Here is a 114,983-nt window from a genome sequence, read left to right as displayed (position 1 = left end):
GGCGCGATGGACGCGTCCAACCTTTTGAAGCCGGCGCTGCAGTCAGGCTCCCTGCGCTGCATGGGCTCGACCACTTACAAGGAATACCGCCAGCACTTCGAGAAAGACCGCGCGCTCGCCCGCCGCTTCCAGAAGATTGATGTGGTCGAACCGTCCGTGGCCGATTCCATCAAGATCCTGCAGGGCCTGCGCCCGTATTTCGAGGATTTCCACGATATCCGCTTCACCAATGAAGCGCTGAAAACCGCCGTGGAGCTGTCCGACCGCTATATCGGCGACCGCAAGCTGCCCGACAAAGCCATCGACGTGATCGACGAGGCCGGGGCCTCAATGCGCCTGCTGCCGCAGTCCCGCCGGAAGAAGACCATCGGGGTCAAGGACGTGGAAGCCGTGGTCGCCAAGATCGCGCGCATCCCGGCCAAGTCGGTGTCGAAATCCGACGAGACGGTCCTCAAGGACCTCGACGCCACGCTCAAGCGGGTGGTGTTCGGTCAGGACGAGGCTATCGCCAAGCTGGCCAGCGCCATCAAGCTGGCGCGCGCCGGCCTTCGCGAACCGCACAAGCCCATCGGCTGCTATCTGTTCTCCGGACCCACGGGCGTAGGCAAGACCGAGGTGGCCCGCCAGCTCGCCTCCTCGCTGGGAGTGGAGCTGCTGCGCTTTGACATGAGCGAATACATGGAGCGCCACACGGTGAGCCGCCTGCTCGGCGCGCCTCCGGGCTATGTCGGCTATGACCAGGGCGGCCAGCTGACCGACGCGGTGGACCAGCACCCCCATTCGGTGCTGCTGCTCGACGAGATCGAGAAGGCCCACCCGGACATTTTTAACATCCTCCTGCAGGTGATGGATAACGGCCAGCTGACAGACGCCAACGGCAAGAAGATCGACTGCCGCAACATCATCCTGATCATGACCACCAATGCCGGCGCGTCGGATGCGGCCAAGGAATCCATCGGCTTCGGGCGCGGCAAGCGCGAGGGCGAGGACACGGCGGCCATCGAACGCCTGTTCACGCCGGAATTCCGCAACCGCCTCGACGCCACCATCGCCTTCTCCGGCCTGAAGCCCGAAGTGGTCGGCCGCGTCGTGGAGAAATTCGTGCTCCAGCTGGAAGCCCAGCTGGCCGAGCGCGGCGTCACGTTCGAGCTGTCTGAGGCCGCCACGCTCTGGCTGGCGCGCAAGGGCTATGACGAGAATTTCGGCGCCCGTCCGCTGGGCCGCGTCATCCAGGAGCACATCAAGAAGCCCCTGGCTGACGAGATCCTGTTCGGTCAGCTGAAAAAGGGCGGCGTGGTCAAGGTCGATATCGACCCGGCCGACGCCGAGCGCCTCGACTTCGAGATTATCCCCGCCGACAGGCTGAAGGCCGCGAAGCCGAAGAAGACGCCGAAGAAAGCGCCCGAGCAGGCGCCGGTGGAGTAGGGTCTGCGGGCAGACCCCGTCACCCCGGCTGCGCCTCCAGCCGTCGCGGGCGGACGCCGCGCGCCTGCATCACGGCGTCATAGGCCGCATTGATGACCGCCATCTTGTCCACCGCGATGCGCTGCAGCTCCGCCGGGGCGCCTCGCGCCATCAGGCGGTCAGGATGGTTTTGCGAGGCGATGGCGCGGTAGGCGGTCTTCACCTCTGCGTCGCTGGCGGCGCGGCTCACGCCCAAGATCACGTAGGGGTCATCATGGGGCGCGGCGATATGGGTGTATTTGATCCGTTCGAAGCCGTGGGCGTCAAAGCCGAAAATCTCCGCCACGGCTTCGAGATACGCCTCCTCCTGTGCGGTCACGCGCCCGTCGGCCTTGGCGATGTGGAACAATCCGTCCAGCACATCCTCCAGCACCGCCGGGTGATGCTGGAAGCGGCGGGCGAGGCGTCTTGCATAGCCGTCAAAGCCCAGCGTGGTCTGCTTGGCCAGATCGAACGCGCGCGCCAGCGGCGCCTCGAAGCCCGGCGGCGCACGGAACACCTGGGCGAAGGCGGCCACCTCCTCGCGGCTGACCTCGCCATCGGCCTTGGCCATCTTGGCGCCCAGCCCGATCAGCGCCATGGCGAACTCGGCATCATCTACGCGCCGGCCCGGCGGGCAGTCCTCCTCCGCGCAGTCGAACGGGTCTTGCGATCCGGTCAGAAGGGCGGCGAGCTTGCGCCAGAATTCCATGGCGGGTCCGTGGGGTCTTTAAAGAGGCGCCACCCGATGCGTCCGGTGTGCGCGGCCATCCTGATTGACGCCCGGATGGGGTCGCGTCAAGCCGCTCAGGGACCGTGGGCGCCCCGTGAGCGCCTCGTGAGCGACCTTGCGGGACTGCGCATGCTATGCTGCATAACTCCTCCCCCCAATAGACGCAGGAGATGCGCGTGACCAAGGCTCTGGAGATCTGGATCGACCGGGGCGGCACGTTCACCGACATTCTCGCCCGCCACGGCGATGGCCGTCTGGAGGCCTTCAAACTTCTGTCCCAGTCGCCCGCCTATGAGGACGCCGCCAGCGCGGGTGTGCGCCGCGCGCTAGGTCTGGCCCCAGATGCGCCCATCCCGGCCGGCGCGCTGTCGGCAGTGAAGATGGGCACCACGGTGGCCACCAACGCCCTGCTGGAGCTCAAGGGCGCGCGCACGCTGTTTCTGGTGACCGAGGGCTTTGAAGATGCGCTGACCATCGCCGACCAGACCCGGCCGGACATTTTCGCCCTGCGCATTGACCGCCCCGCCCCGCTGGCGGCGCGCGTGTGTGGTCTTTCTGGGCGCATGACGCCCAATGGCCAGATCGCCGATGAACCGGACGAGGCCGCCGCCCGCACGGCTCTGGAAGAGGCCCGCGCTGACGGGTTCCAGTCCGTGGCCATCGCGCTCATCAATTCATATGCGAACGACCAGCAGGAGCAACGCCTCGCGGAGCTCGCCCGCGAGGCCGGTTTTGAGCATGTGACGCTGTCCAGCGCCGCCAGCCCGCTCATCCGCCTCATCCCGCGCGCCTCCACCGCCGTGATCGACGCCTATCTCCAGCCCGTTTTGCAGGATTATGTGGCGCGCGTGGCCAAAGGCCTCGACGGCGCGCCGCTCTATTTCATGCAGTCGGGCGGTGGTCTTTCGGATGCGAATATGTTTGCGGCGCGCAACGCCGTCCTGTCCGGCCCGGCCGGCGGGGTGGTGGGCATGGCGGTGACGGCCAAGGCCGCCGGGTTCGACAAGGTCATCGGGTTTGACATGGGCGGCACCTCCACCGACGTGTCGCGCCATGATGGCGGCGATTACGCCCGCACCGACCTCGCCCGCCTGGATGGCCGCGTCCTGCGCGCGCCCATGCTGGCGGTGCACACCGTGGCGGCGGGCGGCGGATCGATCCTGAGCTTTGACGGCGAGCGCGCCCGTGTCGGTCCGCACAGCGCCGGGGCGGATCCGGGACCGGCCTGCTATGGCCGCGGGGGACCGGCGGCGGTGACCGACGCCAATCTGGTGCTCGGCCGCATCCAGCCGGACTGGTTCCCGCGCGTGTTCGGCCCCGATCAGGATCAGGGCCTGGACGCGGACGCCGCCCGCGCCGCCCTCTCCAAACTCGCTGACGCCATGGGCCTGGCCAGTCCCGAAGCGGCTGCGGAAGGTTTCCTGGCAGTGGCCGTGGAAGCGATGGCCGGCGCGATCCGCCAGATCACCACCGCCGAGGGCGTGGACCCGCGTGGCTATGCCCTCAACGCGTTCGGCGGCGCCGGGGGGCAGCATGCCTGTCTGGTCGCAGATGCGCTTGGGATGACCACGGCGCTGATCCACCTGCAGGCGGGTCTGTTGTCCGCCTATGGCATCGGGCTCGCGCCCATCCGGGCCTTGCACGAGGCGGGGCTGGAGCGGGCGTTCGACGCGGCGGGCCTCAAGGCCGCGAGGGGCTTGCTGGATACGCTGTCGGATCAGGCGCGCGCCAGCGTCGCCGATCAGGGGGGCGACAACATTCGTATGCGAACTGAATTGCGCCTGCGGGCCGCCGGGTCCGACACCGCGATCCCGGTTCCAGCCGGTGACGAGGACGATATCCGCGCCGCCTTTGGCGAGGCGCACCGGCGCCTGTTCGGTTTTGCGCCGGAGGCTGACGCCGCGCTGATCCTGGAATCGGCCGCCGCCGCAGCGGAAGGCGCACCGCCGGGCGCCGACGCGGTGGCGGCAGAGCTGGCGCAGGCTGACGGCCCGCTGGTGCAGGCAGGCGAGGCGGATGTCTATCATGGCGGGCGCTGGCAGGCGGCGCCGGTGCATCGCCTCTCTGACATCGCGCCCGGCCACGCCATCACCGGCCCCGCCCTGATCGTGGACGATCACCAGACCATTATGGTCGATCCCGGCTGGAGCGCGGCGCGCAGTTCAGACGGCATGCTGGTCCTCACGCGGCAAGCGGACGCTGCGGCCCGGCCCGGTGATGACACGACGCAAGCCGACCCGGTGACGCTGGAACTCTTCAACCGGCGCTTCATGGCGGTGGCCGAGCAGATGGGCGCCGTGCTCGAACGCACGGCCCATTCTGTGAACATCAAGGAACGCCTGGATTTCTCCTGCGCGGTGTTCGACGCAGACGGCGCCCTGGTGGCCAACGCGCCGCACATGCCGGTGCATCTGGGCTCCATGTCGGCCAGCGTGCGTGCGGCGCTGGACGCCCATCCCGATCTCGGCCCCCGGGACGCCATCGCCCTCAACGCGCCGTGGAATGGCGGCACGCATCTGCCCGATATCACCGTCATCCAGCCGGTTTGCGATGAGGACGGGACGCGCCTGTTCTTCGTGGCCGCGCGCGGCCATCACGCCGATGTGGGCGGGATCGCGCCGGGCTCCATGCCGCCCTTCTCCCGCTCGATCGAGGAAGAAGGCGTGGTGCTGGACGCCGTGCGGATCCTGAAAGACGGAAAGTTTGACGCCAGCGGCGTGCGCGCGGCGCTTGGCGCAGGACAGTATCCCGCGCGCAATCCCGACCAGAATATCGCTGATCTCAAGGCCCAGCTCGCCGCCTGCGCCGCCGGTGGGCGGGCGCTCACTGACATGGTCGCGCGCGAGGGTCTGGCCAAGGTGCGCGCCTATATGGGCCATGTGCAGGACAATGCCGAACGCGCCGTACGCCGGGTGATCGGCGCGCTGGAAGATGGTCAGGCGCAGATGCACATGGATGGCGGCGGCGTGATCCGTGTCGCCATCCGCGTTGACCGGGCGGCGCGCGAGGCGGTGATCGATTTCACCGGCACCAGCGCCCAGCTGAGCGATAATTTCAACGCCCCCAGCGCCGTGGCCCGCGCCGCCGTGCTCTATGTGCTGCGCTGCCTCGTACAGGACGTGATCCCGCTCAATGAAGGCTGCCTGAAACCCATCAAGCTGATCATCCCCGAGGGCAGCCTGATCGCGCCGCAGCCGCCGGCCGCCGTCGTTGCGGGCAATGTGGAGACCAGCCAGTTGATCGTGGACGCCCTCTTCGCCGCCACGGGGCGCCTGGCGCCCAGCCAGGGCACCATGAACAATCTCACCTTCGGCGATGACCGGCGCCAGTATTATGAGACGATCTGCGGCGGCGCCGGGGCGGGCGTGCTGAGCGATGGCCAAGGGTTTGACGGCGCGTCGGGCGTCCACACCCACATGACCAATTCACGCATGACCGACCCGGAAGTGCTGGAATTGCGCTATCCCGTGCGCATCCTGGCCCACCGCCTGCGCCCCGGCTCGGGCGGCGCGGGACGCTGGCGCGGCGGCGACGGCACGCTGCGCCGTATCCAGTTCCTGGAACCCATGGAGGCCGCGCTCCTGTCCGGCAGGCGCACCATCGCACCGCCAGGCCTCAAGGGCGGCGACCCGGCCCTGCCCGGCGCCCAGCGCCTGATCCGCCAAAGCGGAGCGGTGGAGACCCTGCCGGCCCTGTTCCGCGTCGACGTGGAAGCGGGCGATATTCTGGAGATCGAAACCCCCGGCGGGGGCGGGTGGGGCGAGCCGGAATAGGACCCTACTCCGCCGCGGCCGCTGCGGGCGCGTCCGGGTCATAGCCCAGAATGGGCGCCAGCGCCTTTTCCGCCTCTTCGGTTGTCCAGCCCTTGCGCCGGGCATAGTCCTCCACCTGATCGAGCGCGATGCGCCCGACGGCGAAATAGACGCTGTCCGGGTGGGCCAGATACATGCCCGAGACTGAGGCCGCCGGGTTCATCGCCTGGCTTTCGGTGAGCTCGATACCGGTGCGCTGCGGCGCTTCGAGCAGGCGGAACAGCGCGTCTTTCTCAGTGTGGTCGGGCTGGGCGGGGTAGCCCGGCGCCGGGCGGATACCGTGATAGGCCTCGGCGATCATGTCATCCGTGGTCAGCGCCTCGTCCGGCGCATAGCCCCAGATCTCGCGGCGCACGCGGGCGTGGAGGTATTCGGCGAAGGCTTCGGCGAAGCGGTCGGCCAGCGCCTTGAACAGAATCTCCGAATAATCGTCATTGGCCTCCCGGAAACGGTCCGCGATCTCGCCCTCGGCGGACCCGGCCGTGACGGCGAAGCCGCCGATCCAGTCCGGCTTGGTGGCGCTGATGAAGTCGCAGATATTGTAATGCGGCTTGTCGCCTTCCTTGCGCAGCTGCTGGCGCAGGCCATAGAAGCGCCCGGCTTCAGTCTTGCGGCTCTCATCGGAGTAGACGATCACATCATCGCCATCGCGCCGGGCCGGCCACAGACCCACCACGCCGCGCGGCTGCAGCCAGTCTTCGGCGATCATTTGCTTGAGCATGGCCTGGGCGTCGGCGAACAGGGCCCGCGCCGCCTCGCCGCGCCTCGGATCATCCAGGATTTTCGGGTACACGCCCTTGATGTCCCACGCCATGAAGAAGGGCGTCCAGTCGATATAGGGCGCCAGGTCCGCCAGACGCACATCATCAATCGTGGTCAGGCCCGGCTTCTTCGGGGTGACCGGCGTATAATCGTTCGCATCCGCATCAAATGCCTTGGCGCGGGCATCGTTCAGCGGCACGCGGTCGCGGCTGGCCTGGGTACGGGCGCGGGTGATGCGGGTCTTTTCGTGGGCGGCTTTCAAATCCTCCCAATAGGGCGCGCGCTGTTCGGGCGACATGAGGCGCGACACCACGCCCACCGCCCGGCTGGCGTCATGGACATGGACCACGGGCGCGCGTGAGTAAGCCGGCTCGATCTTCACCGCCGTGTGGGCCGGGCTGGTGGTGGCGCCGCCGATCATCAGCGGCAGGTCCAGGCCCAGACGCTCCATCTCGGCCGCCACATGCACCATCTCGTCCAGCGACGGGGTGATCAGGCCGGACAGGCCGATGATATGGGCGTTCTCCTTGCGCGCGGTTTCCAGGATTTTCTCCGCCGGCACCATCACGCCCAGGTCGATCACGTCATAGCCGTTGCACTGCAGCACCACGCCGACAATGTTCTTGCCGATATCGTGGACATCGCCCTTCACCGTGGCCATCACCACGCGCCCGGCCGACTGCTTCTCTTCGCCGCTGGCGGCGCGTTCGGCCTCCATGTACGGGATCAGATGGGCCACGGCCTTTTTCATCACGCGCGCCGATTTCACGACCTGGGGCAGGAACATCTTGCCCTCGCCGAACAGATCGCCGACCACGTTCATCCCGTCCATCAGCGGGCCTTCGATGACGTGCAGCGGCCGGTCGAACTGCTGGCGCGCCTCTTCAGTGTCCTCGACGACAAACTCGTCAATGCCTTTGACCAAAGCATGTTTCAGCCGCTCGGCCACGGGGCGCGAGCGCCATTCGGCGTCTTCTTTCTTCGCAACAATACCATCGCCCTTGAAGCGGTCGGCAGCCTGCAGGAGGCGTTCGGTGGAATCGTCGCGCCGATTGAGGATCACGTCCTCGGCCAGATCGCGCAGCTCGGGATCGATCTCGTCATAGATGTCGAGCTGGCCGGCATTGACGATCCCCATGTCCATCCCCGCCTTGATGGCGTGATAGAGGAAGACCGAGTGCATGGCCCGGCGCACCGGCTCATTGCCGCGGAAGCTGAAGGAAATGTTCGACACCCCGCCTGACACATGGGCGCCGGTCAGTTCTTCGCGGATGCGCTTCGTCGCGTCGATAAAGGCGACGGCGTAGTCGTTATGCTCCTCGATCCCGGTGGCGACGGCGAAAATGTTCGGATCGAAAATAATATCGTTGGGATCGAACCCGACCGTGTCCACCAGAAGGTCATAAGCGCGCTTGCAGATGTCAAACTTGTGCTGGGCCGTCTCGGCCTGGCCGCCCTCGTCAAACGCCATCACCACCACGGCGGCGCCATAGGCCAGGCACGCCCGCGCCTGCTCCAGGAACTGGTCCTCGCCCTCCTTCAGGCTGATGGAATTGACGATGGCCTTGCCCTGCACGCATTTCAGACCCGCCTCGATCACCTCCCATTTGGAGCTGTCGATCATAAGCGGCACACGCGCGATATCAGGCTCGGCGGCGATCAGATTGAGGAAGGTGACCATGGCCTTTTTGGAGTCGAGCAGACCCTCATCCATGTTCACGTCAATGATCTGCGCGCCGCTCTCCACCTGCTGGCGGGCCACATCCAGCGCGGCGGCGTAGTCGCCGTCCCGGATCAGATTGCGGAACTTCGCCGATCCGGTGACGTTCGTGCGCTCGCCCACATTGACGAACACCGCGCGGGAGGGGGTTTTCTCGGTCATCGTGTTCGGTTTTCCAGATTGCGAAGGGCAGTTTCGGCGCGTGCAGACAGCGCGGCGCCGTCAAATACATGGATGACCTCTACGCCGCCCAGACGAGCGCCGTCGGCCATGTCCTCGGTCAGCAACGCGTCACACCCCGCTTCATCGGCGGAAGCCAGCAGCAGCGCGTCCCAATAGCTGAAGCGGCCAGCCGCCACCTCGGCCAGCGCGCGCTCCACCGCAGAGCGGCTGGCCCGAAAACTGGGATGGGCCGCCAGGAGATTGCGAGCCGCCTGGGCCGCCTCCCACGGCGTGCGTTCGGCCTTGCGCACAGCATTGACATAGAACTCCCCGCACACCTGCAAAGCGATCGGCGCGCCCGCCTGCTGCGCCCGGCTGGCCAGTTCGGCGCACACAGGACCTTTGACTGTTTCGCCAGCATCAACAGCGTAGAGATAAAGATTGGTGTCGATCGTGATCATGCGCCCGCCCCCCGCTCATGCAGCGCAGCGCGATCAAAAACCTGCGCGGGATCAAACCGCCACCCGTCGGACCGCAGAGCGGTGAACGCCGCCCACGCGGCCTCCTGATCTGCGGGCGAGGCGGGCTCAAGACTGGAAACCTTGCGCGCGGGTCCCGGCGCTTTCGCGCGGGCGCGCAGAGCGGCCTCGCTTTGCCCCAGTGCGATATCGACGAGCTGGCCCTTACGGTCACCGTAAAGGGCGAACCATGCTTTACGAGTGCCGTCGCTCAGAGGTTTCAGGCCGAGCGTTGGACGCCCGTCCTTGCCGTCCGCCTTCCTCTCCCAGACCCCCTGATACCCCCCTACCACCAATGTGATGGTTTCGCCTGCTTTGAGGCTGGCGAGATGCTCAGCCAGCGCCGGATTCCCGGAAACATGCTTGATCCAAAGCGACCAATCGGCGACTTTGACCTTGGCTTTCGACGGTGTTGTGCTGTGCATATTCATGACGTCCTCCGTTTGGATGACGCCAAATTAGCACTCCCCCAAAAGGGGGTCAAGGGGGGCCTATGGGGGTTATTGCCCGTCATGCCAGTTCAAACGGTTCAAGGCCCGACAACCGCATGGCTTTCGGGCGTGTGGCGATTTCGCGGGGGCGCCCGTTGAAGGCGGCCTTGGCGATGCGCGCGATATGGTCCGGCGTGGTGCCGCAGCAACCGCCGACAATGTTCACAAGACCCGATTGGGCCCAGTCGGCGATGAAATTGGCGGTCTCTTCGGGCGTTTCGTCATACTCGCCGAATGCGTTGGGCAGGCCGGCATTGGGATAGGCCAGCACGCGCGTCTCGGCGATGCGGCTCATCTCGGCCACATAGGGGCGCAGCTGATCGGCGCCCAGCGCGCAGTTGAGCCCGATGGCCCAGGGCCGGGCATGGCGCACCGAATTGTAGAAGGCTTCGGTGGTCTGGCCCGACAGGGTGCGGCCGGAGGCATCGGTAATGGTGCCCGACAGCATGATGGGGATATCGGCGTCCACCCCGCCCTCGGCACGCAAATCCAGCAGCGCCTTGATCGCAGCCTTGGCGTTCAGCGTGTCGAAAATCGTCTCGATCAGGAAGAAGTCCACGAACGGCGCCATGGCCTTGGCCTGCTCGGCATAGGTTTCGCGCACCTGATCGAAGGTGACGGCGCGATAGCCGGGATCTTCCACGTCGGGCGACAGAGAGAGCGTGCGGTTGGTCGGGCCGATGGCGCCCAATACCGCCTTGGGCTGGCCGGTTTCGGCCTCGGCGGCGTCGGCGGCCTCTCGCGCCAGGCGCGCGCCTTCGCTGGCGATCTCGGCGGCGATGTCCTCCATGTGGTAATCGGCCTGGGCGATCTGGGTGGCCGAGAACGTGTTGGTCTCCACCATGTCCGATCCGGACGCGAAATAGGTGGCGTGAATCTCGCGAATGGCGTCCGGCCGGCTCAGATTGAGCAGATCGTTATTGCCCTGCACCGACGTCTTCCAGTCGGCGAAGCGCTGCCCGCGATAATCCTCTTCCGACAGCTTCAGGCGCTGGATCATCGTGCCCATGGCGCCGTCCAGCACCAGGATGCGTTCGCGTGCCAGCGCTTCGAGCGCCTTGATGCGGTCTTGCCGTGTCATTGTGTCAGGCCGCCTCAGCCGGTTCGGGTTTGACGCCCAGGAGCGCGCAGGTCGCCAGCGCCAGCTCGGCGCGGTTGAGCGTGTAGAAGTGGAACTGGTCGACGCCGCCCGCTTTCAGCGCATTGCACAGATCGGCGGCGATATGGGCGGTGACCAGTTCGCGGGTCTTCTCGTCCTCATCCATGCCGTCGAACACCGTGTCCAATCGCTGAGGGATCGAGGCGCCGCACAGCTTGGCCATGCGTTTCAGGCCCTTGAAGTTGGGCTGCAGCATAATGCCCGGCACAATCGGGATGGTGATCCCCGCCGCGCGCACCGTGTCGACATAACGCAGGAACACATCGGCATCGAAGAAGAACTGGCTGATCGCGCGCGTCGCGCCATTGTCGATCTTGCGCTTCAAATGATCGATATCGGCCTGCAGGCTGGCGCTTTCAGGGTGTTTTTCCGGATAGCAGCCCACGGAAATCTCGAAATCGCCGATGGCGCGGATGCCCGCGCTCAGGTCCGCCGCGTTTTCATAGCCGCCCGGATGGGGCGTATAACGCTCGCCAATGCCCTCGGGCGGGTCGCCGCGCAGCGACACGATATGGCGCACGCCCGCGTCCCAGTAACTCTGGATGACCTCGTTGATTTCGGTTTTGGTGGCGCTGACGCAGGTCAGGTGCGCGGCCGGCAGCAGGCTGGTCTCGTCCACGATGCGCTTGACCGTGCGGTGGGTGCGCTCGCGGGTCGAGCCGCCCGCGCCATAGGTCACCGACACGAAGGCAGGGCCCAGCGGCGCCAGCCTGCGGATCGATTCCCACAGCCGCGTCTCCATATCCTCGGTCTTCGGCGGGAAGAACTCGAACGAGACGCGCGGCGCGCCTGAATTTGCAACATCCCCTTGAGACATGATCGGCTCCGGTCAGACTCCCCGGCGCATGCCGGACGATATAAAGATATCTTTATGCGATTATCCGCTCGTGTTCAACGGGCGCGCCGTGCACAAGACGGTGAATATGCGCTGCATCAGCGCGGCCTTGACCCACCTGCGATATGCTCCATGTCCGCCTGCGACTGTTTGTCCGCCCGCGACCCCTTCAACCGGAGACGCCATGCGCCCCGCACTGCCTGCTTTGACGTTCGCCCTCGCCGCCGCCGTGAGCCTGTCCGCCTGCGCCGGCACGCCCGATGGCGCGCCCGGCCACGCCAACGACCCGTTCGAGCCGGTCAACCGCGCCATGCTGGGCTTCAATGTGGTGACGGACCGCGCTCTGGTCGGCCCGGCGGCCCGCGCCTATGGCGACTACACGCCAGGCTTTGTGCGCGCCGGAATCGGAAATGTGCTGCGAAACCTGCGCGAACCCGTGGTGTTCGCCAATCTGATCCTGCAGGGCCAGCCAGGCCCCGCCGCCGACAGCGCCTTCCGCTTCGCCGCCAACACGACCGTGGGTCTGGGCGGGCTGTTCGATGTGGCCGGCCGCGAGGGCGTCCCGCGTCACGACGCCGATTTCGGCGAGACCCTCGCCGTCTGGGGCGTGGGCGAAGGCCCGTATCTCATGCTGCCCTTCCTGGGACCATCCACCCTGCGCGACACCGGGGGCCGCGTCGCCGACCGCTACGCCCACCCGTTCAACTGGAGCGCCAACGAGCCCGATGACGCCATACGCTGGACCGAGCGGGTCTTGCGTGTGGGCGAGATTCGCCTTGAGCTGGAAGACACGTTCCAGCAAATGGCGCGCGAGAGCGAGGCTGATAGCGAAGCCGGAACGGCGCAGGACCCCTATGTCATGCTGCGCGGCATCTGGCTGGCGCAACGGCGCGAGTCGATCGAGGCGGCCCGGGCCGGGCGGGATTAGGGGTCACTCACACCCCGCACTGCTTCACCCGGCGGCGCAGCCGGTCCGTAAACTGGTCCGATTGCTCACACGCCGCGCCGGCGCCCAAGTCCGGCCGATGCCTTCCGTTGCCCGGACGGCAGGCCGGGAGGGCTGATGGCGATGACCACCCGCAGCCCCCCTGAAGCCCCCTAGCGTCCGAACTTCTGGAACTTCACGCGGCTCGGAACCAGCGAGTCGGTGCCCAGGCGCCGCTTCTTGTCTTCGAGATAGTCGGAGAAGGCGCCTTCGAACCATTCCACATGGCTGTCGCCTTCGAAGGCCAGGATGTGGGTGGCGATGCGGTCGAGGAAGAAGCGGTCGTGGGAGATGACCACGGCGCAGCCGGGGAAATCCTCCAGCGCTGATTCCAGCGCCGACAGCGTCTCCACATCGAGGTCGTTGGTCGGTTCGTCGAGCAGCAGAAGATTGCCGCCCTCTTTGAGCATTTTGGCCAGATGCACCCGGTTGCGTTCACCGCCCGACAGCACGCCGACTTTTTTCTGCTGGTCGCCGCCCTTGAAGTTGAAGGCGCCCACATAGGCGCGGCTGGGCACTTCGCGGCCGCCGAGATCGAGCATGTCATTGCCGCCGGAAATCTCTTCCCAGACATTCTTCTTCGGATCGAGGGCGTCACGGCTCTGATTGACATAGCCCAGCTTCACCGTCTCACCCAGCGTGACAGAGCCGGTATCGGGCGTCTCCTCGCCGATGATCATCTTGAACAGCGTGGTCTTGCCCGCGCCGTTGGGACCGATCACGCCGACCACGCCGCCCGGGGGCAGCTTGAAGGTCAGGTCCTGGATCAGCAGCTTGTCTTCAAAGCCTTTGGAGACGTTCTCAAACGCCACCACATTGCCGCCGAGGCGCGGGCCCGGCGGGATGCGGATGATGGCTGTCGAGATCTTGTCGCGATCAGCCTGGTCGCGCATTTCCTCATAGGATTTGATACGCGCCTTGGATTTGGCCTGACGGGCTTTCGGGCTGGCCCGGATCCATTCCAGCTCGCGGCTGAGGGCGCGCTGCTTGGCGCTTTCCTCGCGCGACTCTTGCGCCAGGCGCTTGGATTTCTGCTCCAGCCAGCGGGTATAGCCGCCCTCATACGGCACGCCCTGACCGCGATCGAGTTCAAGGGTCCAGGTGGTGATGGCGTCCAGGAAGTAACGGTCGTGGGTGACGATCAGCACGGCGCCGGGATAGTTTTCCAGATGGTGCTGGAGCCAGGCCACGCTCTCGGCGTCCAGGTGGTTGGTCGGTTCGTCCAGCAGCAACATGTCGGGCTTGGACAGAAGCAGCTGACAGATCGCCACGCGCCGGCGTTCGCCGCCGGACAGATTGGTCACCTGCGCCTCGCCCGGCGGGCAGCGCAGGGCCTCCATGGCCATCTCGATCTTGGAATCCACGTCCCAGGCGTCGCGCGCGTCCACCTGTTCCTGAAGGGCGTTCATCTCTTCCATCAGCTCGTCGGAATACTCCTCGGCGAGCCGCATGGCGATGGCGTTGTAGGCGTCGAAAATGCGCTTGTCTTCGGAGCCCTCGATGACGTTTTCCCAGACCGTCTTGGCTTCGTCGAGCCTGGGCTCCTGGGCCAGATAGCCCACGCGCACGCCCTTTTCCGCCCAGGCCTCGCCGGCGAAATCGGTGTCCTGGCCGGCCATGATGCGCAAAAGCGTCGACTTGCCCGACCCGTTCGTGCCCACCACGCCGATCTTGGCGTCGGGCAGGAAGTGCAGCGAAATGCCGGTGAACACAGGCTTGCCGCCCGGATAGGTCTTGGACAGCTTGTCCATGTGGTAGACGTACTGATACGCGGCCATGAGCGGGGGCGCTCCTTTATATGACGAGCCGGAAAGAAGGGTCGCGCCAGCCTATACCGGATCGGCGGCAGGCCGCGCAATCGGGGCGGACGGCTGGGGGTGAATGACTCGGCCACGCGCCCCCTTTTCCTCCCCCGCTTGCGGGGGAGGTGTCCCGGACTTGATCCGGGACGGAGGGGGGAGACGCCCCCCTACGCGCTCAGTTCGATGTCGTAGGTTTCGATGACCGGGTTGGCGAGGAGCTTGTCGCACATGTCGGCGACTCGCTTTTGCGCTTCCTCGGCGTCGGCGGTGTTGAGATCGATCTCGATCAGCTTGCCCTGGCGGGCGGCGGACACCTCGTCAAAGCCGAGATGCTTCAAAGAGGTCGCCACGGCCTGGCCTTGAGGGTCCAGGACGCCGGGCTTGAGATAGACATGCACACGCGCTTTCATGAGTTCGCCTCGTCGCCGTTTGCGCTTTCCTTCATGATTCCCAGCCTGCGCGCCACCTCGGCATAGGCCTCGGTGACATTGCCCATATCGCGCCGGAACCGGTCCTTGTCCATTTTCTCGCCGGTGGTCATGTCCCACAGGCGGCAGCTGTCCGGGCTGATCTCGTCGGCCAGAATGATGCGCGGCATGTCGTTCTGGTCATAGATGCGCCCGAACTCCAGCTTGAAATCCACCAGGCGGATGCTGGCGCCGGTAAACAGGCCCGACAGATAATCATTCACCCGCAGGGCCAGCGCGATCATGTCGTCAATGTCCTGGGGGCTGGCCCAGTTGAACGCGGCGATATGCTCCTCGCTGACCAGAGGGTCGTTGAGCGCGTCATCCTTGTAATAGAACTCGACAATCGTGCGCGGCAGCGGCTCGCCCTCGGGCAGGCCGAAGCGCGTTGAGATCGAGCCGGCGGCAACATTGCGTACCACCACTTCCAGCGGAATGATCTCCACTTCTCGCACCAGCTGTTCGCGCATGTTGAGCCGGCGGATGAAATGGGTGGGCACGCCGATCCGGTTGAGATTCTCCATGATGTGCTCGGAGATCCGGTTATTGAGGACGCCCTTGCCCTCCAGCACGGCCTTTTTCTTGTTGTTGAACGCGGTGGCGTCGTCCTTGAAATGCTGGACCAGCGTACCGGGCTCGGGCCCCTCATAAAGGATTTTGGCCTTGCCTTCGTAGAGTTTCTTGCGGCGGGACATGGGTGAGGGCGCAACTCCGCTGGAGGCCGCAAGCAGGCGTGGCGGGACGCCGGGCCGGCCTGCGGCAAACGAGAAACGGCCCGTCATGCACGGGCCGTTTTGAGGGAATGATCATACTCTGGAATGGCGCGCCGCCGCAAGATGGCGGGCGGGCGGCTGCGCCAGCGCCGGAGCTGCGCGCGGCAGGCGCCAACGCAAACCATCGCTACCTAAAGGATTTCTTAATTCATTCGATCATTCCTTTACATGCACTCGGCGCACTCTAAAATGGCATTGCCGTTAACCCGGCGCATGCGCGTATGACGCGCCCATTCAATGAAACAGGAGGACAGAATGACCAAATTCATCACCGCCCTGATCGTGGCGTTCGTATTTGCTCTGCAGGCGCAATTTGCAGGCTTTGGCGGCGCCAACGGGGCGCAGTCGCCGATGGCGAACGGCGAGGATCCTGATGGAATTCTGTGCTGGCTGATTCCGTCACTCTGCCACCACCACCACTAGGAAGTGATCGCCGCAAGGGGGACTCTCTCCCTTGCGGCGATGTCCTTGGGGCGGGGATCGGGGCGATGTCCGCGCTCAGGCGCGAGGTGCAGGCTCCCGGTTCGAATGCGGTCCGGCGGCCGGTCCGTCAATCCGGATCGCGGCGCCTGAACTCCACAGCGCCGCCCGCGCCCGTGCGATCAGCGGCGACGACGCTCATATTGGCGATGAAAGGCTGCGAGCCTGTCGCCGGCCTCGGGGCCGGCGCGCCGCGGGTCTCCACCACGCCGGAGAAAGGCGTGAAACTCACCCGGATTGTGCCCGTCTCGGCGATGGAGGCATGCAGCTGGCGCGCTTCCAGCGCCGCCGAGATGTCGATGAGCAGCGGCGCCGGGTGGCCCCCCGTCCCATCCGGGCCATGATCCTCATCGGTGCGCCCGAAGAAGGAAATGACGCCGGCCAGGCGCGGGTCTTCGGGATCGACCTCGCCCACCGGTCCGTCGGCGCCGATATGGACCGCGTACAGCACCCCCGGATTGGTGCGGGCGCTCAGGCCGTCAATCACCAGGAAATAGCGCGCCTCTCCGCCCATTTGCGACATCAGCGCCGACGCATCGCGGCCCACGGGCACGTCCACAACGGGGCGCTCGTCGAGCGCAATGCCCCGCACGCCAAACGCGCGCGCCTGCGTGACGGCCTCGGCCAGGCGGTCTTCAGCCTGCTCCGCCGCTGCGAGAACTCTGGGTTCGAGGGGAACTTCCATGGCGCGGCACAAAGACTCCAGTTGGGGCAAGCCTTCATCATACACGTAATTGAGCTGAATCGCGGTCGACAATGTGGCGACCGGCGTCCTTTCCACGATCGTCCCGTCCGGCTCCGCAAACCGGAATACCGCGTTGGTCCAGGCGGGATTGGACGTCGCCGTCGACAGATTGTGGGCGGCGCTGGCCTGCAGCCAGAACTCCTGCAGGCGGTCAATATTGCAATGATGCATCCAGAAGACAGGGTCATTGGCCGCCGTCGGCACGCTGCCCATGACGCCGCCGATGGCGACATGCACTGCGCCATGGGGCGTGCCTTCCATCGTGCTCTGGAACTGCCCCGCGCCAAGATACTGGTCCCGCGACATGGCGTTGGCGATGCTTGTCGCCGCCGCGCTCAGCGCTGCGCCGTTATTGACATTGCGGCCCGCCTGAAAGAGGGGCGACCCCGCATCCCGGAAGGGCTGCGGCATCACGCGCTGGGCCGGGTCGGTGTAATTCCAGTAAGGCAGGGCGAAATCCGGCTCCCCGGTGAGGTCACTGATGATTTTCTCGAAGTGCCAGACATAAAGCCGGTGCCAGGCGATGAAGAACATGTTTCCGTGCGGACAGGTCGCCCAGGGCGCGCCGGCGGGCCACTGGGATTGCGGTGTGGTTGTACCGTGAATATTGGCCTGATAGGTCCAGCTGGCCGCGTTTGACGCCGGCAGCGCCTTCATGGCCTGGACCCCGGCGCGGTAGGTCGCGACCACGGGGTGGTTTGCGTCCTCCTGCAGAAGATCATAGATATTGCGGCGCACGCGGGGCTGGCAGACATTCTGCCAGAACGGAGAGCCCTTGCACCCGGTGGCGAGCGCCATGGAGGCGACTGCGCCGGACGTCAGAAAGCCGCGTTTGGTGACATGCATGTCAACCCCCATGACCGGACCTGATAACGCGAAGATTATCACAACTGCGATTTAAGCGCGAGTCGCATTGTTGAAGCGCCGACCCGCACCCGGCGCGATTGATTCCGCGCGGGGTGCGCGATAACGATTGACCCTGCGATGATCCGCCCCTCCCCAAACCGGAAGAGAGCTTTCGATGTCCAGCTTTGACGACCGCGAAAAAGGCTTTGAAAACAAGTTCGCCAACGATCAGACCTCCGAGTTCCGGGCCCAGGCGCGCCGCAACAAGCTGCTGGGCCTGTGGGCGGCGGCGGAGATGGGCCTGAGCGGCGATGACGCGGACGCCTATGCGGCCGAGGTCGTGAAAGCCGACCTGGAAGAACCGGGCGACGCCGACGTGATGCGCAAGCTCCTCGCCGACTTCGAGGCCAAGGGCGTGGGCCATTCCGAGCACGTGATCCGCACCCGAATGGACCAGCTGATGGACGAGGCGCGCATCCAGCTGCGCAGTTGATAGCGGGCTGCGGCGCGCCTGCGGCGTCAGGGGGGCGCGCGCGCCGTCCCGTCTTGTTATGGTGAGTGACAGGCGGCAGAACGCGAATCACGCGGCCGTCATCGCCAAGGGAAAGCCCCGGGAACGCCCATGAGCCCAAACAGCCCCGGCGGCGGGCCGTACGCGCCCCCGCCTGATGATTTCGAGACCTTTGACGCGCGCGAGGCCGAACAGGACCGGCGCGGCTGGCTGGTGCTGCTGGCGGCGGTGGTGGTGTTCGCTCTGTTCATGGCGGTGGTCTGGAACGCGTTCCAGCTGGGCATGCGCGAGCGCGACGAGAGCCCGCTGATCATGGCCGATCCTCAGCCCTACCGTGTGGCGCCGGACGAGCCGGGCGGGTTTGAAACGCCCCATCAGGACCTCACAGCGTTCGAGCTGCGCGCCCGCGAAGGCGACCGGGAAGACGGTGAGGCCGATGCCGATGCGCAGCCCGCTGCGCCGCGCCCCGGCGCCGAGGAGCCCGTGGCGCGGCCCGAACGCCTGCCGCCCTTGCAGGTGGAGGCCGCCGACACTGACGCTATGGATGAGCCGGCTCAGCCCGCGCCGGAGCCCGCCGCGCAGCCCGCCCCCGAACCTGAACCGCAGACACCCGCCCGCGCCGAAGCGCAGGTGGAGCTGCGCGCGGCGACCCCTGCCCCCGCCACGGCCTCGGGAGCCTTCGTCGTGCAGATCGGCGCCTATCGCGCGCTGGAAGAGGCCGAAGCCGGCTGGCTGGCCTTCGCCTCGCGCTACGGCGACCTGACCTCGGGCCGCGCGCCGGACATCCAGCGCGCCGATCTGGGTGATCGCGGCGTGTTCCACCGCCTGCGCGTAGCTGGGTTCGAGACCCGCGAAGACGCGGCGGCCTATTGCGCCACGCTGGACGCGCGCGGCCAGTCCTGCCTGGTGGCGCGCCGATGAGTGGCGCGCCTGCGGCGGTGGCCTTCGCCCTGGCGGGCGAAAAGCTCGGCAAGGACGAGAAAGCCTTCTTTCGCGATTGCGATCCCTGGGGGTTCATCCTGTTCGCCCGCAATGTGGATCGGCCGCGCCAAGTGCGCGCGCTGACCGACAGCCTGCGCGACGCGATGGGCCGCGATGTGCCGGTCTTTGTGGATCAGGAAGGCGGACGGGTGCAGCGCCTGCGCGCGCCCAACTGGCGCAATGCGCCGCCGGCGGAGCGCTTCGGCCAATTGTGGGACCGCGAGCCGGAACTGGCGCTGGAGGCGGTGCGGATCAATCACCAGCTCATCGCCCATGAGCTATACGCCCTCGGCATCGACGCCGACTACGCGCCCTGCGCCGATATCCGGGTCAAGGGCGCCCATGATGTGATTGGCGACCGGGCGCTGCACAGCAACCCGCACACCGTCGCCGCCATGTCGACCGCCGCGCTGGAAGGCCTTCTCCATCAGGGCGTGCTGGGCGTGATCAAGCATCTGCCCGGTCATGGCCGGGCTGGCGTCGACAGTCATCACGACCTGCCGATTGTGGATACGGACGAGGAAACACTGGCGGCCACGGATTTCGCCGCCTTCCGCGCCATCAGGGGTGCGCTGATGGCGATGACCGCCCATGTGGTCTACCGCGCGATCGACGCCGATGACTGCGCCACGTGTTCGTCTGAAGTGATCGCCCGCATTATTCGCGGCGATATCGGGTTTGACGGCCTGTTGATGAGCGATGATCTGTCCATGAAAGCGCTGGCGGGATCGCTGAGCGAGCGCACCCGGCGGGCGCTGGGTGCAGGCTGCGACATGGTCATTCATTGCAATGGCGACATGGCCGAGATGATGGAGATCGCGAACGCGACGCCGCGCCTTGATCGCGCCGCGCTGAAGCGCGCCGACGCGGCGCTGGCGGCGCGCAAGGCGCCGGAGGGGTTTGATCCGCGCGCGGGGCTGGAGGCGCTGGCGCGCCTGTTTGAAGAGGCGGGGCTGGAGGCGCCATGACCTCGCTGTTTGACGATACAGCCGACGATTTCGAGGCCGCCCGCGAGGCCGACGAGGGCGAGGCGCTGGTGCTCGATATCGGCGGCTGGGAAGGTCCGCTGCACGTGCTGCTGGCGCTGGCGCGCAAGAACAAGATCGACCTCAACGCCATCTCCATTCTGGAGCTCGCCGACCAGTATCTCGCCTTCGTCAACGCGGCGCGGCTGCGCCGGCTGGATCTGGCGGCCGAGTATCTGGTGATGGCCTCGTGGCTCGCCTACCTCAAATCGCGCCTGCTCCTGCCCAAGCCCCGCCCGGAAGAAGACGGGCCGGAGCCCGAAGAGCTCGCCGCGGCGCTGGCGTTCCGCCTGGCCCGGCTGGAAGCGATGCGCGCGGCGTCCGGCGCCCTGTATGCCCGCGCGCTTCTGCGCCGTGATGTGTTCCCGTGTGGTCAGCCTGCCGGCGTGCGCTCCATACGCACGCCGCTGTATGAAGCCGAGCTCTACGACCTCCTCAAAGCCTACGCCCTGCGCCGGGAGCGCGGCGCGTTCGCCACCTATCAGCCTGAAGCGCCGCGCGTGTACTCGCTGGAACAGGCGCGCAAGCGGCTGACCGGCGTGCTGCGCCGCCTGACGGGCTGGGAGCGGTTTGACGCGCTGCTGCCCGCCGGTCTGGACGAGGACGCGCCATCGGGTGCCAGCATCACCGCCTCCAGCCTGCTCGCCGCGCTGGAGATCACCAAGGACGGTGAGGCGGACCTGCGCCAGGACGGCGTATACGCGCCGCTCTGGATGCGTCCGGCTCACCGTGACGACCGCAATGACGCCACCCGAGAGGACAGCGCATGAGCGATGACACGCAAGGCGCGCGGCCTGACCGCGACCCGGTCACCGAAGCGATCAAGGCGCTGCGCAGTGAAGCGGAGACCCGCCCCGGCGGCGATGCCGGTCCGCCGGGCGTGCGCCTGGCCGTGGATAATGACGCCCGGCTGATGCGCATGGCTGAAGCCCTGCTGTTCGCCGCGGTGGAGCCGCTGGACCTCGAAACGCTGACCGCCCGCCTGCCCGCCGGCGCCGATGTGCGCGCTGTGATCGCGGCGCTGACAGCCAAGTATGCCAATGCCGGCATTCAGCTTGTGGAGGTCGCCGGGCGCTGGCGCTTCCAGACCGCTCCGGACCTCGCCTTTCTTCTGCGCACCGAGCGCGAGGAGCCGCGCAAGCTCTCTCAAGCTGCGCTCGAGACCCTGTCCATCATCGCCTATCACCAGCCGGTCACCCGCGCCGAGATCGAGGATATCCGCGGCGTCGCGGTATCGCGCGGCACGCTGGACCAGCTTCTGGAGATGAAATGGATCCGCCTGCGCGGCCGCCGGCGCAGCCCGGGCCGGCCGGTGACCTATGGCGTCACCGACGCCTTCCTGGATTATTTCGGCCTGGCCTCTTTGGGTGATCTGCCCGGCGTCAGCGACCTCAAGGCCGCCGGCCTCCTCTCCAGCCGCCTGCCGCCGGATTTCATGATCCCGGAACCCGGCCGCATTCTGCCCGGCGAGGACGAAGACCTCTTCTCCGAAGACGAAGCCGCCAGCTTCCACGTCGACTTCCTCGATGTGGAGGAGGGGGAGGATTAGGGGGCGCCTACTTGTCCTCCCCCGCTTGCGGGGGAGGTGTCAGCGAAGCTGACGGAGAGGGGAATGCCACCTCTGCAACGATTGCAGATGATCGTTCCGCCGCTCCCCCCCCTCGGCCCTTCGGGCCACTCCCCCCGCAAGCGGGGGGAGATGAAAAGGCGCGCGTTCTCGTGCTCTTCTACATTCAGATCGTTGCGAAGACCTCGCCGCGCCTCACCCCCGCAACTAGCACCGTGCGCAGCGGGGTGGGTGTGAAATCGGGCAGCAATGCGTTGAAGCGCGTCCCGTCCAGCATGTGCGGGGTGCGCCAGAGCGCGCGCAGCTCATACAGCTCCCGGCCAAGCGCCCAGAACGGCCGCGCCACCGCCAGCAGCGCCCAGGGAAAGGCTGACACCTTCAGGGGCCGGCCCAGCTCGGCCTCCAGCGCGTCCTGCAGGTCGTTGATTGTGAAGGCATGGCCGGGGAAGGGTATGTCCTCAAAGCGGTCAAGCTGGCCGCGCATTTCGGCGAGGCGCACAACCGCCTCCGCCCAGTCAGGCAGATAGCAGAACGCGTGGAACACGTCCGCCGGGCCGAACGCAGTGATGCGCCCCTTTGCAATGTCGCGCAGATGCAGGCGCGACATCGCATCGCCCTGACCGTCCGGGTCTATGAATGAGCCCGCCCGCAACACGATGGTCTGGACGCCGCTCTCGCGGTACGCCGCCTCCATCTGGGCGCGGACACGGCCCTTGCGCGTGGCGGGCCGGTGCGGGGTCAGTTCGGACCAGATCCCGCCGCGCATGGCGAATGGATAGACATTGCCCGGCACGATCACCGACGCCCCGCTGGCGCGGGCCGCGGCGATCACCTGCGCCGTGATCGCCGGGATCTGGCGCGCCCAGTCGTGATAGTCCGGCGGGTTCAGCCCGTTGACGATCACGTCGGCGCCCCGCGCCGCCTCTGTCATGTCCTCGCCGCGCGTATAGCGGCGCACGGTCCAGCCGGCGCGGCTGAAGGCGGCTGCGCTATGGGCGCCGATCTTGCCATTGGCTCCGAGAATGAGAACGGTTCCGGTCATGTCGTGCGCCTTTTCTGCGTGATGGCTGATGGACGCATTGAAGCCTATTCACCGACGGCGCGACATTGCCTGAAAATCGAGATGTGATATTCATTTATGAATGGCTCAGGTGCTCGCCTCTCTCGACTGGTCGCGGCTGCAGGCGTTTCTGGCGGTGGCCGAAACCGGCAGCCTGTCGGCGGCGGCGCGCAAGCTCAACGCCAGCCAGCCCACCATCGGACGCCAGGTGCGCGCGCTGGAGGCCGAGATGGGCGCGGCGCTGTTCCACCGGCAGGCGCGCGGCATGGCGTTGACCGATACCGGCGCGGCCTTGCTGGAACCGGTGCAGGCCATGCGCAAGGGGGCGGAGACCGCCGCCCTGACTGCGGCCGGGCGTGAGCAGCGCCTGGAAGGCGTGGTGCGCATCACAGCCAGCGCGGCCATGTCGATGCTGCACCTGCCCGCCATCATCGCCGATCTTCGCCGGGCCGAGCCGCGCATCCAGATCGAGCTCGTCCCCAGCGACGCGACCTCCAATCTTCTGTTTCGCGAAGCCGATATCGCCGTGCGCATGTACCGCCCGGTGCAGCAGGAGCTGGTGGCGCGCCATATCGGCGATGCCGGGATATCGATCTTCGCATCGCCTGGTTATCTCGCCCGGCGTGGCCGTCCCCGCGCGCCCGAAGACCTTCTGATCCACGATCTGGTCGGCTATGACGCCAGCCCGCTGATCCTCGACGGCTTCGCGGCGGCGGGGATGCCGGTCACGCGCGATCAGTTCGCTGTGCGCTGCGACGACAACGCCGTCTATATCGCGCTGGTGCGGGCCGGATGCGGGATCGGGTTTGTGCAGGCCAGCGCCGGGCGGCGCGACCCGGACCTGGAGGAGATCGTGCTGGACTTGGACCTGCCTGCCCTGCCGGTCTGGCTGACCGCCCATGGCGCCATGCGACACACGCCGCGCATCAGGCGGGTGTGGGACGCGCTGGCCGATGGATTGGCGCGCGCTATCGCCAAATGAGCGCGTGCAAGACGCGCCGCGCCATTGCCTCCCCTCGCCCGGGCGGGCTAATCAGACCGCACGCCTTTTACGGCCAGATGCTCTGGAGCCGCCATGCCTGTTCTGCCCACACAGCTTGATCCCGATGCGCCGGTCTTTGAGGCCAATGCCGCAGCCATGAGCGCGCTGGTCGCACAGCTGAAGGACAAGACCGATACGGCGGCGCTCGGCGGGTCTGAGGCCGCGCGTGAGAAGCACCTCAAACGCGGCAAGCTGCTCTCGCGCGACAGGGTGCAGCGCCTGCTCGATCCCGGCTCGGCGTTTCTGGAGCTGTCGCCGCTGGCGGCCAATGGCCTGTATGAGGGCGATGTGCACGGGGCGGGCATGATCACCGGCATTGGCCGGGTGTCGGGCCGCGAGGTGATGATCGTGTGCAATGACGCCACGGTGAAGGGCGGCACCTACTATCCCATGACGGTGAAGAAGCATCTGCGCGCTCAGGAGATCGCGCGCGAGAACCGTTTGCCGTGCGTGTATCTGGTCGATTCCGGTGGAGCCAACCTGCCCCACCAGGCCGAAGTTTTCCCTGACCGCGACCATTTCGGGCGCATTTTCTATAATCAGGCCAATCTGTCGGCTGAAGGTATTCCACAGATCGCCGTGGTGATGGGATCGTGCACCGCCGGGGGCGCCTATGTGCCGGCGATGAGCGATGAATCCATCATCGTGCGTAATCAGGGCACGATCTTCCTGGGCGGTCCGCCGCTGGTGAAGGCGGCTACCGGCGAGGTGATCTCGGCCGAGGATCTGGGCGGCGCGGATGTGCATGCGCGCCAGTCCGGCGTGGTGGACCATTACGCCGCCGATGATGACCACGCCCTGCAGATCGCCCGGCGCATCGTGGCCGGGCTCAACACCACCAAGCGCCCCGCGCTGGACATCACCGAGCCGCGCCCGCCTCTGCTCGATCCGGCGACGCTGGAGGGCGTGATCCCGGCGGATGTGCGCACGCCCTATGATGTGCGCGAGGTGATCGCGCGCCTGGTGGACGGCTCGGAGTTTGACGAGTTCAAGAAGCTCTATGGCGAGACGCTGGTCACCGGGTTCGCCCGCCTGCACGGCATGCCGGTGGGCATCATCGCCAATAATGGCGTGCTGTTCAGCGAAAGCGCGCTGAAAGGCGCCCATTTCATCGAGCTGTGCTGCCAGCGCGGCATCCCGCTCATCTTCCTCCAGAACATCACCGGCTTCATGGTCGGCTCCAAATATGAGGCCGGCGGCATCGCCAAGGATGGCGCCAAGCTGGTCACCGCCGTGTCCTGCGCGCGCGTGCCCAAGATCACCCTGGTGATCGGCGGCTCATACGGGGCGGGCAATTACGGCATGTGCGGGCGCGCCTTCGGCCCGCGCTTTTTGTTCATGTGGCCCAATGCCCGCATCTCGGTGATGGGCGGCGAACAGGCCGCCAGCGTGCTCGCCACGGTCAAGCGCGACGGGATGGAGCTGCGCGGCCAGAGCTGGAGCGCGGAGGAAGAAGCCGCCTTCAAGGCCCCGATCCGTGAGACCTATGAAGCCGAGGGCTCGCCCTATTACTCCACCGCCCGCCTGTGGGATGACGGCGTCATCGCCCCCGCCGACAGCCGCCGCGTGCTGGCGCTGGCGCTCTCAGCGGCGCTCAATGCGCCGATTGAGCCGACGCGGTTTGGCGTGTTCAGGATGTAGGGGCGCGCCAGGCGATGCTATATTGGGCGCATGAGCGCGCTTGACACTGAACTGCTGGATCGTCTGCGGGCCTTGAAGCCTGAATTGCGCGAGCGTTTTGGCGTTTCGGCGATGGCTGTTTTCGGTTCGCGAGTGCGCGGCGACCACAGGGCAGACAACGATCTCGACATTGTGGTGGACTTCGAGACCGTGCCGAGCCTGTTCCGGCTGGCTGACATGGACGCCCTCCTGGTGGAAAGGCTTGGCCTGCGCGTCGACACGGTGCCGCGCGACTGCCTTCACCCGGCCCTGAAAGACGATATCGAGCGCGAACTTGTAGCGGTATGAAGCGGGTGCGGCCCCTGCTGGAGGACATGCTCCATTATGCCCGCAAGGCAGTGGAGATTGCGGCTGGGCCAAGCCACCCTGCACAACGAAGCGACGACGTTCGCATGCTCGCCCTCCAGCGGCGCCTCGAAATCATCGGCGAAGCGGCCAATTCAGTGCCGGTCGAGACTCAGGCGCAGTTTCCGGACATCGCGTTCCAGCAAGCGATCGCGATGCGCCACCGCCTCATTCACGGATACAACCGCATCAAAATCTCAATTGTCGAAGCGACAGCTCAGGATGATCTTCCCGGACTTATCGCGTCACTCGAAAGGGCGCTTGACGGCGCTCTCCCCGGCGACTGATCTCAGGCATTCAGGTCTCACACCGGCCCGATCCTTGCCCCGCTCACCCGCAACCGCCCGGCCCTTGTGCCAGGACGGAACGGCCGGGAGGGTGAGCGATGGGTTGGATCGAGCGGTGGACCCAGGAAGATCGCGGGCGGTTTCGCGCAGGCATTGTCCGCGCGCGCCATCGCCTGGCCGATAGCGGCCTGTTCTGCGACCCCGCGCTGGAAGAGCTGATCGACACCCATCCGCGCGAGCTTCTGGACATCGCGATGATGGACGAGGACGGTTCGTCGCGGTCCTGGACCGATCTGTCGCCGGGCGAGCGCAAGGGTGACGAGCTGCTGGCCGGCGCGCGCGAGGGCCGGGTGTGGATGAATTTGCGCCAGGTGTTCAATACCCGCCCCGAATACCGCGCCCTGCTGGGCGCGGTATTCGCCGAGCTGCGCGAGCTGCACCCGCGCTTCCGGCCCGACGTGATCAAGGGCGGGCTCTTGATCTCGGCGCCCGGCGCGCGCGTGCCGTTCCATATCGACCGCACCGACACCATGCTCTGGCATGTGCGCGGGCGTAAGCGGGTCTACGTCTATCCGCGCAGCGCGCCGGTGCTGAACGAAGCCGATGTAGAAGCGGTGCTGATGCACCCGTTCAATGACGATCTGCCCTACAAGGCGTCTTTCGATGCGCGCGCGCAGGTGTTCGATCTCGAACCCGGCGATGTGCTGTGCTGGCCGGTTCACACACCCCACCGCGTGACCAATCTGGAGGGCCTCAACGTCTCCATGGCCGCCGAGTACACCTGCAGCGATGTGCGCGTGCGCAATCACGCCATGATGTTCAATGGTCTCATCCGGCGCCGTCTGGGCCTGACCCCGTCCATCGAGGAGAGCCGCGGGCTGGGCCTGGCGGCCCGGGCCGGTCTGGGCTTCGCCGCGCGCAAGCTAAAGCTGCTACCCAATCCGCCCGCCCCGGCGCACGCCGCGCCCGCCGCCGCGCACACCGCACCCAACGCCGTTCCGCTCTGACGCCGGTCATTCCGCACCCTCGGCGTGGCGCCGAAGCCGCGCTTTCGCCCTTAACCGTCACGCACCGGCTTAACACGGGCGCACGCACGCGCTAACGTTTCGTCAAGACTTGTGGCAAAGCCGCCGGATCGCCGAGGGGGCGCTGCGGCGGGGCGGGGGGAGACGCGCGCACAATGACGTCTGAAGTCATGATCATGAACCGCCAGGCGGTGGTGCTGGCGGCCGACAGCGCGGTCACTTATGGCGGCGGCCCCGATCCGGTGGTGACGCTGGAGGCGGAGAAAATCCTGCGCCTGGGGCCGAGCATGGCCGTCATGGTCTATTCGCGCGGCGATGTGCTGGGCCGGTCCTGGTCACAGATCGCCCACGCTTTCACCAGGCGTCATGGCGAGACGGACTTTGCGTCCGTGGATGATTGCGCGCGCGCCTTCTTCCGGTTTCTGGACAATAACCGCACGCTCTTCCCCGAGGCCGAGGAGATGGAGGAGTTTGCGCATCTGATGCGCGCCGCCTTCATCACCGTGCTCAGCCACGCCAAGGCGATGCGGCGCTATCCCGGCGGCGGGTATGACAGCGATGCGGCGGCGTTCGAGGCGGCGCTGGATCTGTACCGCCAGCACCTCGATCATGACGAGGCGGGCGAACCGCGCGAGGCCGTCGAGGCGCTGGCCGGCCTGGACCGCGCCCGCTTCCATGAACGCTACGCCGCCATGCTCGACGCCCTGATCCAGGAGGCGCTGGGCGAGTTCGGCATGCAGGCCGATGTGCGCGACAAGCTGTTCGACTTCGCTTTCAAGATCGCCACCCGCCCGGCCTTCCTCGAACCCTATGCCGGGCTGGTCTTTGCCGGGTTTGGCGAAGGCGATGTGTTCCCGGTCTACACCCATTACTACGCGTCGATCCTCATCGACGGCGTCATGAAGCGCGCCGCCGACGAGACCATGCGCGTGGGCGTGGATGACGGGCCCAACGCCTTCCTGCGCACCTTCGCCCAGGCGGACATGACCCACACTTTCCTGCGCGGCATTCACCCGCTGATGTTTGATGTGATGATGTCGCTCAACTGGATTTCCAATGAGTCCGCCGCCGAGGCCGCGCTCAAGCAGGCGGGCGTGGATGACGCCGCCGGCAATGAGGCGATGGACGCGCTGCGCGGCGGCGCCTTGCCGAACCTGACCATGGAATTCGCCCACGCGGTGCAGACCATTTCCCAGCAGGAATTCATCAATCCCTTCATCCAGGTGGTCTCGGCCTCGGGCAAGCGTCAGCTGGCCCAGACGGCCAAGTCGCTGGTGGAGCTCAACATCCTGAAAAGTCAGCTGCACATGTCCCAGACCGGGGTGGGCGGCGACGTGGACGTGGTGATGGTCTCGCGCACCGGCGGGCTGGAATGGTATGCTCGCAAATCGTGACCCGCACAGCAGCGCCAATGAGGAGGCTGACATGAGTGACGCGCCCAAACCGCTCGATCTCGACAATGCCCGCGCCGCCCTGGCCCGCGCGCGCAACGACATCACCCCGGCCGCCGTGCGCGCCCCGCGCCCGGCCGATCTGTCCCGCCTGCAGGAGATGGAGGCGCGCACCGCCACCATTGATGCGCGCGCGACCGCCTTTCGCGAGACCGTACGCCAGTCGCTGGGTCTGGGCGCCTATCACGGCCCTAACACCGCGCCCTCGCGCCTGGCCGCCCACGCCATGAGCACGCCTTTGTGCGACGCCGATGTGTGCGCGCCGGTGCGTCCCGCCGCCGCCACGCCGGCCCCGGCTCAGGCTGCGATCACGGATGCGCCGGACCTCGCGCAGGCTGAACCGGCGGCGCCCGCGCCCGCACCGGCTGAAACCCTCACCGGCGCCCCCATGGAGGCCGAAGGCCCCGGCGCCGCTGCGGGTCCGGAGCTCTCCGATACGGGCGCAGAGCCCGGTCCAAGTGACATGGCCGGCGAGGCCGGGCGTCCGTCCAGGCGCAAAAAATTTCTGGGAATTTTCTAGGCGCCAGGCGCCTTCAATCCTGAGACCAAGTCAGGCTGCGGGCCGTCGCGGCCGGGCGCAGGATGAGCCGGGAAGCGGACACCTCTACAGACATCCGGTGCAGAATCACCCGTGTTCGCGCCCCGGACGCCCCGGCTCAAGGCCGGAGCGTCCGGACAAGCAGGCGGGTGGCATGCCCGTTTCCGGGAATGGCTCCCTAATGCGCCCGCGCTTCGCCCGGAGCCGCTTCAGCCCGCGCAGCGGCGGCGAACGCAGCTTCGTCGGCTTCGCTCCATTCGACCGGCTGGACCTTGGCGGCCAGCGCGTGTTCGAGCACCTGGTCCACGGTTTCCACCGGGATGATGAGGAGACCTGACTTCACGTTGTCAGGAATCTCGGCGAGATCCTTTTCATTGTCCTTGGGGATCAGCACCGTCTTCACCCCGCCACGCAGGGCCGCGAGCAGCTTTTCTTTCAGGCCGCCAATGGGCAAAACCCGGCCGCGCAGCGTGATCTCGCCCGTCATCGCCACGTCCTTGCGCACCGGAATGCCGGTGAGCGCCGACACAATGGCCGTGATCATGGCGCCGCCCGCTGACGGGCCGTCCTTGGGCGTCGCGCCTTCGGGCACGTGCACGTGGATGTCGGTTGTGCGGAACACCGGCGGCTTCACGCCCAGCGCCGGGGCGCGTGACTGGACATAGGAATTGGCCGCCGAGATGGATTCCTTCATCACATCGCGCAGATTCCCGGTCACCGTCATCTTGCCGCGTCCGGGCATCTTGACCGCCTCGATGGTCAGCAAATCGCCGCCCACCTCGGTCCAGGCCAGACCCGTGACCAGACCCACGCGGTCCTCCAGCTCGGTCTCGCCAAAGCGGTGTTTGCGCACGCCGGCAAAGTCGGCCAGATTCTCGCTGGTCACCGTGATGGTTTCGGCCTCGCCGCCCACCAGCTTGCGCACCGCCTTGCGGGCCAGGCGCGAGATTTCCCGCTCCAGATTGCGCACGCCGGATTCGCGCGTGTAATAGCGGATGAGATCGCGCAGCGCGCCATCTTCCACGACCCAGTCATCGCCTTTGAGGGCGTGCGCCTTCATCACTTTGGGAATGAGGTGGCGGCGCGCGATCTCCAGCTTCTCGTCCTCGGTATAACCCGCGATCCGGATGATCTCCATGCGGTCCAGAAGCGGCTGGGGCATGTTGAGCGTGTTGGCCGTGGTGATGAACATCACGTCCGACAGATCGTAATCGACCTCCAGATAATGGTCGTTGAACGCGCTGTTCTGTTCAGGATCGAGCACTTCGAGCAGGGCCGCAGACGGGTCGCCGCGGTAATCGGCGCCCAGCTTGTCGATCTCGTCGAGCAGGAAGAGCGGGTTGGAGCTCTTGGCCTTCTTCATGGACTGGATCACCCGGCCCGGCATGGAGCCGATATAGGTGCGCCGGTGGCCGCGAATCTCGGCCTCGTCACGCACGCCGCCCAGTGACATGCGCACGAACTCGCGCCCCGTGGCTTCGGCGATGGAGCGGCCCAGCGAGGTCTTGCCCACGCCCGGCGGTCCGACCAGGCACAGGATCGGCCCGCGCAGCTTGCGGGTGCGCGCCTGAACGGCCAGGTGCTCGATAATGCGCTCCTTGACCTTCTCCAGCCCGTAATGGTCACGCTCGAGCGTGTCCTCGGCCTTTTTCAGGTCATTGCGGACCTTCTTGCGCTTGTTCCACGGGATGGACAGGATCCAGTCGAGATAATTGCGCACCACGGTGGCCTCGGCCGACATGGGGCTCATCTGGCGCAGCTTTTTCATCTCCGCGTCGACCTTGGCGCGGGCTTCTTTCGACAGCTTGGTCGCCTCGATGCGCTCTTCGAGCTCGGCCATTTCTTCGCGGCCGTCATCGCCCTCGCCCAGCTCACGCTGGATCGCCTTCATCTGCTCGTTGAGATAATATTCGCGCTGGGTCTTCTCCATCTGCCGCTTCACGCGGTTGCGGATCTTGGTCTCGACCTGGAGGACGGAAATCTCCCCCTCCATTAGCGCAAACACCTTCTCCAGGCGCTGGGCCACGTCGGGATTGCCGAGCAGCTCCTGCTTGTCGGTGATCTTGACGGCCAGGTGCGCGGCGATCGTGTCGGCCATCTTGGCCGGATCGGCGATCTCGCCCACCGCGGCCAGCGCCTCGGGCGGCACTTTTTTGTTGAGCTTGACGTAGTCTTCAAACTTGTCGCCGGCCGCGCGCATCAGCGCTTCCATCTCGGCCGCATCGCCGCCGGTTTCATCAACCAGGCGCGCCTCGGCCTCGAAATAGGCCTGGTTGTCGAGATAGCGCAGCACTTCCATGCGCCGACCGCCCTCGACCAGCACCTTCACCGTGCCGTCAGGCAATTTCAGAAGCTGCAGCACCGAGGCGATGACGCCCTGGCCGTAAATCGCGTCAGAAGACGGGTCATCGTCCGCCGCGCTCAGCTGGGTGGCGAGCAGGATCTGCTTGTCGCCGCGCATGACTTCTTCCAGCGCGCGCACGGATTTCTCGCGGCCCACAAACAGGGGCACGATCATGTGCGGGAACACCACGATATCGCGCAGCGGCAGAAGGGGAAGGGTCCGGGTCTCGGTCATCAGCTTGGTTCTCCGCGCCCGTGACGATACGCGTCCGGGCGCCATCATGCCATGCGGGCCAGCGTCGCCCGCTTCGTGTGCTCACACAAGTGGAGCCCCGCACCCGCCCCTTCAAGGCGGCGCGGCGGCGCAGGTGCAGCGGGGGGTGTTCAGGACGGCGGACAACTGGAACCGGCTGCGCGCGGCCCCTCACCCCACCCGACCCGGGGCTTCGCCCCGGCCCACCCTCCCCATCAAGGGGAGGGAAATGGTGAGCGCGCTTTTCCCCTCCCCCGAAGTGGGGAGGGTGGCTGAGCGTAGCGAAGCCGGGTGGGGGCGCCGCCGAAGGCGGCCGCTCAAGAAAATTCCGAAGTGCGGCGCATCCCGCCTCCGTCCGCTGCGCGGACACCTCCCCCGCAAGCGGGGGAGGACAAGTGGGCACGACCTCCTTTTCCAGCGAAGGAGCGGAGGTTGAGGGTCGCCCCTGTCGGAATCTCGGAGACAGAGCCGAACATCCGCAATAAGCTCTCCCGTGGAAAGTTCAGGGGAGCATTCTTACTGGTATGTTTAAACGCAATCGGATCACAATCGTTGCGCTTGGACTAGCGCTATTGGTTTCCGCCGCTCTGTTGATGGCAGCGGTGCTAGATGTATTTCAGTATCGCCAATTCCAGGTCAATCAGCGCGCCAACACTGCCGCTTACTATTCCGATCCAGCTGACATTGATTTGGGGGCAATCGATCCAGAAATGGCGGATGCTACCATAAATATAGGTCAATCCAATGCCGCCCAAGAGCATGATCGATACGCATATAACTTGCAGGCCCAGCAAGATGTAGCTCTCTTCACTCGCATCTTGGCGTGGGCGGCGGTCATTGGGATAATTGTAAGTAGTGTCGGCATTTGGTTGATATTTGCGACTCTGCGCGCCTCCCGAGAACTCACCAGAGAAACTAAAGGCATCGGATACAGACAATTGCGCCCCTATCTCTGCATTGAAAGCGTTCACTGCAAAGTGTTTGGCAGGGAGACAGATGAAATTGAATATCCCGTTCCCAACATCGAAGTAACAATTATTTTTAAGAATGCGGGTCAAACTCCCGCCTTGAATCTGAGAAAAAATTTGGTGCTGAGTTTGTTTCCGTATCCATTCAAAGAAAGGAGAGGCCTGGCGAATGCCGGCCTTCGGGAAGGCGCAGTAGGCTATACTGGTTCCCTCAAGTACCCCGACATTGCTCCCGGCGAAACGAGCAAGATGGTTTACAGGGTAATTGTGGGCGATGAACCTTGGCAGGGAAACCCAACTTTTAAGAAAATTTATCTGGACATTAAGGTGCTGTATCGAGACTTCGCAGACCAGCCCGCCCACGAGATCGATGTCACCGTTGAGTCTATTGGCTTCGACCAAGTAGACGGCGTCTGGATTCCGATTTTCGATCCACCCCAAAAGCGCTGGGTTAACTCCCACGAGAGTTGAAGCAAACGTCCCCGCAAGCGGGGGAGGACAAGAAGGCCGCCCCGTCTCCCCCCCATCCCCTTTCCCCGCCCCATGCGCTATCTCTCACCCCATGAGCGCCCTGCCCGCCCGCTTCCAGACCTGGTTCGACGCGCGTGGCTGGGCGCCGCGGGCGCATCAGCTGGACATGCTGGCGGCGGCGCAGGCGGGCGAGGATGCACTGCTGATCGCGCCCACCGGGGCTGGCAAGACGCTGGGCGGGTTTCTGGGCAGCCTCACTGAGCTGGCCGCCCTGACCGACGGCGCCGGCGCGGACCGGCCGCACCGCCTGCACACGCTCTATGTTTCGCCCTTGAAGGCGCTGTCCTATGACGTGGCGCGCAATCTCACCAATCCGGTGGCCGAGATGGGGCTGAACCTGCGCATCGAGACGCGCACCGGCGATACGCCGCAATCGCGCCGCACCCGCCAGCGCGCCTCGCCGCCCGACATGCTGCTGACCACGCCCGAACAGCTGGCCTTGTTCTGCGCGCAGGAGAACGGCGCGGCGTTCTTCGCCGACCTCAAAGCCGTGATCATTGACGAGGTGCACGCGCTGGCCCCCGGCAAGCGCGGCGACCTGCTGGCGCTGGGTCTGGCGGCGCTGTCCACCTACGCGCCGCACGCGCGCCGGGTGGGGCTGTCGGCCACCGTGATGGATGAGGCGGGCCATGCAAGCTGGCTGGCGCGTCAGCATCCCGGCCAGGAACGTCATGCCCGCATCATCCGCGGCGCACCGGGCGCCGCGCCGGTGGTCGAGATCATGACCCCCGACGCGGCGCGCATTCCCTGGGCGGGCCATTCGGGCCGCCACGCCATTGACGATGTCTATGCCCGCATCCGCGACGCGCGCCTGACGCTGGTCTTCGTCAACACCCGCTCCCAGGCCGAGTTCGTGTTCCAGATGCTGTGGGGCGTGAATGAGGACGCCCTGCCCATCGCCCTGCACCACGGGTCGCTGTCGGTGGAGCAGCGCCGCAAGGTGGAGGCGGCCATGGCCGCCGGGAAACTGCGGGCGGTGGTGTGCACCTCCACCCTCGATCTCGGCATTGACTGGGGCGATGTGGACCTGGTCATCCAGATGGGCGCGCCCAAGGGCGCCGCGCGCCTGATGCAGCGCCTGGGCCGGGCCAATCACCGGCTCGATGCGCCCTCGCGTGCCGTGCTGGTGCCCACCAACCGGTTCGAGCACCTCGAATGCGCCTGCGCGCGCGACGCGGTGGACGCCGGCGCGCTGGACGGGGAACCCTTGCGCGACGGCGCGCTGGACGTGCTGGCCCAGCATGTCATGGGCCGCGCCTGCGGTGATCCGTTCGAGGCTGATGCGCTGTATGACGAGGTGCGCCGGGCCGCGCCCTATGCGGGCCTTGAGCGCGGCGTGTTTGACCGGGTGCTGGAGTTCGTCGCCACGGGCGGCTATGCGCTGGGGTCCTATGACCGGTTCAAGCGCATCGTGAAAGGGCGCGACGGCCGCTGGCGGGCGCGCAATCGCGACACCGCCCAGCGCCACCGGCTCAATATCGGCGTGATCATCGAAAGCCCCATGCTGGACGTGCGCCTGGCCGCCGGACGCAAGGGCGCCGCCGCTCCGGCGCCTCAGCCACCACCTGCCAGCCTCAGCCAGCGCGCCGCGCCCGGGCGCCTCACCGCCCCGCCCTCCTACGCCGCCGGGGCGCCTCTGCCCGCCGCTTCTGGAATCGCTCGCACGCCAGCCTTACGCGGCGGCGGACCGCGCCTGGGCCAGGTCGAGGAATGGTTCGCCGACCAGCTCACCCCCGGCGACACCTTCCTGTTCGCCGGCCAGATGCTGCGCTTTGAGGGCGTGAGCGGAACCGAATGCCTGGTCAGCCGCGCCAGCGGAACCGACCCGAAAATCCCCAGCTGGCAGGGCGGCAAATTTCCCTACACCACCTTCCTGGCCGAGCGGGTGCGCGAGCTGGTCCACAGCCCCGAAGCCTGGGACGGCCTGCCCGCGCAGGTGCGCGACTGGCTGGCCCTGCAAAAAGAGCGCTCACGCCTGCCCGAGCCGGACCGGCTGCTGGTGGAGACCTTCCCGCGCGGCGGCAAATTCTATCTGGTCTGCTACCCGTTCGAGGGGCGTCTGGCGCACCAGACCCTGGGCATGCTGCTGACCCGCCGGCTGGAGCGCGCGAGGCTGCGGCCTCTGGGCTTTGTCGCCAATGAGTACGCGCTGGCGGTCTGGGGCCTGTCCGACATGGCCGGCGCTGACATGGGCGCGCTGTTCAGCGAAGACATGCTGGGCGATGATCTCGACGCCTGGCTTGCCGAGAGCGCGCTGATGCAGCGCACCTTCCGCAACTGCGCCCTGATCGCCGGCCTGATCGAGCGGCGCTTTCCAGGTCACGAGAAGACCGGGCGCCAGGTCACGTTTTCATCTGACCTCATCTACAACGTGCTGCGCGAGCACGAGCCCGGCCATATCCTGCTCCAGGCCGCCTGGCAGGACGCGGCTTCGGGCCTTCTGGACATCCGGCGCCTCTCAGACCGGCTGGCCAAGGTGGCGGGCCGGGTTGACCACATGCCGCTCACCCTCATCTCCCCGCTGGCCGTGCCGGTCATGCTCGAGGTCGGGCGCGAGGCGGTGTTCGGCGAGGCCGGCGACGCCATCCTGGAAGACGCCAGCGAAGCGCTCGCCGGCGAGGCGATGGGCTGACGTCACCGCGTTCGGTGGGTTTGAACTCCAAAATGCCCGTCTTGAACTCATCACGGCCGGTTTTTGACACGCACACGGCCCGTCATGCGGCGCATCCGTCCGGGGACAAGTGAGGGCATAGGGCGGGGATAGGCTCTCTCACACCAGCCGGTCGCGAAACCAGGCGGCCAGCGCGGTCTCAGTCACTGTCCCGCCCGCCACGCCTTCCATAACGCGCACTGCATCAACGGGATCGAAGGCCAGACGGTATCCGTTATCAGCCAGGAACAGGCGCGCCGCGATCCAGGCGGTGCGTTTGTTGCCGTCCACGAATCCATGATTTCTGGCAAGGCCATAGGCATAGGCGGCCGCCAGATCCGCCGCGTCGGGCGCGCCGTAACTGGCCAGATTGACCGGGCGGGCGAGCGCGCTATCCACGCCGCCCGCATCGCGAACGGCGTCCGCGCCGCCATGCTCGGCCAGCTGGCGGTCGTGGACGGCGTGGATCACGGCCAGATCGACCCAGCGCCAATCCTTGCGCCGCGGCGGACCGGACGGTTCGCTCACTTCGCCAGCGCGCGCAGGACGTCGCGGTCATCATGCATGATGTCTTCCGCGAGCGACATTTGCCGTTCGAATTCAGGATCATACGGGGTGAGGCGATAGCTGCCGTCCGCCGCTTCGGTCAGGTAGAGCACGTCGCCCTTCTTTACCTTCAGATGCGCCATGACCTCCTTGGTCAGGATGACGCCCGACGAGGCCCCCACAGTGGTGATTTTCAGTTTTTGCATGCCGGCCTCCAACTATATAATGATGATTATATAGCAGGGAGCGACAGCCCGCAACGCTTGCCTAGCAAGAGGAAGGCAATCAGTCCTGCGCCGTCACCTGACGCATGGCCTGGTGGGCGGGGCGGGCGCGGGCGCGGGTCAGCCAGTCGTGCACGGATGAACCCTCTGAAATCGCTCCGGCTTTCTCCGCCGCCTCCAGCTGGAATCCCATCAGGCAGTCGGCCGCACTGAACGCCTCGCCGGCAAACCAGCTATGGCGCTTGAGGTGGCTCTCCACATGGGCCAGCACCTTGGCCCGTTCCGCCGCCATGAACTGGCCCAGCGGGCTGTCCATCAGCCCGGAGGGGCGCAGATAGGCGTTCATCAGAAACGGCAGAAAGACCGCGCCTTCGCTGGCGTGCATCCATTCGAGAAACACTGGCCAGGCGGGGCTTCCAGGAACCGGATGAAGCCGGTTCGCCAGATCGAATTTATCCAATAAATACTGGGCAATAGCGCCTGTCTCGGCGAGCGTGCGCCCATCGTCCAGCACCAGAACCGGCGCCTTGCCCAGGGGATGGATATCCCCCAGCGCCGCCGGCGCCAGACGGGTCTGCGGATCGCGGCTGTGACGGACCAGCTCGTAAGGCGCGCCCAGCTCCTCCAGCAGCCAGATAATGCGCTCGGAGCGCGACTGGCCGAGATGGTGGAGTGTGATGGTCATGGACGAACCCTTTGGGTCTTCGGATGAAATCACTGACCGGCGAAAGTCAGTCCTTGTCGCCCCGGTCAAACAGATGTTTGACCTTATCCCAGACTTTCGGATGCCGGCGCAACCAGCCCGTAATCGCGCGATGGGCGGTCTTGGAGGTGGCGGCCAGCAGGATCAGCGCCAGAATCGCCAGAGGGAGACCGAGCGGAATAGGCAGAAAAAACAGCGGGATGGCGATCGCCAGCATGAACAGGCCGAGCGCCACGCCCACGGCTCGCAGCACGGCCTGAATTATCTGCCCCACCCCGTTTTTCCCCCAGCCGTTGAGATGATCGTTCATCGCCACCGCATTCCAGCTCCCGCAACCCAGCCGCTTATCAGCGGGCGGGACCTCAATCTAGAGCGCCAAACCCGGCCCGACCAAGGGGGCCGGGCCGGTTTGTGCAGTCAGTGAACGGAGCGCGGGGCGAATTTGTGGCGCCGTGTCTCTGGCGCCGCGCCCTCTACTCGGCTGCTTGCGGCGTCTCAGCCGGCGGGCTCCAGCGCAGGACCGGGGTGCGCGCGGCGCGCGTCTCGTCCAAGCGCTTGGCCGGCGCATGGCGCGGCGCGGCGGTGAAGCGCTCGGCCTCCCCGGCCTGGGCCGCCAGGGCAAGCCCTTCCAGCGTATCGCAAAACCGGTCCAGCGAGGCCTTGCTCTCGGTCTCGGTGGGCTCAATCAGCATGGCCCCGTGGACCACCAGCGGGAAGTACATGGTCATGGGGTGATAGCCCTCGTCGATCATCGCCTTGGCGAAATCGAGCGTGGTGACGCCCGTGCCCTTCAGGAAGCGGTCATCGAACAGGGCCTCGTGCATGCAGGTGCCGTCAAACGCCGCCGTCATCACATGGCGCAGGCGCGCCAGCACGTAGTTGGCGTTCAATACCGCATCTTCCGCCGCCTGGCGCAGCCCGTCCGAGCCATGGCTCATCATGTAGCTCAGCGCGCGGGTGAACATGCCCATCTGGCCGTGGAAGGCGACCATGCGGCCAAAGGGCTGGCCCTCGGCTTCATGCTCGTGTTCGACCAGGCGCCAGGTCTCCCCCTCGCGCACCACGTAGGGCACGGGCACGAACGGCGCCAGCGCCTGCGAGAACACCGTCGGGCCCGAGCCCGGACCGCCGCCGCCATGGGGGGTCGAGAAGGTCTTGTGCAGATTGATGTGCATCGCATCAATGCCCAGATCGCCCGGCCGCACACGGCCCACGATGGCGTTGAAATTCGCGCCGTCGCAGTAGAAATACCCGCCCGCCTCGTGGATCAAGTCGGCGATTTCCTTGATGTCCCGCTCGAACAGCCCGCACGTATTGGGGTTGGTCAGCATGATCGCCGCCACATCGGGGCCGAGCTTGGCCTTGAAGGCCGCCATGTCCACGCGGCCCGTGGCGTCGGCGGGGATTTCGTCGCAGAAGAAGCCGCACTGCACAGCGGTCGCCGGGTTGGTGCCGTGGGCGCTTTCAGGCACCAGCACGCGCCGGCGGCCCGTTTCGCCGCGGGCGTCCAGCGCCGCGCGGATCGCCATCATGCCGCACAGCTCGCCATGGGCGCCGGCCTTGGGGCTCATGGCCACGCAGGGCGTGTTGGTGAGCACCATCAGCCAGCGCGCCAGCTCGCCGATCAGTTCCAACGCGCCCTGCACGGTGGACTGGGGCTGCAGAGGGTGGATATCGCCAAAGCCCGGCAGGCGCGCCATTTTCTCGTTCAGGCGCGGATTGTGCTTCATTGTGCACGAACCCAGCGGGTAAAGCCCCAGATCGATGGCGTAATTCTTCCGGCTGAGCCGCACGTAATGGCGCATGGTTTCAGGCTCGGCGAGGCCCGGCAATCCGATTTCGGCCTTGCGCTCCAGCCCGCCAATACGCAGCGCCGCGCCGGTGGGTTCGGGCAGGTCCACGCCGGTCACATCGACCCGTCCGCGCTCGAAGATCAGCGGCTCGGCCTGGTCCAGCCCGCGCGAACCGGAAAACGTGTCGGTATAGGCGCCCGCATCGTGGGTGTGCAGCGGACGGGAGGGACGGCCTTGGGTGTTCATGCTCATTACAGCACCTCTTTCAGACCCGCCTCGAGCGCGTCGAGATCGGCGTCGGTATTAGTTTCGGTTGCCGCCAGGATCAGGAGGTCATCCAGCCCCTTGCCCGGATAGAGGCGGCTGGCGGGCACGCCAGCCAAGATCCCCTTGGCGGCCAGCGCCTCCACCACGCCCGCGGCGGGTTTGGGCAGGCGCACCGTGATCTCGTTGAAGAAGGCGCTGTTGAGCACCTCCACGCCCGGCAGGGCGGCGAGCCGGTCGGCCATCTCGCAGGCGCGCTCATGATTGAGCCTTGCCAGCGTGCGCAGGCCCGCCTCGCCCAGCAGCGTCATGTGAATGGTGAAGGCCAGCGCCATCAGGCCTGAATTGGTGCAGATGTTCGAGGTCGCCTTGTCGCGCCGGATATGCTGTTCGCGCGTCGACAGGGTCAGCACAAAGCCGCGCCGCCCGTCAGCGTCCACGGTCTCGCCAGCCAGGCGGCCCGGCAGGTTGCGAATGAAATTGCGGTCGTCGCGGCAGGCGAACAGACCCACATACGGCCCGCCGAACTGCAGCCCCACGCCCAGCGACTGGCCCTCGCCCACCACGATATCGGCCCCCATGGCGCCGGGGCTTTCGATCAGGCCCAGCGACACCACTTCGGTGAATACCGCGATCAGCAGCGCGCCCTTGGCATGCGCGGCTTCGGCCAGGGGGCGCAGATCATGGACCTGGCCGAACACGTCCGGGTTCTGCACCACCACGCAGGCGACATCGTCGGTCAGCGCATCGCTCACCGCGTCCAGTCCGCCGGGAACCGGCGCCGCCGCCTCAATTTCGATATCCATGTATTTGGCCAGCGTGCGCGTGGCTTCGGCGTAGTGGGGATGCAGATTGCCGCTGAGCACCGCGCGCTGGCGTTTGGTGATGCGGCAAGCCATCAGCACCGCCTCGGCGCAGGCCGTGGAGCCGTCATACATGGAGGCGTTGGCCACATCGGTTCCGGTGAGCAGCGCCACCTGGGTCTGGAACTCGAACAGGGTCTGCAGCGTGCCCTGGCTGATTTCAGGCTGATAGGGCGTGTAGCTGGTCAAGAACTCCGAGCGCTGGATCAGGTGATCCACCGTGGCGGGCACATGGTGCTTGTAAGCCCCTGCCCCGACAAAGAACGGTGCGGTGGAGGCGCTCAGATTGCGCGATGACATGGCGGTGAAGGCGCGCTCCACCTCAAGCTCGGTGGCCCGGCGCGGCAGGTCCACCGGCCCTTTCAGGCGCGCCGTTTCGGGCACATCGGCGAACAGAGCGTCCACGCTGGGCGCCCCGATCGTCTCCAGCATGTCTTTGCGGTCTTCAGGTGTCAGCGGCAGATAACGCATCAGCCTCGCTCCAGTTCGCTCATCAGCGCCGCCGTCTGGCGCGCGCCCGGTTCAGGTTCGGCGTTCAGGAACGCCTTCACCCCGTCAAAATCCTCGCCCGCCTTGTTCTGGCTGAGCTTTTTCGTCGCGTGGACCGCGCTCACCGTCAGGCGCAGACCCACAATCCCCTTCATCAGCGCCGACACATAGTCCGCCGGCGCGTCATCGACAGACCAGGGCTGCGCCCGGCCCGCTTCAAATCGCCGCGTCAGCGCTTCGACCAGCCCGTGCAGCTGCGCCTCGTCCTCGAACACCGCCGCATCGCCATGGGCTTCGGCGGCGACATAATTCCAGGTCGGCACCGTGCGGCCATGCACCGCCTTGGACGGGTAGGCCGAGGCGCTGACATAGGCGTGCGGCCCGGAAAACAGCGCCAGCGCCGGCGCGCCGTCTCCGATCGCACGCCAGATCGGGTTGGCCCGCGACACATGACCCGCCAGCGCCTCCAGCCCGCCATCTTCGGCGTGCTCCAGCGCCACCGGCGTGCGCGCCGCAGTCAGGCCGTCCGGACCATTCACCACAAACGTGGCGAAAGGCCAGGCCGCGATCACGGCCGCCGCTTCGGCCCGGTCGGTGACAGCAAAGGCGTGCGGCGGCCAGCTCATCGCGAGGTCAGACCCTTCTAGCTCGTGTGCGCCTTGTAGGCAGCTTCGTCCATCATGGCCTCAAGCTGGGCCGGGTCGGACAGTTTCAGTTTCACAAACCAGCCCGCGCCGTCGGGCGCCTCGTTCACCATGGCCGGCGTGCCTTCCAGCGCGTCATTGACCGCGACGATCTCGCCGGAGGCCGGGGCGTAAACCTCCGAGGCCGCCTTGACGCTTTCCACAACGGCCATTTCATCGCCCTGGGACAGGGTCTTGCCGATTTCGGGCAGCTCGACAAACACCACATCGCCCAGCTGCTCGGCGGCGTAGGCGGTGATGCCAACAATGGCGAAATCGCCATCGATGCGGATCCATTCATGGTCCTTGGTGTAGCGGGTGGTCATGGTGCGTCTCCTCCAGACAATCAGGTCAGCCGCGATAGAAACGGTGCGGCGCAAACGGGGTTTTGGCGATCTCGGCCGGGCGCGATTTGCCGCGCACCATCAGCTCGATGGACTGGCCGGGTTTGGCGAGATCGGCGCGGACATAACCCATGGCGACCGGTCCGCCCACGGTGGGACCAAACCCGCCCGAGGTGATCACCCCGACCGTTTCGCCGCCCACAACGATCTCCGTGCCTTCACGCGCCGGGGCGCGGTCGCCGGGCAGAATGCCGACGCGCTTCTTCTCCGGGCCAGCTTCCAGCTGGGCCAGGATGCGCGCGGCGCCGGGGAAATCGGCCCGCTCGCGGCGCGATTTGGCCAGCGCCCACACAAGGCTCGCCTCAACAGGCGTGATGGTCTCGTCCATGTCATGGCCATAGAGGCACAAGCCGGCTTCAAGGCGCAGCGAATCGCGCGCGCCCAAGCCGATGGGCTTCACCCGCTCATCACCCAGCAGCCGGCGCGCCAGCGCGTCAGCCTCGCTCGCGCGCACTGAAATCTCGAACCCGTCCTCGCCGGTATAGCCCGAGCGCGAGATGAGCACGTCAAAGCCCGCCAGGCTGAACGCCCCCGCCTGCATGAACACAAGCTTGGCCGCGTCCGGGCACAGTTCGGCCATCACCGCGCCCGCCTGCGGCCCCTGCAGGGCCAGCAGCGCGCGGTCTTTCAGTTCGTGAAGCCCGGCGCGCGACCCGAAGCGCGTGCGCATGTGGGCGAAGTCGCTATCCTTGCACGCGGCGTTGACCACCATGAACAGATCGCCATCGTCCGGCCGGGAGATCATCAGATCGTCCATGATCCCGCCCTCATCATTGAGCAGGAGCGTGTATTTCTGCTCGCCTGCGCCCAGCGCGCCGAGATCGGCGGTGACCAGAGCCTCGAAGGCGGTTTCATCACCGGACACGCGCGCCTGGCCCATATGGGAGACGTCGAACAGGCCGGCGGCTGCGCGGGTGTGATTATGCTCGGCCATCACACCTTCGTACTGCACAGGCATGGCGTAGCCCGCGAACGGCACCATGCGCGCGCCGAGCTCCACATGGAGATCGTAAAGCGGGGTCTTTTGAAGGCTTGCGTCGTCGGCCATCTCGTCAGAATCCTCAAGCGCGGGTTGGCGGCTACGATCCGGCAAGAACCGGAACCGTATGCGCCCCCGCTGTCCCGAGACCTGAGAGATTCCTGCGTCCACAGACCTTTGGCCTGCGGCGCATTGCTCCTTCGGTGGGGCGGCGGATGACATGCCTCCGCGCCCGCTTTCCAGCGTCGGCCATCATCCTGCGGTCCTGTCGCCTGAGCGTTTCCGGGGCGGTTGCGCCTTCGGCGCCGGCGTCTTTGGCCGGTCTCTCCCGCAGGGGGCCTTCATGCATGCCCGATCCCGCCCGCCTCCCGGCGCTCGCGACCGACGCGCCAAACTAGCCAGACACGGAGTCGAGTCAATCGGGGATGCGGGATGCAAGCGCATCGAGCCGCGAACGGAGCCTGACGGGCTTCGTTCGCGGCTCGCCGGCCGGATTGCGTCAGCTTCGCGCTCCGGCCCTCCGGTCCGGACGACTCGGGGTTCGCCAGGAACCGGAATCGGGGCAGGAGGTTCAGGCCTCGCGGGTCAGCGCGCGCTGCCGGTGAAGTGCCAGAACGCGGGCGTCGCCAATCTGCTCCACCGCGCGGGCCAAGGTGCGCTCCTGGCAATCTTCGGCGATACGCCGGGCCAGCAGCGTGCGGGCGTCAGCAACCGCGCAGTAGGCGCGCACACGGCGCTCCAGCATGTTGAGCACGTTGGCGCGGCCTTCCACGCTGTTGAGCTGCCAGGTTTCGTATTCGAACTCGAATTCCTGGGCCTGGGCTGGCGCGTTAAGCGTAAGCGCAGCCGTGGCGACAGCGGCGGCAATGAGAGCCTGAATGCGGGTCATTGATCGTCTCCTGTGGTTCAGTCTTGAACGGGCCGACAGCACGTCCTTGCGACGGCCATGACACTGTCCGACGCACCGGATTTGATCCTGCCGAAAACCTGAGAACTTCCTGAGAAAACACAAGGCACTGATCTTAAATCTATTTTTCCGGAGTTCTGAGGCGCCTGAATGCATGCGCAATCGCGGGAATGCGTTAGAATGGCACTCAGGCGGAGTTGGGGCACACCTTGGCGAGCGATGACCCAGAGACTGGCGGCGGCGCCGCGCAGGCGAACTATTTCATCGCCGCCGGTCGGCTGAGTGTCGATGTGAAAGATGCAACGGTGAGGCTGAATGGCGCTCCGGCGCCGCTCGGCGGCCGCGCCTTCAGGCTTTTGGTGGCGCTGATGCGCCGGCCCATGCGGCTGGTGACCAAGGCCGAGCTGATCGAGGAGGTCTGGGACGGTATGGCTGTATCCGACTCGGTGCTCACGACCGCAGTCAAGGAGCTTCGTAAAGCGCTGGGCGACAATGCGCGCCGGCCCGTCTGGATCAAAACCGAGCATGGGCGCGGATACCGCTTCATCGCGCCGGTCTCAACAACAGCTCCCGGCGCTGCACTCCAATCAGGCGCGTTCGATGTCGCTGCCCGGCCGGTTCCGGCAGCCGTACCGGATCAGGGCGGGCCTGACTCAGATTTGGCCGGGAACAAGCCCGGCTTGCGGCGGCTGGCCCCGGCCGCGCTGGCCGCCTCTGCGCTGATGCTGACCGCGATGCTCGCCACAATCCTCCTTCAGCCATCCGGCACCCCGCAAGTCAATCGTTCAGTCGCGGTCGTCGGTTTCGAGAATCTGAGCCCGGGGGCGGATATTGACTGGTTCGCAGCCGGCCTGGCCGAGGAGGTCACCAACGCGCTCACCCGCATGCCCGACTTGCGCGTCGCGTCGCGCCGCGCCAGCGAGGCAGCGACGGCCTCGGGGGGCGCGCCTGCGGATATCGGCCGAACTTTGGGGGTCGCGCACCTTCTGGAGGGCGCGGTCCGGGTGGAAGACGAGACCCTTCGCGTCACCGTTTCGTTGATCGCGGCGCAGGACGGGGTGCAAATCTGGTCGCAACGTTATGACCGGCCGCTTGGTAGCATTCTTGACATACAGGCCGACATCTCCACGGATGTGGCCCGGCTGCTCGACACATCGCTGAACCCGGACGCCCTGGCCGCCATGGTCACAGCCGGAACCGATTCGATCGCCGCCTATGAGGCGTACCTGCGCGGTCAGGCAGCCATGCGCGAGTTCTCGCGCACCGGCGCTCCGCAGAACTGGGGCCGCGCCGGGGAGCTGATGGCGAGGGCGCGCTCCATAGATCCCGATTTTGCGGACGCCCACGCCGCCGCGGCAGTCATCTACCGTTACGAGAACACGCCCTCGCTGGTGATGCGCGAAAACCCTGACACGGGCGAGGCCTATCGCCGTGAATTCACAGCCCTAATGGAGGCAGCCATCCGCAGCGCGCGCGATGGTCCCGAGGCCGCTGCCTATCGCGCCAGGCGCGATCAGGAGCTGTTCAACCTGGCCGACGCGGCTTCGGCCTACGCTGATTATCTCGCAGACCGCCCCAATGACGTGGATCGGTGGTTCGATTACTCGAACACGCTTGTAATGCTTGGGCAATTCGATCAGGCGCAGGAAGTTGTGCGGCGTCTGGACAGCCTGCTGCCAGACGTCGACGCCTACCATCGAGCCTTCCTCATCCAGCATGCGACAAAGGCCCGTGACTTTGAACTTGCGGCCGATCTCGCGCGCCGCACGCTGCAACAGGCGCCGTTTGAAGGCTTTGCGCTGATCGAGGCCCATCCCGCTCTGTTGCGCGTGGGTGCGCTGGATGAGGCGCAGGCTGTCAACGTGCGTATCCAAAGCAGCGATCTGGGTCGATTTGCTAAGATGTTCAGTGAATTGCGCCAGATCTGCGCGGAGGGCGACGGGGCCCGGGTCGCCGAGATGGGCCAGATGATCATCGACGAACCCAGAGCCCGCATTCATGCCTTCTACGTGCATGAAATGCTGGGTAATGAAGACGCCGCCTATGCCCGCCTTGCTGCTATCGACACCCCGGGCTTGCCGGGCGCATCACGCGAGATGTTGTTTTATCCGAGTCTGGACCGCCGCCGCCTGCCGCATCTGGCTGCGGCGCTAGAAGCGGCTGGCGGATCCTTGCCCGACCCCGCGCCGCCGTTGGTGCGCTGCCCACCGCCGGCCTGAACTACATCCGTTCCGGCACATCCAGACCGATCAGGCCCAGCACGGTTCGCAGCTGAGTCAGCGTGGTGCGCGCGAGGGTGAGGCGGCTCGCGCGGTTGGCTTCGTCCTTCTCCGGCAGGATCGGGCACTGGGTGTAGAAGGCGGAAAAGGTTTGGGCGAGGTTGAAGGCGTGCTCGCACAATATGTGCGGCGCGCGCCCGGCTTCGGCCCGATGCACCGCCGCGTCGAACCCGTCCAGCCGGCGCACCAGCGCAGCCTCGGCGTCATGGCTGATCTGCACCGGGCCAACTTTCAGCCCCTCACCTTCGGCCTTGCGCAAGAGCGAGCCGATGCGCACGGCCTGATACAGCAGGTACGGCCCGGTCTTGCCCTCGAAGCTGACAAACCGGTCCAGATCAAACACGTAATTGGTGGTGCGCACATTCTGCAGGTCGGAGAATTTGATGGCCGCATTGGCCACCTTGCGCGCCACATCCTCGAAGGCCTCCGGTGACAACTCAGTTCCCAGCCCCGCCTCGGTCAGGCGCGCGCGGGCGCGCTCGCGGGCCTGCTCAATGAGGTCAGCCAGCCGGAAAGTGCCGCCATCGCGGGTGCGCAGGCGCTTGCCATCCGGGCCGTTCACCGTGCCGAACTTCACATGCTCCAGCCCGCCCTCTTGCGCCAGGCCGGCTTTGACCGCGGCGCGGAAGACCTGCTCGAAATGGTCCGACTGGCCCAGATCGACCACGTAGAGGATCAGATCGGGATCCAGCTCGCGGCGGCGCTCCAGAATGGTGGCGAGGTCTGTGGTGGCGTAGAGCGCCGAGCCTTGCGAGCTGACCAGGATAAGCGGCGCCAGCTCCTTCTTGTCGTCCTCGCGCGCCACGCGGATGACCAGCGCGCCGTCGCTTTCCTCGGCGATGGCCCGCTTGCACAGGTCGGCGACCATGTCCGCAATCAGATCATTGACGTCGCTTTCACCCTTCCACAGGTCGAAATGAACGCCGAGATCGTCGAAATCCACCTTCAGCGCCGCAATGGAAACCGAGATGAAATGGCGCAGCAGGGCGCGGTATCCCGGCCGTCCGGCCTGCAGCTCCGCCGTGGCCTGACGCGAGCGTTCCTGACGCGCCGGGTCGGCCTTGCCCTTGGCGCTCGCCTGCGGATAAAGCCGGGCCAGATCATCAATGGTGACCGGCGCCGCCTCAGGGTAAGGCCCTGAAAAACCGGCGTCGAAGTAAGGCAGGTCCGGCTGCTCATCCTCCAGCTCAGTGATCAGCTGGCCCATCTGCAGGCCCCAGTCGCCTAGATGGATGTCGCTGGTCACGCTGTGGCCAAGGAAGCGCATCAGGCGCTGCAGGCTGTCGCCGATCACGCTGGAGCGCAAATGGCCCACATGCATCGGCTTGGCCACATTGGGCCCGCCAAAATCAATCATCACTTTGAGCGGCGCTGGCGCTGTGCGCGCGCCCGTGCGCGTATCGGCGGCCAGCGCGTTCGCCCGGCCTGCATAGAGCGCCGGCGGCGGAACGAGATTGAGAAAGCCCGGCCCTGCGATCTCGACCGCAAGGTCCGGCCGCGCCGCCTTGAGGTGCTCGGCGATGGAGGCCGCCAGAGCGCGCGGATTGGCCTTCGCCGCCTTCGCGGCAGCCAGCGCGCCATTGCACTGATAGGGGGCGAGATCGGGGCGGTCGCTCTCGATCACGCCGCCCAGCTCGCGCGGCAGGCCTGCCGCCTCGAACGCGGCCGAGACCGCACCCGTCAGCTCTTCAACAAGAGACGTCATGGGGGCGCCCTAGCCGTCCTGGCCAGCGGTGACGCGGAAGCGCATTCCGGACCGGTTGAATTCCAGCTGCTCATCGGTCAGCTCAAACCCGACCAGAACCTGGAAATTGGCGCCCGACGTGTCGCCGTCGGCGCGCGGAATGCGGATCGACGAAAATTCCTCGACCATCTCCACACGGTCAGAGCCGGCCGGGAAATTTGCAGTGACCGTGAAATTCTCCCGGTGGATCACGCCCACCACATTGCGCTGCGTATCAAGGCGCACCACCGTGATGAACAGCTCATAGGAATGGCTGTCACCCACCGCCGCCGGGCCGCGGCCGAAACCCAGGCGCATGCCCATTTCCATCTCGATCGGGGTCGCCGAGCGGTCCGTATAGGTGCAGGTGCTGACCACGTTGAGCACTTCGCCGGTGAAGCCCACATTCCCATAGACGATTTCGGAACCGGAGAAATTGACGATCCGATGCGCGTCATACAGCGACAGGGCGTTCGGACACGGTCCCGGATTGGGCTGCGGTCCGCTCAGCGATTCGCGCACTCCCTGGCAGCCGGAGAGGGTCAGGGCGGCGGCGGCGAGGCTGATGACGGCGAAACGCATGACGAAAAGTCCCGGACCTGAGAGCGCGGCGCCGGGCGGCGCCGCCGATGACATCCTCCGGCGCACCCTTGCGGGGCGGGCCGGGTCTGGTAGACGTCTCTACGACGCGCGCGCGCGAAGGGCAACGCCCGCCCGCGCCGGCTGACAGAGGACCGCCATGACCGCCAAGACCGCTTTGACCGTTTTGCTCGCCGCCCCGCGCGGCTTTTGCGCCGGTGTGGACCGGGCGATCCAGATCGTCGAGAAGGCGCTCGAGCGCTACGGCGCACCGGTCTATGTCCGCCACGAGATCGTGCACAACAAGCATGTGGTCAACCGGCTGAAAGCCATGGGCGCGGTGTTCGTCAAGGAGCTCCACGAGTGCCCGGACGATCGCCCGGTGGTGTTTTCCGCCCACGGCGTGCCCAAGCGTGTGCCCGACGAGGCGGCGCGGCGCAGCCTGCTTTATGTCGACGCGACCTGCCCGCTGGTCTCCAAAGTCCATGTGGAAGCCGAACGACATCACAAGGCGGGCAAGGAAATCCTGCTCATCGGCCATGCCGGCCACCCCGAGGTGATCGGCACACTGGGCCAGCTGCCCGAGGGCGCCATTCACCTGATCGAGACTGTGGCCGACGCGCAAGCCTTCACCCCGCGCGATCCCGGCAATCTGGCCTTTGTCACCCAGACCACCTTGTCGGTGGACGACACAGCCGAGATCGTCGCCGCCCTGCAGGCGCGCTTTCCCGCCATGGCGTCGCCGCACAAGGAAGACATCTGCTACGCCACCACCAACCGTCAGGCGGCGGTCAAAGCCATAGGCGCGGATGCCGACCTGGTGCTGGTGGTGGGGGCGCCCAACTCATCCAATTCGGTGCGTCTGGTTGAAGTAGCGCTGAAAGCCGGCGCGCGCGCCGCGCATCTGGTCCCCAGCGCCGAGGAGATTGACTGGAACTGGCTTGACGGCGTGACCACGCTGGGCGTTTCGGCCGGCGCCAGCGCGCCCGAGGACCTGGTCGAGGATTTGATCGCGGCGATGGCCGGGCGCTACGCCATCACCATTCGCGAAGTGACCGTGGCGCGCGAGGATGTAGTGTTCAAACTGCCCAAAGAGGTGGCGTGATGAGCGGCGCCAAGACCCAGCCGTCCGACCAGACGGTGGACGCCTTCATCGCCTCTATGGAACCCGACCAGAAACGCGAGGAGGCGCACACGCTCGACGCCCTGTTCCGCCGCGTCACAGGGTGGAACCCAGTGATGTGGGGGCCGGTCATGATCGGCTATGGCCGGTACCACTATCGCTATGACACCGGCCGTGAAGGCGATTTCCTCGCTACCGGGTTTTCGCCGCGCAAGGCCAAGCACTCCATCTACATCATGCCCGGCTACACCGATTACGGCGCGATCCTGTCGCGCATCGGCAAGCATGGCATGGGCAAGTCCTGCCTCTACATCAACAAGCTCGACGATATCGATCTGGACGTGCTGGCCGAGCTGATAGACGCCGGCGTGAAAGACCTTTCGGGGAAGTATGAGGTCACGGCCAGTTGAGCCAGACCGTGGTCATCCACACCGACGGCGCCTGTTCGGGCAATCCCGGGCCCGGCGGCTGGGGCGCGCTGCTGGAATATGCTGGCAAGGAGCGCGAGCTGTCCGGCGCTGAAGCCGAAACCACCAATAACCGCATGGAGCTGATGGCCGCCATCGTGGCGCTGGAGACGCTCAAGCGGCCCTGCCGGGTGCGGCTGGTGACCGATTCCACCTATGTGCGCGACGGGGTGACGCGCTGGATGCACGCCTGGAAATCCAATGGCTGGAGGACATCCGCCAAAAAGCCGGTGAAGAATGAGGATTTGTGGAAGCGTCTTGACGCCGCGGCGGCCCGCCACGAGATCGTCTGGGAATGGGTCAAGGGCCATGCCGGCCACCCGGAAAACGAGCGCGCCGACGCTCTGGCGCGCGCAGCGATCAAGACCCTCACCGGTCCGGCAGACGCTCCGGAAGCCTGACCGGTCAGGCGCCCGGCGCTAGGAATCGCCCCGCCACACCGCTGACCACCGCCTCGCCCGCAGCGTCGCCTGACAAGGCGCGCGCAAACCGGAAGCCCTGGGCCAGATCACAGCCCAGCTCCGCGCACAAAACCGCATCCGCTTCGGTCTCCACGCCCTCGGCCACCACGCCCATAGAATAGCTGTGGGCGATGCGCACCACCGAGGCGATGATGGCGCGCGCCGAGGCATCCGCGCCCGCTGCGCGCACGAAATAGCGGTCGATTTTCACCGTGTCGAACGGGAACCGGTCGAGCCGGGCCAGCGAGGAATATCCGGTCCCGAAATCATCCAGCGCCAACGAGAACCCTGCGGATTTCAGCGCCTGCATGGCCCGCTCGGCGGCGTCCGGGTCGCGCATGATCTCCGTCTCGGTGATCTCCAGCTTGAAGGCGCTCGCGGGCAGGCCCGCCGCCTCCACCGTGGCAATCAGCGCGCCCGCGAAACCGGGATCGCAGATCTCGCCTGCGGTGGCGTTCGCGGCGACAAACAATGCGCCCGCGTCCGGCGCCAGCGCCCGCCATGCGGCTGCATCGGCCGCAGCCGCCGCCCGCACGGCCTTCCCGATTTGCCCGGCCAGCCCGAGCTCCAGCGCCAGCGGCATGAAGTCATCGGCGCGCATCACGCTGGCGTCAGGGCGCACCCAGCGCGCCAGCGCCTCGAACCCGGCCAGACGACGGTCTTTGAGCGACACGATGGGCTGGTGATGCGCAGTGATCGCGCAAGCCTCCAGCGCGGCGCGCAAATCGGCTTCCAGATCCAAGCGTTCAAGCCCGTCCTCCGGCGTCACGCCCGCCGGCAGGATCAGGCCGCGCCATACCCCAGCCTCGCTCTTCCCAATCAGGCGCACAAGCCGCAGCCGCCGGTCCTCGCCCACCAGGCGCAGACGCACGTCCAGCTCACGCCCGGAGCCGAGCGCTTCAAGCGCGGCCCGGTCCCCCGGGGCCAGCCGCTCGCCCAGTGCCTCCAGCCGCCCCGCCCCGGCCACTCCGGACAGGCCCATGGCAGCCGCGTCGCCTGACAGGGTGAGCGCTTCAGACGCCGCGTCCCATTCCAGCGCCAGCGCGCCGGCGGCCAGCGCCGCAGAGCGGAACGCCGCCTCGCTCATCGGATCGGGTCGCCCGAGAGAATCGAGAACCGGTCATGATCACGCCAGGCGCCGTGAATCTTCAGAAACTCGCGCGCCCGCCCCTCATGGGTGAAGCCCAGCGATTCCAGCAGGGCGCGCGAGGCGTCATTCTCCAGCCGCGTTGCAGCTTCCACCCGGTGCAGGCGCAAGGTGGCGAAGGCGTAGTTGAGGACCCGGCGCACCGCCGCCCGGGCATGGCCACGGCGCACATAGGGCGTGCCGATCCAGTATCCAAGGTCCGCAGCCTGCAGCACGCCGCGCCGTACATTGTTGAGATTGCACGCGCCGACCAGTACGTCATCGTCATGACGGAACACGAAGAACGGATAGCCCGTTCCGTTGTCGAGATCGGTCTGATAGCGCCGCAGCCGCCGTTTGTAGGCCGAGCGCGTCAGCTCGTCCTCCGCCCAGGCCGGCTCCCAGCGCTCGGTATGGGGGCGGCTGGCATAGCGCAGCTTGGCCCACGCCTCGTAATCATCCGCGTGAGGCGGACGCAGGCGGACGCCCTCGCCCCACAACACCAGCTCCTGATTATCGTCGCGCCACAGGGCCATGGGGGTCGTCCATACACGTGATCTCACTACCCCCAATAGACGCTGACCCGCCCGTCAGGGCAAGGCGCGGGCGCCGCCGGACGGATATTGTAGCGGACGCTACATTACGCTAACTTGAGCACGAAAATGTTGGAGGTCACATCAATGCAGACCCACCCCGTACGGACCGGACGTTTGCCGCTTTCAACCGGACAACTGATCCGGCTGGCCGCACTGGGCGCCGCCCTATGGCTGACCGCGGCGCTGCTGCTGCGCTGGCTTGGCCCGCTGGGCGTGTATGACGGCGCCGCCCGCATCCTCCTGTACGCGCTCATCATTCCGGGCACCGCCCCGTTCATCTGGCTGATCGCTAAGATCGGCGGACTAGCCCGCAGCGATCTCGCGCTGGGGGTCAGCGTCGTGGTCGCGGCGGCGGTCTTGCTGGACGGGCTGGCGCTCGCCTGGGTTCCCACGCTCTATGGCGCTGAGTTGGCGCTGCAAGCCGGCGCCGGGGCGGCGATCCTGTGGGGCGCCGGCGTGGCGCTGGTTCTGGGCTTCGTCTTTAATCGCGCCCGCTAGATCGTTCCGCCGCCGAGAGCCGTATCACAGGCCTCCTCAAGCCCTGCGGCCTTGAGGATGACCAGACCCTCGATCTGCGCAAACAGACGCGCGGCGTCGGCGGCATGGCGTTCAGCGGGCGCATCAAGCTGGTGTGTGATCCAGCTGAGGAAGCCCGATGCGATGACCCGCGCCGCGTCAAGGTACGGCGCCTCACCGGCTCCGGCGCGGGCGGCGATTTCCAGCCACAGGCGCATATAGGGCCAGAATGCGTCATCCAGAACCTGATGACCGACGCGCACAAACAGGATGTCAGCCGGAGCGCGCGATGGCGCCGCCGCTTCGCTCAGCGCCGCTTCCAGCCGACCGGCGAGATGCACCAGTGCGGCGGTCATGAGCGACTCTTTGGTGGGAAAATAATACAGCAGCATCCGGTCACTGGTGCCCGCCGCCCGTGCCAGCGAGCGCAGGCTGGCCGCCGCCAGGCCATCGGCCAGCAGGGTGTCAGCAAGCCGGCTGACCAGCTCGGCCCGACGGGCGTCCGCTTTCACGCCGCTCGCCGCGTCCTGGCTCATGACAGCCCCACCCGCGCCCGGATATCCTCTGGCGTTGCGCCCGCCTCGCGCAAAGCCTCCAGCGTCAAGGACCGGTCACGCTTGGCGTAGCGGCGGCCTGTATCGTCGGTGAGCAGGCGGTGATGGCGCCAGACCGGCACGGGCAGGCCGAGCAGTTCCTGCAACAGCCGGTGCAAATGGGTGGCGAAATACAGATCTTGGCCCCGGATCAAATGGGTGACGCCCTGCAGCGCGTCATCATGGACACAGGCCAGGTGATAGCTCGTCCCCACATCCTTGCGCGCCAGAATCACATCGCCCAGCAGGTCCGGCCGGGCGGCGATCGCGCCATGCTCGCCCTCAGGCCCCTCGCCCTCCTCTGTGAAGACCAGCGCGTCATAGCGCGCGCAGAGCGCCTCGCGGCAGGCGCGCAGCGACAGGCGCCAGGCATAGGCCTCCCCGCGCGCCAGGCGGCCGGCCTCTTCCGCCTCGCTCATGGGCGTGTCCGGGCCGGGATAGATGATCCCCTCCGGCCCCTCGCCGGGATGATGAGGTGCGCGCGCTATCTCTTCGGCGATCTCCTTGCGCGTCTTGAAACAGCGATAGACGAGACCGGCGCCAGCCAGGCGCCCCAGCGCGCGGGCATACTCAGGAAAATAATCGCTCTGACGGCGCGCCGGGCGCGGCCAGTCCAGCCCCAGCCCCAGCCAGGCCAGATCCTCGTAAATGCCCGCTTCGAAGTCCGGCGTGCAGCGGGTCTGATCGATATCCTCGATGCGCAAGAGGCAGGTTCCGCCTGCGACCCGCGCCGCGTCAAAGGCGGTCAGCGCCGAGAAAGCGTGGCCCAGATGCAGGCGTCCGGTGGGCGACGGCGCGAAACGGGTGATAAAACCGGTCATGCCCGCTTCCTAGCGCACCCGTGCGCACCTGTCGCGGGCCTGAAAGGCCGGGCGCAGTAACGGGGTTCGCACCGCCTTCGGGCGAGCTATGATCCGGGCTGATTGATCCTGCTGACAGAGGCCTGCCGCTTTCCATGATCCTCATTGACGGACCGCGCATCCCGCCCCGTGGCGGCAAGGCGAAGAAACTGGTCGTGCTGTTTCACGGCTATGGCTCCAACGGCGCTGACCTGGCGGGGCTGGCGCAAGCGTGGGCGGCGGACTTCCCGGACGTGGCCTGGGCCAGCCCCAACGCGCCCGAACCCGTGCCGGGCTATCCCGGCGGATATCAATGGTTTCCTATCAGCCGCCTCGACCCGGTGGCGATGGAATCGGGCGTGCGCAGCGCCCACGCCAGCGCCGAGCAATTCCTGAAATCGGAGCTGAACCGCTGGGAGCTGCAGCCATCGGATCTGGCGATCATCGGCTTCAGCCAGGGTACGATGATGGCCCTGCACGCCGGATTGCGCCGTGAAACCGCCCCGGCGGCGATCCTGGGCTATTCGGGCGCACTGGCCGGGCCAGAGCGTCTGTCGCAGGAAATGACCTGCAAACCGCCCATATTGCTCATCCACGGCGATCAGGACGAGGTCCTGCCCGTGGGCATGACGCTGATGGCGGCGCAGGGTCTGGCGGCGGCGGGCCACGGGGCGGAATTTCACATCTCCGGCGGCGTGCCGCACTCCATCGGACCGGACGGACTCGATCTGGGCGGGCGCTTCCTGAAGGACGCCTTCGCCGGCAAGCTGGTTTAAGGCGCGCCTCGTCCCCATATATCAAAGACCTGTCAGCGCACTGTCATAGGCGTGTAACACGACCTCGGTTAGAGTGCGTCCGACCAAAGGATCGCGCCGGTGATTCGTCCAATGATTTCCGGCGTCTGGTTTGAAGGAGACGCGTCTTCAGGACGCCTTTGGCATCATACGGGGCCACTGGCCCGTTGACTGCCGCGGACACCCCGCGCGTCTCGCCCTTGTGGAGGGTGTGATGCGGGTGTTCAGAACCGCTCCTGAAGACCTGCGCTGTCTCGTCCTCAATGCGGACTACCAGCCCCTCTCCTACTATCCGCTGTCCACCTGGCCCTGGCAGGAGGCGATCAAGGCGGTGTTCCTGGAGCGCGTCGACATCGTGTCTGAGTATGACACGCTGATCCGCTCGCCCAGCGTCTCCCTGCCGGCGCCGTCTGTCGTGGCGCTGCGCGACTATATCAGCCAGGACCGCCCGCCGGCCTTTACCCGCTTCAACCTGTTCCTGCGCGACGGTTTCCGTTGCCAGTATTGCGGCACGGACAAGCTGGATTTGCTGACCTTTGATCACGTGATCCCGCGCGCCTATGGCGGACGCACCACGTGGGACAATATCGCCACCGCCTGCGCGCCGTGTAATCTGAAAAAGGGCGGACGCACGCCGCGCGAGGCCAAGATGCCCCTGCACCGGCCGGCCGAGCGGCCGAACATGCATCAGCTGCAGGCCCAGGGCCGCCGCTTCCCGCCCAAGTATCTGCACGAGAGCTGGCTGGATTATCTCTACTGGGATGTCGAACTGGAAAGCTGACGGCGGTCCCAATAGGGACCGCCGCAATGTGCTGTTTCAATGAAACCGGTGAGGATCAGGCGCCCTTTTGCGGCGCCGCCTGGGCCTGATGCTTCTTGGAATAGATGTGCAGCGGGGTCGCGGCGCCGGTGACGACTTCGGCGTTGACTACCACCTCTTCAACACCGTCGAGGCCGGGCAGTTCGAACATGGTGTCGAGCAGAATGCCCTCCATGATCGAGCGCAGGCCGCGCGCGCCGGTCTTGCGGGCGATGGCGCGGTGGGCGATGGCCGCCAGCGCGTCCTCGGTGAAGGACAGGCCGACGCCCTCCATCTCGAACAGGCGTTGATACTGCTTCACGAGCGCGTTCTTGGGCTCTGTCAGGATCTGGATCAGCGCTGACTCGTCGAGATCTTCCAGCGTGGCGATCACCGGAAGGCGGCCGACAAATTCAGGGATCAGGCCGAAGCGCTGCAGATCGTCGGGCTCCACCTCTTTGAGAACCTCGCCCTGACGGCGGGCATCGGGATCGCGCACATCGGCGCCGAAGCCGACAGCCGAGCCCTTGCCGCGCAGGGCGATGATCTTCTCAAGTCCCGCAAACGCGCCGCCGACGATAAACAGGATATTGGTCGTGTCCACCTGCAAAAATTCTTGTTGCGGATGCTTGCGCCCGCCCTGGGGCGGCACGGAGGCGACCGTGCCTTCCATGATTTTCAGCAGCGCCTGCTGCACGCCCTCGCCCGACACGTCGCGGGTGATGGACGGATTGTCGGACTTGCGGCTGATCTTGTCGATTTCGTCGATATAGACGATGCCGCGCTGGGCGCGCTCGACATTGTAATCGGCCGCCTGCAGCAGTTTCAGGACGATGTTCTCCACATCCTCGCCGACATAACCCGCTTCGGTCAGCGTGGTGGCGTCGGCCATGGTGAAGGGCACATCCAGGATGCGCGCCAGCGTCTGGGCCAGCAGCGTCTTGCCGCAGCCCGTCGGGCCGACCAGCAGGATGTTGGATTTGGACAGCTCGACATCGCCGTTCTGGCCGGCGTGATTGAGGCGCTTGTAGTGATTGTGCACCGCCACCGAGAGCACGCGCTTGGCGTGGCCCTGGCCGATCACATAGTCCTCAAGCACCTGATAGATTTCCTGCGGAGACGGCACGCCTTCCTTGGATTTCACCAGCGAGGTCTTGTTCTCCTCGCGGATGATGTCCATGCACAGCTCGACGCATTCATCACAAATGAACACGGTCGGCCCGGCGATCAGCTTGCGGACCTCATGCTGGCTCTTGCCGCAGAACGAGCAATACAGCGTGCTCTTTCCGTCGCCTGTTGTCGCCTTGGTCATGCCTGCTCCAGTCGGTCCGGCCTCGCCGTGCGGATCGTGCAATCCACATGCGGCCCCTCTGCGCGACGCGCGCCAGGCCCGGTCCGGGCCGGCTTGAGTCGCACTTTTGCGTCTCAAGCAAGATCAGGGCCGGACCTTAGCGAAACGTTTCCATTCCTATACGAACACACGCCCGCGCCTGCGATCAAGCGCGCAAAACTGCACGGCGCCGCTTTTGCGCAGCCCGCACCAGCCTCAATTTACCGCAAATGGCCTTAAGATTCGGCGCCCTCAGCCCCGCCACGCTTTTCGTACACGTGGTCGATCAGGCCGAACTTCATGGCCTCTTCGGCGTCCATGAAGGTGTCGCGGTCGAGCGTTTTCTCCACCACGGCCAGATCCTGGCCGGTGTGTTTGACGTAAATCCCGTTCATCCGCCGCTTGATTTTCAGGATATCTTCGCCGTGGCGCTCGATATCAGCGGTGTTGCCGCGGAAACCGCCCGAGGGCTGGTGCAGCATGATTCGCGCGTTCGGCGTGGCGAAGCGCATGCCCTTGGCGCCGGCGCCCAGCAGCAGCGAGCCCATAGAGGCCGCCATGCCGACGCAAGCCGTCGCCACGGGGCAGCGGATGTATTGCATGGTGTCATAGATCGCCAGACCCGCGCTCACCGACCCGCCCGGCGAGTTGATGTACATGGCGATTTCTTTTTTCGGGTTTTCCGATTCGAGGAACAGAAGCTGCGCCACCATCAGGGAGGCCATATGATCCTCGACCACGCCGGTGACGAAGACGATGCGTTCTTTGAGCAGGCGCGAATAGATGTCGTAGGCCCGCTCGCCCCGCGCGGTCTGTTCGACCACCATGGGCACCAGGTTCATCATCACGTCCTGCGGGTCGTCACGCATGTTCGGCTCCGTGCATTCGGATGGGCGCTGCAGACCGGCCGGCCCGCTGCGCTACTCTAGGCGGCGGGCGCCGGACCGCAAACCGGCGATGGCAGCCGCTAGTCCTTTTTGGCGGCGGCCTTCTTAGCGGGAGCCTTCTTAGCGGGAGCCTTCTTCTTGGCCGGAGCCTTCTCAGCGCCCTCGTCAGCATCGGCCTTGGCGGCGGCTTTCTTGGGCGCCGCCTTCTTCTTGGCCGGGGCCTTTTTGGCCGGGGCCTCATCCTCGTCGGAGAACAGCGCCTCGCGGGTGATTTCCACCTCGCTCACATCGGCGAGCTCAAGGATGTAATCGACCACTTTTTCTTCGTAGATCGGCGCGCGCAGGGACTGCAGGGCGCCCGGGTTCTTCTGGTAGAACTCCACCACCTGGCGCTCCTGGCCCGGATAGCGTCCGGCTTCCTGGTTCACCGCCCGGGCGATCTCTTCCTGGGTGACGTCCACGCGGGCCTTGCGGCCGATTTCGGCCAGCACCAGGCCCAGACGCACGCGGCGCTCGGCGATCTTGCCGTAATCGGCTTTCAGCTCGTCCTCGGACTTTTCCTTGTCCTCGTCATCCAGCTCGCCCGATTTGATGGCCTGCTCGACTTCACGCCAGATGGACTCAAATTCCTGTTCCACCATGCGGCCGGGCAGGTCGATGCCGTTATGGGCCTCGTCCAGCTGGTCGAGCAGGGAGCGTTTGACCTTCATGCGCGAGGCTTGCGCGTGCTCGGTCTCGAAGCGCTTGACCAGCAGGTCCTTGAGCGACTGCAGGCTCTCAAGGCCCAGGCGCTCTGCCAGCGAATCATCAATGGCGCTTTCGGCCGGGGCCTGAATTTCCTTGACCGTGGTGGCGAACACCGCCGCCTTGCCCGCCAGATGAGCGGCCTGATAGGCTTCCGGGAAAGTCACCTTCACGTCGAGCTTGTCGCCGGCCTTCACGCCGACCAGCTGCTCTTCAAAGCCGGGGATGAACTGGCCTGAGCCGATCACCAGCTCAGCGTCTTCCGCCGTGCCGCCGTCAAACGCTTCGCCATCGATCATGCCAACGAAATCGATCACCAGTTTGTCGCCATCGGCGGCTTTGGCGGTCTTGGCCTTGGGCTCATAGGCCTGGGCCTGACGGGCCAGCTCGCCCAGCGCCTCATCCACCTGGTCGTCGCCCACCGGCGCCGTCGGACGGGTCACTGACAGGGTCTTGGGATCAACCGGCTCGAACTCCGGCATCACTTCGACGGCGATCTGGAAGGCGAAATCGGAGCCCTTTTTCAGGACGTCGTCGGCGTCGGACTTCACCTCGATATTGGGCTGGGAGGCCGGGCGCAGATTGCGCTCGTCCAGCGTCTTCTGCGTCGCTTCGGGCACGATTTCCTGAAGGATATCGCCCATGATCGACGCGCCGAACATCTTGCGGATATGGCCCGCAGGCACCTTGCCCGGACGGAAGCCCTTCAGGCGCACCTCGGGGCGGATCTCCTCGATCTTGGCGGCGAGCTTCTTTTCGAGGTCGGAGGCGGGAACCACCACTTCGAACGTGCGCGACAGACCTTCAGAGGATTTCTCTTGGACGTTCATGAGGTAAAGGGCCTTCGTGATTTTGGGGGCCGTCAGCATTGCGCCAAGGCGTTCAACAGGGACAGGCGCGGGCGATGCGCCGGTCCGGTCACGCCCGCTTTAGAAGCGAGCGCGCGTTATGTCACGGGGATTTTCCGTGCGCAACGGGGGTCAGTCAGGACCGAAGGGCCTGCGTGTGCCGCGAAAACACACATGTTGCGACGCGCTGCCAGTCCCCGAACCCGCCAGGGTTCGCACTCGGCTACGCCGGAGCGAAGCCCCGGCTTCGCCGAGGCGAGAGCGCGACAGCGCGCCCGCAGCTTTAGCGAGGATCGACTGAGCGGACGCGAAGGAGAACGAGAGAAAATGGTGCGGGTGAGAGGACTCGAACCTCCACGGGTCGCCCCACTGGAACCTAAATCCAGCGCGTCTACCAGTTCCGCCACACCCGCATGCCAGCCGATGTACGGCGCGCGCTGCGGGCTGGCAAGACTGTCCTCCCCTGAACAGGGGGCGCCGGGACGCCCGGATCACCGGCAGTATGCGCACTGCAGGCCCTGGGGACTGCACCTGAGGCGGGCTGCATGCGGCAAGGGGACGGCTTGCGTGCAGCCCGTGCCTCACCGGCCGGCGCGCACTTGCTCCAAGGACATACAAGCTGCGCACAATCCCACCGGAATTCAGGGCGCGCCTCCCGAGTGTCCAATCGGCACGGACAGCTCAGTCCCGGCGTCAGACCGCCGGCGTGTAGCGGCGGAATCCGCAATTCATCCCGGGCCGCCGCGCCTGAACATCTGATAGCTGAGCCCGGCGTCCGCCTCACCAACCCTGTCAAGTCTGATCGCCCCGAGCACGCGCCGGGTGGTCTGGACGCATATCACGCTCCCCGGCGTGACGGCGTCCAGCGGGAGGGCCATTTGCCGCGTCCAGCCCCCGGATTCGCTCGCCCGCCGGCAGCGGTCCGCAAGCGAGCCGGAGCCATCCTCCGGCGAGCCTGTCCGCACAATCTCCGGAACAACAAAGGCCGGATTGCCGAGATTGACCAGGATAAACTCTGCATCAGGAAAATCCGATGATCCATCGAGCCGGTCGACCCGGCCTGCATCAAGATCGATCGCCGACTGGAACGGGACGGTCAGGGGGCGCCAGGCGTCCCCGTCGGCGGGACGCGGCGCCGGTCCGGCGTCCCGGTCCGGTTCCGGGACCGGCGCAGGTGCAGGCCCGGCAGCCGGATCACAGCTGAAAAACACTGGCCTCCCATCCATCCGGCCCGCCAGGATGCGGGTGTTTGTCCCGGGACGGCCCGCATACTCGCGACCGCTGAACAATGCTCGTTCCGCGCCGAAGAACAGCACGGCCGATCCCTGTTCCCAGGCGCCGGTAACCTGCTGGGCGCCTTCACCGGGAAGCGTGATCGTTCCGCGCATGCCGGGATTCGCTGAAACGTCCCGTTCAAGACGCGCGCTGCCCGCCGCAGCAACATTGCCATCGGGGCCAAAGGAGATCACGGCGCAATCCATAGGGTCCGCGGCGAAGGATGCTCCGCCTGCTGCAACCGTCGCGGTCAAACCGGCAAGCGCGGCGGCCATTGCAAATCTGCCCAGCGTCATGTTCGCCTCCATCACCGCACCACCCCCCACCGCTCAAAGGAGAAGCGCAGATGCGGATCGTCGCCGCCGTCCGCGCTGGTCACCCGCAGGGCGCCGAGATACCGGTCATTGGTCAAGACGCAGATGATTGCGCCGCGTTCGATCGATACGAAAGGAATGCCGCCCCCGGGACGTTCGTTGCGTACACCGGAGCAATCGGCAGTCCCGGGGTCGAGCTCGGAAAAGCCGGGAGGCGTTGAGCTGAGCATGATCCGCGCCTGCGGTCCGGCGGCGATAACCGGGCTTCGGCCCATGAACATGCCCAGGAAGATATCGACGTCATCGGAGCCTGACGCCGCAAGGATGCGGCCGGTGTCCATGTTCAGTCCCTGAAGCGCGCGCAACTCCTGCTCGACGCCGCTGACTGTTTCTCCGTCCCGCGCCCAGGCCGGGGGCGTGGCCCGCGACTGACAGTCCGCCCACCACAACCCGTCGCGCTGGGTCCCGTACACGCCAGAGAAGGCGACCCCGGCGCCAAGCGCCTCAGCGTGCCCCACGGCGGGCCCGCCTGCCAGATCCAGCCGGACCTCGCCTTCCTGCCAACGCGCCGGCGCCAGCTCTGTGAACTCCAGGCGGCCCTCGGCCCGGCGGAACTGGCTCGCATCGCTCCGTCCAACATCGGATATCCAAAGCCGGCCCTGAACGGGGCCGCCGCTCTGGGTGAAGAAGGTGGCCTCGCAGTCGTAATACCTGTCGGCGCGCGCCTGCCCGGCGGCGGTCAGGCAGATGACGACCGAAGCGGCCAGCACCAGCTGTTTCATGAAATCTCCTGTTTGCAATGGCCGTGCTCAAGCATAGTCGACCATGCAGACTGAATTTGTCACGTGGAAATGAACCGCCTGTCGCCGGAACTGGGCTGGTTTCCGCCCGAATATCGTCGAGACGCCCTTGGCGGCGGACCTTCCGCGACATTGATCGTGCAGCTTGGCAGTCGGCAAATCCGGCCGAGCCCCCCGTTCAGGGGGCGGCGCACAGCCAAGGCGCATGCGACATGTGGGAAGCCCAAGACACCCAAAGGATGACCATGCCATGAGCGCGAAAGCACCCGTCCTTGCCATTCTCCTCACCTATGCCATGTCGATGACGGGCGCATCACCCGCGCGGGCGCACGCCCTTGCCGGGGCGAGCGCATTTGAGGCGGCGTCCGTGCAGGCGGACGGCTCAGACTTCGAGCCCTGGCGCGGACCGGGTGAGACGGCGATCAGCGCCCGGCTCGGCGAACTCGCGCGCGAGTGCCGCGCGGAGATGAACCAGACGCTCAATTATGACCCGCAGGACGTGATCGTGGCGGCGGACTTCAATCTCGACGGGGTCGTGGACCCGGTGCTCGACCAGTCAAAGGTCTACTGCGGGGAGTCTCTGGCCCTATGGGCAGGCACGGGCGGCTCGCCGGTGCGGATCTTCGTGTCCGATGGCGACGGCGGCTGGGACGAGCACACCACGGGCGGATTCGCCGGCCGGGTGGAGTTGATCGGCCATGTCCCGGTCTGGCTGTCGCTGGTGCACGGCACGGCCTGCGACGGCTATGGCGCCCTGCCATGCGCTCAAGTGCTGATCTGGGGCGACGGCGCCTTCCGCTCGGTCGCCGATGGGAAAAGAGCCGAGCCATGAGCCTGACGTCCATTCGATCCCCGATTCTCGCCGCCCTCCTGCTGGCGCTCTCCGTTGGCGCGCCGTCTTCGGCCCAGGGCGGCGATGCTGCCCCGGAAGACAGCCTCTATGAAGAGGTGATGGCGCTCAGATCCAGCGGGAACCTGGCTGAGGCCCGCGCACTCCTGACTGACGCCTGCGAACTCGGGGATGATCTGTGGGCCTGCGCCCAAGCTGCGCCCATGTGGTTGCTTGGCGACGGCGGGCGGGCGGATGCCGCCATTGCCAAACACCAGTACGATGGGGCCTGTGCGCTTGGAAACAGGGCCGGCTGTCTGGCGGCCGAGCTGAGCGAAACACATCGCTCCGCGTCGCCGTCTGCCCTATCGGCCGCCATCGGCGAGGGTCTCTTCGCCGAAGGTCAGCCGCTTATGGCTGACGACAACACCCAAGGGCTGAATTTCCTGGGGCCGGCCTGCCAACTCAACCATGCGCAAGCCTGCGTTCTGTATGGGCGCAATCTCGACCCGATCCCGGTTTTTGATTCTGAAGGCTTTGATGCCGCCTGCCGCGGCGCTGTGATCTGTACGGTGCAACCGGCGGAGTTCTACTCGACGCAAGACGACCCGGAAGCCGGCTGGGCGTTTGCTCGCGCCTGCGACCTCGGCTCAGGCGATGGCTGCTTCGCGCTCGGCGATTTCCACGACCCGACAGGCCTGTTCGGCGCCCCGTCCACGCCGGAGAACTGGCGCGGCGCCATCTCGGCCTTTCAGCGCGCCTGCGACGAGCATCAGCTGGCGGACGGCTGCGAGCGCTATCGCCGCGTGATGGAGCATTCACGAAACACCGAGACGGCGGCAGTGCTTGCCTATCGCGAGGCGCGTTGTGAAGCGGGCGACCAGCCATCTTGCGAGTTCGTCTCCACAGAGCGTGCGAGAATGAACGCCGCCGCGCAGGGCGCCCCCACCCTCGACCCGCTGCTCTGCGCCCAGGCGCTTTACCTCGTCTCGACAGACGGTCCCCAGCATGTGGCGCGCACCACCGCCGAGGCCCGCGCAGCCGTGCAGGCCCATATCGCCGCCCATGGAGGCGATCAGCTTCAACTCGAGAACCAGGTCGTCGCGGCGGCTCGGATGCGCCTTCAGGCCCTTCAGTCCGGCGCGGAGACGCCCGAAGCCGTTCGCCGGGAGGTTCAGGCCTGCCGACGGCAGTTCGGGTTCCAGCCGTGAACCCCCTGTTCAGGGGATGGCAGCGTGGGTGACGGCGCCGTGAAATGTTTCACGCGGCGCCGGTCCGCGCCGCTTCGCAGGAGCGCAATGATGAACCTGAAATCCGTGATAATCCCGATCCTCGCCGCTGCCGTGCTGGCGCTCGGGCCCGCAACGCCCTCTGCGGCCGCAGCCGATGAGGCCGGGCCGAGCCTTGGAAGCTGCGCCGCGCTCTACTACGCGGTCAATCATGAGCGCATGGCGACCCCGTGGATTCCCTCACCCGCCGAGATCCTCGGCATGGACACTTTCGGCTGGCTCGGCGCCGACATGCTGGGCGGGGCGTTCTGGGTGTTCAGCAACGCCACCGTGATTGACTGGAACCAGCGCTACCGGGCGCTGGAGGCGCGCTCGGGACAGTCTGATGTCGCGTTCATGCTGCAGGTGATGTCCATTCAGGGCGGGCCGCTGGAGACCCAGCCGCGCAATGCCGATCCCGCCTTCCCGCTCGCCGAGCAGGCGCCGCTCTCCTTCAGCGCGACCCTGCCGTCGCGCGAGGATACGCCTCCCTATGGACGCCGTCTCGCCCAATGCGATGAGACCTTCGGCTTCGCCCCGACCTTCTGGTTCGGCGCGCCCGAGCCCCTGATCTGTGCAGCGGCGCTGTACATGGTCTCGTCCGACGGTCCCGAACACACGGCCCGGGCCGTCGCCGAAGCCCGCAACGCCGTGCAGGCTCATATCGCCGCCCATGGAGGCGATCAGCTTGAGCTGGAGACCCGTGTGATGGCTCAGGCCCAGGCGCGGCTCCAGCGCGTTCAGAGCGGGGCCGAACCGGTGGATGGGGTGCGGTTCGACGTCCAGATCTGCCGCCGGGAATTCGGGGCGGAGGGCTGAGCCTCCCCCGATCAGGGGATGGCGCCCTGCCGCTCCCCTTCAGCTGGATTGACTGATGTTGATGAACACCTTCAGACCAAAGGACCTGCCCATGACAGCCCGCCTCCTCGCCGCCAGCATCGCTGCATCCCCCCTCGCCGCTGCGGCCCACGCGCAGCTTCCCCCGCCGCCGCAGGACGGGGTGAGCGCGGACCTTGATTGCGCCTCGGTGTATGTCTCGATGGGCGCCCTGAGCGCCGGGCTCGCTGGCGAGGAGACCCGGGAACCCTTTAGTGCGCGGGCGCATGCCGCCATTCGGGCGCATGTGTCCGCCAATCCTCCTGCGGCGGGCCAGGACGAGGCCAGCTATCAAGCCTTTCTCAACGAGGCGATTCAGCGCTGGTCGCGCGGGCTGGGGGCCGGAATGGAGCAACTTCAAAGCCTCGGCGGGCCTTCCAGCCCGGAGGGAATGGCGGGCTTCATTCGCCTGGGCAATATCGCCTGGGACGCTGTGCAGGCGTGCGACGCACGCTACGGGCACGCGCCCCTGCCAAGCCCGTTCAGCTGGATTGATTGATGTTGATGATGGAGGACCCCATGAACCCTGGTTCCATGCGCACAGCACGCGCCTTGCAGATAATGGCGGGTCTGGCATTGGCGCTGCTGGCGATGGCTGCATCAGCGGCCAGCGCAGCCTCACCCGGGCTTGACGCCTATACACGCGCCATGGCGGCGTTGCGCGCCGGCGACGACGCAACCGCACGGGCAAGCGCGCTCGAGGCCTGCGACCAGGGCGAGGCGCGCGGCTGTCTGGTCGCCGGGTTTCTCCTGAAAGAAGGCCGCGGCGGCCCCGGCGACGACACCGCCGCGCGCCGCTTGCTCAGCGAGGCCTGCCGCGGCGATCAGGCGGACGGGTGTTTCCAGCATGGCATCCTGCTGCGCGATGGCCGTGGCGGGGCAGCGCATGCGTCTCTGGCCCGCGGCGCTTTTGCGCGTGCCTGCGAACTGGGATCGGCGCGCGGTTGCAGTGATCTGGGCCAGCTCTTCGAGAACGGTCAGGGCGGTAGCGCGGACGTTTCGATGGCCCGCACGCTCTACGCCCGGGGCTGCAATGGCGGGAACATGCCCGGCTGCCTCAATTTCGGATTGAGCCATCGCAATGCGGAGCCGCGCGACCCGCAACAGGCACGCGCCGGTTTTCAGGGCGCGTGTAACGGCGGCCTGGGCGACGGCTGCTACATGCTGGGGCTGGTCCAGCAAGAAGACAATCAAGACGAAGCCTCGCGCGCTTCTTTCGAGGCGGCCTGCGCGCTGGGCTCTGCAGCCGGATGCGGATTGTGGGGGGTGGCGCTCTCCGATCCGGGCCCCGGTCAGGACAATGCGGCGGCGCTGGGGGCCTTCCGGCAGGGCTGCGAAGGAGGATACCCTCCAGCCTGTTTCAATCTCGGCAGCTTCCTGCGCGCAGGAGTCGGGGGACCCGAAGGCGCAGCCGGGGCGCGCGATGCCTTCACCCGCGCATGCCAATTGGGGCATGAGAATGCTTGCCGAGAAATCTCGCAATAAGGACGTTGGCGGGCACACGCCGCCCTGCGCCTTGGAAAGGCCGATGAGATGACGCGCGTATTGATCGTTGAAGACATTGCCGACGTCCGCGCCTGGCTGTGCGCCGTGGTCTCCGAGGCCTGCCCGGACGCGCAGATCACCACCGCATCTGACGTGCGCCAGGGCCGTGAACTGGCGGGGCGCGAGCCGTTTGAGCTCGCGCTGGTCGATCTCGGCCTGCCGGATGGTTCGGGGGTGGACGTGCTGCGCGCCATCAAGGCCCATGCGCCGCAGACGCTGTGCGTGGTGGCGACCATTCTGGGTGATGACGCCTCCATCGTGTCCGCGCTGGCGGCAGGTGCGGACGGGTATCTGCTCAAAGACCAGCCCGCCGAGGTGCTGACCCGCCAGATCCGCCAGACGCTGGCGGGCGCGCCCGCGCTGTCGCCCTCCATCGCCCGGCGCATCATGGATCATTTCCGCCTGACCGGGCCGGCGGCCCCCGATTGCGATCTGACCATCCGGGAGAAGGAAGTGCTGGCCCATATCGGCCGGGGCCTGCGCAATCACGAGACCGCCAAAGCGCTGGGCATCGCCGAGCAAACCGTGGCCGGGCACATCAAGGCGGTCTATCGCAAGCTGGGCATCTCCTCGCGCGCCGAGGCCGCCTGGCACGCCGCGCGCCTGGGCCTGGCAGCGTCCAGCGACGCCTGAACCCGGCTCAGCCGAACGCTGCGAACACAGCTCGCAGCGTCGAGCCGCCCGGTCCGGTGTCAATCGCAAAAGACCCGCCCAGCGCCTCGACCCGCGCCGCCATATTGTCGAGCCCCCGCCCGGAACGCGCCGCGTCCGGATCGAACCCGCGCCCGTCATCGCTGATGGTCAGTGTCAGCACATCACCGTCCAGCGCCAGCGCGACGCTCAGCGCCGACGCCCCCGCATGGCGGATGGCGTTGCTGACCGCCTCGCGCACCAGCGCGCGCAGGGTCTGCATGGCGGCGCGGTTCGGCGCGTCCTCGCGCCCGGCGTCCACCTGCCAGTCCAGCTCCAGGCCTGCAGCCTCCAGCCGGTCAGCGGTCTCCGCACGCAAGTCCGCCATCAGGCTATCGAACGGCGCCGGCTCGCCCTCGGCATTGCGGATCACATCGCGCAGATCGCCTATGGTGGCGCGGATGAGCTCATCCTTGCGGCCGTCCTCGCGCACGTGCAGCGCGGTCAGGAGCTGGGCGCCGATATGGTCGTGAATGTCGCGCGCGATGCGCGTGCGCTCCCACGCCGCGCCGCGGTCATAGGCGGTGCGGCTGTCGTCAAGATAATCGGCCAGCGCACCCAGCTCGCGCACCGTATCCCAGTCTTCCGGCGTGAACAGGGCGCGGCCCTTGTCCTTGTCATGCAGGATCAGCCCGGGCAGTCCTCCGCGGGCAGGCGTGATCAGGCGGCGTCCGTCCGCCTCGATCCCGACCTCGTGCATGCCGGCCAGCGCCGGTGTGATGTCGAGCGGTGAAAACAGGTCGCGCAACAAGGCCTGCCAGCGTTGCGCGCGCTGATCGGCGCCCGGCTGAAGCGCCACATCGGCCACCGCGCGCATCAGCCCCGCCTGATCCATGCGTCGGCGCTGTGACAGGCGCGACCACAGCCAGGCGCGCGCAGGCAGATAGGCGACGGCGACCAGAAACAGCGACAGGCCGATGGCGCGCGCCGGATCCAGCGACAGCATGACGATCAGCGCCGCATCCACCGCCAGAACCACAATCGCCGCCGCCACGGTGAACAGGACCTGATAGGCCCAGCGCCCCAGCCCGAACACGCGGTAGCGAAGCAGGCCGACAGCCAGTCCGGCATAGATGATCAGGAAGAAGGCGAAGGCGTACTGAGGATCGATCAGCGGCCGGGCGCCAAACGTCACGGGCGCGGCCACCGTGGCGATGAATCCTCCCGCACCGATGATCACGCTGGCGCTCAGCCACACGGCAATCGCGCGTTGCACCGGATCGCCGCGCGCCGCCGCGATCTGCGCCAGGCTGACCGCGATAATGACCAGCATTTCCAGAAAAGTGATGCGCTGAACCGCGATGGAAAGGTCCAGAGGTCCAAAGGCGGCGAACATCGTCCAGCCGCCGAACACCGCCACACACGCCGCGATCAGCCAGGCCGCACCGGGCAGGCGCGCCGGATAGATGGCGAACAGCGCGATCATCACCAGACCAAAGGCGACCGCGCCGATAGCGTTCATCATTGCAAGCGTCAGGGCGACCGGGAAAGCAACAGCGCTGGGCGCGAGATTACCGGCCGCGCCCATGCAGAACAGGAAGGTGGCGACGCCGCTGAGCGCAAACAGGCGCACCGCCAGGTCGCCGGGTTTCAACGACCAGATCCACGCCGATGACAGGGCGGCCAGGGCGCCGGTCATCACAGACACCCAGAAGCGGCCATCGAGCTCGAGCGGGGACCGGATCGGGCGCCAGCCTTGCGACCAGTCCGGCGCGGCGTTGAGGCTGGCCAGCACCATCAACCCGGCCAGGATGAGCACAACGCCCGCCGCGCCCGCAAAAAGGATGGCGGGCGGGAGGAGGGGGCGCATGCCGGGACGTGCAGGCGCAGGCGCCGCGTCATGCTGCATAACCGTCATCGCGCCCTCCCCTGCCTGCCTCCAACCAGCGGCCAGTTTAAGCGCCTCCGCCAGATTCAGGGAACCCGCTTGCCTTGCGGCTATTTACACACGCTGCGGCGAGGGCCATGAACCGGGCATGACCGGCACACCGACATTTGACGACCGCAAGGTCGTGGACTGGGACGCGCGGTTTCGCGCCGATGACGCGCCGTGGGAGCGCGTGGGCGTTCACCCGGCCTTGGCGGACTGGGCGGAGGCCGGGGCGTTCAAACCGGGCAGCCGCATGCTGGTTCCCGGGTGCGGGCGCGGCGCCGAGCCCGAAGCCTTCGCCCGGCTTGGGCTCATCGTCACCGGCGTCGACATGGCGCCCAGCGCCATTGACTGGCAGCGTGATCGTTTTGCCCAGGAGGCGCTCGCCGGAACCTTCGTCTCCGCCGACGCCCTGGCCTTCCTGCCGGACGCACCGTTTGACGCGGTGTGGGAGCAGACCTTTCTGTGCGCGATCCATCCGCGCCTGAGAGCCGACTGGGAGGCCATGGTGCACGCCAGCTTGAAGCCCGGCGGATCGCTGTTCGCCCTGTTCATGCAGAAAGACGAGCCCGGTGGACCGCCCTATGGCTGCGATATGGACGCCATGCGCACGCTTTTGCCGGACACGCGGTGGGTCTGGCCGGACAGCCCTCTCACAGCTTACCCGCATCCGGGGCTGGGCGAGAAAGCGGAGCTGGCGGCGCGCCTGGTGCGCCGTCCGGCGCCGTAGCCGGCGGGTCCGGCCGGCGGACGCGGGCATCCACAGCCGTCAGCGGACACAGGCGCAGTACGACGGCGGCGATCACCACACCGGCGATCATATTGGCGGCGAACACGCCCCAGATGACGCCCGTGGCGCCGCCCAGCATCGCGCCCAGCCAGGCCAGCGGCGCCACCAGCGCAACACCGCGGAACAGATTGACCGCCACCCCCATCAGCGGACGGCCGAGCCCATTGAACCCCGCCGCCGCCGCCATCGCCACGCCATATCCGGCCACCGCGAAGGGCGCGATCAGCCAGTAGGCGCGCGCCATGTCCTGACCCTCCTCGCCAGGCAGGAAGACGGGCGCAAGCACCCCGCTCAGCGCCGCGAGGACAATGGCGATGAGGAGGCCCCAGCCCAGACTGAACAGGAAGGATTTGACGAACGCCTCACGCACCCGGTCCGTGCGTCCCGCGCCGCCATTCTGTCCGGTGATCGGCCCGATACTACCCGACAGCGCAAACAACGGAATGATCGCCAACGCCTCCACCCGCATGCCCACGCCCAGACCCGCCACAGCCGGCTCGCCAAATCCCGCCACGGCAGCGAACACGGCGGTGTTAGCCAACGGGCCGATCATGTTGGAGCCAGCCGCCGGGACGCCCACCCGGGCGATCTCGCGCCAGTTCCACATCAGCTCGCTCCAGCCCGGGAAGGAGAAGTCGATCAGCTTTTCACGCCAGATGATGATCCCCATGGCCAGGATGAACACCACCAGGTTGGAGATCAGAGTGGCCCAGGCCGCGCCTTGCACTTCCATGCGCGGAATGGGTCCCCAGCCGAAGATCAGGATCGGGTCCAAGATCATGTTGATGATGGCGGCGAAGACCATGATCAGGCTGGGAATGATGGCATCGCCCAGCGCGCGCAACAGATTGCCCGCCACCATGGGCCCGACCATGAACACGATGCCGGCAAACCAGATGACCATGTATTCGCGCACGTAAGGCATCATCGCCTCCGTGGCGCCCAGCGCACGGAACACCGGATCAATCGTCGCGACGCCCAGCGCGGCGACGATGACGACGACGATCAGCGACAGGGTGACAGCATCGGTCGCCACGCGGCGGGTCCGGCCGTGATCGCCGCGCCCGGCGGCGCGCGCCACCACGGACACCGCGCCGGCGCCGAGCCCGATGGCGATGCTCATGACCAGCATGGAAACGGGGAACACGAACTGCACAGCCGCCTGCTGCGCCGTGCCCAGCCGCCCGACCCAGTAGGCGTCCACCACGCCGACCAGCATCATGGCCACAATCCCGAACGACATCGGGATCACCATGCGCAGGACATGGCCGAAGACCGGACCCTGGGTCAGGTCGCGCGCGGCGCGGGTGGCGGCCATGAACGGCCCTTTCGCAAGGCGGGTTGGTGACGGCCTATCTAAGGCGTCGGCGGCCATCCCGCCACACTTGTCTGTTCAATCAGGCGCGAGAAAGCCGCTGACGCGCGCCACCACGTCCGGGTGGCGCAGCACCGCGCGGTGACCCAGACCATCAAACATCACCAGCTCAGAGCCCGGCCAGGCGGCGGCGATGCGTTCGCCGGCTTCTGGCGGGGTGATGACATCCCCGCGCCCGTGCAAAATCAGCGCCTGCGCGGTCAGGGCATGCGCCTCGCGCACAATGCTCAGCCCCTCCGCCGGTTCACCCAGGCGGAAGCTGACGGCCTCCAGCAGGCGCCGGACTGCCGTCTCGCTCATGCCCATATGGCCGCCCTGGAAGCGGACATTGGCGGGAAGCGAGTCCGGCCCAGCGATCCCTGCTACGCGCCGCGGCGCCAGCCCATGACGGCGCATGGCGATGACACTGGCCGGCAAGCCCATGGAGTGGGCCGCGACCGCGTCCGGCTGACCAAAAGCGCGCGCGGCGGCGGCGAGCCCCGCGGCGAAATCCAGCAAAGTCGCCGTCGATCCCTCGCTCTCGCCATGGGCCGGACCGTCGATCAGGCATACCCGCGCCCCGCGCGCCATCACCGCTTCGGCCAGTGTGGCCAGATCGGCGCTGTCTGCCTCCCAGCCATGCTGGAAGAAAACCAGCGGCCCCTCCCCGCCCGTCCAGGCGCGCTGGCGCCCGAGGGGGCCGTCGAAATCGGCGCGCTCCAGCTGCTGCAGAAAGTCGCGTCCGGTATCGGACTGCCGGCGCACGCGCGGCGTGACGAAACGCCGGCCCGCCTCGGCGCGAAAGCGCTGCGGGGTCAGGCGCGCCGCCAGATTCACCGCCAGCATTTTCACGCCGCGAACTCCTCAAACAGGGCGGCGTATTCCGCCTCAGCGCAAGCGTGCACCCGCGCCGGGTCATCGCTCAGGGCATGCAGCCCCGCCGCCAGGCCCAGCGCTTCAAACCGGAAGGCGAAGCGCTGCGGATCGGTGTCCTTGCGCAGCTGCCCGGCTTGCACGGCGCGGCGCGCCAGCCTCGTGACAAAGGGATGGAAGCGCGCCCGGACGGCGCGGGCATGTCCGCCCGCCTCATCGGCCAGCCCCGGCGCACTCATCGCCGCCTGCATCAGCGGACAGGGCCGGCCCTGCCCGTCCGTCGTGACCCAGGCGAGCCATAGCTGCGCCAGCAGTTTCAGGCGCTCCAGAGTGTCCGCTTCCGCCAGCACCGGGCGCGTCACCATGGCGTCAAACCGCGCCGCCGCCGCATCAATGACTGCGATCTGCAGCGCGCCTTGCCCGCCGAAATGCGCAAACAGGCCGCTCTTTGACAGACCGGTGCGCGCCGCTAGGCGACCAATAGACAGACCTTCAAATCCCTCCGCCGGCAAGGCGGCCAGGGCGGCGTCCATTATGCGGGTGCGGGTCTCGAGCGCGCTCATTCGCAATCCATGCGAACGTTCGTTCACCGCGTCAAGCGGAAGCGGAAAACCTAGGCATGCCCTGACGCGCCGGTCAGGTATTCCGGCGTCACGCCCAGCGTGCTCAGGGCCTGGGCCCACTTCACCTCGTCATCGGCGCCGAAGACCAGCGCCTCGTCGGCTTCGCAGACCAGCCAGGCATTGGCCGCGATCTCATCCTCCAGCTGGCCCGCCTCCCAGCCGGAATACCCCAGCACCATCAACGCCTGGCGCGGGGCGGCGCCCGAGGCCAGCGCGTCCAGAATCTCGCGAGTCGCCGTGAGGCCCAGCCCTGCCCCGACCGGCAGCGTGGCCGGACCGCAAGTAACATCGAGCGTATGGAGGACAAAACCCCGGTCGCGGTCCACCGGACCGCCATCATGCACCGGGCAGTCCGCTGCGGTTTCCGCGCCGGTCACGTCCAGCTGGTCCAGAAGGTCGCGCAGGCGCAGCCCGGTCATGGGGCGGTTGATGATCAGCCCCATCGCGCTGTCCTCGCCATGGGCGCACATGAACACCACGGCGCGGTCAAAGCGCGGGTCGCCGATCAGCGGGCTGGCGATCAGCAGGCGTCCGCCGAGATAACCGGCGGCGGTATGGGGCAGCGGTCTGCTCATGACCCAAGTCTCTCGCGCCGGACGGGGGTCTGTCCAGTCACGTGCGCCAGCTTCGCCTTGCGCGGCGCCCGGGCCCGGCCTATCTCGCAGGGGTAGGCGGCGCGTGTGTGCGCCGGACGCAAACCCCTCGGAGGCCCCATGACCATCAAGACCGGCGACGCCCTGCCTGACGTGACCTTCATGACCATGACCGCGGACGGCCCGGCGCCCATGTCCACGGCGGACGCCTTCAAGGGCAAGCGCGTGGCGCTGTTCGCGGTGCCCGGCGCCTTCACCCCCACCTGTTCGGCCAAGCATCTGCCGGGCTTCATCGCCAAGGCGGACGAGCTGAAAGCCAAAGGCATCGACCGGATCGCCTGCACCTCGGTCAATGATGTGTTCGTCATGGGCGCCTGGGCCAAGGATCAGGGCGCGGGCGAGGATGTACTCATGCTCGCCGACGGCAACGGCCAGTTCGCCTCGGCCATCGGTCTGGAGCTCGACGGGTCGAAATTCGGCATGGGCCCGCGCTCCCAGCGCTACGCCATGGTCGTCAATGACGGTGTGGTCGAGCATCTCTTCGTCGAAGCGGGCGGCGGCTTCGAAGTCTCCAGCGCCGACTACATGCTGGGCAAGCTCTAGAAAAGACGCCGAGCGCCCGTCCCCGCACTCAGACGCGCGGGGATGGGCGGCTTGTCGCTATTCGCGCAGAGTGCGCGCCGATACGGCGTTGGCCCGCGCCGCGGCCTCATCAAAGTAGAGCTCGTCCCACCCCTTGTCCGAATACAGACGCGTCTGGTCGCCATAATGCGGCGAGGTCGGGTCGGTGGACTGGGAATAGCTTAACAGGCCGCGCGAGCGCGGACCCTCTTCGGTGAACTCCACCGCCATGATCCAGCTGGACCCGTGAAGGACGCGCTGCGAGCCCACTTGCGGGCGCGGCGCTTCGGGAATGATCATGTTGAACACGCCCATTCCGCGCGTGGCGCCGTGGATCTCAATGCGCTCCTCGCCCCGCATCTCCGCCTGGACGTCGCCCAGGCGCGCGTCGGGCGCAATCCCCAGCGCCTCAAGCTGACCTGCCGCTGTGCGCAGGGCCGCCAGCACCGCCGGGTCAGAGACATCCAGCGTGTGGGGCGTACGCACAGGATCAGCCGGGTCAAAGCCCTGGCGCCACTGGAGCCCGCCCGCCTCGACGAACAGGTTGAATAACAAAACGCCGCGGCTGTCGCGGTCCACGCGCAAGTCCCAGCCTTCCAGCGTGGCGCAAACCGCCTCCAGCTCCGCCCCGCCCTCATCACGGCACAGGGCGGCCAGACCGTCACGCACCAGCTCGCCGCCATGGTGGCGGTTGGAGAACATGGCCGCAGTGATCGTCTCAAGATCAAAGCCCGGCTCGCCCAACCCGTCGGCGCCGGCCAGGCGCTGCTCGATCATGTCGATGGCGAGGCGCGTGCGCAGGCTGCGCGCGCCGGTCTCGTCGCCATAGACCGGGCTGTATCCGGTCATGGGCGCGGCCGGCTGGCTGAGCCAGTGGCTGTCATTGCTCTGGGCCACCCAGTCATCACGGAAAATCGCCGGCGCACTGGACGGTCCGAACACGCCGGGACGGGTCGCGTCCGGGTCGCTGCCCCAGCGGCATTCGGGCCGCGACGCGTCCAGCACCGGAATGCGCAAGGACGCCCAGGCGCCCCGCGCTGCGGGCGAGGGCGCGCACGCGGCGATCAGCTCGGATGTCACGTGCGGGACCATGCCCATATCGCCGTGAAACGCCTCGCCCGACGCGTCAGCAGCGATCGTGTTGAACGCCGTCGCCTGATAGCGGCCCAGCGCGTCGTGCAGGTCGCGCACATCACGCGCCGCCCAGACCGCCAGATACTGGTCAATGGTGCGCAACCCCTCGCTGGGCGCCGCGCGGGCATAGGCGCGCTCGCGCGTCCACGGCAGATCGCCGGTGACCACCAGCGGCCCGAATTCGGTCGAGTACAGCGTGCGGGTGACCGGCGTCAGCGCGCCGTCTTCGCCCCGCACGTCCAGCGTCACATCCTGGCGCGTCATCTCGCGATACTCGCCGTCGACCAGGTAGCGGGTGGGGTCTTGTGGATCGAGGGTCAGTTCAAAATAGCCGAACCGGCGCGCCGTGGAGACGGTGTGGGTCCAGGCCAGATGTTCGGTGTGGCCGATGCCGGGAAATGGCGTGGTGATGAGGCCCGCGCCCACCACATTCAACTCGCCCGGAATGATCAGGTGGGAGCGGTAAAAGCGCAGCGTCCCGTTCCAGGGATAATGCGGATTGCCCAGCAGCGCGCCGCGCCCGCCGCGCGTCGCTTCCCGCCCCAGACCATAGGCGTTGCTGCCCATCACCGGCGCATCGAAATCTGGGTCGAGGCGCGCCTCGGTCACCGGCGCCGGGTCCGCAGGAGGGGCGGCGTTGGCCACGGAGGAGATGGGATTGCCGAACGGGGCGATCAGGGCGCTCAACCAGACATAGATGTCCGACACCGGACGCACCCAGGCCGCGCCACGGCAGCGCGGGTCGGTCAGGTCATCCACACCGGTCTCTTGCAAATAGCGATTAATGCCCGCCGCGAAGCCCGCCACGAAGGCGCGCGCCTCTTCGCTGGGCGTATCAGGATGGCCGTCCGGGCCGTTCAGATAGGCTTCCACCACCGCCGGGCTCGCCGCGCCGCGATGGAACAGGTCCGAGGCGACATTGGCGTTCTGCGATCCGGCCCCGAGGAAGGCCGCGCGCTCGCCGCGCACCGTGATCATCCGGTCGGCGATCTCGCAGATATTGTCCTGCGCTGCGGCATAGCCGAGACCATAACCCAGCCCGCCATGATCGGCGGCGATGATATGGGGCACACCATAGGCGCTGCGCAGAATCTCGGCCTCGAACGCCGGCGCGGTCTCGCGAACGGTCCCGCCGCTGGTCTCCTGAGCCGACTCGCGCGCGCCCATCCAGTTTGACGGTGCTGGCAGGCTTTCACATCCGCCCGCCCAGACCAGAGCGGCCCCCGCCGCCAGAAGCTTCCAGTTCATTGTATCTCACTCCCCGACTGTCATGTTTTGCCGCGCAGCATACACCCCGTATCCGCGCCCGCCAGCGCCCAGCCCAAAAAGAAACGGCGCCCCGGACATACCGGAGCGCCGCGTCAGTGGGTTGGTCTAATTGGATCAGGCGAGATCGAAACGGTCGGCGTTCATGACCTTGGTCCAGGTTGTCACGAAGTCGGTCACAAATTTTTCCCTGGCGTCATCCTGAGCGTAGACTTCCGCATAGGCGCGCAGGATGGAGTTCGAGCCGAACACCAGGTCCACGCGGGTGGCCGTAAAGCGGGTCTTGCCGCACTTGCGTTCTACAATGTCGTAGAGATTGGCGCCCTTGGGAACCCAGCTATAGGACATGTCGGTCAGGTTCACGAAGAAGTCGGTCGTCAGAGCGCCTTCCCGGTCCGTGAACACGCCATGTTTCGTCCCACCGTGATTGGCGCCGATGACGCGCATGCCACCCAGAAGACAGGTCATCTCCGGCGCGGTCAGGCCCATGAGCTGGGCCCGGTCGAGCAGCATTTCTTCGGGCTGAACCGCATAGTCCTTCTTCAGCCAGTTGCGGAAGCCATCGGCCACCGGTTCCAGCACCTCAAAGGAGTCCGCATCGGTCTGCTCGGCGCTGGCGTCACCGCGGCCGGGGCTGAACGGCACATCGATTGAGACGCCTGCAGCTTTCGCGGCCTGCTCCACACCGACATTGCCGGCCAGCACGATCACATCCGCCAGGCTCGCGCCGGCGCCCTTGGCGATCGGCTCCAGCACGGACAGCACTTTGGGCAGACGGGCCGGCTCATTGCCGTCCCAGTCCTTTTGCGGGGCTAGGCGGATGCGCGCGCCATTGGCGCCGCCGCGCAGGTCAGAGCCCCGGAAGGTCCGCGCGCTGTCCCAGGCGGTGGCGACCATATCGGACACCGACAGCCCGCTTGCGGCGATCTTCGCCTTGACGGCATTGACGTCGTAGGAGGTCGAACCCGCCGGAACGGGATCCTGCCAGATAAGGTCTTCGGTGGGCGCTTCCGGGCCGATATAGCGCTCTCTCGGCCCCAGATCGCGGTGGGTCAGCTTGAACCAGGCCCGCGCAAACGTATCCGAGAAGTAGTCCGGATCGGCCATGAACCGCTCGCAGATGGCCCGATACTTGGGATCCATCTTCATCGCCATGTCGGCGTCGGTCATGATCGGCATGCGGCGCACCGACGGATCGGTAGCGTCAACCGGCATGTCCTCTTCCCTGATATTGACGGGCTGCCATTGCGACGCGCCGGCCGGGCTTCTCTTCACTTCCCACTCATAGCCGAACAGCAGCTTGAAATAGCCCATGTCCCACCTGGTGGGCTCCGTCGTCCAGGCCCCTTCAAGGCCGGACGTGATGGCGTTAGCCGCCTTGCCGCCGAGATTCGGGTTCATCCAGCCAAAGCCCTGGGTCTCAAGATCAGCGCCTTCCGGCTCCGCGCCCAGCGTGGAGGCATCGCCATTGCCGTGGGCCTTGCCCACGGTGTGGCCGCCGCAGGTGAGGGCTGCGGTTTCCTCGTCGTCCATCGCCATGCGCGCGAAGGTCTCGCGAACCTGGGCGGCCGTTTTCAGCGGATCGGGCTGGCCGTTCACGCCTTCCGGATTGACGTAGATGAGGCCCATCTGAACCGCTGCCAGCGGGTTTTCCATGGTCGAGGGATCATCGACATTGTCATACCGGCTTTCGCTCGGCGGCAGCCAATCCTTCTCTGCGCCCCAATAGGTGTCCTTTTCCGGGTGCCAGATGTCTGCGCGACCGAAGGAGAAGCCATAGGTCTTCAGGCCCATGGATTCATAGGCGACATTGCCGGCCAGAAGGATCAGGTCGGCCCAGCTCAGCTTGGCGCCGTACTTCTTCTTCACCGGCCAGAGCAGGCGGCGCGCCTTGTCCAGATTGCCGTTATCCGGCCAGGAGTTCAGCGGAGCAAAGCGGATATTGCCTGTGCCGCCGCCACCGCGCCCGTCAGCAAGCCGATAGGTGCCCGCCGAGTGCCAGGCAAGGCGGATCATCAGACCGCCATAATGGCCCCAGTCGGCCGGCCACCATTCCTGACTGTCCGTCATCAGGGCATGCAAGTCCTGCTTCACCGCATCAAAGTCCAGCGTCCGGACCTCCTTGCGGTAGTCGAATTCCTTGCCCAGCGGATTGGACCGGGTGTCGTGCTGATGCAGGATGTCCAGATTGAGCGATTTGGGCCACCAGTGTGTGACCGGCGAGCCTGCTGAAGTCAGGCCGCCATGCATGACGGGGCATTTACCTGCGCTGTTACCGTCCATTGTCTTCTCCCGGGTCGTTGATTGCGTGCCAAGCGGTCTTCCTGCGAGGGGTGCAGCATGACCATCGGTGAGGACCGTACCATAAAGTGCGCCTTGGCATTCAGTCATTTATATTGATGATGGCTATAGATAGCGCTTATGTTGCATCGCACTCGCGCACGGGCCACGCCTATGGGCCATCGACCAGCGAACGGACCACCGCGCCGCGCAGAATCTCCTTGCAATTGGAAGGGCTTTTCCGGAGACTCGCCGTGTAGTTCTGGTGGAGGCGGACATGGTGATTATCGAGAAAGTGCGCCGCGACGCACCCTGGGCGTGGCTGAAGGCCGGACTGGCCGACCTGGCCGCGGAGCCTGGGATTTCGCTGGGCTATGGCGCCGTGTTCACCTTGGCAGGGATTGCGATCACGCTGGGCCTGACGGCACTTGGCTATGGCGGACTGGCGCCGGTCTTCGTGGCCGGGTTCGCGCTGGTCGCCCCGGCCTTCGCCGTCGGAGTCTACCGTATCAGTCAGGTGCGCGACGCGGGCGGCAAGCCGCGCCTGTTCGATTTCTGGTCCATGGCCGTGGGGCGGGTCACTCAGCTGGCGCTCCTGAGCGTGCTTCTGCTGGTCTTTTTCCTCGCCTGGGCGCGGCTGGCGCAGTTCCTGTTCGCGATGTTCGCCCATGGCTCTGACTTTTCCATCACCAATGTCCTGCCCTTCCTGCTGGCTGACCCTCAGGGGCTCGCCCTTCTGGTGGTGGGCACGCTGATTGGCGGCGCGCTGGCGCTGGGCGCTTTCACCATCTCGGCGATCTCCTTTCCCATGCTGGTGGATCAGGATGTGGACGCCTTCACCGCCATCGCGGCGAGTGTGAAAGCCATGAAGGCCCAGCCCGGCGTGATGCTCACCTGGGCCTGGCTGATTGCAGTAATCACGATCCTGGGCTCGGCGGCCTTCCTGATCGGGCTGGCTTTCACCTTCCCGCTGATCGCCCATGCCAGCTGGCGCGCCTACAAGGATTTCGCGCCGCGCCCGGCCACGTCCCGCGAAGCCATGGCGGCCGAACGCGCCTGATCCGGCGTGATCTGATTTAGCGCGGGCCGGCCCCGTCTGACGGCTCGTCGCCAGGGCGATCTGCGCCGTCAGTGTCCTCGGGCTCGTCATCGACAATCGGCTTGTCGTCATCGATCAGGATGCGCTGGGCGGCGCCCTGCATGTCGTCATACTGGCCTGTGCGCATCGACCAGAAAAAGGCCAGCAGCCCCAGCGCGCCGAGTATCAATGCCAGAGGAATGAGCCACAAAAGCGAGGTCATCGGCGCATCAGCCGCATGGCGTTGACCGTCACCACCACCGACGATGCCGACATCGCCACCGCCGCCACCAGCGGCGTGACGAAGCCCAGCACGGCGATGGGCACGGCAATGACGTTGTAGAGGATGGTCAGCGCGAAATTCTCGTCCACCCGGCGTCGCGCCGCGCACGCCACGTCCAGCGCCAGCGGGATGGAGACGAGGCGGTCGCGCTGGATCACCAGATCGGCGGCTGAACGCGAGATGTCCGCCGCCGAGCCCATCGAGATGGACGCATAGGCCCCCGCCAGCGCTGGCGCGTCATTGATCCCGTCGCCCACCATCAGCGTACGCTCGCCCGCCGCAGCCAGTTCCGACAGGCGGGTCGTCTTGTCGCCTGGGGTGAGTCCCGAGCGCCAGCGCGTGATGCCCAGCGCCTGCGCCACGGCGGCCACCGGCGCCTCGCGGTCACCGGACAGCAATTCCGGCTCCAGCCCGCGCGCGCGCAGAGCGTCGATCATCTCTCGCGCATCGGCGCGCAGCTGGTCAGCAAACGCAAAACGCACCGGCTGTTCGCCCTCAACCTGCAGCCAGGCTTCCAGCTCGAACGCGCCCTCGCCCTCGAGGCTCTCAGGCTGGACCGGCGCGCCGATCCAGCGGCCCGAACCAAACCGCACCCGTCGCCTGTCTATCTCGGCCTCGACGCCCCGGCCGGGCACTTCCACTGCGCCAGCAGCCGCTTCACCGGGGCCAGCCGCTTCGGCCAGCGCCTGCGACAGCGGGTGGCGCGAGGCGCGCGCGAGGCGCGCAGCCAGCGCCAGCATGCCGTCCGGCACGCTATCACCATTGATCAGGCGCGGCCGGCCTTCGGTGAGGGTGCCGGTCTTGTCCAGCACCACAACGCTCACCCGCTCCAGCCGCTCCAGCGCATCGCCGGACCGCACCAGCACGCCATCCTTGTAGAGCCGCCCGCAGGCGACCACCTGAACCGCCGGCACAGCCAGCGCCAGCGCGCAGGGGCAGGAAATGATCAGCACCGCAATGGCGTTGATGATCGCCGGACGCGGCTCCTGGGCAATGATGAACCAGCCCACCAGCGTGGAGAACGCCATGATATGGACCAGCGGGACGTAAATTTTCGCCGCCCGGTCGGCCAGGCGCACATAGGCCGAGCGTCCTTGTTCGCCGGCTTCCACCAGCCGGGTAATCTCCGCCAGCAGGGAATTGTCACGCGCCGCCGTCGCCCGCACGGTCAGCGCGGCGCCCAGATTGACCATGCCGGACCAGACCTGACTACCCGCCCGCAGCGCCACCGGCGCGGACTCGCCGGTCACCAGCGAGGCGTCGGCCTCCCCCTCGCCCTCGCTGACCACGCCGTCCACCGCAATGCGCTCCCCGGCGGAGATGAGCAGATGATCACCGGGGCGGATCTCGCTGGCGGGCACGGCACGCAAACTGCCGTCAGGCTCCACCCGGCGCGCGGCGCGCGCCTCCAGCGCGGCGAGGCGCCGGGCCGCTGCCCCGGCCCGCGCTCGCAGGCGCATGTCGAGATAGCGCCCGATCAGAAGGAAGAAGAGCAGCATGACCGCCGCGTCGAAATAGGCGTCGCCATGGCCGATCACTGTCTCATAGACCGACAGGGCGCACGCCAGCGAGACGCCCAGCGAGATCGGCACGTCCATGTTGACCCGACGCGCTTTCAGCGCCCGAAACGCGCTGCCAAAGAAGGGACGCGCGGCATAGGCGACCGCCGGCAGGGCGATGGCGCCCGACACCCAGTGCAGCAGGGTGCGTGTGGACTGGGTCATCTCGCCGGCGCCGGACCAGACCGCGATGGACAGGAGCATCACATTGGCGGTGGCAAAGCCCGCGACCGCCATGGCGCGCAGCAGGTTCTTTTCCTGCCCCGTGACCGCGTCCGCCGCCGTTTCAGGCAGATAGGGCCGCGCGCCATAGCCCAGCGCCTTGATGGCCTTAACGATCCGGTCCGCCAGCGCGTCAGGCCCGTTGAAGCTGATGGACAGCCGGCCGGAGGTCAGGTTCAGCCGCGCGCGCTGCACCCCCGGCAATTGCGATACGCCGCCTTCAATTTTAGCGATACACGCGCCGCACCAGGCGCCTTCCACGGCCAGGTCGAGCGCGCGCGCGTCGCCTTCACCACGGATGAAGGCCGCCGCTTCACCGTCGACCCAGGAGGAGTCTATCGCAGCCACACATCGCGCTCCAGCTCGAACGGGTCATCGCCCGCCGCGCGCACGCGCACCAGCCAGCGGCCGATCTCCAGATCCTCACCCGGCGCAGAATAGACGCCCGCCCGGACCTCGGAAAATGCCAGCGGGCGGTCCAGCGCCGGATCGCCCGGACGGCGCAACTCGCCGGAGAGGTCCAGTCCGCCCACAGGCGCATCGTCAGGATCGGTCACGCTGACCAGAATGCGCCCGTCAGCGACATTGACCGCGGCGCTCCAGCCCAGCTCGGCCTGAGCGCGGCGCGCGTCCAGCACCGCATTGTATTCCAGCCCACGCACATAGGCGCGAGTCGCCTCTTCGCCGGTGAAGGTATTCAGGGCTGTGGTGATAAAAAACCCGTTCACCGAGAACACCACGCCGAAAAAGACGAGCAGGATCGCCAGCACATGCCATCCTGTGAGACGAAATTCGCGGCGGCGCGTCGGTGTGTCTTCGCTTCGGGTCATGGTGCAGCTCCCGTCACCAAAAAGCTTTCCGCCGCGGCCGTTTCGCCCGTCGCCGGATCGGTGATGGTGAAGGTCACCGGTATGGAATGGCGCAGAGCCGCCCCGGGTGGCAAGGTCAGGAAGACCTGGAACAGGCGCGTCCGGTCCGGCCCGATCTCGAGCACGGGTTCGCCGCGTACGCCCAGCACCTGGACCTGCAGCGCCGGATCACCCGCCACGTCGAGGCGCAGCGCGCGGTCCGCATAGGCCTTGTTCTGGACATTGATGGTGTAGGTATTGCGCACTGATCCATCGGTGAGGACGACGAAATTCGGGTTGCGGTCCCGGTCGGCGTGCAGGCCCAGCTCGTCGCGCGTGTTCAGGCCGAGCAGCATCAGGGCGCTCACCCCAGCGATCAGCACCACATACAGCACGATGCGCGGGCGGATGAAGCTGAAGCGGGGTTTTTCGCCCTGGCTGCGCCGCGTGATGTTGTCGTCCGTGTCATAGGCGATCAGACCGCGCGGGCGGCTGATCTTATCCATGATGTCATCGCACGCATCGATGCACAGGGCGCAGCCGATACATTCAAGCTGCGCGCCGTCGCGGATATCGATCCCCATGGGGCAGGCGGCGACGCAGGCCTTGCAGTCGATGCAATCGCCCCGCCCATCCCAGCTCTCGCCCTTCTTGTGGCGCCCGCGCGGCTCGCCCCGGTCGGTGCGGTAGGTGACGTTGAGCGATTCCCGGTCGGTGAGCGCGGCCTGGATGCGCGGCCAGGGGCACATATAGGTGCACACCTGCTCGCGCATGAGCCCGGCCAGCGAATAGGTGGTGAAGGTCAGGACAGCGCAAAACACGTAGGCCGTCAGCGGCGCCTGGCCGGTGAAGAAGTCGCGCAGGAGGTCGAACGCATCGTGGAAATACAGGATCCAGGCCCCGCCCGTGGCTGCCGCGATCAGCACCCAGACCGTGTGCTTGCCGCCCTTGCGCCAGGCCTTGTTGAAACTCATCGGCGCGCGGTCGAGGAGGATACGCTTGTTGCGGTCGCCCTCGAACAATCGCTCCACGGCGATGAACAAATCGGTCCACACCGTCTGCGGGCAGGCATAGCCGCACCAGACCCGGCCAAACAACGCCGTCACCAGAAACAGAACCAGCGCCGCGAGGATCAAGAGGCCCGTGATGTAGTAGACTTCCTGGGGCCATATCTCGATGAAGAAAAAATAGAAGCGCGTGTTGGGAAAATCGATCAGCACCGCCTGGCTGGGGGCGTCCGGCCCCCGGTCCCAGCGCACGAAGGGCAATAGGTAGTACACGCCCAGCGCCAGCACCAGAAACACCCATTTGGCCAGGCGGAACTTGCCGTGGACCAGCTTGGGATAAATTTGCTGGCGCTTCTGGTACAGGTCGCGCTGGCTGGCCGAGTTGACGGCTTCAGCGTCCAGCCGGGCCACGCCTTCGGCGGCGTCGCCCCCGGCGTGCGGCCTGTTGTGGATGAGGTTCATGACCTGTCTCCGCGCGCCGGCGACCGGCGCGCCCTTCGTCCGCTAGCCGGGCTGACCGGCCTGTAGCCCGGTCCGGGGCGCCGCCAGCGACGCCTCCGTCTGCGCCAGCGTCTCGCCGCCGCCCAGAAGATACACATAGGCCGCCAGCGCCGTGATGACCGGCTCGGGCAGGCGGTTGTCCCAGGCCGGCATCGCGCCATAGGGCCCGCGATGAATGCTGGCCTGGATCTGCTCGCGCGATCCGCCATAGAGCCAGATATTGTTGGTCAGGTTCGGCGCACCCTGGGTGATGTCGCCCCGGCCGTCAGCGCCGTGGCAGGTGGCGCACTGGGCGTCGAAGATTTCGCGCCCCTGCGCCAGATCGGCGTCCGCCGACACCGTCAGCGAAGCCAATGTCATCACATAGTCGGTGACCGCGCTGATTTCCTCACGCGTCAGCAGGCCGTCGCGTCCGAACGCCGGCATCTGGGAGAAGCGGGTGTCGGGGTGCGCATCCCAGCGAATACCCCCCACGATGGTCTGGCGGATCGCGTCATAGGAGCCGCCCCAGATCCAGTCATCATCGCGCAGATTGGGATAGCCCAGCCCGCCGCCGCCGCCCACGCCGTGACAGGTGGCGCAATTGTCGCCAAAGGCCGAGCGGCCGGCCGCCAGGGTGAAGTTCAACAGATCGCCATCGTCCAGAATCGCGGTGACGCCGGCTTCGTCGACCACGCGCTGCAACTGCTCGAACATCGGTCCGCGGCGCGCCTCCAGCTCGCTCATGGCCACCGCTACATTGGCGCGCTCGGAGTGATCGCGCAGGCCGCGCGTGTGGCCGTCAAAGCCCGGGAGCGCAGGCCAGGCCGGCATGAAGATCATGTAGATGATGGACCAGACAATGCTGGCGTAGAAAATCCACAGCCACCAGCGCGGCAGCGGATTGTCCAGCTCGGTGATGCCGTCCCATTCATGACCGGTGGTCTCGACGCCTGTTATGTCATCAACAGGCATTTTCTCATGTTCAGCCATCCCGGCCATCCTTCGTGTCGGTCTGCTCGTCGGCCTCGGCAGGGCGAGGATTCTCGTCCAGCACCGATTTCGCGGCGGCGTTAAATTTGTCTTTGTTCTTCGGCCACACGGCGTAGGCGATCACCCCGATGAAAAAGATCATGAAGGCGACCAGGCCCCAGGTCTGCGCAAAACTGGCGAGCGCTTCATACATCGCCGGTCACCTCAGATTGACATCGGCGTCGGCTTCATAGGTGGAGAAGTCCACCATGGTCCCGAGCACCTGCAGGTAGGCGATCACGGCGTCGAGTTCGGTGATCACCTGCTCATTACCGTCGAAATTGCGCACCGGGGCGCCGGGATAGCGCGCCAGGAAGGCGTCATAGCCCGATGCAAACGGGTCGACCTGGGTGCGCACATCATCAATGGCGGCGTCGATCATCTCGTCGGTATAGGGGACGCCCAGGCGCTGCAGCGCGCGCATGCGCCCCGGGATCACGTCCAGTTCCAGAGGGGTGCGTTCCAGGAAGGCGTATGGCGGCATGATCGAGCCGGGCACCACCGAGCGCGGATCACGCATGTGGTCGCGGTGCCATTCATCGGAGTACTTGCCGCCGACCCGCGCCAGGTCGGGACCGGTGCGTTTGGACCCCCACTGGAACGGGCGGTCATACATGCTCTCGGCGGCCAGCGAATAGTGTCCGTAGCGCTCCACCTCGTCGCGCAGCGGCCGGATCATCTGGGAGTGGCAGGTATAGCAGCCTTCCCGGACATAGATATCGCGGCCCATCAGGGCGAGCGGCGCATAGGGGCGCACGCCCTCCACCTCTTCAATCGTCTCGTCGAGATAGAAGAGCGGGGTGATCTCCACCAGCCCGCCAATGGAGACGACGCCGATAATGCCGACGGTCAGCAGAAGCGAGTTCTGTTCCAGCACCTTCTTGTGCCAGCCCCAGATCGGATTGGGTTTTTTGGCCATGGTGGATTTCCCCTATTCCGCAGGCTTCAGAAGCGGTTGATGGGCGGTGATCTCTTCGGTGTCCGCCAGATCGCCCCGGATCGTCTTGTAGACATTCCAGGCCATCAACAATGCACCGACCAGATAGAGCAGGCCGCCCGCCGCGCGGATCATGTAATAGGGGTGCATCGCCTCGACCGTCTCGATGAAGGAGTATTCCAGGAAGCCCAGCTCGTTATAGGCGCGCCACATCAGGCCCTGCATGATGCCCGACACCCACATCGAGGTGATGTAGAGCAGGATGCCAAGGGTCGCGAGCCAGAAGTGCCACTCGATCAGAGCGCGCGAGAACATCGACTTGCGCTTCCACAGCCAGGGCACGAGGCAGTAAATCGCCCCGAACGAGATAAAACCCACCCAGCCCAGCGCGCCCGAGTGCACGTGGCCGATGGTCCAGTCAGTATAGTGCGAGAGCGAGTTGACCGCCCTGATGCTCATGACCGGACCTTCAAACGTCGACATGCCGTAGAAGGCGACCGACACAACCAGCATGCGGATCACCGGGTCGGTGCGCAGCTTGTCCCAGGCGCCCGACAGGGTCATCAGCCCATTGATCATCCCGCCCCAGCTGGGCATCAGCAGCATGATCGAGAAGGTCATGCCCAGCGTCTGCGTCCATTCGGGCAGCGCGGTGTAGTGAAGGTGGTGCGGGCCGGCCCAGATATAGATGAAGATCAGCGCCCAGAAGTGCACGATGGACAGGCGGTACGAGAACACCGGCCGCTCGGCGCGCTTGGGGATGAAATAGTACATGATCCCCAGAAAGCCCGCGGTGAGGAAGAAGCCCACGGCATTGTGGCCGTACCACCACTGGGTCATGGCGTCCTGGACTCCGGCGAACGCCGAATAGCTGCGCGAGCCGAGCCAATCGGCCGGCATGGACAGATTATTGATCACATGCAGCAGCGCGATGGTGACGATGAAGGCAAGGTAGAACCAGTTGGCCACATAGATGTGGGGCTCCTTGCGCCGCGCCAGCGTCACCAAGAACACCAGCAGATACGCGACCCACACAAGCGTCAGCCAGATATCGGCATACCATTCTGGCTCGGCGTATTCCTTCGACTGGGTGATGCCCAGCAAGTAGCCGGTGGCCGCCATGATGATGAAGAACTGATAGCCCCAAAACACAAACCAGGGCCAGACCCCGCCCGCCAGACGCACGCGCGAGGTGCGCTGGACGACATAGAAACTGGTGGCGATCAGCACATTGCCGCCGAACGCGAAGATCACGCCCGAAGTGTGCACCGGGCGCAGGCGCCCGAAATTGATCTGCGGGAAGGCGTCGAACTGAAAAATGGTCGGCCAGGCGAGCTGGGCGGCGATGATCACGCCCACCAGCATGCCGACAATGGCCCAGAACATGGACGCGATGACGCCATAGCGCACGATTGATTCGTTGTATTCGCGCTTGTCGACGTCCACGCCGCCGTTGGAATAGGCGCCGACGAGGATCAGTATCCCGGTCAGGAAACCGGCCAGGATCACCCAGGCATGGGTGCGCATGGCTGCATCCGCCCCGATCGCAGCGGCAAGCAGCGCCCACACCGCACCCGCGATGCATATGCCGAGCACCGCCACCCCATTGTAATCAAATCCGGTTTTCCTGCCTGCCGCTATCACGGTCATCCGCCCCTCCTGGCCGGGAACTAAAATTCACACCCCTTGTGCGGTTAAATATCCGCAATAGCAGTAGGGCATTATGTCTCATCTTGCCGACGCCCGCCGTCCGTTTAGGTTGGCACCGCGGAGCCAGAATGGCCTGCCCGTTTCGGCGTGCAACTCGGCCAAGGTAATATTCGTATGCCTGACGGCACTAACCTGTGACGCACTCCGGAATCAATATCAGTCCAGCGCTGGCCGGACGCTTGGAGCTCGACATGCTCGCGGGCCTCCTCGCAGGCCTGTCAGCGAGCGTCCACTGCTTGGCCATGTGCGGCGGAATCGCCGCGGCAATCGCCATTCAGGGCGCGGGCGACGCAGGCGCACGGCGGCGTCTTGTCGTGCTGACCCAGGCGCAGCTGGCGCGGGTCTGCGTCTATATCGCGCTGGGCGCAGCGGCGGGCGCCATTGGCTGGGGATTTCATGACAGCCAGCCGCCAGACCTGGCCCGCACCATCGCCCGCTGGCTCAGCGCAGCTGTGCTCATGGCCGCCGCCTTCTCGGTGCTGGACATTCCGGTGTTCGGCGGCGCTGGAGGACGCGTCGCCGGACGGCTCTTCTCGCCCATGACGCGCCGGCTCCATCATCTCCACCGATTGGGCCCGGCAGGCCTCGGCCTCGCCTGGGGACTGATCCCCTGCGCCATGGTGTATCTGGCGACTTTCTATGCCGGCCTCACCGGCAGTCCGGTGCAGGGCGCTTTGGTGATGGCGGGGTTCGGACTGGGGACGATCCCGGCCCTCACCGTGCTGGCGGGCGGCGCAGCATCGGTGGCGGCGCTTTTGCGCCGGCCGGCCTGGCGCTATCTGGCGGCGGCCCTGCTGGCTGGCCTCGCCTTGCTCACGGCGCTGGGAATATGGGGCGGTCACGCGCCGTAATGGGGAACGCAATCCGGAAGGCGGCGTTCGACGTATAGAGGACGTGTTTAGGAGTTCCCCGATGATTCACACGCTCCGCTGGATGCTGGTCCTCGTCATGGTCACCGCTGCTTCATCCCAAGCCCACGCCTCCGATGAACCGGCCTATGTGCTGGTGCGCGCGCAGGGCGATATCGAGATCCGCGACTATCCCGCGCTCATCCTGGCCGAGGTGGAAGCGAGCGGCGACATGACGCGCGCCGGAAATCAGGGCTTCCGCCCGCTGGCCGGATTCATCTTCGGCGACAACCAGCCGCCCCGCGGCGGGGGCGGCGAAAACATCGCCATGACCGCCCCGGTGATCCAGTCCCGGTCCGAACGCATCGCGATGACCACGCCCGTCACCCAGACCCGCACGCAAGCCGGCGGCGAGACGTGGCGCGTGGCCTTCATCATGCCCGAGACCTGGACCCTGGAGACGTTGCCGCGCCCCAATGATCCGGCAGTCACCGTGCGGGAGCAGCCGGCCCGGCGCCTCGCCGCAATCCGGTTTGCTGGCGGCCCCAATGAGTCGCGTTTCATGCGCAAGGCCGACGAGCTCGCCGCTTTCCTTACGGCCGAGGGCTATGAGATCATCGGCGAGCCGGTGTATGCCCGCTACAATCCGCCTTGGACCCCCACGCCGATGCGACGCAACGAAGTGCTGATCGAGATCGCGCGCTAGGTTCGCGTCACACGGCGCGGATCTGGTCGCCCGCCGCCCAAGCGGCGTGGAAACCGGCCGGGACGCGCTGGGGCAGCTTCACCCGCGCGAGCGGCGGCTGCGAGAAATCCTTGGCATTGAGAATCAGCGCCTCTGACGCGCCGCTTTGCGCATCGAACACGAAGCTGATGACATAGCCGTCATCCTCATCCTTCGCGCCGACCCTGGGCGCATAGGCCGGCTCGGAGCCGTAGCGTCCGGGGCCAAACGGATGCGCCTCGCCGTTGCCGGTGGAAAGGTCGTACTTCACCAGCCCGTCAAACAACTGGGTCTGCGTGTTGGGGATGGAGACATGGTAGGAATACCGGCTCTTGCGCCCCGTCTTGTCCAGATTGATCACCGGAAACTCGGTGACCCGGTCATCCACGGGCCGCTCGCTCACGGCGCCGGTCTTCAAATTGAAACGCCATTCATGCAGCACCGCCTGCAGCGCCAGCACGCCAACCATGGGCGCGTACGGCCCGTAGGCCGGGTCGGGGGTCAGGCCATTGGGGATCATCTTGCAGGCAAAGAAGACGATCTCGTCGCCCTCCTCCCACGCATTGACGCCATGATAAATGTAGCATGGGTCCGCCTCGAACCAGCGCACATCGCCGGTCCCGTCCTTGCGCAGCACGCCGAACCTAGTCGCTTGACCCTTGGGCTGTTTGATCTGCCACATGCCGTTGCGCAGGCCGGACTCGGTGAACACCACCGGCAAATCCATCAGGACCATGTAGTTCTCGGTGATCGCCATGTCGTGAGGCAGGCGGGGACCCGGCAGTTCAATCTCGCGAAACCAGCTGAGGTCATTGTCGCGTGAGATCACCCCCGCGCTCATCACCGGCTTGTAGAGATCATAATCGAAGAACACGAACTCGCCGGTTTCCGGATCGACCTTGGAATGGGCTGACACGTTTTTCGGCAGGCGGCCGGAGAAGGTCTCTGTGCGCACCGTCTCCAGCGTGCGCGCATCCACGCGCACCGGCTGGCCGGAGACATACCAGAGCGCCATCAGCGAGCCATTGTGGAAGACCACGTCGGTATTGGCGGTATCCTTGTAGGTCGTCGGCTGGCGGGTCTTGTTGGCGGGCATCATGATGCCACCGGCATCCAGCGAACCCGCGCGTTCGGCGTCATGATCAGCCGAGCGGATATAGCGGTTGCGGTATTCCGCCTTGCCGTTCTCAAAATAAATGCCGTGCAGCATGCCGTCGCCGTCAAACCAGTGATGCATGCCCTCCGGCGCGTTGAGCGGGTTGGGCCCATTGCGCACGTACAGACCATACAGATCGCGCGGAATCTCGCCCTCCACCGTCAGGTCCAGCGCTGTCACCTCCTCGCGCACCGGCGCGTAGACGCCCTTGAGATAGGGGTTGAGCTGGTTGAGCGGCGTGCTCAGCTCCTCGCGCTCGAACTCGGTCACGATCATGGTCATGGCGGCTCTCCTTCGGATCGCGCAGGCGCCAAGCCGGCGTGTCAGATGGTGCGAAGTGTGCGGCGTCACAGATCGCGAGGCAAGGCCGGGCAAGGCAAGACCATTCCGGTCAGCGCTTGTGTCCCCCCGCCGATTGCCCCTAGCCTCTTTTGTCAGACGGACAGCGGGAGGCGGCCATGGCGGGCGAGGTGTTCATTCTGGGCGGGGCGCAGACCGATTTCGCGCGCAACTGGACCCGCGAGGGTCATGATCTCAAGGCCCTGATGGGCGAGGCGATGCTGGAGGGGCTGGACAATGCGCGCCTGGAGCCCTCGCAGATCGAGACCATTCATATAGGCAATTTCGCCGGCGAGCTGTTCTGCGGCCAGGGCCTGCTGGGCGGGTTCATGGGCCATATCCACCCCGATCTGGAAGGCCTGCCCACCATGCGCCATGAGGCGGCCTGCGCGTCAGGCTCCATGGCGATCCTGGCGGCCATGGCCGACATCGAATCGGGCCGCTATGGGATCGCCGCCGTGCTGGGCGTGGAAATGATGCGCAACGTGCCCGGCCAGACCGCCGCCGAGCATCTGGGCGCCGCCGCCTGGGCGGGGCGCGAGGCGCAGGGCGCGACCTATCTGTGGCCTGCCATGTTCTCCGACATCGTTGAGGAATATGACGCGCGCTTTGGTCTGGAGCGCGCCCATCTGGCCGAGATAAGCCGGATCAATTTCGCCAACGCCCGGCGCAATCCCCACGCCCAGAGCCGCAGCTGGACCTTTACCGAAGCGAGCTTCTCGGAAGATGACGAGGCCAACCCGGTCATCGAAGGGCGCATGCGCAAATCCGATTGCGGTCAGGTCACTGACGGCGCCGCCATGATCGTGCTGGCCGGCGCAGACGCGGCGCGCGCCCACGCCGCAAGGACGGGGCAGCGGCTGGAGGACATCCCCCGGATCAAGGGCTGGGGCCACACCACCGCGCCGCTACTTCTGGAGACCAAGCTGGCGGCCTCGCGCGGGCGCAATGATGGCTGGATGTTCCCGTGGATGCGCAAGGCCATGACCGACGCCTACGGGCGCGCAGGCCTGTCCGGCGCCGATCAGATCGACGCGTTCGAGACCCATGACTGCTTCTCCATCACCGAACTGGCCGCGATCGAGCATTTCGGCATCACCGCGCCGGGCCGCGCGGGCGAGGCGGTGGAGGACGGCCGCATCGCGCTGGGCGGGCGCTGCCCGGTCAATCCGTCGGGCGGGCTGATCGGGCTTGGCCATCCGGTGGGCGCCACAGGCGTGCGCATGGCGCTCGACGCCGCGCGTCAGGTTCAGGGCAGCGCCGGAGACTGTCAGGTGGAAGGCGCGCGCAATGTCGCCACCTATAATGTCGGCGGGTCCGCCACCGCCAACGTGTCGCTGGTGATCGGCGCATGACACTCACCGACGCCTATATCTACGACGCCGTGCGCACGCCACGCGGCAAAGGGCGTGAGGACGGCGCGCTGGCCGGGCTCGGGCCCCATGAACTTGTGGCCCAGCTGGTCGCGGCGCTCAAAGACCGCGCAGGCGCAGGCGCCGTCGACAGCGCCAGCGCGCTGATCCTGGGCTGTGTCGGTCAGGTGGGCGCCCAGGGCGGCAATATCGCGCTGGTCAGCCGGCTGCACGCCGGCCTGCCCCATGACACGACCGCCTGGACGCTGAATAATTTCTGCGTGGCGGGCCTCACCGCTGCCGGACAGGCCGCCGCGCTGGCCAGCGCCGGCGAGAACCGCCTGATGCTGGCGGGCGGGGTGGAGATGATGAGCCATGCGCCCTTCATGGGCGACAAGGCGAGCTATTACACCGACCCGGATCTGGCGCGCGCCCTGCGCTATGCGCCGGTGGCGCTGTCCGCCGATCTGCTGGCCACCAAGGCCGGTCTGGACCGGGCGGCGCTGGACCATGAAGTCATCGCCTCCCACCAGCGCGCGGCGCGCGCCTGGGCGGAGGGGCGCCATGACGCGGCGGTCATCCCTGTGCGCGGGCCGGACGGAGACGCGCTGCTGGAGCGCGATGAATGCATCCGCTCCGGCATGGATCAGGCAGCGCTAGACGCCCTGCCCCCGGCTTTCGAAAAGCTGGGCGCGGCGGGCTACGACGCCATGATGCTGGCGGCCAATCCGGGGCTTGAGCAGATCACGCATCTCCATGCCATCGCCCACTGCCCGCCCATGGCCGACGGCGCGGCGCTGGTGCTGATCGGCTCGAAAGCCGCGGGCGAGGCGGCGGGGCTCAAACCCAAAGCGCGCATCCGGGCTCGCATAGACCGGGGCGGTGATCCGGTGGACCAGCTCACGGCGGGCTTCGCCGCCATGGACGCGCTGCTTGAAGAGACAGGGCTGAGCTTGCGCGATTTTGACCGGATCGAGTTCATGGAGGCGTTTGCCGCCGTGCCTGCCCTGTTCCGGCGCGACCGCGACGCCGACCCGGACCGGGTCAATCTCAATGGCGGCCACCTGGCCATGGGACATCCCATGGGCGCCACCGGCGCGATCCTGCTGACCACGCTGGTTCACGAGCTCATCCGCTGCGGCGGATCGCTGGGCCTGGCCGTCGCCCACGGGGGCTCGGGCACAGGCTCGGCGATGATTATCGAGCGCGTATAGCTCCCTTTCCACTTGTCGCATTTTCGAACCGCGAAACCGGTTCCCACTTTCGCTGAAAATGCTCCTACACCGTCATCGACGTCCCGCGATAGATGCGCGAGCGATAACGCGAATCCTGCGAATCGGGCAGCGGCGCGCCGACCAGCAGAATGGCCGTCGCGAAACGGCGCAGCTCCTCCTGGTGCTCCTCCTCATTGCGCGGCTCTTCCGAGCGCACGCGGCGGGTGAGGTTGATCTGGTTGGTCGGCACATTGTGCACCAGCCGCTCATTCTCCACGGCCAGCGTCGCGGTGAACGCGTGCAGCGTGGTCTTGATGAAGTTGGCGATGGCGTGGGCCGGCGCATTGGCGCCCACCGCCACGTCCGGCGACACCAGCACCAGCTGGCACCCGTCATAGAGCGAGGCCTTGCGCGACACCCGGAAATGCCGGGTCAGATTGTCCTCCACCACCTGGCTGAAGGCTTCAGGCGTAAGCGGCGCATCGTCCTCGAACAGCCGGTCGGGCAGGACGTCGCCGGGCAGCGACACCACAGTGGCCGGACGGCCCCATTTGGCCAGCGCCTTGTCCATGGCGTCCTCGATATCATCGCCCGACACGACCACATGGACTGACTTGGCCGCCTCGCCGTCGATCATGTCCGTGACCGCCTTGCCACCCGCCTTGGTGCGCGCCAGCACGACCACACCGGCCACGCCGCATTCGTCGATTAGGCGCTGGGAGGCCGCGGCGATATAGTCGGCCAGATGATCACCGGCGAACCAGACCGTCTTGCCGCGCAGCTTCTCCACGCGCTCCGGGCGCGGCCCGCCGAACATGTCGCGCTCCACCGTGGAGCGCTCCACATTCAGGCCGCCGGACGGCATGAAGGTCTCGCCGCTGACCGCGCGGTCAGCCAGATAGAACACCGTGGCCTGGGCCACATCGGCCTCGGTGGGCATCTTGCCCAGATGCAGCTGGGACAATACGCCCTCGCCGATCTGCTCGGCGTTCTTGTTGATCAGGCCCTGGGGCAGGAAGGGCGCATCGTCCGGCGGCGTGATGCGCAGCCAGCCGCCCTTGGCCTTGTCCCCGGGCAGGTCGCGCCACGCCGGCACGTCCAGCAAATAACCGCCCAGCCGCAGGCGCGACAGAAGCCGCTCGGCCAGCGCCGGGGTCAGAATGTACTGGTCCCAGGTGCACACGCCGTCACCCTCGCGCGCGATTTTCAGCGCCAGCTTGCGCAGACCCGACGGCGCCAGCATGTCGTGGGACAGGACCCCAGCCGTATTATGCGATAGCCGGTTGAGCACCGTGGCGACAGACGCGCCCTCGCGCACCGACTTGATCACTTCGGCATAGACCGAGTTGAGGCGCTTGTTTTCCAGGATCAGCCGCGCACGGCGCTGGAACAGGCCCGGCTTGCCGCCGACGCCCGACAGGCGGTCACCATCCACAGGACCCGGCGCAATGGCGTTGAGCTGGATGATCGGCCCGAGAAACTGCGAGAAGCTCTCCACCATGGCGCGCTGGCCAGCCTTGGAGACGGCGTAGTCGGCCCGGTTGGGATAGGCCACGGCGCGCAGCTTCTCGCCGCCAAAATAGGACGACACGTTCAGCACATACCCGCCGCCCTGCGCCTTCATCAGCGGCGCGGCGTGGTGTGTCAGGTAGTAGTTCGAGATCAGATTGGCGTCGAGGGTGAAGCGCCAGGCGTCGAGATCCATGTCCACGACCATGTCCTCGGCCCCGGCGACCCCGGCGTTGTTGATGAGATAATCCACCCGGCCCCATGCCGCGATGGTGGCGTCCAGCGCAGTCTTGAGCGAGGCGAAATCGCTGACATCCACATCGGCCATGATGCGCACGCGGCGCTCCACGCCGGAGAAGCCGATATCCTGAAGCTCGCCGATGATGCGGTCTCTCGCCGCTTCCAGCTCGCTGGCGCGCCGGGCGACCATCATCACCTTGGCCCCGGCCAGCGCCAGCAGGCGCGCGACCTGGCCGCCAATGCCCGCTGAACCGCCGGTGATCAGGGCGACCTTGCCCAGATGCAGGCCGGTAATGTTCTCGGCAAAGCCCACCATGGCGCTGGTGGCGCCGGTCTCCTCGCCGATCTTCTCGGGCACATGCAGATCGATATTGGCGATCCGCTGCTCCTTGAAGACGATGCGCGTCGCATGGCCGGCGGCGAAGCGGATGTTTTCCCGCTCGCGATTGGAAAAGCGGACAATCTGATTGCCCCACACAGCATGGGGGAAGCGGCCCGCCTCCACATCCACGCGCGCCTCGTCGCGCCAGATGCGGATCAGCTGGGTCATCGCAGCAGTGAGCACCTGGCTGTACACATCGCCCGCGCCGTCGCTGGCATTGGTCATGAAGACATAACGCGGCGGCTGTTCCAAATCGCTGCGGGTCTTCCAGTAGCGCGACAGGGTGCGGGCGATGGCGATGCCGCCCACCAGCTCCACGTCCATGAACTCGTCCACAGTGGCGTCGTCTGCGTCGAGCAGCGCCCCGGCGAAGTATTGCGCCGGCTTGAGCGGCAGCACGATGGCGCTGGTCACCGGACCGTGCTGCGCGCTGTAGGCGTTCAGCGTCTCGGCCATGGTTTCCGGCTCGGTGCGATTGAAGCGCACAATGGTCAGACCGTCGACCAGGCCCTGGGCCTGGGTGCGGGCCTTGGCCTGCGCCACGTCAGCCTCGCGCGCCATGCCCAGCAGCACGCGCGCGCCGCAGCCGACCTGAATGCGCGCCGTCTCCAGCGCATCATCCCAGCTCTCGCCCGCCACGATGAGGACCGTCAGGCCCGCGCCATCCAGCGCCCGCAGGGACGGACGGGTCTTGTAGGTGGAGCGCGATTCCTTGCGCACGCTCATCCCGTGGGCCACGTCGATCTCCGCGCCATTGAGCGCGGCGGATTCGTCGCTGGCGAGGAACAGGCAGGTCTGGGCGATATCGGCCGGGGTCGGCAAGGTGCGCTCGGGCGGCGCGCCGTCGACGCTGCGGCGCAGCGACATGCGGCCCATGAAGTATTCGGCCGTTTCGCCGTCCTTATTGCCCTGAACCTTGTCCATCGCCGCGAACACCGTGCGGATGCGTTCGCTCTCGATAGGGCCGGGAAACACATTATTGACCCGCACGCCGCGGGCCCCGAACTCGCCGGCCAGCTGGCGCGACAGCGCGTTCAGCGCCGCCTTGGGCACCACATAGGCGATGCGGCCATAGTAGCGCGTGTGGGAGAAGATCGTGGAGATATTGATGATCGCCGCGCCCGGCTGCATCAGGTCCGCCGCCGCCCGCGCCAGATTCCAGGTGACCGCCAAAATATTGCGCATGGCGTCGCCGACGGTCTCGGTATCGCCGTTGGCCTCCATCTCGGCTTTCGACAGCGGCACATTGTCCAGCGGCTGTTTGGGACCGGGCGATCCGGCATTGTTGACCAGCACGTCGATGCGGCCGAACTTCGCCCTCACCTCGTCCATGGCCGCGCGCACCGACCCCGGATCACCGCCGTCGAGCACCAGGGGCGCAACACGTTCCGCCGCCACGCCGGTCTGGGCGACCACTGCGGCGCACGCTGCCTCAATGCGATCGCGCGTACGCCCGGTCAGGATCAGCGTGGCGCCCTCATCGGCGAACCGGCGCGCCATCTCGCTGCCGAGATTGCCCGCAGCGCCCGTGATCAGGACGATTTTTCCATCCAATCGGCCCGCACCTGAGGTTCGCGATTGAGGCGCTGCGACGTCGCGGGTTTTGCCGGCCATGAAAGCTCTCCTGGTCACTCAAAAAAATCGGTGTGGCGGGCGGCCGTTAATCCTCGGCCGCCGCCCAATGCTCCAACAACTCGTCCCGGCTGCGCAAACCCGCCGCCGGCAAGGCGTGATTGACCACATAGGTCGCCCCCGAATGGGCGTTGTCCCACATCGCCTGGTGGGCCTTGGGCAGGTCTTCCCAAGGGGTCATGGTCGGTTCGGTCACATCCAGCAGGCCCGCCGCGATCATGGAATTCATGACCGTGACCTCGTGCGCGTTACACAAATGCGTGCCCAGGATCGAGGCGGTGGGCATCAATATGCGCCGCTGGCGCGTCCAGACCTGGGGCGCGTAGAAGGTATAGCGCCGGCCCGACATGTCCTCAGCATAGACCACGCGTCCGCCGAACGGGCGCACCAGCGAGGACGACACGCCCAGCGTATCCACCGCCGCGCGCTCGATCACCAGGTCGGGCGCCCCGCGCGGATTGCCAGGCGAGCGCAAGAGCTTGCCCACTGCCGACCCGAAGGGCTTGAGCGTGTTCTGCTGATAATCGCGCACGCCGCGTTTGAAGGCTTCGGTCTCGGTCTTGGCGTCGGGCAGGCGCGGCAGTGTGAGCGGCCAGTGGAAATCCGGGTCGCGGCGTTTGAGGCCCTCGATGGAGATCACGCCCTCCACCGCGTCTTCCAGACCCAACGATTGCAGGAATTCGCGTTGGGCGTCGGAATAGGCAACCACCGCGATGCGCGCCTTGAACAGGCGCGCCGCCTCGATCATCTCCAGCCCTTTGGGATCGGCGAGCTCGCCGGACCCCGCCCCGTAATAGAGCAGCACCGATTCCCCGCCGCGCAGGCCCGCGCGCGCCAGCATGTCGGCGGGCGAGGCCTCGCCCGGCTTGCCCATATAGCTGAAATGATAGCCTGAAGACGCGCCGTAGAAGGCGAGCGCCCCGCCCTCGGCCAGGAGCTGGAAGCTCCTGGGGAAGGCGCGCTCACCGGCGTGGCTCACCACATAATCGGCAAGCTTGCCGTCATTCATCGCCTTGTAGCGCTCCAGGATCGGCAGTCCCGCCGCCTCCCAGGCCCTGGCCGCGTCCGCGTCGTCGGGCACCGGCGTGAAGGCGCCGGCGATTTGCGGGTCCTTGCGATTGATCGCGCCGACCGCGCCTTGGGTCTTGATGAAGTCCGCGCGGTCATCGCTGGAGACCAGCCCCGTGGCTGCGAGCCCCGTGCGCACGCTGCTCTTGAGCGCGTCGAGCCCCGTGCCGGTGGCGGCGCCCTCGACGAAAATCGTCTTGCCCGGCGTAATCTGAAGTGTGGTGAACAGGCAGCGTGTGATCGTGCCAAGGTTCAGCGTGTAAGCGCCCGCCTGCTCCAGCGTCAGGTCGGCGGGCGGGACATGAAGCTGGGGCGCCTGGACGTTCAGGAACTGGGCGTGGCTGCCCGTCTTGGTCTCATAGCCCTGAATGGCGAAGCCGGCATACATCGGGTCCTCGCCCGCCGCCGGAGACAACAGCTCGCTGGTGCCTGAATAGACATTGACCAGATCGCCGACTTTCAGCCGGCCTTCGGCCTTGGCCTCGGCGCCCAGCGCCGCGATCAGGGCCAGACCGCCGGAGCCGGTGATCTGCACGTCCTCGTCATGGCCGTCAAACGGCGAGACCGGAATGCCGGTGAGCGCCCAGTTATCGTTGAAATTGACCTCCGAGGTCAGCATGTAGACCAGCGCCTCGTTGGGCTCGGGCAGGCGCACGGGAACGATCAGCTCCTTCTCGTGCGTGGCCGGCGGCCCAAAGCGCGGCGCGCCGGTATCGGGATCGCGCGCAATCCCGAAGGCGAGCTGATAGGGCGGGATCGGCGTGATCCCCGGATAGAAGGGCGCGCCCAGCGCCAGCATCTGACCGTCTTCGATCAGCGTGGCCTTGCGCGGTGCGTGCTCGTCGTCGATCCACACGCCATCGCGGCGCACGGGCAGTGACGGCGCCTGCTTGTCCATGAACAGGCGGATGCCGGTCTTGCCGCCCTCGGGGTCCATGATGGCTTCGGCGAAGGCTTCGGCTTCGCGCGCCAGCCCGTCCGCCATCCCGGAATTCCAGCCGGTTCTGATGGCGTCCAGTGCCCGCTCACCTGCCTTGCCGCGTCCGGCCCAGTCCAGCTGGCGCAGGATGCGTTGCACGAAATCATCGGCCAGCGCCGCGTCGAGATCGGCTTCTCCCGGCTGCTCCCAGCGCTGCGTCGCCGCGCGGCGCTCCTTGAAGGCCTGCCCCAGCGTGCTGCCATCGGGGTCACGCACGAAATCGCGCACAGCCGCGTGGGCCAGCGAGAGGACGTCGGTGGGGCCGTCAGCCACCACGTCAATCGCGCCCAGCGCCAGCGCCGCGTCCGCGTCAATCGCGCGTCCGCCCAGGATCAGGTCCAGCGCGTCGCGCAGGCCGGTCTCGGGATGGCGGTCCGCCAGCAGGCGCGGCAGGCGCTGCGTCCCGCCATAGCCGGGCAGCAGGCGCAGATTGATCTCCGGCTGGCCAAAGCGCGCCGTCGGTTCGGCGATGCGGTAATGGCAGGCCAGCGCAAACTCCATCCCCCCGCCCAGCGCGAGGCCCTGGATCGCCGCGATACAAGGTTTGTTCATCATCTCGATGCGCCGGAACGCCAGCTGGGCGTTGCTGGGCAGGGCCATCGCCTCGGACAGCGTGTTAACCTCTTCGAGCATCTGGCGAATGTCCGCGCCCGCCACGAAGGAGCTGGAGCCGGAGCCGGTGAACACCACGGCGGCCACGTCGTCCTTGCGCGACAAGTGCTCCACGATAGTGGCCAGCTCATCGATCGCGCGCTCGTTCAGCGCGTTCACCGGCGGGTTGTTGACCGTGACCGTGGCCACCCGCTTGCCCTTGGCGGCGGCGTTGTACTGGACCAGGAAATAGCGGTAGCGCTCAAACAGCGCCTGCTCTTCAGAGCGCTTCTGGCGGGCGTTCCAGTCAGCCACGACGCGCCGCAGGGCGTCCAGGCTGCCCGGATTGCGCAGGGTGGACGTGTCGCCCACCTCGCCGCCTTCCACGATGGCGCGCACCATGCGGCGCATGTATTTGCCGCTGCGGGTTTCGGGAAACTCCGGCACTTCAAGAAAATCAGACGGCACGGCGACCGCGCCCTTTTCGGTGCGCACCAGATCTGTGAGACGCCGCTTGTCGTCCAGGGTCAGTTTCGCGCCCGCCGCCGGGGTGATGAAAGCCACCGGGGTGACGCCCTTTTCGCGATGCGGCGCACCGATCACCAGCACATTGCCCACGGGCGAGTTGGGATCGAGCGCCTTGTCGCGCAGGATCGCGCCTTCGATCTCCTCGGTGCCGATGCGGTGGCCCGAGACGTTGATCACGTCATCCGAGCGGCCATGCAGCGAGAACGAGCCGTCCTCATGGGCGATGGCGAAATCGCCCTGTGTGTACGCCCATGCCCCGCGCCAGCGCCGCCAGTACGTGTCGCCATAGCGCTGGGCATCGCCCCTCCAGCCCGCTTGTATGCGGGCGCCGGGGCCGTCGGACTCAACTACGAAATTCTGCGTGTCGCCCCAGATCGTGCGCGCCAGATAGGGATAGGGCAGCGCGATGACGATCTCGCCCTTCTCGCCCTTGTCCGCCCGGCGCCACGGCGCGCCCTGATCTTCGCCGCGCTTGAGCACGTCCGCGCCCACGTCCGGCCTCGCGACGTCGGCGTCCTCCACCCACACATCGCCCACGATCCAGGGCAGCGGATAGGTGTGGGCATCGGGGCGCAGGGCGAAATCCTTCGCGCCATAGAAATGGGTCCAGACGATCCCGCCATGTTCGGTCGCCCAGTAGGAATTGATGTACCAGGGCGCCACATGCTCCATGGCGAAAGCCTGGACCGCAGGCGAGACCGGCTCGGCGCAGAAGGTCGCGACCTTCAGGCCGGACAGATCATAGGTCTTGATATCGTTGAGGTTTTCCGGGTCCTGCATGACCGATTTGAGGAACGTCACTCCGGCCTTGAAGATATTGACCTTTTGGCGCTCGATGATCGAGGCGAAGCGCCCCGCATGGGGGAAGACCGGCGAGCCCTCGGCGATGATCGAGGTAACCCGGGTCAACAGCGCCCCGGCGATCAGATAGGACTGGCCCGTGATCCAGCCCGGATCGGCCACCACGAACATGACATCGCCCGGCGCGGCATCGAACGCGACTTCCATGGTCGCCGCGATCCCGGCGCAATAGCCGCCATGGACATGCACCACGCCCTTGGGCTTACCCGTGGAGCCCGAGGTGTAGATGATGAAATTGGGGTATTCGGCGTCGACCGGCAGCGGCTTGGACGCGGCCCAGACTGCCTGCACAAACTCGCCGTCGGGCAGCGTCAGCAAGGCCGCTTCATCGGCCACATCAAACCCGGCATCGCGCGCGGCCTTGAGCAGGGTCTCGCTGGCGGCATCCGTCAGCTCATGGCTCCAGCGGTCGCGCGATGCGGTCCAGTTCAGCTCCGCCTGACCGGTATGGCGCACCACGATGACGGTGTCGGCGCGCGGCGGCGAATCCACCAGCGCGGCCGCCGCGGCGATGCGCAGATCAGCGGCCTGCCGGGCGCTGATCGACCCGGTCTGGCCCATCTCCGACAAAGCCCGCCCGACGCCGCGCATGACGTCCGAGCGCTCCACCGTCACCTCGCCCGCCAGCGTCTCGTCCACCGCGGTGGTGATGCGCGCGGCGTCGCTTTCGCTGATCTCCAACGCGGAGTTCTCAAGGGTTTCAGCCAGGATCGACTTGGCGACGTTGACCGCGATGAAATTGTCCAGCGCCGGGTCGGTATAGCTGGGCTTGAACGGCACCAGCTGGGCGTTGCGATAGGTGCCGTCCGCCGTGACGATCACCCGCGCGCCGGCGTCGGCGATGCGGTCTGACAATGTCTTGTCGCTGAAGCCGCCGAACACCGGCGTGTAGATCACGCCCAGGCGCTTGGCGCCCTCGGTCCAGAAAATCTGTTGGGGGATGTTGGGCATGTTCAGCGCGATACGGTCGCCGGCCTTCAGGCCCAGCGCCTTCAGCGCCAGCGCGCACTTGGCGCTCTCCAGCAACAGGACTTTGCGCGACACCGGATAGGTGTCCACCGGCCCGCCGCGCCCGCCTTCGCTCGACATGTTCCAGCGGTCACCTTCGAAGATCAGCGCGGCTTCATCGCCATGACCGGCCAGCACATGGCGGTCCACCTCGTTGAAGGCGGCGTTGGTCAGGCCGCCCTCGAACCAGCGCCAGTTGGGCGCGTTGGAGGCGTTGAACGCCGTGTCCCATGGCTCAAACGAGACAGGCAGGTCCAGCGTCACCGGCGCTGCCGTTTTCGCGTCCCAGCCGCGCCAAACGCCGCTGTCGCGATCAAACTGCGCCCACACGCCCTGTTCGCCTTGGTCAGGGATCAGCCAGGCCAGATGCCGCTTGGCCAGTGCGCCATGAAACGCGCCGGGGTCCGCCAGGCAGGCCTGGCGCATGGCGGTCCAGGCTTTCGCATCCAACACTTCATTGCGCGCCGCAACAGGAAGCCTGATCATCTGGTTCGTCAAAACTCGTCCCCCCGATCGCGTCTGCGCCTGACCAGCCTGGCCGGCAACGCGCTTCATTGCTTGCCGGATCCGGACTGTCCCGCCCCGGCAAGTCAGAATTTTCATGAACGCTAGCGCACGCCCGTCACTCCGTCCACATGTTGCTTTGCAACAAAATTGGGCCGGGTCCGGACTGGCTCACGTATGGCGGGCGCGCGTGCGGCCGCCTCAGGCTGTCGTCTGCTCAAGCGGTCAACCGGCATCCGGCATACGGCTTTCGTCGCGCAGTCTGAGGAAGAAGCCGGTGATTTCTTCCGGCGTCGCGCGCTCTGCCGCCCCGGCGGTGACCTCGTCCTGAGTCCAGATCCAGCTCGTCGCCGGATCGTGGAGCATGGCCCATTCGCCAAACACCTGTTCCGGAACAGTCTCGGCCACATGCAGCTTGACCTCAAGATGGCGGTCATCGCGCTTGATGCGCTCCAGCGTGCGCCGCACAAGCTCTTCGTGACCCTCAAGCCATTGAAGATAAATGTCTGCGCGGCAGATCAGGGCGCCGGTGACGCCATCGCGCTCATTGCAGCGGCGGGCGTCCATAAGGACGCTGCGCAGAATGCCGGTATCAAACCCGAACGGCCGCGAGGTGTAGATCGCCCGAAACACACTCATCGCCTGTCAGCCCCCTGTCAGCGCCCGTGATGATCAAGCCCGCCTGGCGTTCCGCCGTTATGGCGCGGACAAACAAATACAAGCGTGGCTGATCGCCTCATAGGAAACATAGATCGGCGCACCGGCGCGGCCAGTCCGCGCGGGGTGCCACCTATCCGATCGTGCCTGACGGCGGGTCTTGCGCGGTCTCGCCATCGCCACCGGCCTGCTCGCCTTCCAAGGGCGTCAGCCCATAGGGCGCCACCAGCTTCCAGACATGATCGGGGATCATGGACTTCATGCGCCGGGGCTCCTGACGGCGCAGATGCAGCACGGTTTCAGACGCCTTCATCTCCACCCGCGCCCGGGCAAACTCCAGCCCTCTGGGGCCGATCCGGGGCATCAGCCAGGCCACGAGGGGCCGCACCCAATCGGGCATGCCGCGCAGGGGCAATCCGCCCGCCGCGCGCTCGGTGTTGGCGATGAACCCCGTCACGGCCGACTGGCGCTTTCCCGCCGAGCCGGGCTCGGCCAGCGTCACTTCATCCTCGATCAGCGAGATCAGCTCCTCGCCGGTCTCATTGCGAACCAGCAGCCACTGCTCGCCCTGCCCGCCCATATACCCCACCGTGATGTCGGCCAGCACATTGGTGTAATCCACGCAGGTGCGGCAGGTGAGCGGGAAGAAATCGGGCGGCAGCTTGGAGATGGGCAGTTTCAGGAACGGGATGGTTTTGACCTCCCCGTCCTCGAAGCGCAGCTCCACCTGATAATCGGCCCGGAACTCCAGATAGGTGATGGTCTCGGGCTGGTCAGACAACAGCGCCAGAAAATCATGGAAGCGCTGCGTGGTCGTATTGTCAGAACACGGCGTGCCGATAACATAGAGCTTGTCGAGGCCCAGCTCCTCCTCGAGCGCCCGAAGGGCGTAGACTTGGCACGGAATGCCGATGACGGCGACGCGCTTGTAGCCGCGCTCACGCACTGGTTCGAGCAGCGCCAGGAGCGGCGCGTAGCCCATGCGCATGCCGCGCACCTGCGCCATGCCCTCGGCCTTGGTCACCAGCACCGGCACGGGCTTCCACCGATCCTCCGGGTCCGGCGCCATGGTCAGCACCACATCCACGGCGTCCCGCTCCAGCAGGCGCTCGGCCAGCCGCGTGGTGATGCCGGTCCATTGGGCGCCTGGCCGCGGGGCTTTGAGCGAGGCGCGCACCATGCGGCGGAAGGGTCCGAAATGCAGCTCGTCGGGACGCGCCGGATCGCGCGTGCGGCCATGGACCTTCGCTTCCAGCCGCTCATAGTCCGGCTTGATGAACTGGCAGGCCCGCCCGCACGCTTTGGGGTCCTCCATGCGCGACACGCCGCAATCAGTGCACAGATGACGCGCCACCGGCTCGCGCACGGGCGGCGCGGTGACGCCGTCAGCTTCAGGCAAAATTGCCGTCATGCGCCGTCCCTCAGTGCGCTGAGAAAGGCCTCTACCGGAATAAGGCTCTCATCCGGGGCTTCCTCCTGGGGCAGATGCCCGACACCGGGCAGCGCCGTCAGCTGAGCGTCCGGCAGCGCGCCAAGATAGTCCTGCGCGTTCGACACCGGGATCAGCCGGTCATCCTCGCCCCAGAGCAGGAGCACCGGTTTGTCCAGGGCGGCCAGACGCGCCAGCGGATCGGTGAGAATCGTCTGCTCCATACGGTGGATCAGGGCCAGGCGCGCACCCGGCGCCCGCAGAAGATCATAGTATCGCGCCACCACGTGCGGCTCGAGGCGCGCGGGATCGCTATAGCTCTGGTCCAGATTCATCTTGACCAGAAAGCGCGGCAGGATCGCGCGCATGGCGTGGGTGACCGCGCCGATCTTGGGCGCCTCGCCATACTCAAACCCCACGCTGGCGAACCCGTCCGGCGCGATCAGAACCAGCCGCGACACCCTGTCCGGGTGTTCACTGGCGAAAGACCAGGCGATCCGTCCGCCCACGGAATTGCCGATGATCGCCGCCTCGCCAACCTCCAGACGGGCCATCAGTCCCAGGAGGAGCTCGAACGCGCGCGCATCGTCATAGCGCCCCGCCGGGTCCGGCGGCGACAGGCCGGAGCCCGGCAGATCGAAGCGCACCACACGGTACCGGTCCGAAAGGGCGGCGGCCCAGTCTTCCCAGGTGTGCAAGCTGGAACCGAACCCGTGGATCATGATGATCGCGGGCGCGTCTGCCGGACCATCGGCGCGCACATGCAGGCGCGCGCCCTCCACATCCATCATGTCCGAGGCGGAACGCAGATACGCCGCCTCCAGCCGTTCACGCGACAGATCCGGCGTCCACAGCCAGACCCCCACAGCCACCAGCACGCCGATCACCACCGCCGCGATAAGAAGTGTCTTGTCCATTCGGTTGGGGGTCCCCGCGAGTCAGACGTCCAGTCTGGTTGACACCTCAACCTCGCTTATCGCCGCCGCGCCGTCCAGTGGACGCCCTACAGCCAGTCCGCCACCAGCGGCCTCAGCGCCAGCTTCGCCCGCAGCCTCGCGGCGATGAGATACACGCCCGCCACCTTGCGCTGGATATAAGCCAGATCCACCGGCGGGGTGTGGTTGAAGCCGGCGGCCTGAAGCGCGGCGCCTTCCTCGCGCAGGCGGTCCACCAGTCCCGCGCCGGCGAAATCGAACGGGGCGCCGCCTCCCAGCGGTTCCAGGGCGAGGCGCGCGGCGTCAATGGCGCGGGCGCGAATCTGCGGCGGCTGGCTATCGCTGATGGCGCCCGCTTGCAGGAGCGCCTCGCCCAGCGCCGCGTCATCGCCCGCGAGCCCCGCCCGCAACACCGCCCGCAAGCCGCCAGCGCGCTGCGGCGTCACGGTTTCTGTCGCGCCAAAGTCCAGGAGGGCGATGCGGCCGTCCTCACGGAAGCGGAAATTGGCCGGGTTGGGATCGGACTGGATGAGGCCGAACGCGAACACCTCGCGCACGGTCAGGCTGATCAGCGCCTGGGCCGCCCGGTCGCGCACCGGCTGGGGCGCGCCGTCCAGCGTGGACAGCGGCCCGCCTGCAATCCAGTCCATGGCCAGCACGGTCTCGCCGCTGAGTGCGTCCACTACGCCCGGCATGATGAAGTCGCGATCATCGCCCAGCGCACGCGCATAGGCCTTCAGGCTCGTCGCCTCGCTGACATAGTCGGCCTCACGGTGCAGGCGCGCGCGAACGCCGTCGAGGAAGGGATCGATGTCGGCGCCGCTGGGCAGCATGCCTGAGCGGCGCACCATGAAGGCCAGCGTGTCCAGATCAACGTCGATACTGTCGCGCACGCCTTCAAACTGGACCTTCACCGCGAGCTCACGCCCGCTGCGCAGACGCGCCCTGTGGACCTGACCGATGGAGGCCGACGCGGCGGGACGGGTCTCGAAGCGCTCGAATCTCGCCATCCAGCCAGGCCCCCAGGCCCGGTCGAGCACGCGGCGCAACTGGCGTGGCGGCATGGGCGGACCGTTCTCCTGCAATCGGGCCAGCGGGGCGGCGAGCTCGGGCGCCAGCACCGCCCCATAATCCATGGACACCAGCTGTCCGGCCTTCATCGCCGCGCCGCGCAGGCGCGCCAGCTCGTCGGCCAGGCGATTGAGGTTGCCGGGCGTCAGCACCAGATCGCGCGGCGCCAGCGCCTCGCCGCGCGCCAGCGCCCCGGCCCCGGCGATCAGCGCCCGCCCGGCCAGCTCTACGCCCAGACCCGCCACCCGCGCGGTGCGGCTGATGCGTCCTGACGGCGTGGCGACGCCGCGCGGTGTGTTCTCGGCCATGACGCGCTCCCTGACCCGACGGCCCGGCAACAGGTTGTAGGTCGCGCGGGGCGAAGGTCACGGGCCGCGCGGTCACAGGCGCCTCTCCCGGTGCGAACAAGCCCGGTCTCCACCCTGTGCAAAGGCCGCCTGATCGAGGTTAGCGGCCACCGGCGTGCGCCACGCTAGCCTGACATTCAGCCTCAGGAAGAGAGTGGACCCATGACCCACGACACTGCCGTTTCGGTAGAGCCGCGTGCCCTCGTTCACGCCCCGCAGCCCGCCGCCTGCCAAGCCGGGACGCACCCGTTCCACGACCAGCTCCGGATCGAAACGCCCGAGCTGCGCCGTCATGCGATCCGGCTGACGCGCGACTGGCATCGGGCGCAGGACCTGGTGCAGGAGACCCTGACCAAGGCCTGGGCCAACCGGGCCCGCTACACGCCGGGCACCAATCTGCGCGCCTGGCTTCACACCATTCTGCGCAACACCTTCCTCAGCGATGTGCGCAAGCGCCGGCGCGAGGTCGAGGATGCGGACGGCCATCTGACCGCAAGACTGTCGCAGCCGCCATCGCAGGATCACGCGGTGGCCCTGTCGCAGCTCATGACGGCCATGACCGCCTTGCCCGAAAGCCAGCGTCAGGCGCTGACACTGGTGGGCGCCACCGGGTTCAGCCAGGAAGAGGCGGCCATCCGCCTCGGCTGCGCCATCGGCACCATCAAGAGCCGGGTTTCGAGGGCCCGCGCGTCTCTGGGCGCGCTGTTGCCGCCTCACATGGCGCCGCGCCGCGCGCGCTGACATCGACGCCGCCGCCGGCCGGCGCCGCGGACACAAATCACCGTGTTTGCTTGGGAACGCCCATTGCATTGCGGCGTTCCTTTTGAGTGACCGGATCATGCCCGAAGCGGTTCCAGCCGCGAAATGCCCCCCCGGCCGCGGCGACGCCGCTCGCTGATCCGGTCACGACCCTGCAGGAGGCGCCTGCGCAACCATCCCGCCCCCCGGGATCAAGGAGACTTTTCATGACACATCCAGCCAACACGCCGCACGGACATGATCACGGCGGCGCCTTCGGGTTCGCCCGCGATGGTTATCACCGGGCCGAGGTCCATGCTCTCACCGCGTCCGACATTGAAAGTGCGAAAGTCTATGACCGCACCGACAATTCCATCGGATCGATCACCGATCTGAAGGTCAGCCCGGACGGCAAGATCACCCACGCCGTCATCGATGTCGGCGGCTTCCTCGGAATGGGCGCCCACTCCGTCCAGCTGCCGTTCGGCCAGCTCACCGTCCTTCGCAAGACCGACGGCGACGATGTACGCGTCCACCTGGACGCCACCAAAGAGCAGCTCAAGGCGATGCCGCACCACGACGCGAAATAGCCTGAGCCGGTACTAAACGAGACGAGGCCGCACAAGCGATTGTGCGGCCTTTTTCGTGGGTCAGGATCATGTCTCCCTGAGCTGGACGCGGCCCGTGTCCGCGCGCCCTGGGCGTCTGGCTGCAGCGCAATCGCCATCACCCAAAAACAAAGGGGCCCGCTCGCGCGGACCCCTCGACCGTTCAGTCTGCAGACAGACTAGTCTTCTTCGTGGGCCGGCATGGCTTCGAGCTGCGAACGGGTCATTTCGACCTGCACCCGCACGTCGTCATTGCTCTGGCTCCAACCGATCTCGGCGTCGTTGATAGGCAGGTTCACGGTGTGCGCGCCCATCCCGAGGAACCCGCCGACATCAACCAGCAGGCTGAGCACATCGTCGTCGCCGCCGATGACCACGTCCTTGACCGAACCGACCTTGTTGCCGGCATTGTCGAACACGTCCGCGCCCATAAGACGATCCACCGTGCGCTCTTCGGCGCCGAGCATCTCGTACTCGTCGGAGAACACAGCAGCCGAACGCTCTGCATCGCGTGTCGCGCGATCAGCGCGGGCGGCCTCTTCGCGGGCTGCCGCCGTCTCGGCCTGGGCGGCGGCGCGTTCCGCACGCGCTTCAGCGGCTTCGGCCTGGCCGTTCGTGCGCTCATTGCGCTCCGCGACCGCTTCGGCTTCAGCCTCGGACCGATTGCTCGGAGAGGCGCTGCGCTCGGCGCGGGACGCGGTGACCTCAGCGCGGGCGTCGGCGCGGGCTTCGTCCGCGTCGTCACGGGCGTTATTGCCTTCAGTCAGTCCGGCCGTCGTGGTGGTCGGCGCGCGGGTGGACTGGGTCTGCGCCGGCGTCATGGAGGTGCGATGGGTGGTGGATGAACCCGATTCCATGGCGTCACTGCCCTGGGCATTGCCAATGCGCGTACCGAAGCCGGCGCGCAGCAGGTCGTCATTCCATTCCGGCAGGATTTCAAGCTCGTCCTGCGTCATGGAGATCACGACGAAGAAGTCTTCGAGCTCATCGGTCTCATCGCTGTCGGAAACGAAATACAGCTCGTCGATATCGACCAGCACGGTGTGCGCACCGAGGCCGAGAAAGCCGCCCACATCGACGAGGATGCCGTGAATCTCGCCGTCCTGGGTCATGACGATGTCTTTGATCTGACCAATGTCATTCCAATCATCGCGATCGGAGCTGAACGTGTCCGAACGAGTCCAACGCGAGGTGTTCTGCGCTGACGCCGAATCCGCATTGCGGTTACGCAGCGCTGTGGCGCTGTCAGTGTCCGTGTCGAGATTATAGACCGACATGCCCGTGAACGAGCTGGACAGGAAGGCCGGCACGGACGTGCTGGAGTTGGACTGGGCGGCCGCGCGGGTTTCAGCCTGCGCTTGAGTTTGCGCCTGGGTCTGGAACGCGCTGGCGTGCGCGGTCATGCCGAACGTGGTGACCGCTGCAAGGGCGGTGCTGAGCAAAAGCTTCTTCATGGGTGTCTCCATCTGTTTTTCGTGCGTCCTGTTTTCAAGAACACTCGACTAACAACCCGGAGCGGGAAGTAAGGTTCCGAATCAGCAAATATTTTTGCAGTTTTGATAACGCGATATAAACACGATCATCCGTGGACAATTTATATTTGCAAGCGCTCTTGGTCGCGATCGAGGCATCAAGACGACAGAGCGCTGCCGAGGGGTGAGTCCGGGACGCACATCGCCCTTGACGCATCGCGCGCCACGCCCGACAGCGTGCGTCATGCCGCCAAACCAGGACACACACACTTCATACGACGCGCTGGTCATTGGGGCCGGCGCGGCGGGGCTGTTCTATGGCGCGCGCGCGGGCGAGGCGGGATTGCGGGTGCTGGTCGTGGATCATGCCGCAAAGCCGGCCGAGAAGGTGCGCATCTCCGGCGGTGGGCGGTGCAATTTCACCAACATCCACACCGCGCCTCAGAATTTCATCAGCGCCAACCCGCATTTCGCCAAATCCGCCCTGGCGCGCTACACCCCCCAGGACTTCATCGATCAGCTCGCCCGCCACGCCATCACCTGGCACGAGAAGACGCTGGGCCAGCTGTTCTGCGATGGCCGGTCGGGCGCCATTATCGACATGCTGCTCGGCGATCTGCGCAATGCCGGCGGAGCACTGCGCCTCAACACGTCCGTCCAGGACATCGCGAAGACCAAAGCTGGCTTCCGCGTCACCACATCGGGCGGCGTCGTTGATGCGGCGCGCCTGGTGATCGCCAGCGGCGGGCTGTCCATTCCGAAAATGGGCGCGACGGGGTTTGCCTATGATGTGGCGCGCCAATTCGGACACGCCATCATTGACCCGCGCCCGGCGCTCGTCCCCTTCGTGTTTGAAGGCCGCGACAAGGAGGATTTCGCCTCCATCTCCGGCCTCGCCTGCCAGGTTCAGGCCCGCAATGACCGCGCCGCGTTCGAGGAAGCGATGCTGTTCACCCATCGCGGCCTGTCCGGCCCGGCCATCCTGCAGATCTCGTCCTACTGGACGGCCGGCGAACCCGTGACACTGGACCTGCTGGCCGGGCTTCAGGCAGGCGCAGCCCTGACCACCTTCAAGGCGCAGCACCCGAAAAAATCTCTGGCCAGCGCGATGGAGACGCTTTTGCCGGCCCGCCTGGTGGCCTTGCTCGAAGCCCGCGGCGATGTTCCGGCCACGCCGCGCATGGCTGATCTGTCCCATGGCGCGATTGACGCCCTGACGGCCCATCTGTCGCACTGGACCATCAAACCGTCAGGCACCGAAGGCTGGCGGACCGCAGAGGTCACCGTGGGCGGCGTCGACACGGACGGCCTGTCATCAAAAACCATGGAGAGCCGGCGCGTGCCGGGGCTCTACTTCATCGGCGAGTGCGTCGACGTGACCGGCTGGCTCGGCGGCTATAATTTCCAGTGGGCCTGGGCGAGCGCCTATGCGGCGGCGCAGGCTTGAGGGCGCGGGACGCCGGCAGACGCCCGCCTCAACGCCCCCGCCTCCCCCGCCGCACCATCATCACCCCGCCCCCGATCAATCCCAGCAAGACCAGGCCCACCAGCCAGATCGCCAGCGCATTATTGATATAGAAGGCGCGCCAGCCCAGCATGTCGAGGCGGCGCTGGGCGTTATAGTCTGCTGGCACCGGCAGCACGCCGACGCGCTGTTCATAGGCCTGATAGGCGGCCATCAGCTCGGCCATCAGCTCGGGCTGTTCAGCCGACAGATCACGCGTTTCACCCGGATCAACAGCCAGGTTGAACAGCCGCCATCGCCGGTCGCCATAGGGCGGCAGGCTGCGGGTGAGCTTGTAATCGCCCCGGTACAGGGCTGACTGGCCTGACATCTCCAAGCCGATAGCTTCCTCCGGGCCGTAAATGCGGTCCGCCGCGCCGGACAGGAGCGGCGCCAGGCTGCGCCCGGCGAAGGGTTCGCGCCCTTCCACCGGGTTCGCGCCCGCCAGATCGAGCAGAGTGGGCGCGATATCGGTGACGTTGGAGAAGGCCGGCGCGATCCCGCCTTCGCCGACGCCCGGACCGGCTATGATCAGGGGCACGCGCACCCCGCCCTCGGCGGCGTGGAATTTGAACATGGACAGGGGCGAGGTGGACGCCGCCGCCCATTCCGGCCCGATCCATGTATAGGTCCCGCGCTCGCCCAGCCGCTCGGGGTCACGCGAATAGCCCTGGGTGGCGAGCCAGCCAAAAAAGGCGCGGCTGCGCCCCGGATCATTAAACTCGGCCCCGTTGTCGGACAGGATGATGATCACCGTATCGTCATAGCGCCCGGTTTCGCGCAGGCGCTCCACCAGCCGCCCGAAATGATGGTCCGCCGCCTCCAGCATGCCGGCGGCGACCTGACGGCTCATGGCGCTCAGCCTGCGTTCACGCGCTGACAGATCCTCCCAGCGCCTCAGACCCTCGGGCATGGCCGCCATGGGCGCATCGACAGGGACGAGCCCCAGTGCAATGGCGGCGGCGTGGCGCTCGGCGGCCAGCGCCTCCCACCCCGCGTCATAGACGCCGTCATAGCGCTCCACGTATTCGCGCGGCGCCTGCAGTGGAATATGATTGGCCTGAAACGAGAGAACCGAGAGGAATGGCTGATCGGGCGCGACCTCATCGAGATAGTCGATCATTCGGTCCACGAGAAAAGCCGAGGAATAGAAATCCTCCGGCAGGCTCTCCACCGGCGCGTCATCCTCCCACCATTCGGCGTGGGTGTAGTGGGGCAGATAGGTCTGGTGCTCCCAATTGTCGGCGCCGGACGAATCCAGAATGAAGCTGCGGTGAAATCCGCGCGCCGACGGCAGGCTGGTCGGCGACCGCCCCAGATGCCATTTGCCGGTGATCAGGCTGGCATAGCCCGCCGCCGACAAATGCTCTGCAATGGTGGCGACGCGCAGGTTCAGCTCGCCTTCATGGCCAGGCTGGCCCAGCTGCTCGGGCAGCATGAGATGCTCCAGCGTCGGCACGCCGGTGCGGTGGCTGTCCACGCCGGTCATCAGCATGGCGCGCGAGGGCGCACAAGTCGGCCCGACCCGGAAACCGGAGAACATCAGCCCCCGCTCCGCCTGCGCATCGATATGCGGCGTGCGCATCTCGCTTCCATAGGCGCCCAGATCGGTGAAACCGATATCGTCCAGGATCACGATCAGGAAGTTCGGCCGCACGGCCTCTTGAACCTGATCGGGATCATCCATCAGGTCTTGCGCAAAGGCGGGCGCAGCGAGGAGCGCAAAGGCGGCGGCGAGCGCCGTCGCCCGCCAGCGATCAGTTGGGCCAGTAGACATGCTCGTCCTCCTCCTCGCGCGGCCGTCCCAGCGGCCTGTCGATATTGACCGGCATTTCCACGATGGAGGGCCAGAGCGGCTCGGCCTGTTCGGCCTCATGGGCGTCCAGCATCGCGCGCAGCATGGCGGCGCGCTCCGGCTCGCGATCAGCCAGATTGTTCTGCTCGCCCGGATCGCGCTCCAGATCGAACAGCCAGACCTGATCGGGCCGGCCCGCAATCTGCAGCTTCCAGCCCTGATGGATGACCGCGCGGTAGTGCCCGCTGCGCCAGAACAGGGTGTCGCGCGGCGAGCCCGTTTCGGCGCCCGTCAGGAAGGGCGTCAGATCGCGCCCGTCCATGACCCGGTCCTGCGGGATGCGCACCCCGGCGACAGCCGCCAGCGTTGGCAAGATGTCGACATGCTGGGCCAGTCCCTCCATCTCGCCGCCGGGCTCGATCACCCCCGGCCAGCGCACGAAAGTCGGGACCCGCACCCCGCCATCAAAGAAGGTCGCCTTCCAGCCGCGATACGGCCGGTTGATATCGGGCAGGCCGATATAGTGGGCCCCGCCATTGTCGGATGTGAAAATGACGAGGGTGTTGTCAGCCAGCCCCTGCGCCTCCAGCGCGTCGAGGACTTCTCCCACACTGCGGTCGAGGGCCCGGATCATGGCGCCATAAACCCGCAGCGGGTGATCGTCGATATGCGCCAGAGCCTCGTAATCCTCCACCGACGCCTGAAGAGGCGAGTGGGGCGCCCAGTGGGCCAGGTAAAGGAAAAGCGGGCGGTTGCGGTTGGTCTCGATGACTCTCACCGCCTCGCGGGTGAAATAGTCGGTGAGGTAGATATCCGGCTCGAAACGCGGCCCGGTTCCTTCCCTCACCGCCGCCCGGCCGGCGGCCCAATACACCGTGTCGATGGGGTCAAACGCCTGGCGCGCCTCGACAACGCGCTCATCCCCGGCGGGCGCATACAACAGACCGGCCAGCTCCAGGCTCTCGTCAAAACCATGGGAAATCGGGTCGGAGCCGTTAGCGCCGCCCAGATGCCATTTGCCGAGCAGGACCGAGTGATATCCGCCCTGCGCCAGCAATGAGGGCAAAGCTATCTCACTGGCCGGCAACCCCATTTCGGCAAAATCAGGCAGGGGCTGCTCCCGGTCCGGGAAATGGAAGGGCGGATCATGGGGCTGCCGGCGCTGGGCCCGCCCGATGATGATCGGCATGGCGGCGGGCATGGGGGTGAACTCAAACCCGAAGCGTGTGGGGTAGCGGCCCGTCATCAGCGCCGCGCGCGAAGGCGCGCACGTGCCGCTGGCTGCATAGGCATGGGTTAGCTGCACGCCTTCACGCGCCAGCCGGTCGATATTGGGGGTGGGGACAGTCCCGCCAGCCACGCCGCCATGCAGCGTAATGTCATTCCAGCCCAGATCGTCCGCGACAATGAGGATGATGTTCGGCCTGTCCCCCCGATCCCCGGCGGTCTCGGGACCGGCCTCCCAGACCATCTCCCGGTGCGGGCCGATCGGGTCCTGCCAGTCCTGCACAAGGCCGGGAATGCGGTCACCATAACGGTCAAACGCCAGCCAACCGCCAACGCCTATGCCAAGGATAACCGCAAGCGCTGCAAGGCTCCCCGGTCCAAGCGGTCCGATTCGCATCCCTTGTCCTCCCCGTCTGCCCACGCTTGTCCTGAGACGTTTGCCTGCGGGCTTGTCAGGATCGGCGGACTTGTTATTATACGAATGTATAATTAAACACGCGGCGCTGTCCACCCGCAATTGGGAACCCCCCATGTCCGCCATAGCAGCCTCCAGCCAGGA

General features: G+C 66.6%; 100 protein-coding genes, 1 tRNA gene and 1 riboswitch (2 of these 102 only partly in view). Of the genes, 42 read left to right on the top strand and 59 right to left on the bottom strand.

Annotated elements, in window-relative coordinates; genetic code table 11:
• Positions 1-1,425, top strand: the 3' portion of a protein-coding gene (gene clpA, locus L2D01_04445; protein WBQ11036.1) for an ATP-dependent Clp protease ATP-binding subunit ClpA. 927 nt of this gene lie to the left of the window's left edge; only the last 1,425 of its 2,352 coding nucleotides appear in the window; its start codon lies off the left edge, out of view; its stop codon occupies positions 1,423-1,425.
• 19 nt (positions 1,426-1,444) lie between these two features.
• On the opposite strand, the gene L2D01_04440 is transcribed toward clpA, so the two are convergent.
• Positions 1,445-2,155 carry a molecular chaperone DjiA gene (locus L2D01_04440; protein ID WBQ11035.1) on the bottom strand — a complete coding sequence of 237 codons (711 nt, stop codon included), beginning with the start codon at positions 2,153-2,155 and terminating at the stop codon, positions 1,445-1,447.
• A 197-nt stretch (positions 2,156-2,352) separates the two neighbouring features.
• Here L2D01_04440 and L2D01_04435 point away from each other — a divergent pair, with 197 nt between their 5' ends.
• The gene (locus L2D01_04435; GenBank protein WBQ11034.1) at positions 2,353-5,949 is read left to right on the top strand and encodes a hydantoinase B/oxoprolinase family protein; all 3,597 of its coding nucleotides are present in this window, start codon (positions 2,353-2,355) and stop codon (positions 5,947-5,949) included.
• 4 nt (positions 5,950-5,953) lie between these two features.
• On the opposite strand, the gene metH is transcribed toward L2D01_04435, so the two are convergent.
• The 5 genes from metH to metF form a co-directional block, all read right to left on the bottom strand.
• Positions 5,954-8,632, bottom strand: a complete 2,679-nt coding sequence (metH, locus tag L2D01_04430) for a methionine synthase (GenBank protein ID WBQ11033.1) — start codon at positions 8,630-8,632, stop codon at positions 5,954-5,956.
• Positions 8,629-9,093: a hypothetical protein gene (locus L2D01_04425; GenBank protein ID WBQ11032.1), complete on the bottom strand. Its 465-nt coding sequence runs from the start codon at positions 9,091-9,093 to the stop codon at positions 8,629-8,631. Before L2D01_04425 ends, metH begins: the two co-directional genes overlap by 4 nt.
• The gene (locus L2D01_04420; GenBank protein WBQ11031.1) at positions 9,090-9,581 is read right to left on the bottom strand and encodes a hypothetical protein; all 492 of its coding nucleotides are present in this window, start codon (positions 9,579-9,581) and stop codon (positions 9,090-9,092) included. Before L2D01_04420 ends, L2D01_04425 begins: the two co-directional genes overlap by 4 nt.
• A gap of 79 nt (positions 9,582-9,660) precedes the next feature.
• A complete protein-coding gene (locus L2D01_04415; protein ID WBQ11030.1) occupies positions 9,661-10,722 on the bottom strand; it encodes a homocysteine S-methyltransferase family protein in 1,062 nt (353 codons plus the stop codon).
• Positions 10,723-10,726: 4 nt separating this feature from the next.
• Positions 10,727-11,617 carry a methylenetetrahydrofolate reductase [NAD(P)H] gene (metF, locus tag L2D01_04410; GenBank protein ID WBQ11029.1) on the bottom strand — a complete coding sequence of 297 codons (891 nt, stop codon included), beginning with the start codon at positions 11,615-11,617 and terminating at the stop codon, positions 10,727-10,729.
• Positions 11,618-11,819: 202 nt separating this feature from the next.
• On the opposite strand from metF, the gene L2D01_04405 reads away from it, so the two are divergent.
• The gene (locus L2D01_04405; GenBank protein WBQ11028.1) at positions 11,820-12,563 is read left to right on the top strand and encodes a VacJ family lipoprotein; all 744 of its coding nucleotides are present in this window, start codon (positions 11,820-11,822) and stop codon (positions 12,561-12,563) included.
• 170 nt (positions 12,564-12,733) lie between these two features.
• Here L2D01_04405 and ettA read toward each other — a convergent pair whose 3' ends face one another.
• The 3 genes from ettA to L2D01_04390 form a co-directional block, all read right to left on the bottom strand.
• Positions 12,734-14,398 carry an energy-dependent translational throttle protein EttA gene (gene ettA / locus L2D01_04400; protein WBQ11027.1) on the bottom strand — a complete coding sequence of 555 codons (1,665 nt, stop codon included), beginning with the start codon at positions 14,396-14,398 and terminating at the stop codon, positions 12,734-12,736.
• A gap of 191 nt (positions 14,399-14,589) precedes the next feature.
• The gene (purS, locus tag L2D01_04395) at positions 14,590-14,832 is read right to left on the bottom strand and encodes a phosphoribosylformylglycinamidine synthase subunit PurS (protein ID WBQ11026.1); all 243 of its coding nucleotides are present in this window, start codon (positions 14,830-14,832) and stop codon (positions 14,590-14,592) included.
• Entirely contained in the window at positions 14,829-15,584 is a 756-nt protein-coding gene (locus tag L2D01_04390) for a phosphoribosylaminoimidazolesuccinocarboxamide synthase (GenBank protein WBQ11025.1), read from the bottom strand. The genes purS and L2D01_04390 overlap by 4 nt, the downstream gene beginning before the upstream one ends.
• A 333-nt stretch (positions 15,585-15,917) precedes the next feature.
• On the opposite strand from L2D01_04390, the gene L2D01_04385 reads away from it, so the two are divergent.
• Positions 15,918-16,085, top strand: a complete 168-nt coding sequence (locus L2D01_04385) for a hypothetical protein (protein WBQ11024.1) — start codon at positions 15,918-15,920, stop codon at positions 16,083-16,085.
• Positions 16,086-16,212: 127 nt separating this feature from the next.
• Here the strand turns inward: L2D01_04385 and L2D01_04380 are convergent, their stop codons facing one another.
• Complete coding sequence (locus tag L2D01_04380; protein WBQ11023.1) at positions 16,213-17,733, bottom strand: tyrosinase family protein; 1,521 nt, start codon at positions 17,731-17,733, stop codon at positions 16,213-16,215.
• Positions 17,734-17,908: 175 nt separating this feature from the next.
• On the opposite strand from L2D01_04380, the gene L2D01_04375 reads away from it, so the two are divergent.
• The 5 genes from L2D01_04375 to scpB all read left to right on the top strand — a co-directional run bounded on the left by L2D01_04375 (position 17,909) and on the right by scpB (position 21,799).
• Positions 17,909-18,226, top strand: a complete 318-nt coding sequence (locus L2D01_04375; protein WBQ11022.1) for a DUF1476 domain-containing protein — start codon at positions 17,909-17,911, stop codon at positions 18,224-18,226.
• Between the two features lie 129 nt (positions 18,227-18,355).
• Positions 18,356-19,165: an SPOR domain-containing protein gene (locus tag L2D01_04370; GenBank protein WBQ11021.1), complete on the top strand. Its 810-nt coding sequence runs from the start codon at positions 18,356-18,358 to the stop codon at positions 19,163-19,165.
• Positions 19,162-20,193 carry a beta-N-acetylhexosaminidase gene (gene nagZ / locus L2D01_04365; protein WBQ11020.1) on the top strand — a complete coding sequence of 344 codons (1,032 nt, stop codon included), beginning with the start codon at positions 19,162-19,164 and terminating at the stop codon, positions 20,191-20,193. The genes L2D01_04370 and nagZ overlap by 4 nt, the downstream gene beginning before the upstream one ends.
• Entirely contained in the window at positions 20,190-21,020 is an 831-nt protein-coding gene (locus tag L2D01_04360) for a segregation/condensation protein A (protein ID WBQ11019.1), read from the top strand. The genes nagZ and L2D01_04360 overlap by 4 nt, the downstream gene beginning before the upstream one ends.
• Positions 21,017-21,799 carry an SMC-Scp complex subunit ScpB gene (gene scpB / locus L2D01_04355; GenBank protein WBQ11018.1) on the top strand — a complete coding sequence of 261 codons (783 nt, stop codon included), beginning with the start codon at positions 21,017-21,019 and terminating at the stop codon, positions 21,797-21,799. The genes L2D01_04360 and scpB overlap by 4 nt, the downstream gene beginning before the upstream one ends.
• Positions 21,800-21,983: 184 nt before the next feature.
• Here scpB and L2D01_04350 read toward each other — a convergent pair whose 3' ends face one another.
• Positions 21,984-22,859: a hypothetical protein gene (locus tag L2D01_04350; GenBank protein ID WBQ11017.1), complete on the bottom strand. Its 876-nt coding sequence runs from the start codon at positions 22,857-22,859 to the stop codon at positions 21,984-21,986.
• A gap of 100 nt (positions 22,860-22,959) precedes the next feature.
• Between L2D01_04350 and L2D01_04345 the strand changes: the two genes are divergently transcribed.
• The 7 genes from L2D01_04345 (at position 22,960) to L2D01_04315 (ending at position 29,227) form a co-directional block, all read left to right on the top strand.
• The gene (locus L2D01_04345; GenBank protein ID WBQ11016.1) at positions 22,960-23,859 is read left to right on the top strand and encodes a LysR family transcriptional regulator; all 900 of its coding nucleotides are present in this window, start codon (positions 22,960-22,962) and stop codon (positions 23,857-23,859) included.
• A gap of 93 nt (positions 23,860-23,952) precedes the next feature.
• A complete protein-coding gene (locus tag L2D01_04340) occupies positions 23,953-25,560 on the top strand; it encodes a methylcrotonoyl-CoA carboxylase (protein ID WBQ11015.1) in 1,608 nt (535 codons plus the stop codon).
• 30 nt (positions 25,561-25,590) lie between these two features.
• Positions 25,591-25,887, top strand: a complete 297-nt coding sequence (locus tag L2D01_04335; protein WBQ11014.1) for a nucleotidyltransferase family protein — start codon at positions 25,591-25,593, stop codon at positions 25,885-25,887.
• A gap of 26 nt (positions 25,888-25,913) precedes the next feature.
• On the top strand, positions 25,914-26,231 hold the full coding sequence (locus tag L2D01_04330) for a DUF86 domain-containing protein (GenBank protein WBQ11013.1): 318 nt from the start codon (positions 25,914-25,916) through the stop codon (positions 26,229-26,231).
• A 98-nt stretch (positions 26,232-26,329) separates the two neighbouring features.
• Complete coding sequence (locus L2D01_04325; protein ID WBQ11012.1) at positions 26,330-27,238, top strand: cupin-like domain-containing protein; 909 nt, start codon at positions 26,330-26,332, stop codon at positions 27,236-27,238.
• A 173-nt stretch (positions 27,239-27,411) separates the two neighbouring features.
• Positions 27,412-28,650: a hypothetical protein gene (locus L2D01_04320; GenBank protein ID WBQ11011.1), complete on the top strand. Its 1,239-nt coding sequence runs from the start codon at positions 27,412-27,414 to the stop codon at positions 28,648-28,650.
• A 31-nt stretch (positions 28,651-28,681) separates the two neighbouring features.
• Complete coding sequence (locus L2D01_04315; protein ID WBQ11010.1) at positions 28,682-29,227, top strand: hypothetical protein; 546 nt, start codon at positions 28,682-28,684, stop codon at positions 29,225-29,227.
• Positions 29,228-29,423: 196 nt separating this feature from the next.
• Here the strand turns inward: L2D01_04315 and lon are convergent, their stop codons facing one another.
• Entirely contained in the window at positions 29,424-31,823 is a 2,400-nt protein-coding gene (gene lon / locus L2D01_04310) for an endopeptidase La (GenBank protein ID WBQ11009.1), read from the bottom strand.
• A gap of 542 nt (positions 31,824-32,365) precedes the next feature.
• Between lon and L2D01_04305 the strand changes: the two genes are divergently transcribed.
• On the top strand, positions 32,366-33,280 hold the full coding sequence (locus tag L2D01_04305; protein ID WBQ11008.1) for a hypothetical protein: 915 nt from the start codon (positions 32,366-32,368) through the stop codon (positions 33,278-33,280).
• A 91-nt stretch (positions 33,281-33,371) separates the two neighbouring features.
• Positions 33,372-35,972 (top strand): ligase-associated DNA damage response DEXH box helicase, encoded by a 2,601-nt coding sequence (locus L2D01_04300; protein WBQ11007.1) that lies wholly within the window; start codon positions 33,372-33,374, stop codon positions 35,970-35,972.
• Positions 35,973-36,110: 138 nt separating this feature from the next.
• On the opposite strand, the gene L2D01_04295 is transcribed toward L2D01_04300, so the two are convergent.
• The 10 genes from L2D01_04295 to L2D01_04250 form a co-directional block, all read right to left on the bottom strand.
• Positions 36,111-36,518 (bottom strand): type II toxin-antitoxin system death-on-curing family toxin, encoded by a 408-nt coding sequence (locus L2D01_04295; GenBank protein ID WBQ11006.1) that lies wholly within the window; start codon positions 36,516-36,518, stop codon positions 36,111-36,113.
• Positions 36,515-36,742 carry a hypothetical protein gene (locus L2D01_04290; GenBank protein WBQ11005.1) on the bottom strand — a complete coding sequence of 76 codons (228 nt, stop codon included), beginning with the start codon at positions 36,740-36,742 and terminating at the stop codon, positions 36,515-36,517. Before L2D01_04290 ends, L2D01_04295 begins: the two co-directional genes overlap by 4 nt.
• A 79-nt stretch (positions 36,743-36,821) precedes the next feature.
• Positions 36,822-37,445, bottom strand: a complete 624-nt coding sequence (locus tag L2D01_04285) for a glutathione S-transferase (protein ID WBQ11004.1) — start codon at positions 37,443-37,445, stop codon at positions 36,822-36,824.
• Between the two features lie 46 nt (positions 37,446-37,491).
• Positions 37,492-37,773 (bottom strand): hypothetical protein, encoded by a 282-nt coding sequence (locus tag L2D01_04280; GenBank protein ID WBQ11003.1) that lies wholly within the window; start codon positions 37,771-37,773, stop codon positions 37,492-37,494.
• Positions 37,774-37,936: 163 nt separating this feature from the next.
• Entirely contained in the window at positions 37,937-39,508 is a 1,572-nt protein-coding gene (gene gcvPB / locus L2D01_04275; protein WBQ11002.1) for an aminomethyl-transferring glycine dehydrogenase subunit GcvPB, read from the bottom strand.
• A complete protein-coding gene (gcvPA, locus tag L2D01_04270) occupies positions 39,508-40,854 on the bottom strand; it encodes an aminomethyl-transferring glycine dehydrogenase subunit GcvPA (protein ID WBQ11001.1) in 1,347 nt (448 codons plus the stop codon). The genes gcvPB and gcvPA overlap by 1 nt, the downstream gene beginning before the upstream one ends.
• Entirely contained in the window at positions 40,854-41,498 is a 645-nt protein-coding gene (locus tag L2D01_04265; GenBank protein ID WBQ11000.1) for an FMN-binding negative transcriptional regulator, read from the bottom strand. The genes gcvPA and L2D01_04265 overlap by 1 nt, the downstream gene beginning before the upstream one ends.
• Positions 41,499-41,515: 17 nt before the next feature.
• Positions 41,516-41,881 carry a glycine cleavage system protein GcvH gene (gene gcvH / locus L2D01_04260; protein WBQ10999.1) on the bottom strand — a complete coding sequence of 122 codons (366 nt, stop codon included), beginning with the start codon at positions 41,879-41,881 and terminating at the stop codon, positions 41,516-41,518.
• Between the two features lie 25 nt (positions 41,882-41,906).
• Positions 41,907-43,007 (bottom strand): glycine cleavage system aminomethyltransferase GcvT, encoded by a 1,101-nt coding sequence (gene gcvT / locus L2D01_04255; protein WBQ10998.1) that lies wholly within the window; start codon positions 43,005-43,007, stop codon positions 41,907-41,909.
• Positions 43,008-43,188: 181 nt separating this feature from the next.
• A riboswitch (glycine riboswitch) is annotated at positions 43,189-43,279 on the bottom strand.
• 230 nt (positions 43,280-43,509) lie between these two features.
• Complete coding sequence (locus L2D01_04250; GenBank protein ID WBQ10997.1) at positions 43,510-43,827, bottom strand: UrcA family protein; 318 nt, start codon at positions 43,825-43,827, stop codon at positions 43,510-43,512.
• A 227-nt stretch (positions 43,828-44,054) separates the two neighbouring features.
• Between L2D01_04250 and L2D01_04245 the strand changes: the two genes are divergently transcribed.
• Complete coding sequence (locus L2D01_04245; GenBank protein ID WBQ10996.1) at positions 44,055-46,064, top strand: winged helix-turn-helix domain-containing protein; 2,010 nt, start codon at positions 44,055-44,057, stop codon at positions 46,062-46,064.
• 1 nt (position 46,065) lies between these two features.
• On the opposite strand, the gene argS is transcribed toward L2D01_04245, so the two are convergent.
• Both argS and L2D01_04235 read right to left on the bottom strand, forming a co-directional pair.
• Positions 46,066-47,829: an arginine--tRNA ligase gene (argS, locus tag L2D01_04240; protein ID WBQ10995.1), complete on the bottom strand. Its 1,764-nt coding sequence runs from the start codon at positions 47,827-47,829 to the stop codon at positions 46,066-46,068.
• Between the two features lie 9 nt (positions 47,830-47,838).
• A complete protein-coding gene (locus L2D01_04235; protein ID WBQ10994.1) occupies positions 47,839-48,429 on the bottom strand; it encodes a hypothetical protein in 591 nt (196 codons plus the stop codon).
• Between the two features lie 157 nt (positions 48,430-48,586).
• Here L2D01_04235 and ispH point away from each other — a divergent pair, with 157 nt between their 5' ends.
• Genes ispH through rnhA form a run of 3 tightly spaced genes read left to right on the top strand, consistent with a single transcriptional unit; the run spans position 48,587 to position 50,417 of the window.
• Positions 48,587-49,531 (top strand): 4-hydroxy-3-methylbut-2-enyl diphosphate reductase, encoded by a 945-nt coding sequence (gene ispH / locus L2D01_04230; GenBank protein ID WBQ10993.1) that lies wholly within the window; start codon positions 48,587-48,589, stop codon positions 49,529-49,531.
• Entirely contained in the window at positions 49,531-49,959 is a 429-nt protein-coding gene (locus L2D01_04225) for a DUF1801 domain-containing protein (protein WBQ10992.1), read from the top strand. Before ispH ends, L2D01_04225 begins: the two co-directional genes overlap by 1 nt.
• Entirely contained in the window at positions 49,956-50,417 is a 462-nt protein-coding gene (gene rnhA, locus L2D01_04220) for a ribonuclease HI (protein ID WBQ10991.1), read from the top strand. Before L2D01_04225 ends, rnhA begins: the two co-directional genes overlap by 4 nt.
• Before the next feature lie 4 nt (positions 50,418-50,421).
• On the opposite strand, the gene L2D01_04215 is transcribed toward rnhA, so the two are convergent.
• Both L2D01_04215 and L2D01_04210 read right to left on the bottom strand, forming a co-directional pair.
• Entirely contained in the window at positions 50,422-51,564 is a 1,143-nt protein-coding gene (locus L2D01_04215; protein ID WBQ10990.1) for an EAL domain-containing protein, read from the bottom strand.
• Positions 51,561-52,139, bottom strand: coding sequence for a GNAT family N-acetyltransferase (locus L2D01_04210; protein ID WBQ10989.1), 579 nt, complete (start codon positions 52,137-52,139; stop codon positions 51,561-51,563). Before L2D01_04210 ends, L2D01_04215 begins: the two co-directional genes overlap by 4 nt.
• A 144-nt stretch (positions 52,140-52,283) precedes the next feature.
• On the opposite strand from L2D01_04210, the gene L2D01_04205 reads away from it, so the two are divergent.
• A complete protein-coding gene (locus tag L2D01_04205) occupies positions 52,284-52,697 on the top strand; it encodes a hypothetical protein (protein WBQ10988.1) in 414 nt (137 codons plus the stop codon).
• Here the strand turns inward: L2D01_04205 and L2D01_04200 are convergent.
• The gene (locus tag L2D01_04200; protein ID WBQ10987.1) at positions 52,694-53,251 is read right to left on the bottom strand and encodes a TetR family transcriptional regulator; all 558 of its coding nucleotides are present in this window, start codon (positions 53,249-53,251) and stop codon (positions 52,694-52,696) included. The genes L2D01_04205 and L2D01_04200 overlap by 4 nt on opposite strands.
• Complete coding sequence (gluQRS, locus tag L2D01_04195) at positions 53,248-54,129, bottom strand: tRNA glutamyl-Q(34) synthetase GluQRS (GenBank protein WBQ10986.1); 882 nt, start codon at positions 54,127-54,129, stop codon at positions 53,248-53,250. Before gluQRS ends, L2D01_04200 begins: the two co-directional genes overlap by 4 nt.
• A 134-nt stretch (positions 54,130-54,263) precedes the next feature.
• Between gluQRS and L2D01_04190 the strand changes: the two genes are divergently transcribed.
• Together L2D01_04190 and L2D01_04185 are read left to right on the top strand one after the other, a co-directional pair.
• The gene (locus L2D01_04190; GenBank protein ID WBQ10985.1) at positions 54,264-54,923 is read left to right on the top strand and encodes a dienelactone hydrolase family protein; all 660 of its coding nucleotides are present in this window, start codon (positions 54,264-54,266) and stop codon (positions 54,921-54,923) included.
• Between the two features lie 232 nt (positions 54,924-55,155).
• Positions 55,156-55,722, top strand: a complete 567-nt coding sequence (locus L2D01_04185) for an HNH endonuclease (GenBank protein ID WBQ10984.1) — start codon at positions 55,156-55,158, stop codon at positions 55,720-55,722.
• 55 nt (positions 55,723-55,777) lie between these two features.
• On the opposite strand, the gene clpX is transcribed toward L2D01_04185, so the two are convergent.
• The 6 genes from clpX to L2D01_04155 form a co-directional block, all read right to left on the bottom strand.
• Positions 55,778-57,052, bottom strand: coding sequence for an ATP-dependent Clp protease ATP-binding subunit ClpX (gene clpX, locus L2D01_04180; GenBank protein ID WBQ10983.1), 1,275 nt, complete (start codon positions 57,050-57,052; stop codon positions 55,778-55,780).
• Between the two features lie 254 nt (positions 57,053-57,306).
• Complete coding sequence (locus L2D01_04175) at positions 57,307-57,939, bottom strand: ATP-dependent Clp protease proteolytic subunit (protein WBQ10982.1); 633 nt, start codon at positions 57,937-57,939, stop codon at positions 57,307-57,309.
• A 98-nt stretch (positions 57,940-58,037) separates the two neighbouring features.
• The gene (gene tig / locus L2D01_04170; protein ID WBQ10981.1) at positions 58,038-59,531 is read right to left on the bottom strand and encodes a trigger factor; all 1,494 of its coding nucleotides are present in this window, start codon (positions 59,529-59,531) and stop codon (positions 58,038-58,040) included.
• A 346-nt stretch (positions 59,532-59,877) separates the two neighbouring features.
• Positions 59,878-59,962, bottom strand: a tRNA-Leu gene (locus tag L2D01_04165).
• 315 nt (positions 59,963-60,277) lie between these two features.
• Positions 60,278-61,018, bottom strand: a complete 741-nt coding sequence (locus tag L2D01_04160) for a hypothetical protein (GenBank protein ID WBQ10980.1) — start codon at positions 61,016-61,018, stop codon at positions 60,278-60,280.
• Between the two features lie 113 nt (positions 61,019-61,131).
• Positions 61,132-61,920, bottom strand: a complete 789-nt coding sequence (locus L2D01_04155) for a hypothetical protein (GenBank protein ID WBQ10979.1) — start codon at positions 61,918-61,920, stop codon at positions 61,132-61,134.
• A gap of 268 nt (positions 61,921-62,188) precedes the next feature.
• On the opposite strand from L2D01_04155, the gene L2D01_04150 reads away from it, so the two are divergent.
• The 6 genes from L2D01_04150 to L2D01_04125 all read left to right on the top strand — a co-directional run bounded on the left by L2D01_04150 (position 62,189) and on the right by L2D01_04125 (position 67,089).
• Positions 62,189-62,770 carry a hypothetical protein gene (locus L2D01_04150; protein ID WBQ10978.1) on the top strand — a complete coding sequence of 194 codons (582 nt, stop codon included), beginning with the start codon at positions 62,189-62,191 and terminating at the stop codon, positions 62,768-62,770.
• On the top strand, positions 62,767-63,978 hold the full coding sequence (locus L2D01_04145; protein ID WBQ10977.1) for a hypothetical protein: 1,212 nt from the start codon (positions 62,767-62,769) through the stop codon (positions 63,976-63,978). Before L2D01_04150 ends, L2D01_04145 begins: the two co-directional genes overlap by 4 nt.
• Positions 63,979-64,068: 90 nt before the next feature.
• The gene (locus L2D01_04140) at positions 64,069-64,854 is read left to right on the top strand and encodes a hypothetical protein (protein ID WBQ10976.1); all 786 of its coding nucleotides are present in this window, start codon (positions 64,069-64,071) and stop codon (positions 64,852-64,854) included.
• Between the two features lie 91 nt (positions 64,855-64,945).
• Positions 64,946-65,410: a hypothetical protein gene (locus tag L2D01_04135; GenBank protein ID WBQ10975.1), complete on the top strand. Its 465-nt coding sequence runs from the start codon at positions 64,946-64,948 to the stop codon at positions 65,408-65,410.
• Between the two features lie 20 nt (positions 65,411-65,430).
• The gene (locus L2D01_04130; protein WBQ10974.1) at positions 65,431-66,396 is read left to right on the top strand and encodes a sel1 repeat family protein; all 966 of its coding nucleotides are present in this window, start codon (positions 65,431-65,433) and stop codon (positions 66,394-66,396) included.
• A 48-nt stretch (positions 66,397-66,444) separates the two neighbouring features.
• Positions 66,445-67,089 carry a response regulator transcription factor gene (locus tag L2D01_04125; protein WBQ10973.1) on the top strand — a complete coding sequence of 215 codons (645 nt, stop codon included), beginning with the start codon at positions 66,445-66,447 and terminating at the stop codon, positions 67,087-67,089.
• 7 nt (positions 67,090-67,096) lie between these two features.
• Here L2D01_04125 and L2D01_04120 read toward each other — a convergent pair whose 3' ends face one another.
• Positions 67,097-69,004, bottom strand: a complete 1,908-nt coding sequence (locus L2D01_04120; GenBank protein WBQ10972.1) for an ATP-binding protein — start codon at positions 69,002-69,004, stop codon at positions 67,097-67,099.
• 118 nt (positions 69,005-69,122) lie between these two features.
• Here L2D01_04120 and L2D01_04115 point away from each other — a divergent pair, with 118 nt between their 5' ends.
• Positions 69,123-69,746 (top strand): TPMT family class I SAM-dependent methyltransferase, encoded by a 624-nt coding sequence (locus L2D01_04115; GenBank protein WBQ10971.1) that lies wholly within the window; start codon positions 69,123-69,125, stop codon positions 69,744-69,746.
• On the opposite strand, the gene L2D01_04110 is transcribed toward L2D01_04115, so the two are convergent.
• From L2D01_04110 to L2D01_04095, 4 genes are all read right to left on the bottom strand, one after another.
• Positions 69,670-71,124 carry an MATE family efflux transporter gene (locus tag L2D01_04110; protein WBQ10970.1) on the bottom strand — a complete coding sequence of 485 codons (1,455 nt, stop codon included), beginning with the start codon at positions 71,122-71,124 and terminating at the stop codon, positions 69,670-69,672. The two genes, L2D01_04115 and L2D01_04110, sit on opposite strands and share 77 nt — an antisense overlap.
• Positions 71,125-71,199: 75 nt before the next feature.
• On the bottom strand, positions 71,200-72,006 hold the full coding sequence (locus L2D01_04105; protein WBQ11616.1) for a lysophospholipase: 807 nt from the start codon (positions 72,004-72,006) through the stop codon (positions 71,200-71,202).
• 2 nt (positions 72,007-72,008) lie between these two features.
• Positions 72,009-72,596, bottom strand: a complete 588-nt coding sequence (locus tag L2D01_04100) for a TetR/AcrR family transcriptional regulator (GenBank protein WBQ10969.1) — start codon at positions 72,594-72,596, stop codon at positions 72,009-72,011.
• A gap of 50 nt (positions 72,597-72,646) precedes the next feature.
• Positions 72,647-73,231 carry a YqgE/AlgH family protein gene (locus L2D01_04095; GenBank protein ID WBQ10968.1) on the bottom strand — a complete coding sequence of 195 codons (585 nt, stop codon included), beginning with the start codon at positions 73,229-73,231 and terminating at the stop codon, positions 72,647-72,649.
• A 138-nt stretch (positions 73,232-73,369) separates the two neighbouring features.
• On the opposite strand from L2D01_04095, the gene L2D01_04090 reads away from it, so the two are divergent.
• Positions 73,370-73,852 (top strand): peroxiredoxin, encoded by a 483-nt coding sequence (locus L2D01_04090; protein ID WBQ10967.1) that lies wholly within the window; start codon positions 73,370-73,372, stop codon positions 73,850-73,852.
• Positions 73,853-73,909: 57 nt separating this feature from the next.
• On the opposite strand, the gene L2D01_04085 is transcribed toward L2D01_04090, so the two are convergent.
• A complete protein-coding gene (locus tag L2D01_04085; protein ID WBQ10966.1) occupies positions 73,910-76,252 on the bottom strand; it encodes a penicillin acylase family protein in 2,343 nt (780 codons plus the stop codon).
• Between the two features lie 135 nt (positions 76,253-76,387).
• Positions 76,388-78,553 carry a catalase/peroxidase HPI gene (gene katG, locus L2D01_04080; protein WBQ10965.1) on the bottom strand — a complete coding sequence of 722 codons (2,166 nt, stop codon included), beginning with the start codon at positions 78,551-78,553 and terminating at the stop codon, positions 76,388-76,390.
• Between the two features lie 274 nt (positions 78,554-78,827).
• On the opposite strand from katG, the gene L2D01_04075 reads away from it, so the two are divergent.
• Entirely contained in the window at positions 78,828-79,610 is a 783-nt protein-coding gene (locus L2D01_04075; protein WBQ10964.1) for a DUF2189 domain-containing protein, read from the top strand.
• Between the two features lie 16 nt (positions 79,611-79,626).
• On the opposite strand, the gene ccoS is transcribed toward L2D01_04075, so the two are convergent.
• Genes ccoS through ccoN form a run of 8 tightly spaced genes read right to left on the bottom strand, consistent with a single transcriptional unit; the run spans position 79,627 to position 87,646 of the window.
• A complete protein-coding gene (gene ccoS, locus L2D01_04070; GenBank protein WBQ10963.1) occupies positions 79,627-79,851 on the bottom strand; it encodes a cbb3-type cytochrome oxidase assembly protein CcoS in 225 nt (74 codons plus the stop codon).
• A complete protein-coding gene (cadA, locus tag L2D01_04065; protein ID WBQ10962.1) occupies positions 79,848-82,040 on the bottom strand; it encodes a cadmium-translocating P-type ATPase in 2,193 nt (730 codons plus the stop codon). Before cadA ends, ccoS begins: the two co-directional genes overlap by 4 nt.
• Positions 82,028-82,522 (bottom strand): FixH family protein, encoded by a 495-nt coding sequence (locus L2D01_04060; GenBank protein WBQ10961.1) that lies wholly within the window; start codon positions 82,520-82,522, stop codon positions 82,028-82,030. Before L2D01_04060 ends, cadA begins: the two co-directional genes overlap by 13 nt.
• Positions 82,519-84,009: a cytochrome c oxidase accessory protein CcoG gene (ccoG, locus tag L2D01_04055; GenBank protein ID WBQ10960.1), complete on the bottom strand. Its 1,491-nt coding sequence runs from the start codon at positions 84,007-84,009 to the stop codon at positions 82,519-82,521. The genes L2D01_04060 and ccoG overlap by 4 nt, the downstream gene beginning before the upstream one ends.
• Positions 84,010-84,051: 42 nt before the next feature.
• Entirely contained in the window at positions 84,052-85,020 is a 969-nt protein-coding gene (gene ccoP / locus L2D01_04050) for a cytochrome-c oxidase, cbb3-type subunit III (protein ID WBQ10959.1), read from the bottom strand.
• Entirely contained in the window at positions 85,013-85,213 is a 201-nt protein-coding gene (locus L2D01_04045; protein ID WBQ10958.1) for a cbb3-type cytochrome c oxidase subunit 3, read from the bottom strand. Before L2D01_04045 ends, ccoP begins: the two co-directional genes overlap by 8 nt.
• A gap of 6 nt (positions 85,214-85,219) precedes the next feature.
• Complete coding sequence (ccoO, locus tag L2D01_04040) at positions 85,220-85,978, bottom strand: cytochrome-c oxidase, cbb3-type subunit II (protein WBQ10957.1); 759 nt, start codon at positions 85,976-85,978, stop codon at positions 85,220-85,222.
• 12 nt (positions 85,979-85,990) lie between these two features.
• A complete protein-coding gene (ccoN, locus tag L2D01_04035; GenBank protein ID WBQ10956.1) occupies positions 85,991-87,646 on the bottom strand; it encodes a cytochrome-c oxidase, cbb3-type subunit I in 1,656 nt (551 codons plus the stop codon).
• Positions 87,647-87,897: 251 nt separating this feature from the next.
• Here ccoN and L2D01_04030 point away from each other — a divergent pair, with 251 nt between their 5' ends.
• Complete coding sequence (locus tag L2D01_04030) at positions 87,898-88,557, top strand: sulfite exporter TauE/SafE family protein (protein ID WBQ10955.1); 660 nt, start codon at positions 87,898-87,900, stop codon at positions 88,555-88,557.
• Between the two features lie 61 nt (positions 88,558-88,618).
• Complete coding sequence (locus tag L2D01_04025) at positions 88,619-89,260, top strand: heme-binding protein (protein ID WBQ10954.1); 642 nt, start codon at positions 88,619-88,621, stop codon at positions 89,258-89,260.
• Positions 89,261-89,267: 7 nt separating this feature from the next.
• Here L2D01_04025 and L2D01_04020 read toward each other — a convergent pair whose 3' ends face one another.
• Positions 89,268-90,716: a carotenoid oxygenase family protein gene (locus tag L2D01_04020; protein WBQ10953.1), complete on the bottom strand. Its 1,449-nt coding sequence runs from the start codon at positions 90,714-90,716 to the stop codon at positions 89,268-89,270.
• 176 nt (positions 90,717-90,892) lie between these two features.
• Here L2D01_04020 and L2D01_04015 point away from each other — a divergent pair, with 176 nt between their 5' ends.
• Together L2D01_04015 and L2D01_04010 are read left to right on the top strand one after the other, a co-directional pair.
• Entirely contained in the window at positions 90,893-92,128 is a 1,236-nt protein-coding gene (locus L2D01_04015) for an acetyl-CoA acetyltransferase (GenBank protein WBQ10952.1), read from the top strand.
• Positions 92,125-93,339, top strand: a complete 1,215-nt coding sequence (locus tag L2D01_04010) for an acetyl-CoA C-acyltransferase (protein ID WBQ10951.1) — start codon at positions 92,125-92,127, stop codon at positions 93,337-93,339. Before L2D01_04015 ends, L2D01_04010 begins: the two co-directional genes overlap by 4 nt.
• A 64-nt stretch (positions 93,340-93,403) precedes the next feature.
• Here L2D01_04010 and L2D01_04005 read toward each other — a convergent pair whose 3' ends face one another.
• From L2D01_04005 to L2D01_03980, 6 genes are all read right to left on the bottom strand, one after another.
• A complete protein-coding gene (locus L2D01_04005; GenBank protein WBQ10950.1) occupies positions 93,404-97,084 on the bottom strand; it encodes an SDR family NAD(P)-dependent oxidoreductase in 3,681 nt (1,226 codons plus the stop codon).
• 46 nt (positions 97,085-97,130) lie between these two features.
• Positions 97,131-102,623: an AMP-binding protein gene (locus L2D01_04000; GenBank protein WBQ10949.1), complete on the bottom strand. Its 5,493-nt coding sequence runs from the start codon at positions 102,621-102,623 to the stop codon at positions 97,131-97,133.
• A gap of 243 nt (positions 102,624-102,866) precedes the next feature.
• The gene (locus tag L2D01_03995; protein ID WBQ10948.1) at positions 102,867-103,280 is read right to left on the bottom strand and encodes a BLUF domain-containing protein; all 414 of its coding nucleotides are present in this window, start codon (positions 103,278-103,280) and stop codon (positions 102,867-102,869) included.
• Positions 103,281-103,431: 151 nt separating this feature from the next.
• The gene (locus L2D01_03990; GenBank protein ID WBQ10947.1) at positions 103,432-104,709 is read right to left on the bottom strand and encodes a Coenzyme F420 hydrogenase/dehydrogenase, beta subunit C-terminal domain; all 1,278 of its coding nucleotides are present in this window, start codon (positions 104,707-104,709) and stop codon (positions 103,432-103,434) included.
• Positions 104,706-105,644, bottom strand: coding sequence for an alpha/beta fold hydrolase (locus L2D01_03985; GenBank protein WBQ10946.1), 939 nt, complete (start codon positions 105,642-105,644; stop codon positions 104,706-104,708). Before L2D01_03985 ends, L2D01_03990 begins: the two co-directional genes overlap by 4 nt.
• Positions 105,645-105,730: 86 nt before the next feature.
• On the bottom strand, positions 105,731-107,041 hold the full coding sequence (locus L2D01_03980; GenBank protein WBQ10945.1) for an AarF/ABC1/UbiB kinase family protein: 1,311 nt from the start codon (positions 107,039-107,041) through the stop codon (positions 105,731-105,733).
• A 201-nt stretch (positions 107,042-107,242) separates the two neighbouring features.
• Between L2D01_03980 and L2D01_03975 the strand changes: the two genes are divergently transcribed.
• Both L2D01_03975 and L2D01_03970 read left to right on the top strand, forming a co-directional pair.
• On the top strand, positions 107,243-107,821 hold the full coding sequence (locus L2D01_03975; protein WBQ10944.1) for a sigma-70 family RNA polymerase sigma factor: 579 nt from the start codon (positions 107,243-107,245) through the stop codon (positions 107,819-107,821).
• 224 nt (positions 107,822-108,045) lie between these two features.
• The gene (locus tag L2D01_03970; GenBank protein ID WBQ10943.1) at positions 108,046-108,408 is read left to right on the top strand and encodes a PRC-barrel domain-containing protein; all 363 of its coding nucleotides are present in this window, start codon (positions 108,046-108,048) and stop codon (positions 108,406-108,408) included.
• A 197-nt stretch (positions 108,409-108,605) separates the two neighbouring features.
• On the opposite strand, the gene L2D01_03965 is transcribed toward L2D01_03970, so the two are convergent.
• Positions 108,606-109,880 carry a PRC-barrel domain-containing protein gene (locus L2D01_03965; GenBank protein WBQ10942.1) on the bottom strand — a complete coding sequence of 425 codons (1,275 nt, stop codon included), beginning with the start codon at positions 109,878-109,880 and terminating at the stop codon, positions 108,606-108,608.
• Positions 109,881-110,142: 262 nt separating this feature from the next.
• On the opposite strand from L2D01_03965, the gene L2D01_03960 reads away from it, so the two are divergent.
• Entirely contained in the window at positions 110,143-111,345 is a 1,203-nt protein-coding gene (locus L2D01_03960; GenBank protein ID WBQ10941.1) for an NAD(P)/FAD-dependent oxidoreductase, read from the top strand.
• Positions 111,346-111,373: 28 nt separating this feature from the next.
• Here L2D01_03960 and L2D01_03955 read toward each other — a convergent pair whose 3' ends face one another.
• Positions 111,374-113,179: a sulfatase-like hydrolase/transferase gene (locus L2D01_03955; protein WBQ10940.1), complete on the bottom strand. Its 1,806-nt coding sequence runs from the start codon at positions 113,177-113,179 to the stop codon at positions 111,374-111,376.
• Entirely contained in the window at positions 113,160-114,821 is a 1,662-nt protein-coding gene (locus tag L2D01_03950) for a sulfatase-like hydrolase/transferase (GenBank protein WBQ10939.1), read from the bottom strand. The genes L2D01_03955 and L2D01_03950 overlap by 20 nt, the downstream gene beginning before the upstream one ends.
• 133 nt (positions 114,822-114,954) lie before the next feature.
• Here L2D01_03950 and L2D01_03945 point away from each other — a divergent pair, with 133 nt between their 5' ends.
• Positions 114,955-114,983, top strand: the 5' portion of a protein-coding gene (locus L2D01_03945) for a TetR/AcrR family transcriptional regulator (protein ID WBQ10938.1). Its footprint extends 649 nt past the window's final position; 29 of the gene's 678 nt are visible here — the first part of the coding sequence; its start codon is at positions 114,955-114,957; its stop codon lies off the right edge, out of view.

The sequence above is a fragment of the Hyphomonadaceae bacterium ML37 genome (genome assembly GCA_027627685.1).
Classification (GTDB): Bacteria; Pseudomonadota; Alphaproteobacteria; order Caulobacterales; family Maricaulaceae; genus Oceanicaulis.
This window is presented reverse-complemented; position numbering and strand designations above follow the sequence as displayed.

Bases quoted from the DNA above. Each gene is read 5' to 3' on its own strand.
- argS (WBQ10995.1), bottom strand. From the start codon at position 47,829: ATGACGTCTCTTGTTGAAGAGCTGACGGGTGCGGTCTCGGCCGCGTTC.
- ccoN (WBQ10956.1), bottom strand. From the start codon at position 87,646: ATGACCGTGATAGCGGCAGGCAGGAAAACCGGATTTGATTACAATGGG.
- L2D01_04415 (WBQ11030.1), bottom strand. From the start codon at position 10,722: ATGACACGGCAAGACCGCATCAAGGCGCTCGAAGCGCTGGCACGCGAA.
- L2D01_04020 (WBQ10953.1), bottom strand. From the start codon at position 90,716: ATGACCATGATCGTGACCGAGTTCGAGCGCGAGGAGCTGAGCACGCCG.
- L2D01_03985 (WBQ10946.1), bottom strand. From the start codon at position 105,644: ATGGACAAGACACTTCTTATCGCGGCGGTGGTGATCGGCGTGCTGGTG.
- L2D01_04140 (WBQ10976.1), top strand. From the start codon at position 64,069: ATGAACCTGAAATCCGTGATAATCCCGATCCTCGCCGCTGCCGTGCTG.
- L2D01_04100 (WBQ10969.1), bottom strand. From the start codon at position 72,596: ATGAGCGCGCTCGAGACCCGCACCCGCATAATGGACGCCGCCCTGGCC.
- L2D01_04215 (WBQ10990.1), bottom strand. From the start codon at position 51,564: ATGAGCGAGGCGGCGTTCCGCTCTGCGGCGCTGGCCGCCGGCGCGCTG.
- L2D01_04280 (WBQ11003.1), bottom strand. From the start codon at position 37,773: ATGAACGATCATCTCAACGGCTGGGGGAAAAACGGGGTGGGGCAGATA.
- L2D01_04375 (WBQ11022.1), top strand. From the start codon at position 17,909: ATGTCCAGCTTTGACGACCGCGAAAAAGGCTTTGAAAACAAGTTCGCC.
- gcvH (WBQ10999.1), bottom strand. From the start codon at position 41,881: ATGACCACCCGCTACACCAAGGACCATGAATGGATCCGCATCGATGGC.
- L2D01_04185 (WBQ10984.1), top strand. From the start codon at position 55,156: ATGCGGGTGTTCAGAACCGCTCCTGAAGACCTGCGCTGTCTCGTCCTC.
- L2D01_04145 (WBQ10977.1), top strand. From the start codon at position 62,767: ATGAGCCTGACGTCCATTCGATCCCCGATTCTCGCCGCCCTCCTGCTG.
- L2D01_04225 (WBQ10992.1), top strand. From the start codon at position 49,531: ATGAGCGGCGCCAAGACCCAGCCGTCCGACCAGACGGTGGACGCCTTC.
- L2D01_04015 (WBQ10952.1), top strand. From the start codon at position 90,893: ATGGCGGGCGAGGTGTTCATTCTGGGCGGGGCGCAGACCGATTTCGCG.
- gcvPB (WBQ11002.1), bottom strand. From the start codon at position 39,508: ATGAGCATGAACACCCAAGGCCGTCCCTCCCGTCCGCTGCACACCCAC.
- L2D01_04370 (WBQ11021.1), top strand. From the start codon at position 18,356: ATGAGCCCAAACAGCCCCGGCGGCGGGCCGTACGCGCCCCCGCCTGAT.
- purS (WBQ11026.1), bottom strand. From the start codon at position 14,832: ATGAAAGCGCGTGTGCATGTCTATCTCAAGCCCGGCGTCCTGGACCCT.
- metH (WBQ11033.1), bottom strand. From the start codon at position 8,632: ATGACCGAGAAAACCCCCTCCCGCGCGGTGTTCGTCAATGTGGGCGAG.
- nagZ (WBQ11020.1), top strand. From the start codon at position 19,162: ATGAGTGGCGCGCCTGCGGCGGTGGCCTTCGCCCTGGCGGGCGAAAAG.
- L2D01_04340 (WBQ11015.1), top strand. From the start codon at position 23,953: ATGCCTGTTCTGCCCACACAGCTTGATCCCGATGCGCCGGTCTTTGAG.
- L2D01_04285 (WBQ11004.1), bottom strand. From the start codon at position 37,445: ATGACCATCACACTCCACCATCTCGGCCAGTCGCGCTCCGAGCGCATT.
- L2D01_04085 (WBQ10966.1), bottom strand. From the start codon at position 76,252: ATGAACTGGAAGCTTCTGGCGGCGGGGGCCGCTCTGGTCTGGGCGGGC.
- L2D01_04030 (WBQ10955.1), top strand. From the start codon at position 87,898: ATGCTCGCGGGCCTCCTCGCAGGCCTGTCAGCGAGCGTCCACTGCTTG.
- lon (WBQ11009.1), bottom strand. From the start codon at position 31,823: ATGACCGAGACCCGGACCCTTCCCCTTCTGCCGCTGCGCGATATCGTG.
- L2D01_04385 (WBQ11024.1), top strand. From the start codon at position 15,918: ATGACCAAATTCATCACCGCCCTGATCGTGGCGTTCGTATTTGCTCTG.
- L2D01_04325 (WBQ11012.1), top strand. From the start codon at position 26,330: ATGGGTTGGATCGAGCGGTGGACCCAGGAAGATCGCGGGCGGTTTCGC.
- ispH (WBQ10993.1), top strand. From the start codon at position 48,587: ATGACCGCCAAGACCGCTTTGACCGTTTTGCTCGCCGCCCCGCGCGGC.
- metF (WBQ11029.1), bottom strand. From the start codon at position 11,617: ATGTCTCAAGGGGATGTTGCAAATTCAGGCGCGCCGCGCGTCTCGTTC.
- L2D01_04135 (WBQ10975.1), top strand. From the start codon at position 64,946: ATGACAGCCCGCCTCCTCGCCGCCAGCATCGCTGCATCCCCCCTCGCC.
- ccoG (WBQ10960.1), bottom strand. From the start codon at position 84,009: ATGAACCTCATCCACAACAGGCCGCACGCCGGGGGCGACGCCGCCGAA.
- L2D01_03965 (WBQ10942.1), bottom strand. From the start codon at position 109,880: ATGAAGAAGCTTTTGCTCAGCACCGCCCTTGCAGCGGTCACCACGTTC.
- tig (WBQ10981.1), bottom strand. From the start codon at position 59,531: ATGAACGTCCAAGAGAAATCCTCTGAAGGTCTGTCGCGCACGTTCGAA.
- L2D01_04025 (WBQ10954.1), top strand. From the start codon at position 88,619: ATGATTCACACGCTCCGCTGGATGCTGGTCCTCGTCATGGTCACCGCT.
- L2D01_04380 (WBQ11023.1), bottom strand. From the start codon at position 17,733: ATGCATGTCACCAAACGCGGCTTTCTGACGTCCGGCGCAGTCGCCTCC.
- L2D01_03955 (WBQ10940.1), bottom strand. From the start codon at position 113,179: ATGTCTACTGGCCCAACTGATCGCTGGCGGGCGACGGCGCTCGCCGCC.
- L2D01_04155 (WBQ10979.1), bottom strand. From the start codon at position 61,920: ATGAAACAGCTGGTGCTGGCCGCTTCGGTCGTCATCTGCCTGACCGCC.
- L2D01_04190 (WBQ10985.1), top strand. From the start codon at position 54,264: ATGATCCTCATTGACGGACCGCGCATCCCGCCCCGTGGCGGCAAGGCG.
- L2D01_03990 (WBQ10947.1), bottom strand. From the start codon at position 104,709: ATGACGGCAATTTTGCCTGAAGCTGACGGCGTCACCGCGCCGCCCGTG.
- L2D01_04420 (WBQ11031.1), bottom strand. From the start codon at position 9,581: ATGAATATGCACAGCACAACACCGTCGAAAGCCAAGGTCAAAGTCGCC.
- L2D01_04130 (WBQ10974.1), top strand. From the start codon at position 65,431: ATGAACCCTGGTTCCATGCGCACAGCACGCGCCTTGCAGATAATGGCG.
- L2D01_04425 (WBQ11032.1), bottom strand. From the start codon at position 9,093: ATGATCACGATCGACACCAATCTTTATCTCTACGCTGTTGATGCTGGC.
- L2D01_04405 (WBQ11028.1), top strand. From the start codon at position 11,820: ATGCGCCCCGCACTGCCTGCTTTGACGTTCGCCCTCGCCGCCGCCGTG.
- L2D01_03975 (WBQ10944.1), top strand. From the start codon at position 107,243: ATGACCCACGACACTGCCGTTTCGGTAGAGCCGCGTGCCCTCGTTCAC.
- L2D01_04075 (WBQ10964.1), top strand. From the start codon at position 78,828: ATGGTGATTATCGAGAAAGTGCGCCGCGACGCACCCTGGGCGTGGCTG.
- L2D01_04335 (WBQ11014.1), top strand. From the start codon at position 25,591: ATGAGCGCGCTTGACACTGAACTGCTGGATCGTCTGCGGGCCTTGAAG.
- ccoP (WBQ10959.1), bottom strand. From the start codon at position 85,020: ATGGCTGAACATGAGAAAATGCCTGTTGATGACATAACAGGCGTCGAG.
- L2D01_04115 (WBQ10971.1), top strand. From the start codon at position 69,123: ATGACCGGCACACCGACATTTGACGACCGCAAGGTCGTGGACTGGGAC.
- L2D01_04120 (WBQ10972.1), bottom strand. From the start codon at position 69,004: ATGACGGTTATGCAGCATGACGCGGCGCCTGCGCCTGCACGTCCCGGC.
- L2D01_04210 (WBQ10989.1), bottom strand. From the start codon at position 52,139: ATGGCCCTGTGGCGCGACGATAATCAGGAGCTGGTGTTGTGGGGCGAG.
- ccoS (WBQ10963.1), bottom strand. From the start codon at position 79,851: ATGACCTCGCTTTTGTGGCTCATTCCTCTGGCATTGATACTCGGCGCG.
- L2D01_04345 (WBQ11016.1), top strand. From the start codon at position 22,960: ATGGCTCAGGTGCTCGCCTCTCTCGACTGGTCGCGGCTGCAGGCGTTT.
- ettA (WBQ11027.1), bottom strand. From the start codon at position 14,398: ATGGCCGCGTATCAGTACGTCTACCACATGGACAAGCTGTCCAAGACC.
- gcvPA (WBQ11001.1), bottom strand. From the start codon at position 40,854: ATGCGTTATCTGCCGCTGACACCTGAAGACCGCAAAGACATGCTGGAG.
- L2D01_03995 (WBQ10948.1), bottom strand. From the start codon at position 103,280: ATGAGTGTGTTTCGGGCGATCTACACCTCGCGGCCGTTCGGGTTTGAT.
- L2D01_04045 (WBQ10958.1), bottom strand. From the start codon at position 85,213: ATGTATGAAGCGCTCGCCAGTTTTGCGCAGACCTGGGGCCTGGTCGCC.
- L2D01_04330 (WBQ11013.1), top strand. From the start codon at position 25,914: ATGCTCCATTATGCCCGCAAGGCAGTGGAGATTGCGGCTGGGCCAAGC.
- gcvT (WBQ10998.1), bottom strand. From the start codon at position 43,007: ATGGCCGACGACGCAAGCCTTCAAAAGACCCCGCTTTACGATCTCCAT.
- L2D01_04250 (WBQ10997.1), bottom strand. From the start codon at position 43,827: ATGACCCGCATTCAGGCTCTCATTGCCGCCGCTGTCGCCACGGCTGCG.
- L2D01_04175 (WBQ10982.1), bottom strand. From the start codon at position 57,939: ATGCGTGACGACCCGCAGGACGTGATGATGAACCTGGTGCCCATGGTG.
- L2D01_04290 (WBQ11005.1), bottom strand. From the start codon at position 36,742: ATGCAAAAACTGAAAATCACCACTGTGGGGGCCTCGTCGGGCGTCATC.
- L2D01_04360 (WBQ11019.1), top strand. From the start codon at position 20,190: ATGACCTCGCTGTTTGACGATACAGCCGACGATTTCGAGGCCGCCCGC.
- L2D01_04060 (WBQ10961.1), bottom strand. From the start codon at position 82,522: ATGACCCGAAGCGAAGACACACCGACGCGCCGCCGCGAATTTCGTCTC.
- L2D01_04200 (WBQ10987.1), bottom strand. From the start codon at position 53,251: ATGAGCCAGGACGCGGCGAGCGGCGTGAAAGCGGACGCCCGTCGGGCC.
- katG (WBQ10965.1), bottom strand. From the start codon at position 78,553: ATGGACGGTAACAGCGCAGGTAAATGCCCCGTCATGCATGGCGGCCTG.
- L2D01_04235 (WBQ10994.1), bottom strand. From the start codon at position 48,429: ATGCGTTTCGCCGTCATCAGCCTCGCCGCCGCCGCCCTGACCCTCTCC.
- scpB (WBQ11018.1), top strand. From the start codon at position 21,017: ATGAGCGATGACACGCAAGGCGCGCGGCCTGACCGCGACCCGGTCACC.
- L2D01_04265 (WBQ11000.1), bottom strand. From the start codon at position 41,498: ATGAGCTGGCCGCCGCACGCCTTTGCTGTCACCGACCGGGCCGAAGCG.
- L2D01_03950 (WBQ10939.1), bottom strand. From the start codon at position 114,821: ATGCGAATCGGACCGCTTGGACCGGGGAGCCTTGCAGCGCTTGCGGTT.
- L2D01_03980 (WBQ10945.1), bottom strand. From the start codon at position 107,041: ATGGCCGAGAACACACCGCGCGGCGTCGCCACGCCGTCAGGACGCATC.
- L2D01_04095 (WBQ10968.1), bottom strand. From the start codon at position 73,231: ATGAGCAGACCGCTGCCCCATACCGCCGCCGGTTATCTCGGCGGACGC.
- L2D01_04205 (WBQ10988.1), top strand. From the start codon at position 52,284: ATGCAGACCCACCCCGTACGGACCGGACGTTTGCCGCTTTCAACCGGA.
- L2D01_04390 (WBQ11025.1), bottom strand. From the start codon at position 15,584: ATGTCCCGCCGCAAGAAACTCTACGAAGGCAAGGCCAAAATCCTTTAT.
- L2D01_04005 (WBQ10950.1), bottom strand. From the start codon at position 97,084: ATGGCCGGCAAAACCCGCGACGTCGCAGCGCCTCAATCGCGAACCTCA.
- L2D01_04110 (WBQ10970.1), bottom strand. From the start codon at position 71,124: ATGGCCGCCACCCGCGCCGCGCGCGACCTGACCCAGGGTCCGGTCTTC.
- L2D01_04105 (WBQ11616.1), bottom strand. From the start codon at position 72,006: ATGCTGGCGGTGAATCTGGCGGCGCGCCTGACCCCGCAGCGCTTTCGC.
- L2D01_04000 (WBQ10949.1), bottom strand. From the start codon at position 102,623: ATGATCAGGCTTCCTGTTGCGGCGCGCAATGAAGTGTTGGATGCGAAA.
- L2D01_04320 (WBQ11011.1), top strand. From the start codon at position 27,412: ATGACGTCTGAAGTCATGATCATGAACCGCCAGGCGGTGGTGCTGGCG.
- L2D01_04350 (WBQ11017.1), bottom strand. From the start codon at position 22,859: ATGACCGGAACCGTTCTCATTCTCGGAGCCAATGGCAAGATCGGCGCC.
- L2D01_04010 (WBQ10951.1), top strand. From the start codon at position 92,125: ATGACACTCACCGACGCCTATATCTACGACGCCGTGCGCACGCCACGC.
- clpX (WBQ10983.1), bottom strand. From the start codon at position 57,052: ATGACCAAGGCGACAACAGGCGACGGAAAGAGCACGCTGTATTGCTCG.
- gluQRS (WBQ10986.1), bottom strand. From the start codon at position 54,129: ATGACCGGTTTTATCACCCGTTTCGCGCCGTCGCCCACCGGACGCCTG.
- L2D01_03960 (WBQ10941.1), top strand. From the start codon at position 110,143: ATGCCGCCAAACCAGGACACACACACTTCATACGACGCGCTGGTCATT.
- ccoO (WBQ10957.1), bottom strand. From the start codon at position 85,978: ATGGCCAAAAAACCCAATCCGATCTGGGGCTGGCACAAGAAGGTGCTG.
- L2D01_04305 (WBQ11008.1), top strand. From the start codon at position 32,366: ATGTTTAAACGCAATCGGATCACAATCGTTGCGCTTGGACTAGCGCTA.
- L2D01_03970 (WBQ10943.1), top strand. From the start codon at position 108,046: ATGACACATCCAGCCAACACGCCGCACGGACATGATCACGGCGGCGCC.
- L2D01_04150 (WBQ10978.1), top strand. From the start codon at position 62,189: ATGAGCGCGAAAGCACCCGTCCTTGCCATTCTCCTCACCTATGCCATG.
- L2D01_04125 (WBQ10973.1), top strand. From the start codon at position 66,445: ATGACGCGCGTATTGATCGTTGAAGACATTGCCGACGTCCGCGCCTGG.
- L2D01_04090 (WBQ10967.1), top strand. From the start codon at position 73,370: ATGACCATCAAGACCGGCGACGCCCTGCCTGACGTGACCTTCATGACC.
- L2D01_04300 (WBQ11007.1), top strand. From the start codon at position 33,372: ATGAGCGCCCTGCCCGCCCGCTTCCAGACCTGGTTCGACGCGCGTGGC.
- L2D01_04315 (WBQ11010.1), top strand. From the start codon at position 28,682: ATGAGTGACGCGCCCAAACCGCTCGATCTCGACAATGCCCGCGCCGCC.
- L2D01_04440 (WBQ11035.1), bottom strand. From the start codon at position 2,155: ATGGAATTCTGGCGCAAGCTCGCCGCCCTTCTGACCGGATCGCAAGAC.